Origin of the sequence: Streptomyces fragilis (assembly GCF_003112515.1) — a bacterium.
In the GTDB taxonomy this organism is placed as follows: Bacteria; Actinomycetota; Actinomycetes; order Streptomycetales; family Streptomycetaceae; genus Streptomyces; species Streptomyces fragilis.
On record NZ_BEVZ01000003.1, the window covers coordinates 112,327 to 224,840 of the forward strand.

Sequence of the window (112,514 nt, forward strand, 5' to 3'; positions counted from 1 at the left end):
ACGGCTGTCTCTACGGCTGGACCTCGAACCCGCTGGTCGAGTACTACATCGTCGACAACTGGGGCAGCTACCGGCCCACCGGCACCCACAAGGGCACCGTCTACAGCGACGGCGCCACGTACGACATCTACCAGACGACCCGGTACAACGCCCCCTCCGTGGAGGGCACCAAGACCTTCCAGCAGTACTGGAGCGTCCGTCAGCAGAAGCTGATCGGCAACGGCACCATCACCACCGGCAACCACTTCGACGCCTGGGCCCGGGCGGGCATGCCCATGGGCCAGTTCAAGTACTACATGATCATGGCGACCGAGGGCTACCAGAGCAGCGGCAGCTCGAGCATCACGGTCAGCGGCTGACGTCCGCCGGCGCGCCACCGGCCGCGGGTCCCGTCCCGGTGACGGGGCCCGCGGCCGCCGTCGTGCGGCCGTCCACCGCTTACGCGGCGGTGACACCGGGCCTGCTTGACTGGGGACGGCGTGGACCGCGCCACCAGCACGAGCACGCGTGACGGACGGACGATGACACAGGTGAGGACGGCGGACCCGGCGGCGGCCGGGGCCGGACGGGACGGCTCCGGCGCCGCGGACGCCGACGGCGCCGCAGCGGGCGCCCGCGGCCCTCGCGCGGTGCTGCGCAGGACGCTCCGCGCCGCCTCCCGGCCGCGGACGTGGCGGCGCGGGCCGGTGCTCGCGGCCCTGGCGCTGCTGCTGGGCCTTGTCCTGTCGCTGCACCCGTGGATCACCGACGCCGGCGGCCTCGGCAGCCTGGTGGAGACCTTCCTCCCGTGGTGCGGCCTGCTCGTGCCGGTGCTGCTGCTCCTGGCGCTCCGGCGGCGCTCCCCCTCCGCCCTTCTCGCCCTGCTGCTGCCGGTCACGGCGTGGCTGGGCCAGTTCGGCGGGCTGCTGCCCGACAAGGCACAGGCAGGTGGCGACCTCACCGTCGTCCAGCACAACGTGGGCGAGGCCAACCCCGACCCGGCCGGCACCGCACGCGAGCTGGCCGGCTCCGGCGCGGACGTGCTGGCACTGGTGGAGCTGGCCGCGAAGGCCAGGGGCACCTACGAGAAGGAGCTGGCGCGGGCCTATCCGTACCACTCCGTGCGGGGGACGGTCGGGGTGTGGAGCCGGCTGCCCCTGTCGGACACCCGGGCCGTCGACATCGCGATGGACGCCGGGCCGCTGGGCGACAGGAAGCCCGCCGCCGAGAAGCTGGCCTACAACCGCGCCCTGCGCACCACGGTGGCCACCGACCGGGGGCCGCTGACGGTCTACGTCGCCCACCTGGGGTCCGTGCGCCTGATGCCGCGCGGCGGATTCCGGACGGACAGCCGGGACCGCAACGCCCGGGCGCTCGCCGAGGCACTCGCCGCCGAGAAGGGCGAGCGGCTGGTGCTGCTCGGCGACCTGAACGGCACCGTCGACGACCGTGCGCTCGAGGGCGTCACCTCCGGCCTGACGTCGGCGCAGGAGGAGGCGGGGGACGGCTTCGGCTTCACCTGGCCGGCGGCGTTCCCGGTGGCGCGGATCGACCAGGTGCTGGTGCGGGGCGTGCGGCCGGTGGGCTCCTGGGTGCTGCCGGCCACCGGCAGCGACCACCTGCCGGTCGCCGCCCGCCTCGACTGGTGACCGCCGCGCGCCTCGGCCGGTGACCGCCGCCCGCCTCGGCCGGTGACCGCGGCGGACCGGTCGTGCGGGGTGCGCGCGCCCGCGGGCGGCCTCAGTCGACCGGGTGGCCGGCGTCGTCGGTGTGGTCGGACTGGCTGGAGAACTTGCTCAGGAAGACGTCGAGGTCGCCGTCCGGCCGCAGCGTGAGGACGGCTCCGTCCTGCCAGGCGCCGTTCTCCGCCCACCACTGGGAACCCGCCGGGTCGCCCTGGTTCTGGTGGATGTTGTGCATGCCCAGGTCGCCCTCGGGATCGTCGTCGAAGGGCTCGCCGAAGAGCAGGACCTCACGGCCCGGCGCCAGGACCGACTCCAGGGCCTCGGCCGCGTCGGTGGCGGAGCCCGCCTGCCACGGGTGGGAGCCGACGAGGTCGAGGAGGTCCTCCAGCCAGGACGGCGGGCGGCGCAGGAACAGGATGCCGGAGCGGTCCGCCAGCGCCGGGTGGCGCACGAGGTCCAGGGCGCCGGAGCCCGGGGTGCGGGCCAGTTCGTGGTAGCCGGGCGGCAGCACCCGGACGGGGCCGAGGGCCTCGGGGGGAACGGTGAAGGTCTTCCACCGCACGCCCACGGCCGAGGCGTGACTGTCGACGTCGACGGCGCAGTGGTGACGCCCGGCCGGGGCGTCCACCTCAAGGTTCACGTGGAACCAGCGGCCCTGGTGGTCGGGACGGTCGCGGTGATGGCCGTGCAGGGTGCCGCGGAGCACGCCGTAGTGGACGAATGGCATGCGGCCAGTCAAGCAGCCGGCCGGGCGTCCGGCCGGGACCGTCCGTCGTTCGGAGCACCGCCCGGAGTTCTGCACGAACAAGCAACGTGTCTTGCTCCTGCGGTAGTTGTTCTCACGACGCTACCCTTGCGGTCACCCGGACGGGCGGCCTGGTCGGGCCGGGGTGGCCGCTGGCCGCCGGGCAGGCGCACTGGGCCTCCCGGCCCGGGACGCGGTCAGCACGCAGGTGACCGGGTGGCGGGTGCCGAGGGTGCCGGGCGGCCGGCCGTTGTCCGGTCAGCTTCCTTCCGGGGGAGAGGCGGACGGGGCGCCGGGGTCGTCCGCGGCGCCGGGGGAGTCCTGGTCCTCGAGGGCCCGCTCCCCGCCGGGCACCGCGGGGTGCGTCCCGCCGGGCAGGGGCGTGGCGGGGGCCGTGCCGGGCACCGCCGGCCCGCCACCGTCGCGCGTCGCGGCCGGGTCCCGGCCCGCGGGCTGCTGGACGACGACGATCACCGTCGGGGGGTCGAGCCGCTCGCTGCGCCACCGGTCGACCACCCGCTGGGTGGCGATCTGCAGGGCGCTGCGCTGCCCACGAAGCCGCCGATCACCGCCTCCAGGATCACCGAGGAGACGCCCTCGTCGAGGGAGCCCGGAGGCAGGGCGGCCTGCTCCTGCCGCCAAGGGAGACCGGTCTCCGCGGTGAGCTCCTCCAGCAGCTTCGCCGGCTCGTCCAGCCCGACCGTCCCCTCGACTCTCACCGCGATCGTCCCCGTCATCTCCCCGCCTCCACACCGCAGTTGGGCCCGCAGCATTCACTCTGCCAGGGGCCGGCCGGGTGCCGCGAGGGAGCGTGACACGGTGGGGGCGTCCTGTTGCACCGCGGCCCGCGCCACCCGGACGGTCGTGCGGCGCGGGCAGGGGAGGGCGGTCAGGCCGAGCCGGAGGCCAGCAGCGCCACGTGCGGGAGGGTGAGGAGGCCGTCGTCGCCGAGGAACGGCAGCGTGAGGGCGTCGAACTCCTTGCGGACCGCGTCGATCACGTCCTGCGGCTGGGAGGCGATCAGCGCGCCGGTCGGCCCGACGCCGCCGGCCGTGCCCGACCACCACCGCTCCGGGTCCACCCGGTGGTCGAACCGCACCGTCTCGCAGACCACGCCGGTGAAACCCGCCCCGGCCAGCAGCGCGGCCACGCCCTCCTCGGTGCGCGGGAACTCCTCCTCCGGCGCGAGGGGCGGCAGCGCCGGGGGCAGCTCCAGGCCCGCCGCGACGACGGCCCGGTACGCCAGGCTCTGGCCGGCGCCCCGCTCGTCGCCCCACAGGGAGACGGCGACCCGCCCGCCGTCCGCGGTGACCCGGCGCAGCTCCGCCGCCGCGGTCCGCGGCCGGCCCACGTGGTTCAGTACGAAGTTGGCCAGGACGGCGTCGAACGTCCCGTCCACGAACGGCAGTTCCGGCAGCCAGGCCACCCGGACGTCGGCCTCCGGCACCGCCTCGGCGGCCCACTGGGTCATGTCCGGCTCGGCGTCGACGGCGCTGACGATCGCCCGGGCCCGGCACGCGGCCGCAGCCACCGCCCCGGTGCCCGTGCCGACGTCCAGCACGCGTGCGCCGGGTCCGACCTTCGCGGCCTCGATCAGCGCGGGGACGGTCCGCGCGCACAGACCGGCGAAGCTGCGCGCGTACGCCGCGGCGCGCCCGTCCCAGATGCGTCGCTCGGCTTCGTCGAATGCAGTCATGTTCATCGGGGCATGTTACGAACCCGCGGCGCGAAAAGGGCGTCTGACGGAGTGTCCGGCAGGTGAACCGGTGGCGCCGTGCTGACGCGCGCGCTCGCGCACGCGCCGCCCGGCGTGCTTGTCGCGCTTGTTGCCGGAACACGAAGGCCGCGTGGCGGTCGCGCTACGGGCGGCCAGGAGACCTTGAAGGGCTCCGATCGCCCTCCCTAGGGTCGGGGTCATGCGGAAACACCTGCGGCTCACCAAGAGGCGCGCCGTCGACCTGATGCGCGTCGCCACCGCCGTCTGTCGCTGAGCCCGAGGCCCCGTCGCCCGGCCCCTCGGCCGGCACGGCCCGGACGGCACCGGCTTGTCGGACCCGGACGGCACCAGTCTCCCGGCCCGGACGGCACGGTCCTCCGGCCCGGACGGCAACTGCCCGTCGGCTCGGTCGCGCCGGCCGGCCCTGGCCGACCCTGGCAGGTCCAGCCGACCCGGCAGGTTCGATCGACCTGGCCGACCTGGCCGGACCGGCCCACTCGGCCGGTCCGACCGATTCGGTAGACCCGGCTGGACGGGCTGGTCCGGCTGATCAGGCTCTGTCGACCTGGCCGCCCCGGCCGCACGGGCTGATCCGGCTGCTCCGGCTCTGCGTGCCTGGCTGCTCGGGTCGACCTGGCCGACCCGGCTGGTTCCGCTGGTCCGGCTCCGCCGACCTGGCCGCACGGGCTGGTCCACCTGCTCCGGCCCTGCGTGCCTGATTGGTCGGGTCGACCTCGCCGATCCGGTCTGCCGACCTGGCTGGTCAGTGCGACCTGGCCGGCCCGGCTGGTCCGGTCGGCCTGGCCGACCGGTCTCGCCGACCCGGCCGGTCCGGTCCGGTCCGGTCCACCCGGGCAGGCCGACGGTGCCGCCGAGCCGACCGGTCCGGCTGCACCGGCCGCCCCGCTGGTCGTGCCGGCCGGGCCGACCCGGCCGACGTCACCCGGTCGGCCGCCGCCCGGGCCCGTACCGCCGGGCACGGTCGGCCGCCGCCCGGGCCCGTACCGCCGGGCACGGTCGGCCGCCGCCCGGGCCCGTACCGCCGGGCCCGGGCCCACCCGGCGCCCCGCTCGTCCCGCTCACTCCGCTTCCCGGTCGCCCGCCGCCGTACCCGCGTGCGGGTGACCGCCTCCGCAAAGGCTGTCCGATGACTTTCCGTCCGCGTCTCCGTACCCGCATACCCCGCCCGTCGTCCGGCCGGCGCCGCCTCGCGCTGCCGGCCGCGGCCCTGGCCCTGCCGCTGCTGCTCGCCTCGTGCGCCCTGGACGCGCAGACCACCGCGAGCGGCAAGGACCTCGCCGACACGAAGATCCCGGCCGAGGTGTCCCCGGACACCGAGCTGATCGTCGGCAATCCCTCGCTCAAGGTCGCGCTGCAGCTGTCCGGACAGATCGACAAGCTGCCGTTCAAGGTCGAGTGGGCGAACATCAGCGGCGGTCCGCAGTGCTCGGAGGCGTTCCGGGCCGGCGCGCTCGACGTCTGCTCGGCGGCGGAGATCCCGTCCATCAACGCGCACTGGACCGGTCTCGACACCAAGCTGGTGGCCGCCGCGTTCCGCAAGGACCCCTACGCCAACCCGATCTACGAGCTGGGCATCGCGCCCGGCGCCGGGATCAAGAGCCTGGCCGACCTGCGCGGCAAGAAGATCGCCTACAGCCCCGGCCAGGCCCAGGGCGCACTGGTCCTGCGCATCCTCGACAAGGCCGGTCTCGGCCAGGACGACGTCGAGCTGGTGGAGCTGGCCAGCACCGGCGACGTCTACCCGACCGCGCTCGGCAACAAGCAGGTCGACGCCGCGCCGATCGCCGACGTCAACATCAAGCGCTACCTGAAGAACTACGGCGAGCAGGGGGCCACCACCCTCAAGCACGGCCTGCGCGACGACCCGGCGCACCTGTGGGTGCTCACCGACTCGGTCGCCGACCCCGAGAAGGCCGCCGCGATCCGGGAACTGGTGAAGTTCTGGGCCAAGGCGCAGGTCTGGATCGACCGGCACCCCGACGAGTGGGTCGAGGGCTGGTACGTCAAGGACCAGGGCCTCAGCAAGGAGGACGGCGAGTACCTGGTGAAGCGGTCGGGCCACCCGGTCATCCCGGCCGACTGGACGAAGGCGATCGAGCGCCAGCAGCAGACCGTCGACCTGCTCGCCAAGGAGCAGAAGCACGACAGGTTCGACGTGAAGATCCTCTTCGACCGGCGCTTCGAAAAGGTCGGCGCGCGGGCGGCGGCCGAGGCCGGGGGTGCGTCATGAGCGTCGACGTCCCCGCACGCAGCGCCGTGGCGAGTCCGCCGGCCCTGACGAAGGACCGGCCCCTGACGCGGCCGAGGCCGTCGCGGGCCACCGGCCGGCGCAGGCTCGGCCCCGGCCGCCCGGTCCGCTACGGCTGGGCCGTCGGCCCGGTGCTCCTGTTCGCCCTGTGGGCGGCGGGGTCCGCGGCCGGGCTGCTCGACCCGCGGGCACTGCCCGCGCCGTGGACGGTGGCCGCGACGGCAGGCGACCTGATCGCCGACGGGCGCCTCCAGAACCACCTGCTGACCTCGGCCCGACGCGCCCTGCTGGGGCTGCTGTTCGGCGTCGCCGCCGGTGTGCTGCTCGCCCTGGTGTCCGGCCTCAGCCGTGTCGGCGAGGCGCTGGTGGACGGCCCGGTGCAGATCAAGCGGGCCATCCCGTCCCTGGCGCTGATCCCGCTGCTGATCCTCTGGTTCGGCATCGGCGAGAGCATGAAGGTGATCACCATCGCGCTCGGCGTCTTCGTGCCCGTCTACATCCACACCCACAACGGCCTGCGCGCCATCGACAACCGCTACGTCGAGCTCGCCGAGACGGTCCGGCTCGGCCGCACCGCCTTCGTCCGCCAGGTCGTGCTGCCGGGCGCCCTGCCGGGATTCCTGCTCGGCATGCGCTTCGCGGTGACGGCGGCCTGGCTCGCGCTGGCCGTCGTCGAACAGGTCAACGCCACCAGCGGCATCGGCTACATGATGGAACTCGCCCGGACGTACGGACAGACCGACGTGATCCTCGTCGGCCTGGTCGTGTACGGCCTGCTCGGGCTGGTCTCCGACGGCCTGGTGCGGCTCGTCGAGAGGAGGACGCTGACATGGCGTCGCACCCTGGCCGGCTGAGCCCGGCCGTCGTCCGGATCGAGGACCTGGTCCGCTCCTTCGACGGACGCCGCGTCCTCGACGGACTGCGACTGACCATTCACGACGGCGAGTTCGTCGCCCTGCTGGGCCGCAGCGGCTCCGGCAAGAGCACCCTGCTGCGGGCGCTGGCGCGGCTCGACCACGACGTGCGGGGCGACGGCCTGCTGACCGCGCCCGACAACGTGTCGGTGGTCTTCCAGGACGCCCGCCTGCTGCCCTGGAAGCGGCTGCTGGAGAACGTCGTCCTCGGCCTCGACACCCCGGACGCGCAGGAACGCGGCCGGGCCGCCCTCGCCGAGGTGGGCCTCGCCGGGCGGGAGCGGGCCTGGCCCGTGGAACTCTCCGGCGGCGAGCAGCAGCGCGTCTCGCTGGCCCGCTCCCTGGTGCGCGAGCCGCGCCTGCTGCTGGCGGACGAGCCGTTCGGGGCGCTGGACGCCCTGACCCGCATCCGGATGCACGCCCTGCTGCGCACCCTGTGCGCCCGGCACCGGCCCGCCGTCCTGCTGGTCACCCACGACGTCGACGAGGCGATCGCGCTCGCCGACCGGGTGGTGGTGCTCGAGGAGGGCCGGATCGCCGCCGACCTGACGGTCGACCTGCCCGGTGCCCACCGGACCGGTGGCCCGGACCACGCCCGCCTGCGCGCCCGGCTCCTCGCCCACCTGGGGGTGGACCTCACCGGCCACGAGCCGGACGGCGGGTCCGGCGACGAGACGGCCGACGGCCCGCGCGGCGAGTACGAGCCCGCGCACGAACGCGTACGCGACACCGAGGAGATCCCCGCATGAGCGCCCCGCGGCGGCAGCTGCACCTCAACCTGTTCGTCTACCCGGGCGGCCACCACGAGGCCGCCTGGCGGTACCACGGCTCCGACCCCGCCCGGCTGCTGGACATCGGCTTCTACCAGGACCTGGCCCGCCGGGCCGAGGCGGCCACGTTCGACGCGGTGTTCTTCGCCGACGGCCCGTCCCTGCCGGACAACGTCCGCTACGCCAGCCGCTTCCGGCTGGAGCCGTTCACCTGGCTGTCCGCGATCGCGGCCGCCACCGAGCGGATCGGGCTGATCGCCACCGCCTCCACCACCTACAGCGAGCCCTACAACCTCGCCCGGCTGTTCGCCTCGCTTGACCACCTCAGCCGCGGGCGGGCCGGCTGGAACATCGTCACCACCGGGGCGCCCGACGCGGCCGCCAACTTCGGCCTGGACGCGCACCCCGTGCACGCCGAACGCTACGACCGCGCACGGGAGTTCGTGGACGTCGTCGGAAAACTGTGGGACAGCTGGGAGGACGAGGCACTGGTCGCCGACCCGGCCACCGGCGTCTTCGCGGACACCGACCGGGTGCACCGCGTCGACCACCGGGGCCGTCACCTCGCGGTGCGCGGGCCGCTGAACACCCCGCGCACCCCGCAGGGACGCCCGGTGTACGTGCAGGCCGGCTCCTCCGAGGACGGCCGGGCCTTCGCCGCCCGGTACGCGGAGGCCGTGTTCACCGCGCACCAGACCCTGGCGAGCGCCCAGGAGTACTACGCCGACGTCAAGGCCCGGGCCGCCGCGCTCGGCCGGGACCCGGAGCGGCTGCTGGTGCTGCCCGGCGTCAGCCCGTTCATCGGCTCCACCGAGGCGGAGGCGCGGGCGCTGCAGGAGGAGTTCAACGAGCTCACCCAGCCCGGCTACTCGCTGGACCTGCTGCGCAGGCTGCTGGGCCTGGAGCTGAGCGAGGAGGAACTCGACGGGCCGGTGCCGCGCCACCTGATCGAGACCGGCGGGGAACGCGGCAACGGCAGCCGCTTCCAGCTGGTGCTCGACATCGTCGAGCGGGAGCGGCCCACCGTCCGGCAGCTGCTGCACCGCCTCGCCGGAGCACGCGGCCACCGGGTCGTCGCCGGCACGCCGGAGCAGATCGCCGACACCCTCCAGCTCTGGTTCGAGCAGGGCGCCGCGGACGGCTTCAACGTGATGCCGCCCCACCTGCCCGGCGGGTTCGACGTCTTCGCCGACGAGGTCGTGCCGCTGCTGCGGCGCCGCGGCCTTTTCCGCGAGGCCTACCAGGGCACCACCCTGCGCGACCACTACGGGCTGACGCGCCCGGAGAGCGTCTACGCCACCAGGACCGCCGAGGCCCACGGAACCGCCGGGGCCGCCGCGGCCCCCACCGCCGCCGATCCCACCCCCACCCCCGTCCCCGTCCCCACACCCGCCGAGGTCCCCGCCCGGCAGAAGGAGCACGTCCCCTCATGAGCACCCGCAGATCCCGCACCGCCCTGGCCGTCCTGGCCGCGGCCGTCCTGACCGGCGGCCTCGCCGCCCCGCAGGCCGCGGCGGAGCACCGGAGCGCCGACTCCACCGCCGTCGAGTGGTTCGACGTCACCGCCCGGGCGGTGGCCGCCGCCCCCGCCGCCACCCAGGTCACCAACAGCCGGACCTGGGCGATCGGCTGGCTGGCCGCCGCCCGCGCCACCCGGGCCGTCCCGGCCGGCGTGGACCGGACGGAGTACCAGCGGGCCGCCCTCGCCTCGGCCGTGCACCGGGCGCTGACCGAGCTGGCGCCCACCCAGGCCGCGCAGGTCGACGAGGCGTACGCCGCCACCCTGGAGGCGATACCCGACGGCCGGTCCGAGGACCGCGGCGTCGCGGCCGGCGAACGGCAGGCCTCGCTGCTGCTCGCCGAGCGGGCGGCGGACGGCCTGGACCCCGCCTCGGTCAACGCGCCGTACCCGGTGCCGGCCGCGGCGCCCGGCGTGTGGCAGCCGACACCGCCCGCCTACGCCCCGGCCACCCAGTACGGCAACCGGGTCGCGAAGCCGTTCGCGCTGCGCTCGCAGAGCCAGTTCCGGCTGCCGCCCCCGCCCGCCCTGGACTCCGCGCGCTACGCCGCGGACCTGGCCGAGGTGCGCGCCTACGGGGCGGCCGACAGCACCGTGCGCACGGCGGGGCAGACGGAGACCGCGCAGTTCTGGTTCGGCTCGTCGTTCACCCTGTACACCGAGCCGCTGCGGGTGGCGCTCACCCGCTCCTCGCAGGGCCTGGCGGGCCAGGCGCGGCTGGTGGCCCTGTTCCACGTCGCCTCGGTGGACACCCAGATCGCCACCTCGGACAGCAAGTACGCCCACACCCGCTGGCGTCCGGTGACGGCGATCCGCACCGGCGCGATCGCCCCCGACCCGGCCTGGTCGCCCCTGCACGCCACGCCGGCCCACCCCGACTACCCGAGCGGGCACGGCACCTACTCCGGATCGGCGGAAGGGGTGCTGACCGCGCTGAGCGGGGCGCGCACCGCGCCGTTCGAGCTGACCAGCCCCACCGCGCCGGGCGTGACCCGGACGTACACCAGCTGGCAGCGGCTGTCGGCGGAGAACGTCGACGCCCGCGTCTGGTCGGGGATCCACACGCGGTCCGCGGACGAGGCGGGGATCGCCCTCGGCAAGTCCGTGGCGCGATACGTGCTCCAGCGGCAGGGAGAGCTGCTGGCGGCACGCTGACGGACCTCCTGATCGGGGTCCGGCACGCCGGCTCCCCGCGCCGCCCGGCGGCGCGGGGAGCCGGTGCGGGCGGTGGCCCCCCGCACGCCGTGGCCGCCCGCGGGCAGTGGTCACCCGCGGGCCGTGCGGGTCGTCAGCGCACGTTGACGGCGGTCCAGGCGGCGGCGACCGCGTTCTGCTCGGCCGAGCCAGCGCCGTAGAGGTCGCCGGCCGCCGCGAGGGTGGCGGCGCGGGCGCCCGCGTAGGTGGTGGACGAGGTCATGTGGACCGTCAGCGCCCGGTACCAGATGGCCCCGAGCTTGCCCCGGCCGATGCCCGTGAGGGTGGAGCCGTCGCAGGTGGTGCCGGAGTGCTCCAGGCCGCCGATGGTCCGCGTGCCGGTGCCCTCGGCGAGCAGGTAGGCGAAGTGGTTGGCGACGCCCGACGAGTAGTGCACGTCCAGGTTCTTGGTCGTGGACGACCAGCAGGCGGCGGAGGAGCCGTCACGGTCCGGCCGGTCCATGAACCGCAGGGCGGCGTCGCCGAAGCCGGGCTTCACTATCTTCTCGCCGACGTAGTAGTCGCCCGGATCGCTCGCGTTGCCGGCGTGGAACTCGACCAGCGAGCCGAAGATGTCGGAGGTGGCCTCGTTGAGGCCGCCGGACTCGCCGGAGTAGGTGAGGTCCGCGGTCGCCGAGGTCACGCCGTGGCTCATCTCGTGGCCGGCCACGTCCAGCGAGACCAGCGGGCCGAAGGTGGTGCCGTCACCGTCGCCGTACGTCATGCAGAAGCAACTGTCGTCCCAGAAGGCGTTGTTGTAGTTGCTGCCGTAGTGCACGCGGTTGTACGAGCCCTTGCCGTCGCCCGCGATGCCGAGCCGGCCGTGGACGTCCTTGAAGTAGTCCCAGGTGACGTCCGTGCCGTACTGGGCGTCCACGGCGGCGGAGGCGCGGTCGGAGGTGGCGCCGGTGCCCCAGGCGTTGTCGGCGTCGGTGAAGACCGTGGAGGGGGCGCGGCGCAGGCACAGGGTCAGGATGCACAGGTCGGTCTTGTTGGCCGCGTCGCCGGTGTAGGTGTTGCCGCGGGTCGGGTCCTTCAGGGAGTACGAGGTCCCGCTGCCGGTGGTCTCCAGCGGCACGGCGCCCGAGTAGAGGGAGCGGCCGGTGCCGGTGGCGGCGTGCACGGAGTCCCAGGAGTCCAGCTGCCTGCCGGTGCGGGCGTCGACCAGCACCTCACGGCCGACCGGGTTGCCCCGCGCGTCCTTCGCCGTCACCTCGGTGTGCCAGGCCAGGCGAGGGGTGCGGCCGTTCAGGGCGTCGACCACCAGGCGGGAGTCGGCCTCGGGCGCGACGACGGTCCGCTCCGTGGACCGCAGGAGGTCCTCGGCGACGTCCGAGGCCCTGGACTCGGACACGGCCGGGGTGAGGGCGGGCACCGACACCTCCGCGCGGCTCGCCCGGTCGGCGCCCTCGAACGCGCCCTCCGGCGAGAGGTGGACGACGAAGTCGCCGCCGAGAACCGGCAGATCGGCGTAGGTGCGGTCGAAGCGGACGTGCTCGGAGCCGTCCGCGTCGACGATCACGTCCTTGACGACGAGTTCCTGCCGCGCGCCGATGCCGAGGCTCTCGGCCCGGGCGGCGACGGCCTTCTCCGCGCGGGCGACGGCGGCGGCCTCACGGTCGGGGGAGGCCTGCGGCGCGGCGGGCGCCGCGGAGGCCGTGACGGGCAGGGCGGTGGCCAGCAGCAGCGCGGCGGCGGCCGCGGCGGTGGCGGTCAGGCGGGATCCGGTCCCTCTCGCGCGGGGGCGCGAGATCCGGGTGCGGTTAGTGTCCATGACAAGCATGGTTGTCCCGCCCGGGAGCGGAGGAGACCCGTCCGGCTGGGGAGATCCGGTGTGCGACGTGCGGGACGGCGCACCGCGGCGGCGATGTGACGCCAGTTGCGACGACCCGGTCCCGGCGGTGCCCGTGCGGGGCGGGAGGCGGGGGCGGCAGGGGCGCGTGGAGGACGATGGTGTACCTGGCACCACCCCGGGTGGGGTGATGCGCCCCGTGCCGCCGGCGCCCGCCGGCCGTAGCGTCAGGGACGGCGGCGATCCACCCGCCGAACCACCACCGGACGACGGGGAGTTGGAAGCATGTCCGCCAAGAAGGCTCTGCTGGCCGCCGTGCGCGGTTTCGCCCTGGGAACGTTCTCCCTCATCGGCTCCTCCCTCCTGCTGGTCCTCACCCTGCTGGCCGCCGCCCTGGTCCCCCTCGGCGTCGGCACCCTGCTGATGCCGCCCCTGCTGGGCCTCGTCCGGCGGTTCGCCGACCTGCGGAGGCTGGCGGCGGCCCGCTGGTACGGCATCACCATCCCGCTCGCCGAGTACGACCCCGGCCCCGCCGGGCTGCCCGCCGTCGGGCCGGCCCGGACCCTGCGCCTGATGGCGGACCCCGCGGTCCACCGCGACCTGCGCTGGCTCCCGGTGGACATGACCGCCGGTTTCCTCCTCGCGATGCTGCCCGTGGCACTGCTGAGCAACGCGGTGCAGGGCATCGCCCTGCCGCTCGGGCACTGGCGGGTCGTCGCGGACGGCGCGGACTACTGGTACCTGTTCCTCCCGGTCGGCGGACAGGCCGACGCGATCGGCGCCGGACTCCTCGGACTGGTCGTGCTGTACCTGGCGTTCCGCTACAACGACCGCCTGCTCGCCGCCCACTTCACGCTCACCCGGGCCGTGCTGGCACCCGACCGGGCCACCTTGGAGCGCCGGGTGGCGGAACTCGCCCGCACCCGGCACGACGCCGTGGGCGCCTCCGCCGCCGAACTGCGCCGCATCGAGCGCGACCTGCACGACGGGGCGCAGGCCCGCCTGGTCGCCATGGGGATGAGCCTGGGCACCATCGAGACCCTGCTCGACAAGGACCCCGCGCAGGCGAGGAAGTTGCTCGCACAGGCACGCGCCGAGTCCGCCGAGGCGCTCGCCGAGCTGCGCGACCTGGTGCGCGGCATCCACCCGCCGGTGCTGGCGGAGCGCGGTCTCGGCGACGCGGCGCGGGCGCTCGCGCTCCGCACGCCGCTGCCGGTGGAGGCCCACGTCGACCTCCCCGGCCGCCCGGAGGCCGCCGTGGAGTCGGCCGTCTACTTCGCGCTCAGCGAGATGCTGACCAACGTCGTCAAGCACGCCCGCGCCACCCGGATCTGGCTGGAACTGGGCCACCGGGACGGCATGCTGCGCCTGACCGTCACCGACGACGGGCACGGCGGCGCCGACCCGGCGGCCGGCACCGGGCTGGCGGGCGTGGAGCGGAGGCTGGGAGCATTCGACGGCGTCCTGGCCGTCAGCAGCCCGACCGGCGGCCCCACCGTGGTGACCCTGGAGATTCCGTGCGCGTTGTCCTCGCCGAAGACCTCTTCCTGCTGAGGGACGGCCTCGTCCGGCTGCTGGAGGCGCACGGCTTCGAGATCGCCGCCGCCGTCGACAACGGCCCCGGACTGGACCGCGCCCTCGAGGAACTGGAGCCGGACGTCGCCGTCGTCGACGTCCGGCTCCCGCCCTCCTTCACCGACGAGGGGCTGCAGTGCGCCCTGCGGGCCCGGCGCCGCCGCCCCGGCCTGCCGGTGCTGGTGCTCTCCCAGCACGTCGAGCAGCTCTACGCCCGCGAACTGCTCGCCGACGGCAGCGGCGGCGTCGGCTACCTGCTGAAGGACCGGGTGATGGACGCCGGGCAGTTCACCGAGGCCGTCCGCCGGGTCGCGGCCGGCGGCACCGCCATGGACCCCCAGGTCATCTCCCAGCTGCTGCAGCGCAGTTCGGGCGACGACCGGCCCGTCTCACGGCTCACCCCGCGCGAGCGGGAGGTGCTGGAGCTGATGGCGCAGGGCCGTTCCAACGCCGCCATCGCGGGCCGGCTGTCGGTCACCGAACGGGCCGTCGCCAAGCACACCGCCAACATCTTCGCCAAGCTCGGCCTGGAGGTGTCCGACGACGACAACCGCCGGGTCCTGGCCGTCCTCGCCCACCTCGACGCCGCCTGAGCCGGCCGGCCGGGCGCCCGCTCCGGCCCGCTCGTCCGGCCGGTCGCGAGGAGGGGGCCGCCGGGGACGGTCAGGCGCCGTCCTGCGGGCGGGCCTTCCCCGCCTCGGCCGCCCGGGACCGTCGGCGGACGCCCTCCACATGGGCCGTGAACACCCCGGCCGCGTCCGGGGTGAGCATCCGCAGCGCGACCAGCGCGCTGAGCGCCACGTCGCACAGCTCGGCCTGCACGTCGTCCCAGTCGTGGGTGACGCCCTTGCGCGGGTTGTGGCCCAGCGTGCCGATCACGGCCTGCGCCGTCTCACCGATCTCCTCGGACAGCTTCAGCACCGCCAGCAGCAGTTCCTGCTCGCGGGGCCGCGTGCCGTTCCGGTCCACCCAGGCCCACAGGTCCTCGACCGAGTCCCACATCCGGTGTTCGCTCATGGGCTCAGCGTTCCAGAACGACGCGGCCGCCGATCTCCACCCAGCCGTTCGGCTGCGGCGCCGTCAGGATCTGCGAGCCGGCCCCCTGGCCGATGTTCAGGGCGCGGCCCAGCTGCTGGGTCAGGAGCAGCGCGGCCGCGCCGGTCGCCTCGTCCTCGTCGATGCCGTCGTCCCGGCCGGGGAAGGCGCGGGCCCGGACGCGGCCCGCGGCCTCGTCCTCCCACGCCCAGGCGTAGATCCACTCGCCCTTCTCCGGCACCTCGAGGGAGTCCACCTCCACGGCGGAGGCGTACTGGCGCAGGACGCGCGGCGGCGCCCACTCGGCGCGGGCCTCGATCCAGGTGAACTCGCCGTCCAGCCGGACCCCCACCTCGCCGGCGGCGGTGATCAGCTCGGGCAGGTCCAGCAGCCAGGCGGCGCCGACGCAGGGGTGGCCGGCGAACGGCAGCCGCAGCGCCGGGGTGTAGATGTCGATCACACCGCGCTCCGGGTCGTCGACGAACACCGTCTCGCTGCAGCCGAGTTCGGCGGCCATCGCCTGCCGTTCGGTCTCGCCGGGGATCTTGGAGCCGTCGCGGACCACGGCGAGTTCGTTGCCGTAGCCGCGCCCGGCGTCGCAGAAGACCCTGAGCACGTCGTAAGGAGTCACGTCGCGCATTCAAGCATCCCCCCGGTACCGCCCGCGCGGGCCGCCCGTCACGGGTAGGGTGCCGCTGCGTAAGCCGGAAGGAGAAGGCGAGTTGAAGAGCACGAGGGGGCGTCGCGTCCTGCCGGCCGTCCTGGCCGCGCTGTCCCTGGCCCTGAGCGGGTGCGTCGTGGTGCACGGGGAGCGGGAGGTCCTGCCGGCCGCCACCCCGAAGGAGGCCGCCGGCGCGCTGCGGACGTTCACCGACGCCTACAACGCCGCGGACGAGGCGTACGACCGGAGCCTCGACGAGGACCGGGTCACCGGCGCGTTCGGCGCCATAGACGGCGCGCGGCTGAAGGCGCGCCACGCCAACCACCCCGAGGGCAACGCGGCCCACGAGCCGCTGCGGCTGAGCGACGCGCGGTACACCATCCCCGCCAAGGCGGGCTGGCCGCGCTGGTTCCTCGCGGACGCCCGGGGCAACAAGGGCGGCGACGCCCGCTGGATGCTGGTGTTCGTCAAGGAGCACGCGAAGGAGCCCTGGCAGGCGGCCTACCTGACGCTCCTCGACCCCGACGACGTGCCGGACTTCCGCAAGGACGAGGACGGCCACGCGGTGCCCGCCGCGGCGGGCGACCAGCTGGCCCTCCCGCCGTCGAAGCTGAGCAAGGCGTACGCGGACTACCTCGGCGGCGGCGGCGACGCCTTCGCCCAGGGGCCGCACACGAGCGTGGTGCGCGAGCAGCGCAAGCGCAACGAGAAGCGGCCGGGGCTGGTGCGGCAGTTCAAGGACGAGGCGCTCACCAAGGGCGACTACGCGCCGCTGGGGCTGCGGACCGCCGACGGCGGGGCGCTGGTGTTCTTCGCGACCCGGCACTTCGAGCGGCTGACGGCCGCGCCGGGCACGGAGATACCGGTGCAGAACGCGGACGTGCGGGCGCTGATCACCGGCGAGGTCGGCCAGACGCTGACCATGGAGTACGTCTCGCAGCAGGCGGTGCGGGTGCCGCGCAAGGGGCAGGCCGTCTTCCTCAGCCGGGTCCCGGGGCTCACCGCGGCGCGCGGGGAGTAGCCGCCGCGCGTGCGGGAGCGGCAGGTCGCCCGCCCCGCCCCGCCTCCGGCCGCCGGGCGGGAGGTCAGCGCTGGAGGGGCCAGACCGCGCCGGTGGGCTCCTCGCCGACGTACTTCTCGCAGGCGTCGGTGAGGGTCTCGAGCAGCAGCAGCGGTTCCGGCAGGGCGTGCTCGGGGCCGCGCACCCACCGCACGGACCGGCCGTCGTCACCCGGCAGGCGGGCGGGCGGCACCAGGACGTACGAGCCGCGGCAGTGCCACCGCAGGCCGGGATGGTCCTCGTCGGTCTCGGGGTGCGAGTCCAGCTCGCAGGGCCACCACTCGTCCTCGTCCTCGGGCGTGCCGCGGGTCTCGGTGAAGAAGAGCATCCGCCCGTCGTCGCTCTCGGCGACCGGCCCGACGCCGACACCCTCGGCGAGCAGCCGCTCCAGCGCCGCGCGGCCCGCCTCCAGGGGCACGTCCAGCACGTCGTGGAGCATGCCGGTGGCGGTGATGAAGTTGGCCTCGGGGTTGCCGCGCGCCCAGCGCTCGACCTGCGCGGGATCCGTGGTGGACTGCGTCTGCCAGGCGAAGGAGACCGGGTGGCGGGCGGGGGTCGGACAGCCGACCCGTTCGCACGAACACCGGTAGCCGACCGGGTGCGCGGCGGGCGCGAGCGGCAGCCCCGCGGCCGCGGCGGCGAGGAGCAGGGCCTCACGGTCCTCGGACCCGACGGCCTCCTGCGGACGCCGTCCGCGCAGCCACCGGGAGATCCTGCTCTGCCGGCCGGGACGGCCGCCGAACGTCGCGCTCATCTATCCCCTCGCCTCACCGATGGTGCGGACAACATGCCCCATGGTCGCACCGCCACGTGCCTCCGGGGCGAGCCGGCGGAAATGCGCCCGGCGTTCCGGTCGGAGGTCATTGCCTGATTTCATGGTAATTGCCGGGCTCGACGGGCGGCCAGGAGTCCCCCCAGTCGGCGTCCCGGGCCGCCTTGTAGAGGTCGCCGTGGCGCTTGGTCACCGTGTGGCGGCGCAACTGCTCCTCGGCCTCGCACAGGTCGAGCAGCACCTGCCCCTTGCGGATCTGCGGGCGCCGCACCACCCGGGAGGCGGCCGGGGAGACCTCGTCCGCGGGCAGCCGGGTGGCCGCGACGTAGCTGAACTTCTCGTCCTCGTAGGGCAGCGAGCCGGCCTTCACCTGACGGTGCAGGGAGGAGCGGCTGACCCGGGCCGAGAAGTGGCACCAGTCCTCGCCCGGGACGATCGGGCAGGCCGCGCTGTGCGGGCAGGGGGCGGCGACGCGGAAGCCGGCGGCGATCAGGCGGTCCCGGGCGGCGATCACACGGGCGTAGCCGTCGGGGGTGCCGGGTTCGACGACCACGACGGACGGGGCGGCGGCGGCCGCGGCGTCGACGACGTGGGCGCGGTCCTGGTCGGTGAGCTCACCGAGGACGTAGGACACCGTGACGAGATCGGTGCTCTCGATCCGGAGCGCCGCTCCGATCCGCGAGCGCTGCCAGCGCGCCCCGGCAAGGGCCGGGTTGGCGGCGGCAAGCTCGCGGCCGAGCGCGAGGGCGGGCTCCGCCCAGTCCAGCACGGTCACGGGCCGCTCCCCGTCCCAGGCCGCGGTGACCGCCCAGGTGGCCGCGCCGGTGCCGCCGCCCACGTCCACGTGCGAGGCGGGCGTCCACCCCGGGACCGCCGCGGCGAACGCCTCCAGCGCCGAGCGCACCGCCTCGAAGGTGGCCGGCATCCGGTAGGCCGCGTACGCCGCCACGTCCGCGCGGTCGCGCAGGATGGGGGCGTCGGTGGGGGTCCGGCCGCGGTAGTTGGCGATCAGCCGGTCCACGGCCTGGGCGGCCTGCCGGGGCGGGAGTCCGTCGAGCAGCGCCGCGAGCGCGGTCCGGAGGGTCTCGGCGGGGGACGACACGATGTTCACCCTCCGATTGTCGCAGCCACCGCCCGCCTTCCCTCCCGCCGCCGTCCGCGCTCCCTCCCGCCGCCGTCCGGCCCGGGACGCCGCTCCCGTCCGCGCGCCCGTCCGCCGCCGTCCGGCCTCGGTCCCCCCGAAGCCCGGCTCCGGCACGCCGGGGTGCCCGGTCCGTGAGACGTCCCAGCCGTGCGGGCCGGAGCGCGCGGCGCCCGATCTATGCTCTGCGCAGGGCTGATGTCACGAGGTGAGGAGCGGCCGGGATGGCTGAGACGGTGCGGTGGGGAATTCTGGCCACGGGCGGGATCGCCGCGGCTTTCGCGGGTGACCTCGTCGACATCCCGGACGCCGAGCTGGTGGCGGTCGGCTCGCGGTCGCAGGAGTCGGCCGACGCGTTCGCCGAGCGGTTCGGCATCCCGAAGGCGTACGGGGACTGGGCGTCGCTGGCCGCCGACGAGGACGTCGACGTGGTGTACGTCGCGACCCCGCACACCGCCCACCGGGCCGCCGCCGGGATGTGCCTGGAGGCCGGGCGCGGCGTGCTGTGCGAGAAGCCGTTCACGCTGAACCTGCGGGAGGCGCAGGAACTGGTCGCGCTGGCGCGGGAGCGCGGGCGCTTCCTGATGGAAGGCATGTGGACCGCCTGCAATCCGCTGGTGCGCCGGATGCGGCAGCTGGTGGAGGAGGGCGAGATCGGCGAGGTGCGGACGGTGCAGGCCGACTTCGGCCTGGCCGGCCCGTTCCCGGTCGCGCACCGGCTGCGCGATCCGCAGCAGGGCGGCGGGGCGCTGCTCGACCTCGGGGTCTACCCGATCGCCTTCGCGCAGATGCTGCTGGGGGAGCCGGACCGGGTCACCGCGCAGTCGGTGCTCTCGCCGGAGGGCGTCGACCTGCAGACCGGAGCGGTGCTCGGCTGGGAGAGCGGTGCTCTCGGTCTGGTGCACTGCTCCATCGTCGGTGCGACGGGCATCACCGCCTCCGTCACCGGCACCCGCGGCCGGATCGACGTGCCCGACGGCTTCTTCCAGGCGGATCGTTTCGTCCTGCACCGCGAGGGCAAGGAGCTGCAGGAGTTCACGCTCACCTCGGGTGACGGCCTGCGCAGCAGCTTCCGGCACGAGGCGCTCGAGGTGATGCGCGCGATCAGGGCCGGGGAGACCGAGTCCCCGCTGGTCCCGCTGGAGTCGACCCTCGCCGTCATGCGCACCCTCGACGCGATCCGCGACCAGGTCGGAGTCCGCTACCCGGGCGAGTGACGGCGTCCCCGGGGGCAGCCCACCGGGGGAGCTCACCGGGGGAGCCGTCCTGCCTTCCGGGGGCGCGGGCCGACCGCCCGCGCCCCGGGCGGCGTGCCGTCAGGCCGGGGTGAGCCCCGGGTTGCCGGCCTCCGTGGTGAACGCGGCGGCCACCGTCAGCGGCTCGCCCGGCGTGGTGATCCTGGGGAGGGTCTTGAACTCCGTCCTGGCCTCCCGCCGGCCCAGCTCGACCGTGGTGTAGCCCCGCAGCCCGTTGTAGAACCGCAGGTGCGGGTTGCGCGCGTGGTAGCCGGCCCAGTTGGACGGCCGTTCCGAGCCGTCGCCGCCCGAGGAGATGGAGGTGGTGACGATCTCGGTGCCCAGCGTCCGCGAGGACGGGTCGTCGAAGTCCTCCTTGACGTCCAGCCCGTAGTGCACGTGGACGTCGCCGGTGAGGATCATCAGGTTCTCCCGGCCGGACGCCTTCCACCCCTCCAGCACCCGCCGCCGGGAGGCCGGGTAGCCGTCCCAGGAGTCCATGGACCGCGTGGTGTTGCCCGCGGTGGGGTGGTTGCGGCGGCTGAAGGTGACCTGCTGCGGGACCACGTTCCACACCGCGGACGACCGGCGCCAGCCGTCGACGAGCCACCGCTCCTGCTCCGCCCCGGTCAGCGTCATCGACTCGGCCTCGGACTCGGGGGTGGGCGTCTTCCAGCCGTCCCCGTTCGCCTGGTCGGTGCGGTACTGCCGGGTGTCCAGGACGTCGAACTGGGCCAGCCGGCCCCAGTGCATCCGCCGGTACAGCCGCAGGTCCGGGCCCTCGGGCCGCTGGGCGGCGCGCAGCGGCATGTTCTCCCAGTACGCGCGGTAGGCGGCGGCGCGGCGCAGCAGCCACTCCTCGGGCGGGACGGAGCCCTCCGGGTGGTCGCCCGCGTAGTTGTTCTCGGTCTCGTGGTCGTCCCAGGTCACCACGAACGGGTGCGCGAGGTGGGCGGCAATCAGGTCCGGGTCGGACTTGTAGAGGGCGTACCGCAGGCGGTAGTCCTCCAGCGTCACCGTCTCGTGGGCGAAGTGGGCGGGGATCACCCGGTCCGTGTAGTTGCGGGCGCCGCCCTTGGCGTCGACGGCGTACTCGTAGAGGTAGTCGCCGAGGTGGAAGACCGCGTCCAGGTCCTCGCCGGCCAGGTGGCGGTAGGCGGTCCAGTGCCCCTGGTCGTAGCGCTGGCAGGAGACCACGCCGAGGCGCAGCCGGTCGACCCGGGCGCCGAACGCGGGCGCGGTGCGGGTGCGGCCCGCCGGGCTCACCCAGTCGCCCGCGCGGAAGCGGTAGTGGTACTCCGAGCCGGGCCGCAGGTGGCGCACGTCGACGTGCACGGCGTGGTCGAACTCCGGGTGCGCCCAGGCGTGACCGCGCCGCACGACGCGGGTGAAGCGTTCGTCGTGGGCCAGCTCCCAGTGCACGGAGACCCGCCGGTCCGGCAGCCCGCCGCCGGGGTCCAGGGGCCGCGGGGCCAGCCGGGTCCACAGCGCCACCGAGTCCGGCAGCGGGTCGCCGGAGGCCACGCCCAGCGTGAACGGGTCCTCGGACAGCCCGGCGGGTTCGAGCTCGTCGGCGGCGGCGGTGCCGGCGCCGGGCAGGCCCACCGCGAAGGCCAGCGCGGCCGCCGCGGCGGTGGTGGTCAGGAATCTTCGGCGCCCGAGCGAGAGCGCGGCGTTCCTGAGCTCGGCGGAGTGCGGACCGGTGGGCGAGGGCATGGTGGCCTTCCGGGACGAGGACGGGGTGCGGAAGGCATTCGAGCGGGACAGGACGACCCCCCGTTGTTGAGGACACGACATGCAGATGACGGCTGGGTTACCTCCCCACGCCCCTGGCAGATCACTCGTCCGCGCGGATGGAACGGCGCAAAGCTGGGGACTCGGGACCGGTCCTGACCGGTCCCGGGTGCAAGGAGTCGACGTGACGAGTTTCGACCGGCGTGATCTCGGCCTGCTGCTGCTCCGCGCGGGCACCGGCGGCGTGCTCGCTGCGCACGGCGCGCAGAAGCTGTTCGGGTGGTTCGGCGGCCACGGGCTGGAGGGCACCGGGCAGTGGATGGAGTCCATCGGCTACACCCCGGGCCGGGCCAGCGCCGCCATGGCGGGCGCCGCCGAGACCGGCGGCGGCCTGCTGCTGGCCCTCGGCCTGGCCACGCCCGCGGCGGGGGCGGCGGCCGCGGGGGCGATGGCGGGAGCGGCGGCGGTCCACGCCCCGCAGGGCTTCTTCGCGCAGAGCGGCGGCTACGAGTACGCGGCCTCGCTCGGCCTCACGGCCGCCGGCCTGGCCGTCACCGGGCCCGGGCGGCTCTCGCTCGACCACCTGCTCGGGCACGCGCTCAACAAGGGGTGGATGGTGCCGGCCGTGTTCGCCGCGGTGGGCGCGGCGACGGCGTGCGTGGTGGGCAGCCGCAACCGCCGGGTCGGCAGGCAGCAGGACGAGAGCGTGCAGGAGCCGCTGTTCGAGGAGTGACGGGGAGAGTGCGGACGCCCGCGCTCAGCGCGCGGGGCGGGTCACCCCACCGCCATGTGGAGGCGCAGCACCAGCCCGTCCGGCCCGGTGCGCATCTCGACCAGGTCGCAGAGCTGGTGCATGATCCACACCCCGCGGCCGCCGTGCGGCGAACGCGGGTCGGGGCGCCGGCGGCCGACCAGCGGATCGGTCAGCTGCCCGTCGTCGCGTATCTCGGCGACCAGCGAGTTCTCGGCGCGCCACATGCGCAGCGTGCCCCGCCCGCCGCCGTGCCGCACCGAGTTGCCGGTGGCCTCGCCGATGGCCAGCAGCCAGTCGGTGCGCCGGGCCGGCGGGAGCCCGCAGCGCGACGCCCAGTCCTCCGCCGTGCCGCGCGCCAGCGCCAGCTCGTGCTCGCCGAACTCGACCACCAGCGGGTCGACGGGGTCCGGGAGCGGGGTGTCGAAGGACCGGCACACGTCCAGCGGGTCGGCGAAGTCGGGACTGGTCCGCCGCACGCCGTCCTCGGTCACCACCGGGTGGATGCGGCGGGCCGCCTCCAGCACCGACTCGGGCAGCGTCACGTCGTACGGGGTCAGCACGCTGACCCGGCGGCCCGCGAAGGCCACGTTGACCAGGGCCTGGTGGCGCAGCGCCTCCACCGTCCCGGCCGGCCCGCGCTCCGCGTACACACACTCGCCCACGATGGACGGCCGGGACTCCGAGCTCTCGTGCCGGTCCGCGAACTCGCGGAACAGGGAGAGCAGGCGGCCCGGGTTGCGCCCGGCCTCCGTCATGTCGAGCCAGGTGACGCGCCCGTCCAGGTCCTCCAGGTGCGCGCGCAGAGCCTCCAGCCGCGGCCCGGGGACCACGACCAGCGCCTGCGCTCCGCGGCCCAGGACGGCGGTGCGCACGAACCGGCCCACGCCGTCGAGGTACTCCGCCTCGGAGCGGTAGAAGAGCGCGGGGTGGAAGAGCCCGGAGCCGGGCCCTCGACCGGGCGGCTGCCGGAAGTACGTGGTGGTTCGGCTGTGCGTCGTCATCGGTCGGCGATCTCCACAGCGGCCCCGAGTTCGGGGAACAGTCCGAGGAGCCGTCTCAGGGGGGCAGGGGCGTGCAGCAGACGCAGGCGTCCGCGGCTGCGGCGTCGGGCGGCCTCGGCGAGCGTGGCCAGCGAGGAGATGTCCAGGTGCCGGAGGCCGGAGAGGTCCAGCTCCACGTCACCGCCGGGGGAGCCCGACACCACGGCCGCCGCGGAACGCACGGCGGACCGGGTGTCGTACCCGGCCGAACCCGACAGCCGCAGGCCGGTACGCCCCGGCAGCGGCTCGAGACGCAGGACGGGACCGGCGACGGGGGCGCCGCGGTGGTGCACGTGCGCCCCGGCCAACTGGGCCAGCAGGGGCGCGGGCACCAGGCGGCTGTCGTAGAAGCACCACGCCGTGAGCGGCAGCGCTTCGAAGACCTCGTGGTGCAGCCGGAGCTCGTACTCCAGCAGGCGGTCGGCCCCCGCCACGCCCTGTGCCCCCCAGGCCATCTCGCCGATCGCCCGCAGCCCGCGGTGTCCCTCCGCGCGCGCGGTGTCCATGGCCTGGTGCCAGAGGCCCATCATGGCGTCCGGGTCGAACGCCGGGCCCGACAGGTAGGTCCGCTCCGCCGTGGTGACCACCAGGCGGCCCTCGCCCTCCGCCCGCGCCGCGTCGACGCCGGCGGACGCCAGGACGCCCCTCACCCGGTCCGGGTCCGTGGTGGCGGCGAAGTACTGCACCTGCTCGCCGCGCTCCAGTCCGGCGCGGACGAAGGGCACCAGATGGCCCGCCCACTCACGGTCGTCGGAGAACACCACGGAGGAGTGGCGGTCCGTTTGCGGGGTCGGCGGCGCGGGAGCAGGGGCCGTGGAGGTCATGGCCATCTCGTCCGTCCTTCTCCGGAGCCCGTCTGTCCTGTCGCGCCGCCGGGACGCCTGCGCCCCCCAGGCAGGATAACGAAGTGCAGAAATCCCCGATGCCCCGATCCGCCGAACCCAAACGGGGCCGGACGGCTCAACTTCGCAGCGCGTTCACAGCCTGGTCCACATCGTCGTGGAATGTGAAGATCTGGTCCAGCCCCACGGTGTGGAACATCTGTCGCAGGTCGGACCCCAGTCCGGCCAGGGCCAGCGGCCGGCCCGCCCGCTCGGCGCGGTGGTGGGCCGTCACGAGGACGGTGATGCCCGTGGAGTCGCAGTAGGAGAGCCCGGTGAGATCGATCACGAGGCCGCCGGACCGGGCGAGGTCCAGCTCGTCCAGGGCGCCCAGCAGGGCGCCGGCCGTGTGGTGGTCGAGTTCGCCGGTCGCCCGCAGCACGGCCGCACCCGACGGGTGCGTGTGCCGGTCGACGGTGAGGACGGGGTCGGTCTTGGTCACCGGGTCTCCTGAGGGGGGTGGGGATGTGACGGAGGGCGGTCGAGGACGGCGGGAGCGGACGGACGGCCCGGCAGGTACTTCCGGCGGCGGCCGCCGTTCGGATGCGGATCGGAGGCGATCTGCCCGTAAGAGCCACGGGTTCGGCTTATCCTACGAAGCTTGTGGAATGCGTGTGGGGTTCCCGTGAAACGACGGCGGCGGGCGCGTCGTCCGTGTACGGGTGCTCGGTCGAGACGAAAGGCCCTCCCATGGCACGCTCCTTCTCCCCCGGTGATTCCACGTCGGCCGGGGCGGACGTGTTCGCCGCCGATCCCGAGGTCGGGCGCGACCTGGCCGCGGTCGACTGGGCGGCGACCCCGCCGGGGCCCCCGTCCGACTGGCCGCAGAGCCTGCGCACGGCGGTGAGCATCCTGCTCTCCTCCCGGTTCCCGATGTGGATGGCGTGGGGTCCCGAGCTGACGTTCTTCTGCAACGACGCCTACCGGCACGACACGCTGGGCCAGAAGTACCCCTGGGCGCTCGGACGGCCGGCCCCCGAGGTGTGGGCGGAGATCTGGGACACCATCGGCCCGCGCGTCCGCACCGTGCTGTCCACCGGCCGGGCCACCTGGGACCAGGGGCTGCAACTGTTCCTGGAACGCTCCGGTTACCGCGAGGAGACGTATCACACCTTCTCCTACAGCCCGCTGAGGGACGACGCCGGAGAGATCGTCGGCATGCTCTGCGTGGTCACCGAGGAGACCGAGCGGGTCATCGGCGAGCGGCGCATGGCCACCCTGCGCGACCTGGGGTCCGACCCGAGCGTGGTGCGCACCGAGCAGCAGATGCTGGACTTCGCCGCCCGGCAGCTCGGCCGCAACCCGCAGGACCTGCCGTTCACCCTCACCTACCTCTTCGCCCCCGGGCCCGACGCTGGCGGCGGGCCCGGGGGCGCCGAGGGCCACCACGGCGGGGCCCGGCTGGCCGGCGCCAGCGGCATCGAGCCCGGCCATCCCGTCGCCCCGCTCGTCCTGACGCCCGACGCCCTCGCCTGCTGGCCCGCGGCCGGGCCGGGCCAGGGCGCCGAGACCGTCGACCTCACCACCCTCGCCGCCGGCGCGGGGGAACTGCCCCACGGCGCCTGGGACGCGCCGCCGGTCGAGGCGCTGCTGGTGCCGCTGCCCCGGCAGGGCGGCACGCCGTACGGGTTCCTGGTGGCCGCACTGAACCGGTACCGGCCGCTGGACGACGGCTACCGGTCCTTCGTCGAGCTGGTCGCCGGACACGTCGCCGCGGGCATCGGCAGCGCCCGCAGCTACCGGGCGCAGCAGCGGCGGGCCGAGGAGCTGGCCGAGCTGGACGAGGCGAAGACCGCCTTCTTCTCCAACGTCAGCCACGAGTTCCGCACGCCGCTCACGCTGATCATGGGGCCGCTGGAGGAACTGCGCGGCCGGCTGTCCGACGCCGACCAGCTGGTGCGCGACGAGCTGGAGGTCGCCCACCGCAACGGGCTGCGGATGGGCCGCCTGGTCAACACGCTGCTGGACTTCTCGCAGATCGAGGCGGGCCGGATGCGGGCCGCCTTCGCGCCGGCCGACCTCAGCGCGACCACCGCCGACCTGGCGGGGGTGTTCCGCTCCGCCGTCGAGCGGGCCGGCCTCACCCTGGACGTCGACTGCCCGCCGCTGGAGGAGCCGGTGCACCTGGACCGGTCCATGTGGGAGAAGGTCGTCCTCAACCTGCTGGGCAACGCCCTGAAGTTCACCTTCGAGGGCGGCATCCGGGTGGCCGTGCGCCGGGACGGCGACGAGGCGGTGGTGACCTTCGCGGACACGGGCGTCGGCATCCCGGCGGACGAGATGTCCCGGCTCTTCGACCGCTTCCACCGCATCCGCCACACCCGGGCCCGCTCCCACGAGGGCAGCGGCATCGGGCTGGCCCTGGTGAAGGAGCTCGTCCAGCTGCACGGCGGAACGATCACCGCGGAGAGCACCGAGGGCCGCGGCACCGTCTTCACCGTCCGGCTCCGCCTGGGCACGGGCCACCTGCCGGCCGACTCCCTCGTCCCGGCCGCCGAGTCCGCCCCCCTCACGGCGGACGCCCGCCCCTACGTCCAGGAAGCGCTGGGCACCCTCCCGGACACCGGAGCGGCCCGCACCGGCGCCGCCACGGCTCCGGCCGGGGACGCCGCGGGCACGGTCGCCCGCCGACCCGGCGGGACGGGGGCCGCCGCCGGGGACGGGGCCGGTGCCGGGAGCCCCGCCGGGGACGGTACGGACACCGGCTCCTCCGGCACCGGTTCCGGCATGGGCACCGGCACCGGCACCGGCACGGCTACGGGCTCGGGCGCGGGCTCCGGCGCGGGCGCGGGCTCCGGCACGGTCACGGGTTCCGGCTCCGGCACGGGCACGGGCTCTGGCACCGGTACGGCTACGGGCTCCGGCGCGGGCTCAGGCTCCGGCACGGCTACGGGCTCGGGCACGGGCACAGGTTCCGGCTCCGGCGCGAACTCCGGCTCCGGCGCGGCTACGGGTTCCGGCTCCGGCTCCGGCTCCGGCACGGGCGCGGGCTCTGGCACCGGCACGGCTACGGGCTCGGGCACGGGCACAGGTTCCGGCTCCGGCGCGAACTCCGGCATCGGCGCGGCTACGGGCTCCGGCGCGGGCTCCGGCACGGCTGCGGGGTCCGGCACCGCGGCGGGCGCCGGGGGCGGGAGTGTCCCGGTGGCCGCCGGGGCCGCGGTGGCGCGGGAGACGGCCGGGGCCCGTGTCCTGGTCGCCGACGACAACGCCGACATGCGCGGCTACCTCACCCGCCTGCTGACCGGCGCCGGCTACCGGGTCCGCGCCGTCGGCGACGGCGTCGAGGCACTGGAGGCCGCCCGCGCCGTGCAGCCCGACCTGATCGTCGGCGACGTGATGATGCCGCGGATGGACGGCCTGGCCATGGTCGGGGCGCTGCGCGCGGACAGCCGCACCGCCTCCGTGCCGGTGCTGCTGCTGTCCGCGCGGGCCGGCCAGGAGGCGTCCATCGAAGGGCTCGAGGCCGGCGCCGACGACTACCTCGTCAAGCCGTTCGCGGCCGCCGAGCTGCTGGCCAGGGTCCGGGCCAACGTCGAGCTGGCGCGGATGCGCGGCCGGCACGCCCGCTGGCGCGCGGCGCTGGTCGACGCCCTGCAGGAGGCGTTCTTCGTCTGCGACGAGACCGGCACCATCCTCGAGGTCAACTCCGCCTACGCCGAAATCCTCGGCCACGGCCCGGACGACCTCCCCGGACCCCACCGCCCCTGGGAGGAGACCGGCCGCGAGGCCCACGACCGGTGGGGACAGGCGTTCCGCGAGGCGCTCTCCGGCCGGCCCGGCCGCTGCACCGTGGCCGTGGACCGCGCCGACGGCCGGCGGATCTGGGTGTCGGTCAGCTGCAACGAGGCCCGCGACCCGGACACCGGCCGCCGCGTCGTCGTCGGCACCTTCCGCGACGTCACCGCCGAGCACTACGCCGTGCAGCGGGACAGCGCCCTGGCCGCCCTCGGGCTCAGGCTCTCCCAGGCCGTCGGCCAGGACGAGGCGCTGACCGGCGCGCTGGAGGAGCTGCACCGGGTGTGGCGGGCCGCGCAGGTCCTCGCCGTGGTCTTCGGCGACGGCCCCGAGCCCTGCGTGGCCGCCGTCGGCGGCCCGGCCGCCAGCCGGTGGGAGCACCTGTCGGAGGAGGAGCGGACGGAACTCACCGCCCTGCGCGACCGCCCCGCGCTCACCCCGTCCGCCGACGGCACCCGCGCCCACATCGTCCTCGAGCACCCCGAGGGCCCGATGGTGCTCCGGGTGGACCTCGGAGGGCGGCGGCCCTTCACCCCGGAGGACCAGCTGCTGCTGTCGTTGCTGGGCGGCCGGCTCGCGCAGGGCCTGACCCGCGCCCACCAGGTGGACCAGCACCGCCGCACCGCGCTCGCCCTGCAGCGCGCCATCCTCGGCCCGGCCGGGCTGCCGCAGGGCTTCGCCGTCCGCTACGAGCCGGCCGTCCCGCCCCTGGAGGTCGGCGGCGACTGGTACGACACCGTCGCCCTGCCCGACGGCCGCATCGGCATCGTCGTCGGGGACTGCGTGGGCCGGGGCCTGGACGCCGCCAGCGTGATGGGCCAGCTGCGCAGCGCCTGCCGGGCGCTGCTGCTCCAGGAGGCCGGGCCCGCCCGGACGCTGGCCGCACTCGACCACTTCGCCGCGGGCGTCCCCGGCGCACTGTGCACCACCCTGTTCTGCGGGGTGCTCGACCCGGAGACCGGGCGGCTGGTCTACGCCGGCGCGGGGCACCCCCCGGGCATCCTGGCCGGGCCCGACGGCAGCGTGACCCTGCTCGACCAGGGCCGCTCGCTGCCGCTGGCGGTCCGGCCGGGCGCCGAGCGCCCCGAGGCGGAGTGCACCGTCCCCCCGCGCTCGACGCTGCTGCTGTACACCGACGGCCTGGTCGAGCGGCGCCGCCGCCCGCTGAGCGAGGGCATCCGCCTGGCAGGGGACGCGCTGCAGGAGGGCCGGAACCTGCCCGCGGACGAGCTCGCCGCACGGGTCATGGACCTCCTCGCCCCCGAGAACGGCTACGACGACGACGTCGCCCTGCTGCTGTACCGCCACCCCGGGCCGCTGCAGGTGACCTTCCCGGCGCAGTCGTCGGAGCTGGCCGTCACCCGCGGCACGCTGCGGGGGTGGCTGTCGCGGTGCGGCCTGCCGGAGGGGATGGTCCAGAAGGTCCTGGTCGCCGCGGGCGAGGCCTGCGCCAACGCGATCGAGCACGGGCACCGGGACGCCCCCGGCGGAGCCGTCCGGCTCCTGGCGGCGGCGAGCGCCGACGAGCTCCGGCTCACCGTCGAGGACAGCGGCCGCTGGAGGCCGCCCAGCGAGGAGGCCAGCCGCCACCGCGGGCGGGGAATCGCGCTGATGCGCGCCATGATGCAGGAGGTCACCGTCACGCCGGGCGAGACGGGGACCACGGTTCGGATGTGGACGAGGATCGCAGGATGACGCCGCTGACCGTGACCCCCGGCACCGCGCCCGGCGGGCGGCCGCTGCTGACGGTGGCCGGTGAGATCGACCTCGGCAACGCCGGGCTGCTGGCCCGCGAGCTGGAGGCGCTGGAGGCCGACGCCGGCCCCGAACGGGTGGTGGTCGACCTCACCGCCGTGGACTACCTGGACAGCGCCGGGCTCAGCGTGCTGTTCGTCCACGCGGAGAGACTCGAGATCGTCGCCTCGTCGCTGCTGGAGCCGGTGCTGACCTACTCCGGCCTGACCGAGCTCGCCGTGGTCCGCGCGCCGTAGCGCCCGGACCCGCGGCGGGTGCCTACGGCAGGGTGAGGATCTCGGCGCCGGTGTCGGTGACGACGAGCGTGTGCTCGAACTGGGCGGTGCGCAGCCGGTCCTTGGTGACGACCGTCCAGTTGTCGTCCCAGATCTCGTACTCGTACGTGCCCAGCGTCAGCATCGGCTCGATGGTGAACGTCATGCCCGGCTGCATCACCGTCGTGGCGTACGGGCTGTCGTAGTGCGGGATCACCAGGCCGGAGTGGAAGGAGGTGTTGATGCCGTGCCCGGTGAAGTCGCGGACCACGCCGTAGCCGAACCGCTTGGCGTACGACTCGATGACCCGGCCGATCACGTTGATCTGCCGGCCCGGCCGGACCGCCTTGATCGCGCGGTTCAGCGCCTCGCGGGTCCGCTCCACCAGCAGCCGGGACTCCTCGTCGACGTCACCCACCAGGTAGGTGGCGTTGTTGTCGCCGTGCACCCCGCCGATGTACGCGGTGACGTCCAGGTTGACGATGTCGCCGTCGCGCAGCTCCGTCGAGTCGGGGATGCCGTGGCAGATGACCTCGTTGACGGAGGTGCACAGCGACTTGGGGAAGCCGCGGTAGCCCAGCGTCGACGGGTAGGCGCCGTGGTCGCACATGAACTCGTGGGCCACCCTGTCGAGTTCGTCGGTGGTGACCCCCGGCGCGATGTGCTTGGCGGCCTCCTCCATCGCCTGCGCGGCGATCCGGCCGGCCACCCGCATCGCCTCGACGACCTCCGGAGTCTGCACCTCGGGGCCGGTGTACGGCGTCGGCGCGGGCTTGCCGACGTACTCGGGCCGCCTGATGTTTCCGGGTACGGATCGGGTGGGAGAAAGCTCCCCTGGTACGAGCAGCGACTGGGCAGACATGCCTGCGAGTCTAACCAGCGGGGCATACGGCATCAGCCCGTGTGGACGAGGGAAGGAGACACGGCATGGCCCTGTTCAAGAAGCGCGCGGCCGGCAAGCCGGGCGAGTGGTACTACTGCCTGCAGCACAAGAAGGTCGAGGAGGGGCCCGAGTGCCCCGCCAAGGACCGGTTCGGCCCGTACACCACCCGCGGTGAGGCCGAGCACGCCATGGAGACGGCCCGCGAGCGCAACCTCGAGTGGGAGAACGACCCCAAGTGGCACGACCCCGCGGCACGCGGTGACCAGGAGTAGCCGCGACCAGGGCTAGCCACGACCAGGAGTGGCCGCGACCAGGGGTGGTGAAACCCCGGCGGGGCGGCTCTACCAGCGTGGGGGCGGCGGCGCCGTCAGCTGGTCGGCCAGGCGGGACAGCCGGTCCCGGAACCTGCGCCGCCCGCGCGGCGCGGCCGCCGAGTTCTCCCCGGCGGCCGCGCTGACCAGGTGCTGCACCGTGTCCAGGTCGACGGCGGCCTCCGCCCCGTCGGCCGGGCCTAGCAGCTCGTGCGCCATCGCCGCCAGGTCCTCGTGCCCCTCCGGCCCCCCGGCACCCCCGGTGCGGGACCCGGCCAGCGCCAGCACCGTCGCCCCGGCGCGCCGGGCGTCGCGCACCCGCTCCAGCAGCTCGGGGCCCGTCGCGTCGGGGGCCACCACCAGCAGCGTCTCCCCGCGGCGCGCCGCCTCCACTCGGCCGAGACCGACGGCCAGGTGGGCCGGGTCCGAGGCGCGCGCCGCGTGCCGCACCAGGGTGGGGGAGAGCTCGGGCGTCCCCGACCAGGCCGCCTCGTCCACCAGGTGCGCCGCCAGGTGCCACGGCTCGTAGGCGGGCGTGCCCACCAGCAGCAGCCCGCCGCCGTGCGACACCACCGACCCGCGCAGCGCCCCCGCGAACCTGCGCGTCGCGTCCAGCCACTGGGTCCCGGCCAGGACCTCGCGCAGCAGCGCCACCCGTACGGCATCCATGCGGCGCATGGTGCCGCAAGCGCCCTCCGGCGGTGCGGGGTTCGCCGCCGATTCGTCCGAACCGACGACGGGGACGGCGCGTGCTGACGCGGCCGCCGGCATCGCCCGGCGCGGCGGCCCGGCACGGTGGCGGGCCCGCTCGCCGACGCGCTCGGGGACGTGCTCGCCGACGTGACCCATCCCACCGCCGAGCAGGCGCTTTCCGCACGTAAAGTCAGGCTCATGACCACTACAGACAGTGCGCGCAACGGTGCGCAGAACGCCGGGCAGAAGGCCCCCGCCAAGGACCCGTGGGACCTCCCCGACGTCTCCGGGATGACCGTCGGCGTCCTCGGCGGCACCGGCGACCAGGGCCAGGGCCTCGCCTACCGCCTCGCCCGGGCGGGCCAGAAGGTGATCATCGGCTCCCGTGCCGCCGATCGCGCCCGCGCCGCCGCCGAGGAGATCGGCCACGGCGTCGAGGGCGCCGACAACGCCGAGTGCGCCCGCCGCAGCGACATCGTGATCGTCGCCGTCCCCTGGGAGGGCCACGCGAAGACGCTGGAGTCGCTGCGCGAGGACCTCGCCGGCAAGCTGGTCGTCGACTGCGTCAACCCGCTCGGCTTCGACAAGAAGGGCGCCTACGCGCTCCAGGTCGAGGAGGGCAGCGCCGCCCAGCAGGCCGCCGCGCTGCTGCCCGGCTCCCGCGTCACCGCCGCCTTCCACCACCTCTCCGCCGTCCTGCTCAAGGACCCGGGGATCGAGGAGATCGAGACGGACGTGATGGTGCTCGGCGAGGAGCGCGCCGACGTCGAGATCGTCCAGGCCCTCGCCGGCCGCATCCCCGGCATGCGCGGCGTCTTCGCCGGCCGCCTGCGCAACGCCCACCAGGTGGAGGCGCTGGTCGCCAACCTGATCTCCGTCAACCGCCGCTACAAGGCCCACGCGGGGCTGCGACTCACCGACGTGTGACCGCCGGGGGGCACGAGCGCGGGCAGGGGCATGGGGGACACTGGAGGCACGGCAGTCAGCAGCTGTCGTTTCGTCCACGTAGCACCAGGAGCGACCCCCATGCCCCGCCCCCGCCTCGCCCTCTACGCCTTCGTCGTGTGCGTCCTGTCCGTGGTCGCCGCCGTCGTCTCCTTCGTCGAGGGCACCTGGGGCCTGGGCATCGTGTGGGTGCTGCTGGCCGGACTGTCCTCGAACATGTGCTGGTACTACTACAAGCGGACGAAGGCGGAGCGCGGGCACTCGGCCACGCGCTGATCCTCCGGCCGGGACGGCTCCGGTCGGGGGACCTCCTCGTCCGATGGACAATGGGGCCGTGCGCTTCCGAGTCCTCGGCACCATCCAGGTCACCCGCCCCGACGGCACGCCCGTACCGGTCGGCGGGGCGAAGCTGCGCACGCTGCTGTCCCTGCTGGCGCTGCGGCCCGGCCGCGCGGTCCCGGTGTCCGTCCTCGTCGACGAGGTCTGGTCGGGCGACCCACCCGCCGACGCCACGGGTGCGCTGCAGGCCCTGGTGGGGCGGCTGCGGCGGCTCCTCGGTCCCGGGGCGGTGGCCTCCGCCGACGGCGGCTACCTGCTGGACGCGGGGCCCGACGACGTGGACCTGTACCGCTTCGAGCGGCTCACCGCCGACGGACTGCGGGCACTGGCCGACGGCGACCCCGCCGAGGCGGCCACGACCCTCGACGAGGCGCTCGCCCTCTGGCGCGGGCCCGCCCTCGCCGACCTGCCGCACCCCGGGGCGGAGGCCGCCCGCTGGGAGGCCCGCCGCCTGGACGCCCGCCGGGCCCGTCTCACCGCCGCGCTCGCCCTCGGCGAGGCCGCCGCCGTCCTGCCCGACCTCACCGCCCTGTGCGAGGCGCACCCCCTGGACGAGCCGCTGCAGGCCCTGCGGCTGCGCGCCCTCGCCGCCGCGGGCCGCCCCGCCGAGGCCCTCGCCGCCTACGAGGCCCTGCGCCGCCACCTCGCCGACACCCTCGGCGCCGACCCGGGCCCGGCCCTCCGCGCCACCCACGCGGCCCTCCTGCGCGGTGAAACCTCCCCCAACTTCGCCTCACCGCCCACCGCGCCGTCCTCCAGCCCGGGTGCGCACTCCACCGGGCACGCCCGCACCGCTCGCGCCGCCGGGGCCGAAGCCGCCGGGGACGCCTGGTCCGCCGGCGCCGAGGCCGCCGAGGACGCGCACGCTGCCGGTCGCGCGGGGTCCGCCCACGCTGCCGGGGCGCCGACCGGCGCGCCGTCCGCGTGGCCTCCCGCGGGACCGCCCTACCCCGCCGCGGACCTGGACCCCGCGACCGCGCCGCCGCCGGGCGGCCCGAGCCCTTCCCCCGTGACGCCGCCGGCGGACCCCGGCCGGGCCGTCGTGCCGCCGCTCACCCGGCCGGACGCAACGGCCGTGCCGCCGCCCGCGCCCCCCGGCGCTGCGACGCCCCCGGCGCACCCGGACGGCTCCGCCGGAACGCCGCCCACGGGGGACCGGACCGTCGTGCCGCCCCTCACCGACCCCGCCAGCCCGACCGTGCCGCCCTTCACCCACCCGGACGGCGCGGCCCCCGGCCCGGACGGTGTGGCTCCCGGTCCAGGCGGTGTGGCTCCCGGCCGGGACGGTGTAGCTCCCGGCTACGACGGTGCGGCTCCCGGCCCGGGCGGCCCGGCTCCCGGCTACGACGGTGCGGCTCCCGGCCCAGGCGGCGCGGCTCCCGGCCCGAGCGGTGCGGCTCCCGGCCCGAGCGGTGCGGCCCCCGGCCCGGGCGGCCCGGCTCCCGGCTACGACGGTGCGGCTCCCCGGCCGGGCGGTGCGGCTCCCGGCCGGGACGGTTCGGCTCCCGGCCCATACGGTGCGGCTTCCCACCCGGACGGTGCGGCCCCCGGCTACGACGGTGCGACTTCCCACCCGGACGGTGCGACCCCCGGCTACGACGGTGCGACTTCCCACCCGGACGGTGCGACCCCCGGCTACGACGGTGCGACTTCCCACCCGGACGGTGTGGCTCCCGGCCGCAGCGGGGCGTCACCCGCCCGGGACTGGACGGCCACCGGCCCGGCCCGGACGGCCACCGGCCCGGGCGGGACGCTCTCCACGGGCGGCCCCGCGACCGCGGAGGCGGGCCCCGGTGCAGGCGGAGCCGCCCCCGCGCGGGCGGCCGTCGCCGGGAACCTGCGCGCCCCGCTCACCTCCTTCGTCGGCCGGGACGCCGACGTCGCCGCGCTGCACCGCGACCTCGCCGGCGCCCGTCTCGTCACGCTGCTCGGTCCCGGCGGCGCGGGCAAGACCCGGCTGTCCCAGGAGGCGGCCCGCACCACCGCCGCCGGCGTCGCCCCCGACGGCGTGTGGCTGGCCGAGCTCGCGCCGGTCGACGACCCCGCCGCCGTCCCGGAGGCCGTGCTCACCGCCGTCGGCGCCCGCGAGACCGTGCTGTACGGCGGCGGCGCGGAGGAGATGCGCGCCGCCACCGACCGCACGGACGACCCGGTGCGACGGCTCGCCGAACACTGCGCCCGCCGTCGGCTGCTGCTCGTGCTGGACAACTGCGAGCACGTGATCGAGGCCGCCGCCCGCCTGGCGGAGGAGCTCCTCGCCCGCTGCCCCCACCTCACCGTGCTCGCGACCAGCCGCGAACCCCTGGGCGTGCCGGGGGAGCTGATCCGCCCGGTGGAGCCGCTGCCGGAGCCCCACGCGATGCGGCTGCTCGCCGACCGGGGCGCCGCCGCCCGCCCCGGCTTCCGGGTGGACGCCGACGCGGAGACCGCCGCCGCCTGCGCCGAGATCTGCCGCCGCCTCGACGGCCTGCCGCTGGCCATCGAACTCGCCGCGGCCCGCCTGCGGATGCTCACTCCCCGGCAGCTGGCGGACCGGCTCGACGACCGGTTCCGGCTCCTCACCTCCGGCAGCCGCACCGCGCTGCCCCGCCAGCAGACCCTGCGCGCCGTGGTGGACTGGTCCTGGGACCTGCTGGACGACGCCGAACGCACCGTGCTGCGCCGCATGTCGGTCTTCGCCGGCGGCTGCGACCTCGACGCCGCGGAAGCCGTCTGCGGCCCCCGCGCCCTGGAGGCGCTGGCCTCGCTGGTCGACAAGTCCCTGGTCGTCGCCGCCCCCGCAGGCGATGGCGCCATGCGCTACCGCCTCCTGGAAACGGTCGCCGAGTACGCCCGCGAACGCCTCGCGGAGGCCGGTGAACACGCGGCGACCGCACACCTCCACCTCACCCACTACCGCGAACTGGCCCGCGCCAACGACCCCTTGCTGCGCAGCGACCGCCAACTCGACGCCATCGGGCGGCTGGAGACCGAGTACGAGAACCTGCGCACCGCCCTGCGCACCGCCGTCACCGAACGCGACGAGCAGGAGGCCCTGTACCTGGTGCTCTCCCTGACCTGGTTCTGGCAGATCCGCGGCCTGCGCAGCGAGGCGCGGCACTGGAGCACCGCCGTCATGGACCTCGGCCCCGACCCCTTCGCCCCCGGCGCGCCCGCCGCCGTCCCCCTGTGGGAGCGGTGCACCGACACGCCCCCGCCGATCGCCGGGGACCGGCTGTGGGAGGCCCGCAGGGGCGTGCACCTGGTCCACCTGGCGTGCATGGACATGAAGGGCGAGCTGAAGGCGTGGCAGGACCCGGCGGCGCAGGAGAAGCTGCGGGCCATCGCCCGGACGTACGAGCCCGGCATGCCGCAGGTGTGCCGCAACCCCGGCACCCTCTGGTTCTTCGCGGTCCTGCTGACCGGTCAGGTCGAACGGCTCCGGGAGATCGTGGACGCCGCCGTCCGCACCACGGCCGACCGGCCCGACCACGCCTGGGAACACGCCCTCGCCCTCCAGATGCGGGCCAACCTGATCGCCAACCGCCCCGACTGGGACGGGGACGCCGTCGCCGACGCGGCCCGGTCGCTGGAGATCTGCCGCCGCCTGGGGGACGTCTGGAGCATCGCCGAGGCGCTCTGCGCCCGCGGAGCCGCCAACGAGCGCGCCGGCCGGTTCGAGCAGGCCGCCGACGACTACCGCCAGGCCGTCGGCCAGGTGGAGCTGCTGGGCGCCCACGCCCAGCGCGACGTGCTCCGCTCGCGCCTGGGAGCGGTCCTGCTGGAGACCGAGCGGCCGGAGCGCGGCGAGCGGCTGCTGCGCGAGGTGATCGCCAGCGGGCCGCTCGGCGACCAGGAGTCGGGGCCGGCCGCCAGGATCGTGCTGGCGAGCTGGCTCGGCGTCACCGGGCGCGTCCCCGAGGCACGCCGGTACGTGCGGGAGATCCGCGAGGAGTTCCCCGCCGCCGCCTTCATCGTCTTCGACTCCTTCATCGCCGGCACCGAGGCCCTGCTGGACGCCATGGACGGCAGCTCCGCCGAGGCCCTCGGCCACGTCCGGCGCGCCCTGAGCGGCGCGGGCGACTCGCTGTCGCGCACCATCGCCCCGCACCTGCACTCGTTCCTGCTGACCGTGGCCGCGGTGGCGCTCGCCGGTCACGGCGGCGAGAGGGCCTCGGACGGCGCGCGCTGCCTCGGCGCCGCCGTCGCCGCCCTGGGCGAGGAGCACGTGAGCGGCGTCGCGGAACGGCGCCTGGGGGAGCACGCGGAGTCGGTCCTGCGCGCGGCCCTCGGTGACGCCGCCTACGAGGCCGCCCACGCCGAGGGCCGCGGCCTCCCCGTCGAGGAGGCCGCGGCCCTGGTCTGAGCGGCGCCGCGGCCCGGCTCAGTTCCGCGTGGTGAACTTGCGGACGGCGTACGGCGCCATGATCGCCGTCAGCAGTGCCGTCCAGCCCAGGGTGACCCACAGGTCGCGGGCGACCGGGCCGCCGACCATCAGGCCGCGGGAGGCGTCCGCGAGGGCCGACAGGGGGTTCCAGTCGGCGAAGGCCTGCAGCCAGCCGGGCATCGAGGACGTCGGGGCGAACAGGGACGAGCCGAACTGCAGCGGCATCATCACCATGAACCCCAGCCCCTGCACCGACTGCGCGCTCTTCGCGGTGACGCCGATGGCGAGGAACACCCACATCAGGGACGTCCCGAAGAGCATCGACAGACCCACCGCCGCCAGCAGGCCGAGCGGCCGGTCGATCTCGAAGCCGACCAGCAGGGAGACCACCAGCAGGATCACGGTGGACAGCAGGACCCGCAGCTGCTCCACGGCGATCTTGGCGAACAGCACCGATCCGCGCCCGATGGGCAGCGAACGGAACCGGTCCATGACGCCCTTCTGGATGTCCTGGTTGAAACCGGTGCCCACCGACATCGACATCGACAGCGCCATCATGGCGAGCATGCCGGGGACCAGGTACTGGACGTAGGCGTCCCGGCCGCCGCCCAGCGCCATGCCGATCGAGCCGCCGAAGACGTAGACGAACAGCAGGGTGAAGACGATCGGCATCAGCACGGCGTCGAACATCGACTCGGGGTCCTGACGGATCCACAGCAGGTTCCGCCGCATCAGCGCGCCGGTGTGCCGCAGGTGGCCGCGCAGGCCGATGTGGTCGTCGGCCAGGTCCCGCGCCGGGGAGGCGGCGGGGACGGGCGCGGTGGTGGTGGCGCTCATACGGCGGCCTCCTCGAGCTTCGGGTCGGAGCCGGCGCCGGCCCGGGCGCCGGCGTCGGTGGACGTGTCGGACGCCTTGTGTCCGGTGAGGGAGAGGAAGACCTCGTCCAGGCTGGGCAGTTCGGTGACCACCGAGGCCAGGGCGATGCCGCCCGAGGCGGCCGCCGCGAGGACCGTGGTGAGCTGCTCGTCGCTGAGCACCGGCACCCGCACCGAGCCGCTCTCGGCGTCCACCGCGACGGTGGCGAGGCCGGTGACGCCCAGCGCGTCCAGCGCGGCCGCCAGCGGCCGCAGGTCGGCGCGGTCGGCGGGCCGTATCCGCAGCGAGCGGCCGCCCACCCTGGCCTTCAGCTCGTCGATGCCGCCGCCCGCGACCACCCGGCCGCGGTCCATCACCGCCAGCTCGCCGGCCAGCTGCTCGGCCTCCTCCATGTACTGGGTGGTGAGCAGCACGGTCACGCCCTCGCCGACCATCCGCTTCACCTCGTCCCACACCTCGTTGCGGGTGCGCGGGTCGAGGCCGGTGGTCGGCTCGTCCAGGAAGAGGACCTGCGGCTTGCCGATCATCGAGGCCGCCAGGTCCAGGCGGCGGCGCATGCCGCCGGAGTAGGTGGAGGCGGGACGGCGGGCCGCGTCGGTGAGGGAGAAGCGTTCCAGCAGCTCGTCCGCGCGGGCCCGGGCGGCCTTGGACGGCAGGTCCAGGAGGCGTCCGATCAGGTACAGGTTCTCCCGGCCGGAGAGCTTCTCGTCGACCGCGGCGTACTGCCCGGTGAGTCCGATCACCCGGCGCACCCGGCGCGGCCGGCGCAGGACGTCGATCCCGGCGACGGTCGCCCGGCCCTCGTCCGGGACGATCAGCGTGGAGAGGATCCGCACCAGGGTGGTCTTGCCGGCGCCGTTGGGGCCGAGCACCCCGAGGACGGTGCCCTCACGGACGTCCAGGTCCACACCGTCCAGCGCGCGGGTCTCGCCGTACCTCTTCGTGAGCCCCCGTACCGAGACCGCGGGGGCGGGCGTCTTGTCGTCGTCGCGTGTCATGGCTCCACGCTGTCAGGCGACGCCGACAGCGCGCCGACATTTTCCCGACAGCCGGCCGACGGGGGAGCGGAGTGCGCCGACAGCCCGCCGACAGCCGCGTCCCAGGGGGCCGCGCGAGCCCGCCGACGGCCACGACCCGGGGGTACGGACAGGCCGACAGCCCGCCGACGGGGGGATCGGCGGGCTGTCCTCTCAGTGGTCTGCCGGGGTCAGTGGACGGAGTGCTCCTCCAGCGGGAACGTTCCGCCGACGACCTCCTCGGCGTACGCCTTCGCGGCGTCGCCCATCACGCGGCGCACGTCCGCGTACTGCTTGACGAACTTCGGGACCCGCCCGGGGGTGAGGCCCATCATGTCGGTCCACACCAGCACCTGCGCGTCGCACTCCGGCCCGGCGCCGATGCCGACCGTCGGGATGTGCAGCGTGTTGGTGACCTCGGCGGCCAGCTCGCGCGGCACCAGCTCCAGCACCACCGCGAACGCGCCGGCGTCCTGCACGGCCTTGGCGTCGCGCAGCAGCTGCTGGGCGGCCTCCTCGCCGCGGCCCTGCACCCGGTAGCCCATGGCGTTCACCGACTGCGGGGTGAGGCCGATGTGGGCCATCACCGGGATGCCGGAGTCCACCAGGAGCTTGATCTGCTCGTGCGAGCGCTCCCCGCCCTCCAGCTTGACGGCCGTCGCGCCGGACTCCTTGATCAGGCGCATCGACGAGCGGAGCGCCTGCACGGGGCCCTCCTGGTACGAGCCGAACGGCAGGTCGGCCACGACCATCGCGCGGCTGGTGCCGCGCACCACGGCCGCGGTCAGCATGACCATCTGGTCCAGCGTGACCGGCACGGTGGTGTCGTAGCCGAGGTGGCAGTTGCCGGCCGAGTCGCCGACCAGTAGCACCGGGATCCCCGCCTCGTCGAACACGGACGCGGTCATCGCGTCGTAGGCGGTCAGCATCGGCCAGCGCTCGCCGCGCTCCTTGGCCAGTGCGATGTCGCGGACGGTCACCCGGCGGTTGCTCTTTCCGCCGTACAGCGACATGTCACCGCGCGACTTGCCACCGCCGTCAGGGCTCTTCTGGGCAGCCTGAAGCTGCGTCATGGAACGGCTCCTTCATCGTCATCTCGAGGCGCCCTCACGGCGTCCCCGGACCATTTCCATGGTTGCACCTGACACGCGACAGGAGAAGAGGGGGGAGCGGGATGTGCGGTTTGCGTCACAGACGGTGGTTTCGGCGCCCCAACGGTGGAACCCGTTCCGTCCGGTCGGTCGTCCCACCCCTTGTAAGGCGCCGTGCGACGGGAGATGCTCCCGAGCGCCCGGCGGGACGGAAACCGGACATGGCCTAGGGTCGTAGACACGCGTACGACGCGTACAGCGTGTAGGACCCACTGGTACGGACGGTGTGCACGGCAGGTGGTGAGGCGGCGGATGACGCAGCAGGCGGTGGCGACGGAGACGGACGGCACGGACCGGGATCCCCGGCGCCCGGGCCGGCTGCGGCGCCTGGCCCACCGCTGGGTGTGCCGCTTCGTCGGGGACGGGCTGGCCGGGCCCGGCATCTGGCGGCGCGGCCTGGTCCTCGCGGCCTGCGCCCTGGTGCTCGCCGCCGCGATGCGGCTGCACGCCCACGTGCCCAACGCGGTCGGCAACCTCGGCAGTCTCGCCGAGACCTTCCTGCCGTGGTTCGGGCTGCTCGTCCCGGTGATCCTGCTGGCGGCGCTGGTGCGCCGCTCGGCCACCGCGGTGATCGTCGGACTGCTGCCCGCGTTCGTGTGGGCCGGGCAGTTCGGCGGGCTGCTGTCGGACAAGACCGACCCGACGGCCGACGGCGACCTCACCGTCGTCACCCACAACGTCAACGCGCAGAACGTCGACCCGGCAGGCACCGCCCGCAAGGTCGCGGCCCTCGGGGCGGACGTGGTGGCCCTGGAGGAGCTGACCGAATCGGCGGCCCCGGTCTACGAGAGGACCCTGGCCTCCACCTACCGTTACCACTCGGTGCAGGGCACCGTCGGGCTGTGGAGCAAGTACCCGCTGCGCGAGGTCGAGCCGGTGGACATCGAGCTGGGCTGGACCCGGGCCATGCGCGCCACCGTCGAGGCGCCGTTCGGCGACGTGAAGGCCTACGTCGCCCACCTGCCCTCGGTGCGGGTCCGGCTGGACGCCGGCTTCACCGCCCGCGAGCGCGACCGCAGCGCCGACGCGCTCGGCGAGGCCGTGGCCAAGGAGCGGCTGGACAGGGTCGTGCTGCTCGGGGACCTCAACGGCACCATGAACGACCGGGCGCTGCGGGCGGTCACCTCGCAGATGCGCTCCACCCAGGGGGCGGCGGGCAGCGGCTTCGGCTTCAGCTGGCCGGCGTCGTTCCCGATGGCCCGGATCGACCAGATCATGGTGCGCGGCGTCGAGCCGGTGAGTTCGTGGACGCTCCCGGAGACCGGCAGCGACCACCTCCCGGTCGCGGCCCGCGTGTCCGTACGCTGACCTACGGGACTGCGACACCTACGACATCGACGACACCCGACACCGGTCGTTCATCGTTTCGCCGGGAACGGGAGCCCGCGACCTCTGAAATACTGGTGTCCCGGGCTTTGTTTCAGAGTGGAACATACTCGCCGCAGAACCCGTCACCACAGGCCGTGACCACCCCTTGCTGAAAGGCCCACGCCCCATGCCACTGGCCCTGCTCGCCCTCGCCGTGGGCGCCTTCGGGATCGGCACCACCGAGTTCGTGATGATGGGCCTGCTGCCCCAGGTCGCCGCCGACCTCGGGGTCTCGATCCCCTCCGCCGGACACCTGATATCCGCCTACGCCCTGGGCGTGGTCGTCGGCGCGCCCCTGCTCGCCGCCGTGACCGCCCGCATGGAACGCCGCCGGGTCCTGCTCTGGCTGATGGGCCTGTTCATCCTCGGCAACGGCCTCTCCGCGCTCGCCCCCGACCACACCTGGCTGCTCGGCGCGCGCTTCCTCAGCGGCCTCCCGCACGGCGCGTTCTTCGGCGTCGGTTCGGTCGTCGCCACCACCCTCGTCGCCCCCGAGAAGCGGGCCCGGTCGGTGGCCACCATGCTCACCGGCCTCACCGTCGCCAACATCGTCGGCGTCCCGGTCGGCACCCTGCTCGGCCAGCAGCTCGGCTGGCGGGCCACCTTCGGCGCGGTCTGCCTGATCGGCGCCGCCGCCGTCGCCGCCCTGTTCTTCCTCGTGCCGCAGGAGAAGCGCGCCGAGAACGCCGCCCCGCCGGTGGGCCTGCGCGGCGAACTGGCCGCACTGCGGTCCGTCTCCGTCTGGCTGGTCCTCGGCACCACCATCGTGGGCAGCGGGGCGCTCTTCTCCGCCTTCAGTTACATCACGCCGATGCTCACCGACGCCGCCGGCTACGCCGAGGCCTCCGTGACGTTGGTGCTGTCGCTGTTCGGCGTGGGCGCCACCATCGGCAACCTGCTCGGCGGCCGCCTGGCCGACCGCTCGCCCAGCGGCACGGTCTTCGCCGGCCTCGGCGCCGTCACCGTCACCCTGCTGTTCTTCCCGCTGCTGATGGACACCAGGGCGGGCGGCGCCGTCGCGGTGCTGCTCCTCGGCGTCACCGCCTTCACCCTGGGCGCGCCGCTCCAGCTGATGGTGATGACCCGCGCCGCCAGTGCCCCCTCGCTGGCCTCCTCCGCCAACCAGGCCGCCTTCAACCTGGCCAACGCCGGCGGCGCCTGGATCGGCGGCCTCGCCCTCAGCGCCGGTCTCGGCGTGACCTCGCCCGCCCCGGTGGGCTCGGTGCTGGCCGTCCTCGGCATCGGCGTCGCGGCGCTGTCGCTGCTCGCCGACCGCCGCGAGCGCCGCACCGGCCGGGTGGTCGCCACCCACCTCCCGGCCCCGGAGAGCACCCCCGCCCGGGCGGAGTGAGGGAACGGGGGCCGCGGGAACGGGGCCCCGGCGCGGGGGCATCGGCCGGGGGACCGGGCGCCCCGTCGTGCGGCCGGTGGCCGGGGACTGGTGGTGCGGACGGCTCCGCCCGGGGCACCGGGCCCGGTGGTGCGGGGGCGGGCGGCGTGGCCCGGGGCGGCCGCGACGCCGTGCGGGAGGTGTCGCCAGAGGGCCGGGCCCCTGGCTTGCGGGAGGTGTCGCCCGAGGGCCGGCCCCTGGCGTGCGGGAGGTGCCGCCCGAGCGGGACGAACGATCCGACCAGCGGGTTACCTTTGGCGTATGCGTCTTCTCCGATCCACCGACCTCGCGCTGCGCGTCCTGATGCGCCTGGCCACGGTCGCGGAGGACGCCAACCCGACGACACGTGAGGTCGCCGAGGCCATCGCCGTTCCGTACACCCACACCACCAAGGTCGTCGCGGAACTCCAGCGCAGGGGCCTGGTCGACGCCCGGCGCGGGCGGGGCGGCGGCCTCTCCCTCACCGAGGCGGGCCGCACCGCGTCCGTCGGCGCGGTGGTGCGCGCCTTCGAGGGCGACGGCGAGGTCGTCGACTGCGAGGGCGGCGACACGCCCTGCCCCGTCCTCCCCGCCTGCCGCCTCCGCGGCGCCCTCCGCCAGGCCCAGGAGGCGTTCTTCGCCTCCCTGGACCCCCTGACCGTCTCCGACATGGTCACCACCCCGGCCGGCCCCCTGCTGCTGACCCTGGCCCCGCCGCCGGCCCGGACGTGACACGACGCGGGAGGGCCCCCGCTCCGACCGGAGCAGGGGCCCTCCCTCGTCATGTCCGTCGCACGTCACGTCAGGTCACGTCACGCCGGTGTCGTCGTCCGTCAGTCCTGGCCGAGCCACAGGTCGGGCCCGAACACCTCGTAGTGGACGGCCGAGGCCGGCAGGCCCTTGGCGAGCAGCTGCGCCCGCACCGCCCGCATGAACGGCAGCGGCCCGCACAGGTACGCGTGCGTCCCCGGGGCCACCGTCACCTCGCCGAGGTCCACCAGCCCGCTGTGCGCGCCCTCCGGCGCGTCCGCCTCGTACCACAGGTGCAGCGACGCGTCGGCGAGCTCCGCCACCGCGGCCTCCTGGCCGGCCCGCAGCGCGTGCGTCGCGGGGGAGCGGTCGGCGTGCACGACGGTCACCGCGCCCTTGTGCCCGGACTCCGCCAGGTACCCCAGCATCGCCGCGACCGGCGTGACGCCGATGCCCGCCGAGGCCAGCAGCAGCGGCGCGTCCGCGTCCTCGATCACCAGGTCGCCGAAGGGCGCCGAGACCCGCAGCACGTCACCGGCGCGCACGTGGGCGTGCAGGTGGTTGGAGACCTCGCCCTCCGGCGCGCTCCCGTCCTCCGCCACCCGCTTGACGGTGATCTGCCGCACCCCGGCCCCCGGTGCCGAGGACAGGCTGTACTGACGGATCTGGTGCGCCCCGTCCGCCAATTCCACCTGCACGGACACGTACTGGCCGGCCTTGAAGGCGGGCGCCGGGCGCTCGTCGGCCGGACGGATCCGGAAGGTGGCGACGTCCGCCGTCTCCTCGATCCGCTCCACGACCTCCCACTCACGCCACTCGTGCGCGCCCTGCTCCTCGTAGAGCCGCTTCTCGATCGCGATCAGGGCGTTGGCCATGAGCCAGTAGACCTCGTCCCAGGCCGCCGCGACCTCGGGCGTGACGGCCTCGCCGAGCACCTCCACGATCGCCGCGAACAGGTGCTCGTGCACGATGTCGTACTGGTCGGGCTGGACGCCCAGCGAGGCGTGCTTGTGGGCTATCCGGGCGAGCATCGCGTCCGGCCGCTCGTCGGGGCGGTCCACCAGGTAGGTGGCGAACGCCGCGATGGACCCCGCCAGCGCCTGCTGCTGGCTCTTCGCCGCCTGGTTGCCGCGGTTGAAGAGGTCGCGCAGCAGCACCGGGTGGGCCGTGAACAGCCCGTCGTAGAACCGCGTGGTGATCTCGTTGATGGCCGCACCGACGGCGGGAAGGGTGGCCCGCACGGTGGCGGCGGACTGCTCGGACAGCATGGAAGCCTCCTGGACGCCTTGATCTGGCACGCGAGACGTTAGTGAAACTTGCATCTGAGATGCAAATTAACGGTGGATGTGTGTGAGCGATCTGTAATGTGCCCTGCACACGGGCCCGCGGCCACCACCGACCAGCCCTTCATCGGACCCCGCACCGCCCTTCCGGAGGGCCCGGAGATCGGGTATGGCGGGCCCCGGGGCAAGATGTCAGGCTGGTGCCGGACACGCGGCGCCCGCCCGCACGCGGTCCGCCCGCAACGCAGGCGAAACCCACGTGTGGTGGTATGGGCCAGGCGGGCCGGATCAAGAAGATGGGGAAGCTCACAATGGACAAGCAGCAGGAGTTCGTGCTCCGCACGCTCGAGGAGCGCGACATCCGCTTCGTACGCCTGTGGTTCACGGACGTGCTGGGCTTCCTCAAGTCCGTCGCCGTGGCCCCGGCCGAGCTGGAGCAGGCCTTCGACGAGGGCATCGGCTTCGACGGCTCCGCCATCGAGGGCTTCGCCCGGGTCTACGAGTCCGACATGATCGCCAAGCCGGACCCGTCGACCTTCCAGGTGATCCCCTGGCGCGCCGAGGCCCCCGGCACCGCCCGCATGTTCTGCGACATCCTCATGCCGGACGGCTCCCCGTCCTTCGCCGACCCGCGCTACGTGCTCAAGCGCGCCCTCGCCAAGGCGTCCGACCAGGGGTTCACCTTCTACACCCACCCCGAGATCGAGTTCTTCCTGCTGAAGAACAAGCCCACCGACGGCACCCCGCCCACCCCCGCCGACTACTCCGGCTACTTCGACCACACCCCGCAGAACGTGGGCATGGACTTCCGCCGCCAGGCGATCACCATGCTGGAGTCGATGGGCATCTCCGTCGAGTTCTCCCACCACGAGGGCGGCCCCGGCCAGCAGGAGATCGACCTCCGCTACGCCGACGCGCTCTCCACCGCCGACAACATCATGACGTTCCGCCTCGTCATGAAGCAGGTCGCTCTGGAACAGGGCCTGCAGGCCACCTTCATGCCCAAGCCGTTCTCGGAGTTCCCCGGCTCCGGCATGCACACCCACCTCTCCCTCTTCGAGGGCGACCGCAACGCCTTCTACGAGTCCGGCGCCGAGTACCAGCTCTCCAAGGTCGGCCGCTCCTTCATCGCCGGCCTGCTGCGCCACGCGGCCGAGATCTCCGCGGTCACCAACCAGTGGGTCAACTCCTACAAGCGCATCTGGGGCGGCTCCGAGCGCACCGCCGGCGCGGGCGGCGAGGCCCCTTCCTACATCTGCTGGGGGCACAACAACCGCTCCGCGCTGGTCCGCGTCCCCATGTACAAGCCCGGCAAGACCGGCTCCGCCCGCGTCGAGGTCCGCTCCATCGACTCCGGCGCCAACCCGTACCTCACCTACGCCGTCCTCCTCGCCGCCGGCCTGCGCGGCATCGAGCAGGGCTACGAGCTCCCCCCGGGCGCCGAGGACGACGTCTGGGCCCTCTCCGACGCCGAACGCCGCGCCCTCGGCATCGAGCCCCTCCCGCAGAACCTCGGCGAGGCCCTCACCCTCATGGAGCGCAGCGACCTCGTCGCCGAGACGCTCGGCGAGCACGTCTTCGACTTCTTCCTCCGCAACAAGCGGCAGGAGTGGATCGAGTACCGGTCCGAGGTGACCGCGTTCGAGCTGCGGAAGCATCTGCCGGTGCTGTAGGGGCAGGTCAGGCCCGGTTTTCGGGACACAGGGCTGGGGGCCGGTGATCAAGTGATCACCGGCCCCCAGCCCTGTGCGAAGCCGCTTTCAGCGGCCCTGGGCCGTCTCTGGGCCGTGAGAATGTGCGGCGGAGCCCGCGGCTGGCCCGTCGTGGGTCGTCCCCTAGAGGGCGTCCACGGCCCGCCGCTCACAGCAGCGCGGCGCGCGCGGCCCGCTACCCGGGCCGACGCCCCGCTCCGGCCCGGCGGCCGAGCACACGCCTCTGGCTCTGGGGGGCTGAGGTAAAACCCGCTGTGGCTGGGGCGTCGGCTCCACGGCTTTAGCCACCTCCCCGGTCCGGGTTCCGCGCCGAGCAAGAACCAGGGGGCCACTTGCGCTCATAACGGGCAGGTCCAAAGCCCGCCCGAGTTGCCAACCAGCGTAGGGTCCCCTGCTCATGTTCGGTCCCAAACCAGGCAAGCCACCGGCCAAACCCGTCCACCGACCTGGTTCCCATCTCCAACGAGCCGAAATCCGGTACATTGGTCCACCCTGAAGGAGGCAATGATGGCCGACGCTTTGGAAGCTGCACTCGCTCAGCGAGACGACCTCAACCAGTACGGTTCGGCGAAAAGAATGCTGTTCGCGCTGCAACTGTCTCTCGACCTGGAGGACATCCATAGCATCGCCGCCACAGCGCTCACCGACGGACCTGACGATAAATCATGCGACTTGGTCTACATTGACCGCGACTCCCACTCAATGATCCTTGCGCAAGGTTACGAGGCGGGGAATGTCAACCAGGCGCAGGCTCCCCTCACCAAGGCCACGTCACTGCATCAGGCCGTGAACTGGCTCTTCGGATCACATGCCGAGAGCGACGTGCCCCAAAGGCTGCGGAGCGCTTGGAGAGAGCTGAACGAGGCGCTGACGGATGGCGTGATCGAGAATATCGAAATCTGGTTCGTTCACAACCTTCCAGAGAACCATCAAATCGCTGATGAATTGCGAGCTGTAGCGAACGCCGCTTACCGAATTATTGCCGCACGCTATAGCGTTGAGGACGTATCTGTCACCGGGACAGAAGTCGGGCGTGAAACCCTCTCCGACCGATACGAGGGGTCGAGGACTCCAATTCTCGTCGGCGATGAATTCACAATCCCCGTTAGCGGCGCTTTCACGGAAAGCGGAGAAAACTGGTCGGCACTGTGTGCCAGCATCCCCGCCACATGGCTGCGCGACCAATTTTCCGTGCACAAGGAGCGTCTTTTCTCAGCGAATATCCGCGGTTATCTCGGCAGTACTCGCTCGCAGAGCAATATCAACAACGGGATCCAGGCAACGGCTCGCGACCAGCCTGGGCGATTCTGGGCCTACAACAATGGCATCACGGCCCTCGTTCATTCGTTCGAGAGCCCCGCAGGTGATGCCGTAAAGATCACGGGAATCGCAATCGTTAATGGTGCACAGACCACCGGCGCCATTGGTTCAACGGAAAGCGAACGGATGGGGGATGTCAGGCTTCTTGCCCGCTTCATCAAGTGTGACGATGCGGCCACCGTCCAGGACATCATTCGCTACAACAATCGACAAAATCCCACTCAAGCATCGGATTTCCGAAGTAACGACCGAGTGCAGTCTCGCTTGGTGAAGGATTTCGCGAGTCTTGGCGTAGTGGGGTACAACGGTGGACGCCGGGGCGGAGCGGAGGACGTAATTCGGCGGCCCGGAGAGAATCAGCTCGCAGCGAGTGTGGCGGCACAGGCCCTAGCGGCCTTCCATGGACGCCCAGACGTGTCCTACCACGAGAAGGGGCAAATCTGGGAACAGGATGACATTTACAGTTCGGTTTTCCCTGAACGAGTTAGTGCACGCCACATTCTTTTCGTGTATAGCCTTCTCCGTGCATTGGAGCAGAACAAGACATCCCTCAATTCCAAATCTAGCGGCCCGCAAACGCAGCGAGATCGTGATTTGGCGAAGTGGTTCGGGATGCGCGGCTCCACGTTCCTCGCAGTAGCTGCAATCGGTGCGTCAATTGAGAGCGTGCTTGACGTGCCAGTATCTGATCGATACAATCTGGAATTCAAGAAAAAACTGACGATCCCCAAAGCGATTGAGGCATGGCGGCCAGTAATTACGTCCCTCCTGTCGTTGGCGCCTGACCAGCTTTCCGCTCCTTTGCTCAGCGCGGGCGGGCTGCGAAATCGCACCGCGGTGGACGCCGCGATTGGTACGTACAGAGCCGTAGTCTCCGCTACGAGTCAGGTGAACAAGCCGATCTACGCAGAGTTCGCTGAGATGGTGAAATCGTGACGTAGTAAGCGATATACGCCGCGGCCGAACCTGCATCCAAGGCTGACATCGACGAGGACGCACAGCAGCATCCGCGAGCGACTCAGCGCGGCCGCCGGACGTCCCGGCGTGGGTTAGCACAGCGCCACTGATTGAACTCCTAATGCGGTGTTCCGATGTTTCCCCTGCCGCGCTCAGCACCTTGGGGTTCCGCCTCAACCGCCGCCTTCTCTTTGAGGGGAGGGCCGCGTGCTCGCGGTGTTGTGGCGGTGGGTCGCGGGTGGGGCCCCTGGCCGACCGGTCGCCCTGACGACGTACTTGGAACCTCCGAGGGGCGCCAAGGCCAAGCGCAAGCGTCGCGAGGTGAGCCTTGGTGTCCCTGGAGAACCCGGGTGCGGCGGAGCTGCCCGACCGACGAGGGACCCCCGCTTGGCTGAAGAAAGCCTGCGGCTCCGGCGACCTGGGGTGGCGGTTATGTGCCACAGCAACCCAGTTGATTGTCGGAGCCGACCCATACGGTTCCGCCCATGGCAGTCAGACCTTCGCAAAGTTGGCGTGACGGAGTGGCCGAGGAGATTCGGGAGCTGGAGGCTGGCACCCTGGACCCAGAATGCGCCTGCATGACGGTGCTGTTCCCGGAGCCGCTGACAGAGGCGACGGAAGGCGTCCTGGCGGAGTTCGAGGCGGCCTTGGCCGTGATTGAGCAACCGACTGACGCCCAGGTCTTCGCATCCGTCGAGAGGGTCGTGCTCGCACTGAATGCGGTCAACGAACGCTTCGGCGGCGCGGCGTACGAGACCGATGAGCGGGAGGAGCTCTGCGACTACATCGATGAGACGCTCTCAGAGCACGGCATCGATGTGCCGGCTCTGACTGCCCGGCACGGGATGGGACGCTACGAGGTCACCAGCCGGTGGCGAGACTGGTGACCGGGCCAGGTTCGCAGGCATCCCGCAATCGCCTTCTGGGCCGTCTCTGGGCCATGCGGGGTCGGTGAGGGACGACAGGCGTTGACCGGCGGCGACGGCTGCGTTGCAGGTCAGATGAATGATGGTCGCTGTCGCCACAGGTCGCGAAGCCCATACGTCTGTTCCTCCGCAATAAGCGGCAGGAGTGGGTGAGATGACGTAGCTAGGCCAGGCGGAAGGGTGCAAGGAGTTGCTGGCCTGTGGAGAAAGGTCGGCGGGGTGCAACCAGCCTGATGGCGTGATTGCCTAACGGGCTCTGGGGCGACGGCCGGACGTGACCGCCGCCCTGTCGTTTGCCCACACCGCCGTTTCGGCTATTCCTCGTTGTCCTCGCGGAAGGTGCTCTGCAGGGCCAGGTCATGGAGGCGGTGGCCGCGCAGGTCGGCAACGTGAGCTGCGGACCGTACGGCATGCACCAGAGCTCGGACGGCGAGGGAGAGCTCCCCCGAGGTTGTTGCCGGGTCGCGGACCAGTTCCCGGGCTCGGATTGCGTCCTCACGGGCCACGGCCAGCAGCGTCTCTTCGTGGGCGTCGGCGAGTGCGTGCAGCCTCCCGTTCCCGTAGGGCGTGAACGCAGGCTTGCCGTCGTCCGTCTGCCACGGAAGCTCGCGCAACGGTTCAGGCTGACCGTTCAAGCGCTGGATACGCTGGTACACGTCATTCGCTCCTGCTCGGCGAGTGTCCATGCCCTCGGACGCTGCAACGTCGCGAGGGCACTTCAGGCGACTGAGGTACCACGGTATACCACGGTGCACCATGGGTGCCCGATGCGGCCAGTGGTGCACCGCGTCACTCTGGATGCATGGCTGAGTACGAGTGGCAGCGCGTCGCGAGGGAGATCGAGCAGGAGATCGCTTCCGGTCGCATCCCGCGCGGTGGCGCCCTGCCCGGCATCGTTCGGATGGCCGAGCAGTACGGCGTTGCCGACCGCACGGTGCGTCGCGCACTCCAGGATCTTCGGGACCGCGGCTTGATCGAGACCCTGCCGCGCAAAGGTTCTTTTGTCGTCGGCCAGCCGTAGCGGACGGGGCCGGCCTGCGCCCTTCCCGGCTGGCTCCGCAGCTTGCTCGACGCCTTAGGCCTGTGGCTGCCGCGAGGTGTAACACCCGCGTGCCCGTGCCCCCTCACGTTTCGGTGCGGGTGCTGTCACACCGCCTCTTGCTCCCTGGGTGCTCGGGTGCTTCGTGGCAGCAGCCAAGGTGCGAGCTGGACGATGCCGAACGCCGCCTCGGCGACAAGGAACAGCCACAGCCAGCGTGGGGCGCCGTGGGTCAGGGCGTACGCCTGCCAGGTGGTGAAGAGGGCGCGTGCGACGCCGTCGAAGAGGCCCAACAGCGGCGCCGGATTGATGATCCGGAGGAGGGCCCAGACGACCACGACCGAGCCCATCAGGTTGGCGAAAAGAACCTGGATCGGGTCCAGGGCGGGCAGCGTGCCCAGGCCGAGCGTGTTGCCGAGCTTCGCGAGCGCTGCGTGGATCAGGGTGTACGTCCACGGCGTGGCGAAGCCGGCGGTGACCACGAGGTCGTACCAGGCGCTCACGCGTACGGCGCACGGGTAGGCGGGGTGGGAAGGGGCGGCGGCGGAAGGACGCGTCACGGTGGGGCTCCTGCTGGTCTCCGGTCTCCTGCGTGGACGTCACGACGCTAGACAGTGGAGTACGGTCCAAGGTCAAGTCGACGAAGGCGGGGGAGAGTTGTGCGTATCGGGGAGTTGGCCGCGCGGTCGGGTCTGAGCAGGGACGCCATTCGCTTCTACGAAAAGGTCGGGCTCGTATCCGGGCAGCGCCTGGCCAACGGGTATCGGGACTTCCCGCCGGAGACGGTGCCCTGGCTGGAGTACGTGCGCACGGCGCAGACGCTCGGCTTCTCGCTGGCCGAGATCGCGCGGACCGGCGAGGAGTTGCGCGACGCCCCCGACACCGCGCAGGCGTTGTCCGCGCTGTTCGAAGCGAAGATCAAGGTCGTCGATGCGCGCATGACACAACTTGCGGACCTGCGGGCGGAGCTGCAGGCCCGCGTTGGGAGCGGATGTCCGCTGGGTGCGCGGACGCCGGCCCCGGCCGGCTGACGGTGGGGCGGGCTCCACCGGTCCGGTGCTTGTCCTACCCGCCTGCCACACTCCGGCCATGGAGACCACGCTGCAGCTGACGATCGACTGTGCCGATCCGCAGAGGATGGTGGCGTTCTGGAGCGAGGCCCTCGGCTACGTCCCCGAGCCCCCGCCGGGCGGACACTCCACCTGGCGTGAGTACTGGACGGACCTGGGTGTGCCCGAGGAGGAGCTGCCCGAGGGCGCCGGCGACTGCCCGGAGTCGATCGTCGATCCCGGGGGACGGGGGCCGCGGGTGTGGTTCCAGCAGGTGCCGGAACCGAAGGCCACCAAGAACCGCATCCACTTCGACCTGCGGGTCGGCGGCGGTCGCGACGTGCCACTGGAGGTCCGCAGGCGGCGGGTCGACGCCACGGTGGAGAGGCTGGTCGCGACCGGCGCCGCCGTCCTCCGGGTGTCGGACGAGCCGGACGCGGGGCAGTACGCGGTGCAGATGCGGGACCCGGAGGGCAACGAGTTCGACGTCTTCTAGCCCGCCGACCGTGTGTGATCACTGGCCCGGACCTGAGTACGTGGGGGAACGGGAACAATGCGGGAGCGGGTGTGGAGCCTGTCGAACTAGGCTCCCGGCATGTCTGGTCCGACCTTGGTCATCGAGCTGGCGGCACAACCTTCGCCGTCCGTACTGCGGGAGTTCCGCGCGTTGACGGTGAAACTCTCCTCCCGCTTCAACGAGCAGCGGCCCGGGTTCTACGACGTCAACGTGCCCGCGGAACGACTGGGCGTCGAGGGCAGGTGGGATCCCGACTGGCGGAAGCCGTTCCCGCTCCCTCTCCTCGGTGCCCCCTCCGTTTCCGAGGGCGAGGAGTTCACGGATCTGATGGGGGTCGACCCGCGGCGGCTGGAGGGACATCGACCGTTCCTGGTCTACCTGATGGGCCCCGGCGTTGGGGACGAGAGGCTTTTCGAGGACGAGCATGCGGACCAGCCGGACATCGAGGCGGTCCTCGGCTTCCGGCCGACCCACGCCGTCAACGTCAGCGCCTGCTGCAACTCGCGGATCGACCACGTGCTGACGGCCCTGCTGACCGCCGCGGTCATGGACGTGGTCGGCGGTGTGGTCAGTGCCGAACTCCTGGACGGGCAGGCGCCGGTCGTGTCCGGCCTGCCGGGAGTACTGGGAACCACGGACGACGACTGGGCCGTACTGGGGACGGCGGAGTTCCTGCGGGCCTGGGTCAGGCACCCGGCCTTCCGGCTGGTCAAGTAGCCGCCGAGCCTGGCGTCGCGTGGGGAACGACCTGCTCGGCCGGATCTCTCTTCACGGCCACCGGCGCAGCCCCGCCCGTCAGGCTTCGTAGGGGTTGCTGATCGAGTGGCGGCGCCGGGCGGCGTCGAGCACCTCCTCGGGGAAGCGCTCGCCGGCCACGTAGTGGCGCCCCTTGGTCTGGCCGACGGCGGCGAGGATGCCGGCCTTGACGAGCGCCTGCATGTCACGGGTGGCCTGCTGGGTGTTCAGCCCTTCGCTCTTCTCGTAGCGTGAACGGCGCACCCTGCCGGCCATGGCCACTTCATGGAGGGCGGCCACCTGTCGCTCGCTCACTCCCAGGCTGCCCGCCTGCTGGTCGAGCAGGAGCCACACGTCGGTCGAGCGCCGCACGCGGTGCCGCACCCGCTGTGCCTGCTCGTGGTACGCGCGCAGGTTGAAACTGATCCACGGCCCCGCGTCCCGCTCCGGTGAGTAGACGGGCCCGCCCACGTCTCGGAGCACCTTGTAGTAGTCCCACGTGTTCCCGGGGAGGCCGAGCCATTCCTCGATGGAGGAGAACTCGGGCGCCAGTACTCGCTGGCGGGCGATCACCAGGGTCTGCAGGCTGCGGGACATGCGGCCGTTGCCGTCGACCCACGGGTGGATCTTCACCAGGTTGAGGTGAGCCATCGCCGCCCGGACGAGGGGGTCGGCCCCCAGGTCTCCTTCGTTCAGCCAGTCGACCAGCTCTTCCATCAGCCGCGGCAGCGAGTCCTCGTGCGGACCCTCGTACTCGACGGCCAGCGGGTCACCTGCCGCGCTGATGTAGATGGGCTTGCGCCGCCACTGCCCGGCAGGCCTCTGGGGCGTGTGGCGGTGCCCCTGCAGCATCCAGTGCAGGGCGTTGAGCAGGCCCTTGCTGAAGGAGAAGTCCTCGACGTCGTACAAGGACTGGATGTAGGTCATCGTCTGCTGGTACGCGAGGGTCTCCGCCTTGTCGTCCTCGCTGGCGTCGATGCCCTCCCGCTCGCCGTCCATCAGGTCGGCGACGTCACGCACGTCGACCGTGAAGCCCTCGATGGTGTTGGACGCCGCGATGGCCGACGCGGTCAGGGCACGGCGCAGGTCTCGCGTCCACTTCGCGGGAGCCTGGCGCACGGCGTGGCGCAGTTCCTCCCGCATCGCGGCGACCTCGGCGAGGACACGCTCGTCGGCAGCGGTGAGGGTAGGCGTCCGGAACAGCATGAGGTAATGATACCCAGTACCTGTCATGGATGCTGGACAGGTGGGCGAGGGTGGGGTGGGCGCCCGCGCGTTGTCGCCGCAGCCGCAGCCGCAGCCGCAGCCGCAGCCGCAGCCCCAGCCCTCCCGACCCCGTCTCAGCCGGACGCCCCCGCCACCACCGACTGCCCCTCCAGCGGCGGGAGTTGGGAAGGGCTCATCTGTTCGCCGAGGACGGTGGTCATGAAGCGGATCAGCCACCGCTGCGCGGGGGTGCGGGAGGTGTCGTGGCGGGCGTAGAGGGCCACCTCGATGGGCTCCGCCGCGAAGGGGAGACGGACGAGGCGGATGTCGTGGGAGGCGGCGAAGACCTCGGCCACGTACTCGGGGACCACGGCGATCAGGTCGGTCTGCTCCAGCAGGTACGGGAGGATCGTGAAGCGGGTGACCTCCACGGCGACCCGGTCGAGGAGACCGTGCGCGGCCAGGAGTGAGCGGGGCACGGCGTGGCCGCTGGGGCCGAAGACGGTGGCGTGGTGCTCGGCCGCCAGCTGCTCCAGGGTGACCGCGTCGCCCGTCACCCGGGGGTGGGAGGAGGCGACCACGCCGACGTAGCGCTCGCGGAAGAGCGGCACGCGCACGGTGCGGTGGGAGGCCATGACGGGGGTGGCCACGAAGGCGTCCAACTCGCTGCGGGCCAGCTGGCGTTCGGCGTCCTCGACGTCCAGCGGCCGGACGGTGAAGGAGACGCCGGGGGCCGAGCGCCGGGCGGTGGCCACCAGGCGGGGCAGCAGGGTCGTCTCGCCCAGGTCGGACAGGGCGACGGTGAAGTTGGCCGACATCGTCGCCGGGTCGAACTCGTCGGCCTGCCGCGTCGCCTCGTCGATCTGGGACAGCGCCCGCTGCAGCGGCTCGTACAGGCGGCGCGCGCCCGCCGTGGGGGTCAGACCGCGCCCGCTGCGGCGGAACAGGTCGTCGTCGAAGTGCCGGCGCAGCTTGGCCAGGCTGTAGCTGACCGTCGGCTGCGTGACGTGCAGCGCGTCGGCGGTGGCCGTGACGCTGCCGGTCTCGTAGAGCAGGACGAACAGCCGGGCCAGATTGAGGTCGAAGTCCCGCATGCGGCCGGAGCCTACGCGTCCGCGACGGCTTCGCATAGAGGAGGTCTATATCGCGGGCCGGAAACATTTATTGGTCTCGGGTGAGAGCCGCTGCTTAGCGTGTCGGCCATCACACGAAAGGAACGTGAAACGTTCGTGGCCTCCGTACGTCATGTCTCGCACGAGTTCCTGGCCCGCCAGGGCCTGACCACCGTCTTCGGCAACCCCGGGTCCAACGAGCTGCCCTTCCTCGCCGGCCTCCCGGACGGCTTCCGCTACGTGCTCGGCCTGCACGAGGGCGCCGTGGTCGGCATGGCGGACGGGTACGCCCAGGCGACCGGCCGGCCGGTGCTGGTGAACCTGCACGCGGCGTCCGGCTCCGGCAACGCGATGGGCGCGCTCACCAACGCGGTGGCCTCGCGGACCCCGATCGTGATCGTGGCCGGACAGCAGGTGCGGCCCGCCGTGGGCCCCGAGGCGAACCTGGCCAACGTGGACGCGCCCTCGCTGATGAAGCCCCTGGTGGGCTGGGCCGCCGAGCCCGCCTGCGCGCAGGACGTGCCGCGCGCCCTCGCCCAGGCGGTCTTCGAGGCGGAGCTGCAGCGCAGGCCGACGTACCTCTCCGTGCCCTACGACGACTGGGCCGCCGACGCGGGGGAGAACGGCCTCGCCGTCCTCGACCGGTCCGTGCGGCGGGGCTCCGCGCCCGGTGCGGAGCTGGGCCGCGACCTGGTGGAGCGGGTCACCGCGGCCGAGCGTCCGGCGCTGGTGCTCGGCGGCGACATCGACACGGCGGGGCTCTTCGACGACGCCGTCCGGCTCGCGGAGCGGCTCGGGAGCCCGGTGTGGGCGGCCCCGTCGCAGTTCCGGCTGCCGTTCCCCAACCGGCACCCGCTCTTCCGCGGCGTGCTGCCCGCGGGCATCAAGCCGATCTCGGACGCCTTCGAGGGCCACGACCTGGTGCTGGTGCTCGGCGCGCCGGTCTTCCGGTACCACGAGTACCTGCCGGGCCGGTACCTGCCCGAGGGGTCCCGGCTGCTCCAGGTGACGGAGGACGCCTCGGCCGCCGCCCGCGCGCCGATGGGCGAGGCGGTGGTCGCCGATCCCGGCGCCGTGATCGGCCTGCTGCTGGAGGCTCTCGGTGAGGGCGTCCGGGGCGCCCCTGTGCCCGGCGAGGACTACCGCCCCGCGCCCGCCCCCGCCGCGGGCGAGGGAGGCCGGCTCCACCCGGAGGAGGTGTTCGCGGCGCTGCGCGACGAGCAGCCGCAGGACACCTCGTACGTGGTGGAGTCGACGTCGACCAGCGCGGCCTGGTGGCGGCAGATGGACCTGCGCCGCCCGGGCTCCTACTACTTCCCGGCAGCCGGCGGGCTCGGCTTCGGCCTGCCCGGCGCGGTGGGCGTCGCCCTCGCCCAGCCGGACAGGCCGGTGGTCGGGGTGATCGGCGACGGGTCCGCCAACTACGGCATCACCGCCCTGTGGACCGCCGCCCAGCTCCGCGTCCCACTGACCGTCGTGCTGCTGCGCAACGGCACGTACGGCGCGCTGCGCTGGTTCGGCGGCCTGCTCGGCGTGCCGGACGCGCCCGGGCTGGACATCCCGGGCCTGGACTTCACCCGCATCGCCGAGGGCTACGGGGTGCGGTCCCGGCACGTCACCGGCGTGGAGGAACTGCGCGCCGTCCTCGCGGAGCAGCCCGACGGCCCCCGGCTCGTCCAGGTCGACACGGCGCTCACCACACCCCACTGATCTCCCCCGCCCCCGCCCCCCACACCCGTCCCCCGTCATCCCTCTCACCTCTGGGAACCGCCATGACCTCCGCGACAACGTCGTCCGGCTCGGCGCAGGCCGCCACCGGCAGGCGCACCCTCTGGACCGTGCTCCTGTGCTGGATCACCGTGATGCTCGAGGGCTACGACCTCGTCGTCCTCGGCGCCATCATCCCGACCCTCCTGAAGACCCAGCACCTGGGCATGACGGCGGTCGACGCGACCACCGTCGCCACGCTCTCGCTCGTCGGCGTGGCCATCGGCGCCGTCTCCGTCGGCCCGCTCGCCGACCGGATCGGCCGGCGCCGGCTGCTCATCGCCTCGGTGGTGGTCTTCTCGGTGTTCACCATCCTGGTGCCGCTGGCCGGCTCGGTGACGATGTTCGCCGCGCTGCGCCTGATCGCCGGCCTCGGCCTCGGCGCCTGCATGCCGGTGTCGCTGACGATGATGGCCGAGAGCATGCCCGCCGCCCGGCGGGCCCGGGCCAGCACCCTCACCATGACCGGCTACCACACCGGTGCCGTCATCACCTCGCTGCTGGCCCTGCAGTTCAGCGACGACTGGCAGGTCCTCTTCTACGCCCTCGGCGTGGTCGGTCTCGTGGTCGCGGTGATCCAGTGGTTCTTCCTGCCGGAGTCCGAGGCCTTCGTGAAGGCGAAGGAGTCGGGCACGGCGGAGCGGGTGCCGTTCACCGAGCTGCTGAAGCCGGTCTACCTGCGGGCCTGCATCGGTGTCTGGGTCGCCTCGTTCATGGGCCTGCTGCTCGTCTACGGCCTCAACACCTGGCTGCCGAAGCTGATGAACGACGCCGGCTACCCGGTGCCGACGGCGGTCACCCAGCTGCTGATCCTCAACCTGGGCGGCGTCGCCGGTCTGCTCGTCGGCGGCTGGGTGGCCGACCAGAAGGGCATCAAGGGCACCACGCTCGGCTGGTTCGGCGCCGCGGCGGTCATGCTGGCCTGCCTGTCCGTGAAGATGGAGAGCGACCTGCTGCTCAACGTGGTCGTCTTCTTCACCGGCGTGTTCGTGTTCTCCGCGCAGGTGCTGGTCTACGCGTACGTGACGAACTTCTACCCGGCCGCCATCCGCGGCACGGCGCTCGGGTCGGCGTCCGGCATCGGCCGGCTCGGGTCCATCGTCGGTCCGTCCATCACCGGCGCGCTGGTGACGGCGGGGATCGGACACCCGTGGGGCTTCTACTCCTTCGCGCTGGTCGCGGTGCTCGCGGTGGTGGCGGTGCTGACCCTGCCGAATGGGTCGGCGGAGCCGGCGGCCGACGCGACGGGCGCCCAGGCCGCCGCGCCGGCGGCGGGGGCGGACGCCTGAGGCACGGCCCCTCCTTGTGACGGTGGGCCGTCGTACCGCTCCGCGCGGTGCGGCGGCCCGTCGCGCGTTCGGGCCCGGGCACCGCGTCGTGCCGCGTCGCACGGGGGGCGGAGGAGATGTTGCGGACGACGACCGGCCGACCGAGGCTGAGGAAGCGGCGCCGGATCTCGACGAGTGCGGACGCGACCGCGCGGATGCCGGTGGACGAGGAGAGTGTGCGATGCGGATGATGATGAAGGCCCGCTTGGACACCCAGGCGTCGAACAAGGTGATGAGGGAGGGCGGCATGCCCGACCTGGTGGGGGCGGCCATGGCACGGCTCAAGCCGGAGGCCGCCTACTTCACTCCCGAGGGCGGACGCACCATGATCCTCTTCTTCGACATGCGGGACAGCTCGGAGCTGCCCTCCGCCGCGGACCCGTTCTTCCAGGAGCTGGGCGCGCACGTGACGTTCCAGCCGGTCATGAACTTCGACGAGCTGCAGCGGGGCCTCGCGGCCCTGGGCTAGGGCCGCGCGGCCCTAGTTCCCCGTGCTCGGGCCGGGCGGGTGGTGCAGGCGGTGGTGGAGGGCGCGCACGTCGTCGACCAGTTCGGGGACCGGTCCCTCCACCACCGCGTCCGGGACGACGGCGGTGACGGGCAGGGCGGCGACCGGGGCGGCGGGCACGCCCCACTCGGCGAGCCAGCCCGCGAGCTGTGCGCCGGAGGCCACGAACACGATGCGGCCGAGGCCCACCCAGCCGTGCGCGGCGGCGCACATCGGGCAGTGCTCCCCGGAGGTGTAGACGGTGGCCGCGGCGCGCTCGGCGGGCGTCATGTGCTCCGCGGCCCAGCGGGCCAGGGCGAACTCGGGATGCCGGGTGTGGTCGCCGGAGGCGACGCGGTTGTGGTCCTCGCCCCGGATGGTCCCGTCCCCCGCCACCAGGACGGACCCGAAGGGCTCGTCGCCGGACTCCAGGGCCTCGGCCGCCAGTTCCACACAGCGGCGCAGGTGCCGCAGATCCACGTCACTGATCACCGGGTCACCTTAACGGGCGGCGGAGAACAACGCGTCGAGCTCCGGGTAGGCGAGGGCCCCGTCGAGGGAGTCGTAGCCGCCCGTGCCGTGCAGGTCGAGGGCTGCCCGGCGGGCGGCGGCGTAGGCGGCCAGGGCGACGCCCGGACCGAGGCTGACCCGGGCCACGCCCAGGGCGCCCAGCTCGGCCACCGGGGGAGCGCCCGGTCCGGCCATCACGTTGAGCGGGACCGTCAGGCCCGCGGCGAGTTCGGCGATGACAGCGGGGTCGGTGACGCCGGGCACGAAGACGCCGTCCGCACCGGCCTCGACGTAGGTGCGGGCGCGGGCGAGTGTGTCGCCCAGACGGGTGGCGGGGTCTCCCAAGCCGCGCAGGTACGTGTCGGTGCGGGCGTTGACGAACAGGTCGACGCCCGCCTTCCGCGCCGCCTCGCGGGACGCCTCGATCCGGTCGGCGAGGGCGCGGGGCGGACGTGTGCCGTCCTCGATGTTGACACCCACCACGCCGGAGTCCAGCACGCGGGCGACGGTCTCCGCGACCTCCGCCGGACTCTGCCCGTAGCCGCCCTCGATGTCGGCGGTGACCGGAACGGCGACGGCCGAGGCGATGCGGGCAAGGACGTCCAGCACCAGGTCACGGTCGACGCTGTCCCCGTCCGTGGCGCCGAGCGACCAGGCCACCCCCGCACTGGTGGTGGCGATCGCGGACGCTCCCGCCGCCTCGACGACCCGCGCGCCGGCGACGTCCCAGACGTTGGCCAGGGCGAGGGGGCGGGCGGGGGTGTGGAGGGAGCGGAAACGGGCGGCGGGGGTGGAGGAGTCGAGGCTCTCGGTCGTCTTGGTCATGAGCTCAGACAAGCAGCGGGGAGGGCGGGGGTCTGGCGGAAATCCGACACGGACGGCGGCCGGCTGCCGGCGGTCGGCGGTCGGCGGACGGCGGGGATGCGGCCACGTCCTCGCGGTCCCCTCAGCGGTGGGTGTCCCGGTCGGCGGCCAGCCGCTCCGCGTGGCGGCGGATGCGCGGGAGGTCGTCGGGGAAGCAGCTGTCCCATGCCTCGTCGAGCCGCTTCCACGCGGCCGGCTGCCCCGGCTCAGGGAGGAGAGGGGCGGTGACGTCGGCGATGGCGGCGTAGGACAGGCCGAGGGTGGGGGAGTGGTCCGGGTGGTACGAGCGGACCGCGACGGCCGCCGGGTCGGGCAACGGTTCCACCCGCAGGCCCGTCTCCTCCAGCAGCTCCCGGAACGCCCCCTCGCGCGGGGTCTCGTCCGGCTCGACCCTGCCACCGGGCGGGACCCAGCCGCGCCAGGGGTGCCGCACGAGCAGCACGCGGGTCAGCGCCTCGTCGAACACCCACACCTCGGCCCCCAGGGGCTCCATCACCTCCGGCGTCTGCGCCGCGGCGGCCAGCCAGGCGCGCGCGTCGTCGAACTCGGCCACCGCCCGTCCCGCGTCCACGACCGCCGCCCCGACGGCCCGTTCCCCGACCACGCCCCGCCGCTTCCTCGCGTCCATCGGGCCACGCTACGGGGCGGCACCGACAGTGCCTCTCCGGCAGCGGAGGGCGGGCGAAGACTGCCCGGACACGGCACCGCCGCGGACGGGCGGCTGTGCGAGATTGCGCCGCATGGGGTGGAGTTACAAGGTGCACGGCGGGACGGCGGCGATCCTGGGCACGGTGTCCGTGGCGCTGACCGCGCTCACCTGGCTTCCGGTGACGGTGCCCTGGCCGGGGCTGCACGCGCTGCTGTGGACGGACCTCGTGCTGCTGCTCGTCGTCGCCGCACCCGCCCTGGGGCGCCTCCAGATGCGACTGGCCGACGCGCGCGAGGCATGGACCGGCTTCCGGTGCCTGCCCCTCGGGCTGCGCACGGCGCTGGGGGCGTTGCTCCTGGTGAGCCTCGCGCAGGTGGGCCTCGTCCTGGCCGCCGACGGAGACCTGCACGCCCCGCGCGCCGAGGCCGGCCGGTACTTCGCCCTCGACGCGCGCACCCCGGTGGAGATCTCCCGGGCCCGGTACCTGGAGGTCGTGGACGGTCGCCGGCGTCTCGCGCTCGGCGCGGCGGGGCTGATGCTGCTGACCGGCGCCTGCGCGGCGCTGACGGCGGGGGAGGTCCGCCGCGCGGACCGGGCGGCCGCACTCAGCCGTACAGGTCGTCCGGGCCGATGAGCAGCACCCGGTCGGACGCCGCCTCCGCGACGAGGGCGTCAGCAGCAAGGTCCTGCCCATCCGCCGCCGGCCGCTGACGACACCGGGCATCGCGTGCGGCGTGGCACCTCAGGCGAAGCGCCAGCGGGTCTGGCTGAAGGGGCGGCCCTTGCCGAAGCCGAAGACCGTGCGGGGGGCGACGGCGAAGACGACGGCCGCGCCGGGGCCGTGGTGGAAGCGGCCGTCGCGGACCTCGAAGCGCCAGAAGTCGCCGTACTTGTCCTCCCACCGTGCGGCCAGGTCACGCAGGCGGGCGTCGTCCGTGACGCGGGCCGCCTCGCCCTCGACGACCAGGTCGTAGCCGGTGTCCCACAGGTTGGTGCCGGTGGTCAGCGTGACGTGCGGGTTGGCGGCGAGGTTGCGGGCCTTGCGTTCCTGCGGGCCGGTGCAGAAGTGGAGGGCGCCGTCCGCCCAGACGGCCGGCAGCGGGGTGACGTGCGGGCGGCCGTCTGGGCGGACGGTGGAGATCCAGAACAGTTCCGCCGCGGCCAGCAGGCGTTCCGCCTCCGGCCATTGCGGCGGGATCGCGTCCGGGTCGCTGTAGCGGGGGTCGAGGTGGGCTTCGACGGGTTCGGCGGGCATGGCGGCCTCCAGCTGAGGGCCCGGGCGGGGAGCGGCCCCACCCGTGTTCCCCGTTTCCCGCCGAACCAGCCGCGCGGCCCGTGCTACGTCCGGTTGGCGGCCGCGGGGGAGGCGGACCCGGCCGCGCCGGGCCCCTCGGACCCCTGCGCCGCGTCGGACCCCTGCGCCTCGCCGGGTTCCTCGGGCTCCTCGGGCTCCCAGCGCAGCAGGTCGCCCGGCTGGCAGTCGAGGACCTCGCACAGGGCGGCGAGGGTGGTGAAGCGGACCGCCTTGGCACGGCCGTTCTTGAGGACGGCCAGGTTGGCGGGCGTGATCCCGACCCGCTCGGCCAGCTCGCCCACGGACATCTTGCGACGGGCCAGCATGACGTCGATGTCGACGGCGATCGGCATCAGATCACCTCGTCCAGCTCGGCCCGCATCCGCGACGCCTCGACGTCACGGTCCACCGCCTGCGCGAGCAGCGTCCGCAGGACCAGCACGACGAGCGCGACACCGAACACGGCCAGGCCGACGCCGCCGACGATCAGCACGACCCCCGGCGCCACCTGGTCCTCCTCCGGCGCGCCCTGGTTCAGCGACGCCAGCAGCACGCCGACCACCCAGATCAGCACCGCCGCCGAGGCGAACGCCCCGGTGATCACGTCCACGAAGCGGAACGCGGCGTGCGAGAACACCGTTCCGCGGCGCGCCATCGTCACCAGCCGCCAGACGCAGACCAGCACCACCTGGGCCGCGACGACCCCCAGGAACACGAGCACCACGAACGGCAGCGGGGCGACGTCCCCCGCCCCGTCCCGGGCGTCGAAGTAGATCAGCGGCAGCAGCACCGCCTGGACGAACAGCGACCCCGCGAGCAACGCAGCGATGACGGCCCGCAGCGCGAGCACGGCAAGTTTCCCCATCGCCCCTCCCTCTCCCCTCATCCAGTCAATCGAAGAACGATGGGAAGTTATCGAAAAACGATAGATGAAGCAAGTGGGCCGCCTCGATGTCGGCGGGCACGGCTACCGTCCTCGGGTATGCGGAAGCGTTATCAGACGCTGGTCGACCTCGACGCCACGGCCGAGGACCGCGCCGCGTCGGCGGACCGCGGCTTGCGGTGGCTGGTGGAGCAGGGTGTCGTCCGGCCGGAGACCGTCGCCCGGGAGGCGTTCCGGCGGTGCGGGGAGCACCCGCCGGGGGAGCGCTGGCACACGGCCGTGGCTCCGTCCGACGGGGAACCCGGTGACGGGGTGACCGTGGTGGCCGTGGGGTGCGTCTTCGACGGTGGGCCCCTGCGGGAACCGGAACAGGCCTGGTGCCCGCACTGCGCCGGCCGGCTGCACCTGCTCCCGACGGAGGGCCGGGCGGGCCCCGGCGGCAGGCAGCCCTGGGACCGGGTCAAGGACGCCATCGACACGTGGGTGGACACCGGCCGTGCCGTCCTGGCCTGCGGGCACTGCGGCCGCGACGGCGACCTGACCGCCTGGACCTGGGAGGGGAACTACTTCGCCTTCGCCCACCTGGGCTTCGAGTTCTGGGACTGGCCGGAGCTGCGGGACTCCTTCGTCGAGGAGTTCGCCCGGGTGCTGGACGGACATCGGCTGACGGTCGTGCGGGGCTCCGTGTGACCGGGGCGAAGGCGTCGGAGGGGGGCCCGGGCGGATCCTAGTCCCGCCGCTTCGCCGCCTGGTCGGAGAGGACCTGGTGCAGCGGTTCCGTGGCCCGGCGGCGGTACTCCTGGACGGCCCAGCCGTTGCCGTCCGGGTCGCTGAAGTACATGAACGTGGCCCCGTCCTGGCCCTCGACGAAGGTGACCGGCTCGCTGACCTCCAGGCCGCGGGCGGTGAGCTCCTCGTAGGCGCGGTGGATGTCGGGCACGCACAGCTGCAGCCCGTGATAGGTGCCGGGGCGGGGAGTGCCGGTGGGGATCTCCAGGCCCTCGGCCAGAGCGATGGAGCAGCCGGAGCCGGGAGGGGTGAGCTGGACGATGCGCAGGCCGGGGGCGACCTCGCCGTCGATGTCGACGTGGAAGCCGACCTTCTCCGCGTAGAACTCCTTGGCGCGGTCCACGTCCGAGACGGGGACCGGCACCACCTCGAGGGTCATCTCCATGTTGGTCATGTCCTCCACCGAAGCGGACGGGGTGCCCGGTCGCCAGCGGGGGACCCCCGGGCGGGGGCCACCCCGGCGCGGCGGGGAGCCGGCCGCGCCCCGCGGGGGCGGGGGCTAGGCTCGGGGCCGGACGATCACGACGGAGGAGAGGGCGGCGCGGATGGCGACTCCGGGGCGGCGGAGCAGCACCTTCACCCTGCTGCTGCGGCACGGGTTCACGGATCCCTCGGCCGCCGGCAGGCTGCTGGAGAGCCCCGAGCTGAGCGCGGTCCGCGGCGACCCGCTGCTGCTGGAGGCGCTGGCCGCCACCGCCGATCCGGACCTCGCGCTGCGCGGCCTGACCCGGCTGCTGGAGGCGCAGCCGGACCGCACCCACCGGTCGCGGCTGCTGGACACGCTGCTGTCCGCGAAGCCGCTGCGCGACCGGCTGCTGGGCGTGCTGGGCGCCTCCGAGGCACTCGGCGACCACCTGGCCCGGCACCCGGACGACTGGCGGGCGCTGGTCACCTACGAGCCGCGCGACCTGCACCAGGGCGTGCCCGAGTTCGAGGAGGGGCTCGCCGAGGCGCACGACCCGGTGGCGCTGCGGGTGGCCTACCGCCGCTGCCTGCTGTCCATCGCGGCCCGCGACGTCTGCGGGACCATAGACGTCGCCGAGACGGCCGGGGAGCTCGCCGACCTGGCCACCGCCACCCTGCGCGCGGCCCTCGCCATGGCCGAGGCGGCCGCCCCGGAGGACGCCGCGCTGTGCCGCCTCGCCGTGATCGCGATGGGCAAGTGCGGAGGGCACGAGCTCAACTACGTCTCCGACGTCGACGTCATCTTCGTCGCCGAGCCCGCCCGGGACGCCGACGAGCGGGCCGCGCTGCAGGCGGCCACCCGGCTCGCCTCGCACCTGATGCGCATCTGCTCGGAGACGACCGTCGAGGGCTCGATCTGGCCGGTCGACGCCAACCTCCGCCCCGAGGGGCGCAACGGCCCGCTGGTGCGCACGCTCGCCAGCCACGTGGCCTACTACCAGCGGTGGGCGAAGACCTGGGAGTTCCAGGCACTGCTCAAGGCCCGCCCGGTGGCCGGCGACCGGGAGCTCGGCGATGCCTACGTGGCGGCGCTGGAACCGATGGTGTGGCAGGCCGCCGAGCGGGACAACTTCGTCGCCGACGTGCAGCAGATGCGCCGCCGGGTGGTGGCCGGCATCCCCGCCGCCGAGCTGGAGCGGGAGCTGAAGCTGGGGCCGGGCGGGCTGCGCGACGTCGAGTTCGCCGTGCAGCTGCTGCAGCTGGTGCACGGCCGCGCCGACACCTCGCTGCGCAGCGGCACCACCCTGGACGCGCTCAAGGCGCTCGCCACCGGCGGTTACGTCGGCCGCGAGGACGCCGCCGCGCTGGACGCGGCCTACCGGTTCCTGCGCGAGACCGAGCACCGCATCCAGCTCTACCGGCTGCGCCGCACCCACCTGATGCCCGAGGACGAGAACGACCTGCGCCGCCTCGGCCGCTCGCTGGGGCTGCGCTCCGAGCCCGTCACCGCCCTGCGCAAGGAGTGGCGCAAGCACTCCTCGGTGGTGCGGCGGCTGCACGAGAAGCTGTTCTACCGCCCGCTGCTCAACGCCGTCGCCCAGCTCGCCCCCGGAGAGGCGCGGCTGCGGCCCGACGCGGCCCGGGAGCGGCTGGTCGCCCTCGGCTACGCCGACCCGGCGGCCGCGCTGCGGCACCTGGAGGCCCTGTCCGCCGGCGTGTCCCGCAAGGCGTCCATCCAGCGCACGCTGCTGCCGGTGCTGCTCGGCTGGTTCGCGGACTCCGCCGACCCGGACGCCGGGCTGCTCAACTTCCGCAAGGTCTCCGACGCGCTGGGCGCCACCCCCTGGTACCTGCGGCTGCTGCGCGACGAGGGCGCGGCGGCGGAGAACCTGGCCCGGGTGCTGTCGGCCGGACGCCTCGCCCCCGACCTGCTGCTGCGCGCGCCCGAGGCGGTCGCGCTGCTCGGCGACGGCGGTGAGGGCGAGCGCGGCGGTCGGGGCGTCGCCGGCGGCCTGGAACCGCGGTCCCGGGAGCGGCTGGAGCAGGAGATCCTCGCCGCGGTGAGCCGCGCGGGGACCGCCGAGCAGGGCGTCTACGTGGCGCGCGGCGTGCGGCGGCGCGAGCTGTTCCGCACCGCCGCGGCCGACATCGTGGGCTCCTACGGCACCGAGACGCAGCCCGCCGAGGCCGACCCGGGCGCGCTGGTGGACCGCGTCGGCGGCGCGGTCTCCGACCTGACCGCCGCCACGCTGGCCGGCACGCTGCGGGCGGTGGTGCGCGAGCGCTGGGGGGACGAGCTGCCGACCCGGTTCGCGGTCATCGGCATGGGCCGCTTCGGCGGGCACGAGCTGGGGTACGGCTCCGACGCCGACGTGCTCTTCGTGCACGAGCCGCGCGAGGGCGTCGACGAGGCGGAGGCGGCGAAGGCCGCGAACGCCGTCGTCGCCGAGATGCGGCGGCTGCTGCAGCTGCCCAGCACCGACCCGCCGCTGATCGTCGACACGGACCTGCGGCCGGAGGGGCGCACCGGGCCGCTGGTGCGCACGCTCGCCTCCTACGCGGCGTACTACCGGCGCTGGTCCCTCGCCTGGGAGTCGCACGCGCTGCTGCGGGCCGAGCCGGTGGCCGGCGACGCGGAGCTGGGGCGGCGGTTCACCGAGCTGGTGGACCCGCTGCGGTACCCGGCCGGCGGGCTCGAGGAGGACGCGGTGCGCGAGGTGCGGCGGCTGAAGGCCCGGATGGAGTCCGAGCGGCTGCCGCGCGGGGCCGACCCCACCCTGCACACCAAGCTGGGGCGCGGCGGGCTCACCGACGTGGAGTGGACGGTGCAGCTCGTCCAGCTGCGGCACGCGGCCCGGATCCCCCAGCTGCGCACCACCCGGACCCGGGAGGCCCTCGCGGCCGCGCGGGAGGCGGAGCTGATCGGCGCGGACGACGCGGCGGTGCTCGACGAGGCGTGGGTGCTGGCGACCCGGGTCCGCAACGCGGTGATGCTGGTACGCGGCCGCGCGGGGGACACCTTCCCGACCGACGTGCGCGAGATGGCCGCGGTCGGGCGGTACCTGGGGTACGGCCCCGGCCGGGCGGGCGACATGATCGACGACTACCGGCGCACCACGCGCAGGGCCCGCACGGTCGTGGAGCGGCTCTTCTACGACAGCGAGGTCTGATCCCCGCCCCGGGACGCCGCTGACGGGGCCGGCGGCCCATGGACCGCCGACCCCGTCAGGTCCCGCTCCCTCCGCCGGTCGCCGGTGAGCCGGGTGCGGGGGAGGCCGGCGGGTCAGCCGGGCCCGGAACGCCGGGCCTCGTCCGTCAGGGACCGGCCGGAGTCGCGTGCCTGCCCGGCGACCTGGCCGCCCTGGTCGCGGGCGGCCTCCTGGGTGGTCCGGGCCGCGCCGGTGGCGCTGTCCTTCACCTCCGAGGCCGCGCTCTGCGTGACCTCCGTGGCGCCTTCCTTCAGGTGCTGCGCGGACTCGGCGGCTGCCCGCTTCACCGGCTCCAGCGCCTCGCCGCCGCGCTCCATCAGCTCGGCGGCCTTCTCCTGCTCGGTCCGGGTGGCCGGCAGCAGCGAGGAGGTGAGCAGACCGAGACCGAAGGCGACCAGGCCGGCGGCCAGCGGGTTGCCCCGGGTCTGGCGGCGGGCCGTCTCGGGAGCCTGCTGCACGGCCTGCTCCGCTTGGTCCGCCGCCTCCCGCGCCGTCCCGGCCGCGCGGGAGGCGCCCTCCCGCAGCGACCCGGCCGCCGACTGCGCGGTGTCCGACACGCTGTGCGCGGTCTGCGAGGCCGTGTCCGAGGCGCGCTGCGCGGTCTGCGAGGCGGTGCCGGACACGTTGTGCGCGGTGTACGAGGCGGTGCCCATGACCCGGTCGCGCAGGCCCGCCGCCGTGCCGCGCACGCGGCTCGTGCGCCGCCGCACGGCCCGCCGCGGGCTGGCCCGGCGGGTGAGCTGGTCCACGTCCGAGGACAGCTGGTCGCGAGTGGCCTCGATGTCGGCCCTCATTCGGTCGGGTGACGTGCCCATTGCGCGTTCTCCTTCAGGGTCTCGACGGTTCGCTCGGGCTTCGGTGAGACGGTGTGCGCCTCGGCGCGGCCCTTCCGGTACAGCACGGCCGCGACGACGGCCCACAGCGCGGTGACGATCAACGCCGCCCAGCCGCCGTCCATGACGTTGGAGAGGCCCAGCAGGAGGGCCAGCGACAGGAACAGGAGGACCATGTAGCCGGCGAAGCCCGCGCCGCCGTACATGCCGGCCGCCTTGCCCGCCTTGGTCGCCTCCTCCCTGATCTCGGCCTTGGCCAGCTCGATCTCCTGGCGGAAGAGGACCTGCAGGTCCCCCGTCACCACGGACAGCAGCTCGCCCACGGACCTGTCCCGCTCCTGCGGCTCGTACGAGCCGGACGGGGGAGGAGTGGAGGCCACCTCACACCTCCGGGTACGGACGTCCACGATCCGGTGCGCCGCCGTACGACGGCTGCGGGGTGACCGGCGGGTACGCGTCCGCCGCGCCGGAGACCCGCGGCTGCCCCTGCCCCGACCCGTCGGACCCGTCGGAGCCGGAGGCGCCCTTCGCCGCCCGCGCCAGACGTCCCACGGCCATCCCGGCCAGCACGGCGCCGCCCAGGAACGCGCCGGGACGACGACGGGCGAAGCCCTCCAGGTCGGACACGAGGCCGTCGGCCCCCTGGCTCTCCAGGTAGTCGGCCGCCCGGTTCCCCCGGTCGGCCACCTGGGCCACCAGCGTGCGGGCGGGCGAGTCACCACGGGCGTGCGCGGCGAGGCCGGAGAAGTCCCCCGCCCACTGCCGCAGCGTGCCGGCCGCGCGCCGTGTCTGCTCGTCCGCCTCGTCCTTCGCGCGGTTGCGCAGGTCCTGGATGACGGTGCCCGCCTGCTGCCGCGCCTCACCCGCGACCGCCTGAGCCTGTTCCGCCGCGGTCCCCGCGACCTGGCTCGCGCCCTGCCTGGCCTTGTCGACTGTCGAGGCTGCCTCGGTTCTGACCTTGTCCCCGGTCGTCCCGTTTCCGGTCTCCACGGACTCACTCATCGGCGACTGCTCCTCTTCGGTGTCCCGCCTGCGGTCCCGTACCGCGGACCGCCTGTCCGCACACGAGTGGCCGTATCGGGCGGGAATGACACGTCTTGTCCCGAGATGAATGACGGGAGCGGGCGCTGCACCACGGAACGGAAAGCACGCGGCGGGCGTGGCGGAAAAGGCCGCCGGAGCGAACGAGAACCGTTCGCTCCGGCGGCCTTCTGCCCGGCGGTCGGGGGCCCGGCGGTCAGGGTGCCCGGCGGCCCACCGGCGGCACGGATGCCGCGGAGTGCGCGGGCCCCGCCGGGGCCACGGACGCCGCCGAGGCGACCGGTTCCGCGCCCGGCGGCCCCGACGGGGCCGCAACCGGGGGCGGCGCGGTGCGGTGGAAGGGTCCGGGGACCGCGGCGGCGCCGTACCAGAGCCGCGCGACGGCGAAGCCGAAGGCCAGGCACAGGAGCCCGCCGACGGCGTCCAGCCAGAAGTGGTTGGCGGTGGCGACGATGACCACCAGCGTGGCCGTCGGGTACAGCAGCGCCAGCACCCGCACCCACGGCACCCTGGCCAGCGCGTACACCGTCAGCCCGGCCCAGAGCGACCACCCTATGTGCATGGAGGGCATCGCCGCGTACTGGTTCGACATGTGCTTGAGGTCGCCGGAGGCCATCGACCCCCAGGTCCCGTGCACCAGCACCGTGTCGACGAACATCGAGCCGTTCATCAGCCGCGGCGGCGCCAGCGGGAACAGGTAGTAGCCCACCAGCGCGACCGCCGTGGTCGCGAACAGCACCGTACGCGCGCCGGAGTAGAGCAGCGGCCGGCAGCGGAACAGCCACGCCAGGACGCCCAGCGTCACCACGAAGTGCAAGGTGGCGTAGTAGTAGTTCATGCCGACGATCAGCCAGGTCACGGAGTTGATCGCCTGGTTGACCGTTTCCTCGACGGCTATGCCCAGCCGGTTCTCGACGTCCCACAGCCAGTCGGCGTTGCGCAGCGCGACGGCCCGTTGCTCGGGCACGGCGTTACGGATCAGCGAATACGTCCAATAACTCACCCCGATCAGCAGGATCTCGAACCAGATCCTCGGCCGGCGCGGCGTGCGCACACGCCGCAGCAGACCCGGTCGTTCGTCCGCGCCCGCGACTGTGTCGGGAACGGCCTGCCGCGGGCGGCCTTCCAAAGCGGTCACGGTCCCTCACCCATGGCACGTCAGTCTGCCAGAAATGCCTTACCCGACCGATCATCCTCCGGAAGGATCCCGGTCGCATTTCGTTCACCGGAACCCTTAGGGGACCGAACCGTTCGCGGACCGAACCTCCCGGCGGGGAACCGGCCGTTCAGCGGGAGGCGCCCGGCCCGGCGGCCGGCGCGGACGCGGTGGAGCCGCGCACCACCAGCTCCGGCATGAAGACGAACTCGCTCTGCGGAGCGGGCGTCCCGGCGATCTCCTCGAGCAGCGTGCGCACCGCGGCCTGCCCCATGGCGGGGACAGGCTTGCGGACGGTGGTGAGCGGGGGGTCGGTGAAGGCGATCAGCGGCGAGTCGTCGAAGCCGACCACCGAGATGTCCACCGGCACTTCGAGGCCCAGACCACGGGCCGCGCGTATCGCGCCCAGCGCCATCATGTCGCTCGCGCAGACCACCGCCGTGCAGCCGCGGTCGATCAGGGCGGTGGCGGCCGCCTGGCCGCCCTCCAGGGTGTAGAGCGAGTGCTCGACCAGCGAGGCGGTCTCGGCCTCGGACAGACCCAGGCGCTCGCGCATCGCCGAGGTGAAGCCCTCTATCTTCCGCTGGACCGGCACGAAGCGCTGCGGCCCCAGGGCCAGCCCGATGCGGTGGTGGCCCAGCGACGCCAGGTGGGTCACCGCCAGGGACATCGCCGCCCGGTCGTCGGGGGAGATGAACGGCGCGCGCACCTGCGGGGAGAAACCGTCGACCAGCACGAACGGGACGCCCTGCGCGCGCAGCCGCTCGTAGCGGCCCATGTCGGCGGAGGTGTCGGCGTGCAGGCCGGAGACGAAGATGATGCCGTCGACGCCCCGGTCGACCAGCATCTCGGTGAGCTCGTCCTCGGTGGAGCCGCCCGGGGTCTGGGTGGCGAGCACCGGGGTGTAGCCCTGGCGGGTCAGCGCCTGGCCGATCACCTGGGCCAGCGCCGGGAAGATCGGGTTCTCGAGTTCGGGCGTGATGAGCCCCACCAGGCCCTCGCTGCGCTGGCGCAGGCGGACGGGGCGTTCGTATCCGAGGACGTCCAGCGCGGCCAGCACGGCCTGGCGGGTCGCGGCGGCGACTCCGGGTTTCCCGTTGAGAACCCGGCTGACAGTCGCTTCGCTCACTCCCGCCTGCGCGGCGATGTCGGCAAGCCGTGCGGTCACGGGACGGGACTGTACCGGCCTTCGGGCGCGTGACTTGTACGCGGGCTGCTGCGTCATGCGCTCCCTGTTTCCTCGTGGCCTTCGATGATGGGCCTTCGTCTACGGACCCGCAAGAACTTGCAAAGTCTTGCACAGGCGTACGAGGGGTCGCCCCGGAAGTGCGACTCACGCCACACCGGGCGAAGTTGCTCCGCTTATGTGCCGGTTTGACCCAGGGCCGACCGGCCAGATCGGCTCTTCGGGAGACGGCTCGGACGCGACAAGGACACGGTTCGGCAGCTTTTTTTCTGCAAGGTCTTTCGCACGGGTTGCAGCGCTGTTACGTTTCCGGTCGCCCGCCGGTTGCAAGGACGCAGCCGGCCAGTGCACCGGGCACAGACCCTCAAGGAGAACTCATGCGGCGTGGCATAGCGGCCACCGCGCTGGCGGCGTCCCTCGCTCTGACGGCGACGGCGTGCGGCGGGGAAGGCGACGACTCGAAGGCGGACGGCCCCGTCACCATCACGTGGTGGGACACCACCAACGCGACGAACGAGGCGCCGACCTACAAGGCTCTGGTCAAGGAGTTCGAGGCCGCCAACAAGGGCATCAAGGTCAAGTACGTCAACGTGCCCTTCGACCAGGCGCAGAACAAGTTCGACACGGCCGCCGGCTCCTCCGGCGCCCCGGACGTGATCCGTGCCGAGGTCGGCTGGACCCCCGCCTTCGCGAAGAAGCAGTACCTCCTCCCGCTGGACGGCACCGAGGCGCTCGCCGAGAAGGACGCCTTCCAGCCGAACCTGATCAAGCAGGCGCAGTACGAGGGCAAGACCTACGGCGTCCCGCTCGTCACCGACACCCTCGCGCTCGTCTACAACAAGAAGCTCTTCGCCGACGCGGGCATCGACAAGGCCCCCGCCACCTGGGACGAGCTGAAGAAGGCCGCCGCGACGATCAAGTCGAAGACCGGCAAGGACGGCTACTGGGGCTCCACCGCCGGCTACTACGCCATGCCGTTCCTCTTCGGCGAGGGCACCGACATGGTCGACGTGGCGGGCAAGAAGGTCACGGTCAAGTCCGCCGAGGCGCAGAAGGCCTTCGAGACCTGGAACGGCCTGTTCGACGGCAAGGGCCTGCACAAGGCCGACGGCACCGCCGACGCCTACGCCCACATCCAGGACGCCTTCATCAACGGCGAGGTCGCCTCGATCATCCAGGGCCCCTGGGAGATCACGAACTTCTACAAGGGTTCGGCGTTCAAGGACAAGAACAACCTGGGCATCGCCACCGTCCCGGCCGGCTCCGCCGGCAAGGCCGGCGCGCCGACCGGCGGCCACAACCTGTCGGTCTACGCCGGCTCGGACAAGGCCCACCAGGAAGCCGCGCTGAAGTTCGTGAAGTTCATGACCTCCGCCAAGTCGCAGGAGTCCGTGGCCCTCAAGAACTCCACGCTGCCCACCCGTGACGACGCCTACACCGACAAGGTCAAGGCCGACCCGGGCATCGCCGGCTACCAGGGCGTCCTGCCCGCCGCCCAGCCCCGTCCCGAGCTGCCCGAGTACAGCTCGCTGTTCGGCAAGCTCGACGCGGAGCTGCCCGCCATCGCCGGCGGCAAGAAGACCCTCGACAAGGGCCTGACCGCGATCGAGACGGAGATGGCCAAGCTCCTGCCGGGCTTCACCAAGTAAGACCGGCAGCCTCGACCGGGGCGACTGCCGGATCCGACCTGACACGGGTCCGGCGGTCGTCCCCGCCACGGTTGCTCCCCTCCCCCTCTCCCGACGAACGGCCGTCTCTCCGGCCTCGAAGGTGTCGTTTCCATGATCGCTGCGATCCGCCACGGATGGCGCCGGCACTGGTACGCCTACGCGATGATCGCGCCGGTGGTCCTCGTGCTGGGCGTGCTCGTCCTGTACCCACTGGTGTACGGCTTCTGGCTCACCCTGACCGACGCGAACTCGCTGAACTCCGCGCGCACCATCGGCGTGAACGAGATCGAGGCGACGTACAAGTTCGTCGGGCTGGACAACTACGCGGACATCCTCTTCGGTGAGACCGCGTACGACCGGTTCTGGTCGCACTTCATCTGGACCATCGTGTGGACCGTCGCCTGTGTGACGCTGCACTACACGCTCGGTCTGGGCCTGGCCCTGCTGCTCAACCAGAAGCTGCGCGGGCGCACCTTCTACCGGCTGCTGCTGATCCTCCCGTGGGCCGTGCCCACCTTCGTCACCGTCTTCGGCTGGCGCTTCATGCTCGCCGACGAGGGCATCATCAACGCCGGCCTGGAGCTGCTGCACCTGCCGACGCCCCTGTGGCTGGAGGACACCCTCTGGCAGCGGGTCGCCGCGATCATGGTGAACACCTGGTGCGGCGTGCCGTTCATGATGGTCTCCCTGCTGGGCGGCCTGCAGTCGATCGACGGCAACCTCTACGAGGCGGCCGAGCTCGACGGAGCGTCCCCCTGGCAGCGGTTCCGCTACGTCACCCTGCCCGGCCTGCGCTCGGTGAGCTCCACCGTCGTGCTGCTGGGCATCATCTGGACCTTCAACCAGTTCGCGGTGATCTTCCTGCTGTTCGGCACCAAGGCGCCGGACGCGCAGATCCTGGTCACCTGGGCCTACTTCCTGGGCTTCGGCCAGCAGCCGCGGGACTTCGCCCAGTCGGCGGCCTACGGCATGCTGCTGCTCGCGATCCTGGTCGTCTTCACCTCCTTCTACCGCCGCTGGCTCGCCCGCGGCGAGCAGCAGTCCTGAGGCAGGAGCCATGACTACCCACACCCTCGAGACCCCCGTCGAGGCGGCACCGGCACGGACCGCGCGGAAGGCGGTGCGCCGCCGCGGCGAGACCCGCCCGCTGGTCCGGGTCGTCTCGCACGCCGTGCTGATCGTCGCGAGCCTGATCGCCGTCCTCCCGGTCGCCTGGATCTTCCTGCTGTCGCTCGGCCCGGACAAGGACGACTACCTGCGGCCCGGCGGCATCTTCGGCAAGGCCACCCTGGACAACTACGTCACGGTCCTGACCGACACCAACTTCCTGTACTGGCTCAAGAGCTCCCTGATCGTCTCGCTGGGCACCACCGTGCTCGGCGTGCTGATCGCGGCCACCACCGGCTACGCGGTCTCCCGGATGCGCTTCCCCGGCCAGAAGAAGCTGATGTGGGTGCTGCTGTGCACCCAGATGTTCCCGATCGCCGTGCTGATCGTGCCGATGTACCAGCTGCTGACGAGCCTGCGGCTGATCGACACCTTCGGCGGCCTCATCCTGGTCTACTGCTCCACCGCCGTCCCCTACTCGGCGTGGCTGCTCAAGGGCTACTTCGACACGATCCCCTTCGAGATCGACGAGGCGGGCCGCGTCGACGGCCTGAGCCCTTTCGGGACCTTCCTGCGGCTGATCCTGCCGCTGGCCCGCCCGGGCCTGGCGGTCGCCGCGTTCTACAACTTCATCACCGCCTTCGGCGAGGTCGCCTTCGCCTCGACGTTCATGCTCGACGACGTCAAGTACACCCTCGCGGTGGGCATGCAGAGCTTCGTCAGCGAGCACGACGCCCAGCGGCACCTGATGGCCGCCACCGCGGTCCTGGTGGCGATCCCGGTCTCGGCCTTCTTCTACCTGGTCCAGAAGAACCTGGTCACCGGCCTCACCGCCGGCGGGACCAAGGGCTGACCGCGCGCCGCGGCACCACTCCCCCCACCGACAGCGACCCTCGGCACACAACAAGGACGTCATGAGTCACCAGACCGCCGAACCGGTTTCTCCCACCCACAGCCCGGCCCCCCGCACCGCCGGCCACGCCGTCGCCGACCGCCGCGACTGGTGGCGGGACGCGGTCATCTACCAGGTGTACCCGCGCAGCTTCGCCGACAGCGACGGCGACGGCATGGGCGACCTGCCGGGCATCCGCTCCCGGCTGCCCTACCTGCGCGACCTGGGCGTCGACGCGGTGTGGCTGAGCCCCTTCTACGCCTCTCCGCAGGCCGACGCCGGCTACGACGTCGCCGACTACCGCGCCGTCGACCCGATGTTCGGCAACCTGCTGGACGCCGACGGCCTGATCCGCGACGCCCACGAGCTGGGCCTGCGGATCATTGTCGACCTGGTGCCCAACCACTCCTCCGACCAGCACGAGTGGTTCAAGCGGGCCCTCGCCGACGGCCCCGGCTCGCCGCTGCGCGACCGCTACCACTTCCGCCCCGGCAAGGGCGCGAACGGCGAACTCCCGCCCAACAACTGGGAGTCCATCTTCGGCGGCCCGGCCTGGACCCGGGTCACCGAGCCCGACGGCACGCCCGGCGAGTGGTACCTGCACCTGTTCGCCCCCGAGCAGCCCGACTTCAACTGGGACCATCCGGCGGTGGGCGACGAGTTCCGTTCCATCCTGCGCTTCTGGCTGGACATGGGCGTCGACGGCTTCCGGATCGACGTCGCCCACGGCATGGTCAAGGCCCCCGGCCTGCCCGACATCGGCGACAGCGAGCAGGTCAAGCTGCTGGGCGACGGCGTCGTCCCGTTCTTCGACCAGGACGGCGTCCACGAGATCTACCGCCAGTGGCGCCTGATCCTCGACGAGTACAGCGGCGACCGCGTCTTCGTCGCCGAGGCGTGGACCCCGACCGTCGAGCGCACCGCCCACTACGTGCGCCCCGACGAGCTGCACCAGGCGTTCAACTTCCAGTACCTGAGCACCCACTGGGACGCCGCCGAGCTGCGCGAGGTCATCGACCGGACCCTGGAGGCGATGCGTCCGGTGGGCGCCCCCGCCACCTGGGTGCTCTCCAACCACGACGTCACCCGGCACGCCACCCGCTTCGGCAACCCGGCGGGCCTGGGCACCCAGATCCGCGAGGCCGGCGACCGGGAGCTCGGCCTGCGCCGTGCCCGCGCCGCCACCCTGCTGATGCTGGCGCTGCCCGGCTCCGCGTACCTGTACCAGGGCGAGGAGCTCGGCCTGCCGGACGTCGTCGACCTGCCCGACGAGGCGCGCCAGGACCCCGCCTACTTCCGCGGCGCGGGCCAGGACGGCTTCCGCGACGGCTGCCGGGTGCCGATCCCGTGGACCCGTGAGGGCTCCAGCTACGGCTTCGGCGACGGCGGCAGCTGGCTCCCGCAGCCCGCGGGCTGGGGCGAGCTCAGCGTCGAGGCGCAGCAGGGCACGCCCGGCTCCACGCTGGAGCTGTACCGCACCGCCCTCGCCGTCCGCCGCGAGACGCCCGACCTGGGCGCCGGGGAGGGGGTGGAGTGGCTGCCCGCCCCCGAGGGCGTGCTGGCGTTCCGCCGCGGCGCGTTCGTCTGCGTCGCCAACACGACCGGCCAGGCCGTTCCCCTCGCCGCGCCGGGCCGTCTGCTGACGGCCAGCGGCGAGGTCGCCGTCACCGACGGCGAGGCCCTCGTCCCGGCCGACACCACCGCCTGGTGGACCACGGCCTGACCCGGCCGCCCCGACCGGTCCGGCCCGGGTGAGCCACCTGGCCGCCCCGGCCGCGCCGGCTGATCGGACCGGTCCGGCCCCATCGGCCGCCCCGACCGACCGGTGGACCGCAGGACGACGTACCGCCCGCTCGTCGTTCCGCGGTCCACCGGTCACCCACCCGTACGACCGCACGAACGCACGACTCCCCGTGGCCTGCCGCTCCTCGCGGCAGGCCACGGGTGAACTCACGCCCCCGCCGCGGCCATCCCCCACGCTCCGCCGGCCGCCGCATCGCAGCTCACCGGACGTCAAGGAGGACCTTCGTGGTGAGTACCAGGAGAACCGGAGCGGCGTCGCCGCTCCCCGGCCCGGCCGGCGTCAAGCCGGGCCGAGGCCTCGCGGGCGGGGCGCGGATCGCCGCCACCGCCGTAGCCGCCGCACTCGCGGCGACCCTGCTGCCGCCGCTCGCCGCCCAGGCCGCCGAGCCCCCGGCGCCCCCGTCGGACGCGAAGCTCGCCGCCCAGCCGGCCCGTCACGACCTGACGCGCGACCAGTTCTACTTCGTCCTGCCGGATCGTTTCGCCAACGGCGACGCCTCCAACGACCGCGGCGGCCTCACCGGCTCCCGCACGGTCACCGGCTTCGACCCCGCCGACAAGGGCTTCTACCAGGGCGGCGACCTCAAGGGCCTGACGAAGAAGCTCGACTACATCAAGGGCCTGGGCACCACCGCCATCTGGATGGCGCCCATCTTCAAGAACCAGCCCGTCCAGGGCACCGGCGACCAGGCGTCGGCCGGCTACCACGGCTACTGGATCACCGACTTCACCCAGGTCGACCCGCACTTCGGCACCAACGCCGACCTGGAGAAGCTGATCGACGCCGCCCACGACAAGGGCATGAAGGTCTTCTTCGACGTCATCACCAACCACACCGCGGACGTCGTCGACTACCGGGAGAAGTCCTACTCCTACCTCTCCAAGGGCGCCTTCCCCTACCTGACGAAGGACGGGAAGCCCTTCGACGACGCCGACTACGCCGAGGGCCGCGACCGCTTCCCCGCCGTCGGCTCCGGCTCCTTCCCCCGCACCCCCGTGGTGCCGGAGGCGAAGAAGAACGTCAAGGTCCCCGCCTGGCTCAACGACCCGGCGATGTACCACAACCGCGGCGACTCCACCTACGCCGGCGAGTCCACCACCTACGGCGACTTCTCCGGCCTGGACGACCTGTGGACCGAGCGTCCCGAGGTCGTCTCCGGCATGGAGAAGATCTACCAGCGCTGGGTGAAGGACTTCGGCATCGACGGCTTCCGGATCGACACCGTGAAGCACGTCAACATGGAGTTCTGGACCCAGTGGGCCACCGCCCTCGACGCGTACGCCGCGAAGAAGGGCCGCGACGACTTCTTCATGTTCGGCGAGGTGTACTCCAGCGACACCTCCGTCACCGCCCCCTACGTCACCGAGGGCCGCCTCGACTCGACGCTCGACTTCCCCTTCCAGGAGGCCGCGCGCCAGTACGCCTCCCAGGGCGGCAGCGCCAGGAAGCTCTCCTCCGTCTACGGCGACGACTACAAGTACGCCACCGACAAGGCGAACGCCTACGAGCAGGTCACCTTCCTCGGCAACCACGACATGGGACGCATCGGCCACTTCCTGAAGGCCGACGACTCCGGCGCCTCGGACGCCACCCTGCTGCGCAGGGCGAAGCTCGCCAACGAGCTGATGTTCCTCGGCCGCGGCAACCCGGTGATCTACTACGGCGACGAGCAGGGCTTCACCGGCAACGGCGGCGACAAGGACGCACGCCAGACGATGTTCGCCTCGAAGACCGCCGACTACCTCGACGACGACCAGATCGGCACCGACCGCACCCACGCCGAGGACGCCTTCGACACCACGGCGCCGCTCTACCGGCAGATCAGCGCCCTCGCCAAGCTGCGCAAGGCCCACCCGGCCCTCGCCGACGGCGTGCAGACCGAGCGCCACGCGGCCGACGGGGCGGGCGTCTACGCCTTCTCCCGCACCGACGCCAAGTCCGGCGTGGAGTACCTGGTCGCCTTCAACAACGCGGGCGAGGCGAAGTCCGCGACCTTCGCCACCGGCTCCGCCGACGCCTCCTTCCGCGGCATCCACGGCACCGAGGCCACCCTGAGGAGCGACGCCGACCGCAAGGTGACGGTCACCGTCCCCGCCGGCTCCGCCGTCGTGTTCCAGGCGAAGGCCCCGCTGCCCAAGCCGGCCGCCGCGCCTTCCGTCACCCTCACCGCCCCCGACGCCGGCGCCACCGGCACCGTCACGGTGAACGCGGACGTCGACGGCGGCCGGCTCAACCGCGTCGTCTTCGCCGCCCAGGTCGGCAACGGCCCCTGGAAGGTGCTCGGCTCCGCCGACCACGCCCCCTACCGGGTCACCCAGACCATCGGCGAGGACGTGCCCGCAGGCACCGCCCTGCGCTACAAGGCCGTGGTCGTCGACCGCGCCGGCCGCACCGCGAGCGACCTCGCCGCCTCCACCACGGGCACCCCGCCCGCCCCCGAGGTCCCCGTCGCCACCTCCCGCGACCACGTGCTGGTCCACTACAGGCGCACCGACGGCGACTACGACGACTGGGGCCTGTACGCCTGGGGCGACATCGCCGAGGGCGAGGCCACCGAGTGGCCGGGGAGTCACCCGTTCGTCGGCCGCGACGCCTACGGCGCCTTCGCCTGGGTCAAGCTCAAGCCCGGCGCCTCCGACGTCGGCTTCCTGGTGATCGACAAGGACGGCAACAAGGACGTCGCCGCCGACCGCACCGTCGACGTCACCCGCACCGGCGAGGTCTGGATCGAGCAGGGCAAGGAGACCGTCCGCACCGAGAAGCCGGCCGGCGAGTACCCCGAGCCCGACCGCTCCAAGGCCGTCCTGCACTACCACCGCGCGGACGGCGACTACGACGGCTGGGGCCTGCACGTGTGGTCCGGCGCCGCGAACCCGACCGACTGGGCCCGCCCCGTGCAGCCGAGCAAGGTCGACTCCTTCGGCGCCGTGTATGAGGTTCCCCTCGCCGACGGCGCGACCAGCCTCAGCTACATCCTCCACAAGGGCGACCAGAAGGACCTGCCCACCGACCAGGCCCTCGACCTCAAGGCCAACGGCACCGAGGTCTGGCTGCTGGCCGGCCAGGAGAAGTACCTGCTCCCGCAGCCCGCGGGCAGCGCCGGCGCCCTCGACCTGACGAGCTCCAAGGCCGTCTGGATCGACCGCACCACCGTCGTCTGGGACGGCTCCCCGGCCGCCGCCTCCACCCAGCTGCTCGCCTCCCGCGACGGCTCCCTGGCGGTGAAGGACGGCGCGCTCACCGGCGACGCCACCTGGCTGCGGCTGAACCCGGGCACGCTCACCGACGAGCAGAAGGCCCGCTTCCCGCACCTCGCCAAGGGCACCGCCTGGACCGTCGACCCGCGCGACGCCGACCGCGTCCGCACCGCCCTGCGCGGCCAGGTCGTCGCCGCCCAGCACGCCCCCAACGGCGCGGTCCTCGCCGCCACCGGCGTGCAGACCGCCGGCGTCCTGGACGACCTGTACCCGAAGGCCGCCCAGGCCGACCTCGGCCCGGTCTTCGAGCGCGGACGTCCCACCCTGTCCGTGTGGGCGCCCACCGCGCAGGACGTGAGGCTCGAGATCGGCTCCGCCACGGTGCCCATGAAGCGGGACGCCGCCACCGGCGTCTGGTCGGTCACCGGCCCCGCCTCCTGGAAGAACAAGCCCTACCGCTACGCGGTGAAGGTGTTCGCGCCCACCGAGCGGAAGGTCGTCGTCAACAAGGTCACCGACCCCTACTCGGTCGCCCTGACCGCCGACTCCACGCACAGCCTGGCCGTCGACCTCGACGACCGCTCCCTCGCCCCCGAGGGCTGGGCGAAGCTCACCAAGCCCGAGGCCGTGCCGCTGCGCGACGCGCAGATCCAGGAACTGCACGTGCGGGACTTCTCCGTGGCCGACCCGACCGTGCCGGCCGCCGACCGCGGCACCTACCGCGCCTTCGCCGACACCGGCAGCGACGGCTCGAAGCACCTGAAGGAGCTCGCGAAGGCGGGCACCTCGCACGTGCACCTGCTGCCCGTGTTCGACATCGCCACCATCCCCGAGCGCAAGGCGGACCAGGCGAGCCCGGACTGCGACCTCGCGTCGCTGCCCGCCGACTCGCCCGCCCAGCAGGAGTGCGTCACGGCCACCGCGGCCAAGGACGCCTACAACTGGGGCTACGACCCGTACCACTACACCGTCCCGGAGGGCTCGTACGCCTCCGACCCGGACGGCACGAAGCGCACCACCGAGTTCCGGCAGATGGTCAAGTCGCTCAACGACGACGGCCTGCGCGTGGTGATGGACGTGGTCTACAACCACACCGCCGCCAGCGGCCAGGCCACGACCTCGGTCCTCGACCGGATCGTGCCCGGCTACTACCACCGGCTCCTCGCCGACGGCAGCGTCGCCACCTCCACCTGCTGCGCCAACACCGCGCCCGAGAACGCCATGATGGGCAAGCTGGTCGTCGACTCCGTGGTCACCTGGGCCAAGGAGTACAAGGTCGACGGCTTCCGCTTCGACCTGATGGGCCACCACCCCAAGGCCAACATGGTCGCCGTCCGCAAGGCGCTGGACGCCCTCACCCTCGAGAAGGACGGCGTCGACGGCAAGAACATCCTGCTGTACGGCGAGGGCTGGAACTTCGGCGAGATCGCCGACGACGCCCGCTTCACGCAGGCCACCCAGAAGCACATGGCCGGCACCGGCATCGCCACCTTCTCCGACCGGGCCCGCGACGCCGTCCGCGGCGGCGGCCCCTTCGACGAGGACCCGGGCGTCCAGGGCTTCGCCTCCGGCCTCTACACCGACCCCAACACGTCGAACGCCAACGGCAGCGAGGCCGAGCAGAAGGCCCGCCTGCTCCACTACCAGGACCTGATCAAGGTCGGTCTGACCGGCAACCTGGCCGGCTACCGCTTCACCGACACCTCCGGCAAGGAGGTCACCGGCGCGCAGGTCGACTACAACGGCTCGCCCGCCGGCTACGCCGAGGCCCCGGGCGACGCCCTCGCCTACGCCGACGCGCACGACAACGAGTCGCTGTTCGACGCCCTCGCGTTCAAGCTGCCGGCCGGCACCCCGGCCGGCGACCGGGCCCGGATGCAGGTCCTCGCCATGGCGACCGCCGCCCTCTCGCAGGGCCCGGCGCTCTCCCAGGCCGGCACCGACCTGCTGCGCTCGAAGTCGCTGGACCGCAACTCCTACGACAGCGGCGACTGGTTCAACGCCGTCCACTGGAACTGCGAGGCGGGCAACGGCTTCGGCCGCGGACTGCCGCCGGCCGCCGACAACGAGCCGAAGTGGGGCTACGCCAAGCCGCTGCTGACCAAGGTGTCGGTGGGCTGCGAGGAGATCGAGGGCGCCTCCGCCGCCTACCGCGACCTGCTGCGGATCCGCACCACGGAGAAGGCGTTCTCCCTGGACAGCGCCGAGAAGGTGCAGCAGAAGCTGTCCTTCCCGCTCTCCGGGGAGAAGGAGACGCCCGGTGTCATCACCATGCGCCTCGGTGACCTGATGGTGGTCTTCAACGCCACCCCCGAGGCCACCGAGCAGCACGTGGGCGGGCTCGGCGACGCGGGGTGGCGCCTCCACCCGGCGCAGGCCTCCGGCTCCGACCCGGTGGTGCGGTCGGCCTCCTACGAGGACGGCACGTTCAGCGTGCCGGGCCGGACGGTGGCGGTGTTCACCGCCTCCTGACCCGCCTCCTGCCCTGCCCGGAAACACCGGACGGCGTCCCCCACGGCCTGTGGGGGACGCCGTCCGCCGTCCGGAGCGGGTACGCGGGCCGCTGACCGCGTCCGCGCGGTCAGTCGTTGACCTGGTCGCCGTAGTCCCGCTCGCACGCGTCCATCTCGGCCTGCGTGTCCGCCTGCTTCACGCAGTCCCTCAGGTTCTCGAACTCGTCGCTGCCCAGCAGCGACGCCCCCACCACGACCAGCAGCAGGGAGCCGATCAACGCCAGCGTGCCCAGCACCGCGCCGGTCACCGACAGCCCGCGGTGCGGCGCCCCGTCGCGGCGGGCCCGGCGCATCCCCAGGATGCCGAACACCAGCGCGAGGACCCCGAGCAGGATGCCGCCGACCACGGTCCAGAAGAAGACCACCGCCAGGATGCCGAGCACCAGGGCGGGGATGGCGAGGCCGTTCTTCGGCTGCGGCCGGTCGTAGGAGGACATCACGTCACACTCATCTCTGGGGAGAATCCGACTGGATACGAACTGCCGTCTTCCCCGGGAGCGTTGACGGATTCCTGCTGCCCCTCAGGCGGCCAGCGCCGCCAGCCTGCCGATCAGCTCGACGAAGGGGCTGTCCTGCGGCTCCTCGGCCAGCACCCGGCGCAGCAGGTCCGCCAGCAGCGGGTCGGAGGTGGCGGCGACCGCCGCGAGCGCGGCGAAGTCGTGCACCAGCTGCACCTCCAGCTCCTCGCGCGGGATCGCCCGCCCGGACAGCCAGAGCAGCGCCGTCGACTCGGCGTGCGAGATCCACGAGCGCAGCAGCAGCTCCAGCCGCGGGGAGACGGGCCCCTCCAGCGCCATGTGCTGCAGCATCTGCTCGAACGCCACCTGGCGCACCCCGTCGACCAGCGCGTTGGTGGTTGACGAGCCCACCGCGGGGCCGCCGCGCATCAGCGCCGAGAACCCCGGGCCGTGATCGTCGACGAACGCGAAGAAGCGGCGCGTCACCCGCAGCAGCCGGGCGCCCAGCGGGCCCTCCCGCGGCTCGGTGAACCGCCCCGCGAGGTCCTGCGAGGCCAGCTGCAGCGCCGCCTCGTACAGGCTGAGCTTGCCCGGGAAGTAGTGGTACACCAAGGGGCGCGAAATCCCGGCGGCCGCGGCGATCTCGTCGATGGAGACCTCGTCGGGCGAACGGTGGCTGAACAGCTCGAGTGCGACGTCGATCAACTGCTGCCGCCGCTCCTCGACCCCCATCCTGCGACGTACCCCGGTAGTCATACGAACACCTTAGCGGCGGGTGCGCGCCCGCGGTCGGCACGGCCCGCGGGCCGCCGGGAGATCGCGGCCGCCGGGGGCTCGTGGCCGCCGGGGCCCGCGCGCCGCCCGCCGTGCCTCAGCCGAGGCCGGTGATCCTGCGCCCGTCGGTCAGGGTCGCCCTGAGGTCGGCGCGCGCACCCTGCTCGGCCGGGGCGCTGAGGAAGCGCCCGTCCGCCTGGGCGCGCACCCCGCCGGAGGCGGTGACCGACGCCGTGCGCGGGCCGCCCGCCGCCAGCAGGTACCAGGCGCCGCTGCCCGCCTTCCACAGCACGCCCGCGACGGCCTGCGGGTCACGCGCCCCGCAGGCCGTGACGTCGGTGCCCTTCGCGGTGACCGCCGCCGCCTCCACGCCCGGCGGACGGAACTGGGCCAGCACCTGCGCGCCCTCGCCGCGCCAGGTCTCGGAGCGGGTGCACACCCAGGCCGCCGAGCCCGTGCCGTCCGGCAGCGGCTGCTCGGCGAACCGCCACGCGTTCACCGACCGCACGCCCTGCCCGCGCATCGTCGCCAGCGTGCAGGCCAGCGGCTTCCACGCCTGCCGGGAGCGGGGCCCGAAGTCGGCGGGCCCGGCGCCCGGCTCGCCCACCGTGAGCGCGGCCGGGGTGAGCTCGCCCAGGTCCGTGACCATCCGCCGGCCGCCGTCCCCGGTGAGCTCCAGGGCGTTCCACGAGGTGCAGGCGCCGGGCTGCTGCCGGACCGGCCCGGCCAGCGGAGAGGTCACCCCGTCCGGCCCGACGTCCAGCACCTCGCGGCGGGAGCCGCTCCCTTTGCCGCCCAGCAGGTCCCGGCCGGCGGCCTCCTCCACCCAGGGCGCCAGCAGGTAGCGGACGTTGCCGTCGGAGCGGCCCACCACCACGGCGCTCGCGGTGACGTCCGCGGCGCCGTCGGCGCGGGCGAAGTCCAGTGCCGCGCCGGCCGCGCCGGTGGCGGGCTCCGCGTACCGGACGATCCGCAGCCCGTCGTGCAGCAGCACCACGCGGGCGCCGTCGACCTCGCCCGCGTACAGCAGCCGGGGCGGACCCGCCGGGCCGCCGGAGGGCGTGCCGGGGGTCGCCGAGACCTGCACCGTGCGGCCGGGACGCGCCCAGACGGCCAGCGCGCGCCGCAGCAGCCGCTCGTCCCCGGCCAGCGCGCCCCGGGCGGGCCAGACGGAGAAGTCCAGGCGGGCCGAGGTCCGCCAGGCGTCCGGCTCGGCCCGGACCAGCTCGGCCGGGTCCAGCGCGGCGCGCATCGCCGGGTTGCTGGCGTACGGCGGGGCCGCGGCGCCGTCCGGCCCCCAGCCGTCGCCCGGCGACAGCACCAGCGCCGCGCAGACCACCGCGGCCGCCGCCGCGGCCAGGGCCGCCTTGGTGTGCTGACGGCGGCGCATCAGGTCCGTCGGCCGGGCCTGCAGGGCGCACGGGTCGAACTCCGGGGAGTCGAGCAGGGTGTACTGGACCGGCACCTTGTCCGCCTCGCGGACCGCCGTGTACGGGCTCTCCACGCCCGCCGACTCCAGGACCTCACGGACCTCGTCGTCCGGCAGCCGCTCCAGCCCGCGCAGCACGTACGCCGCCCGCGCGGCCGGGGAGAGGGCGGACAGCCGCTGCTCCAGGGCCAGTTCCCCCGCGCCTCCGGAGCGGGGGAACAGGCGGATGCCCCACACCTGGGGGAGCAGCGGGGGCAGGAGCGGGAAGCGGGGCAGCCTCCGCCGGCCGCCCGCCTCCAGAGCGGCCCGCACGATCCGCATCCGCACCACCGCGTACCCCGGGTCGCTGTCCAGGCCCTGCGCCTGGGCGGGGATCACCGAGGAGGGCGTCCTCCCCCTGGGCAGGGCCCGCTGGGTGACGGCGTGCGCGGTGAGCACCCGCCGACCGCGGTCCTGGCCGGACGGCAGCAGCAGGTACGCGAGCCGGACCAGCCGCGGGTAGTGCTCGACGAGCGCGGCCTCGGCCTGCTCCACGTCGAGGTCTTCGCCGGGGCGGTGGGGGCGGGCCCTGCGGGCGGGCGGAGGGGAGGCGACATGCTGTGGCTGCACGTTCAGCAGAACGAGCGAACCGGGCGTTGGTCACCCGTTGGTGGGAGAGTTCCCCTCGGACGGGTCGCGCAGCAGCCGCGCGTAGTTCGCCATCGACCGCTGGTAGCGCGGCAGATGGGCGGCCAGCGCCTCGGTCACCAGGGACAGGCCCTCCCGGTCACGCCCGAGCGATGACAGGCACAGTGCCAGGACGCAGCGCACCGCGTCGTCCAACTCGTCCGACGGCGCCGTCAGTTCGGGCTCGAGCAGGGCGACGCCCTCCTCGGCCCGGCCGATGTTGCGCAGCGAGCTGGCCAGTTGGATGCGGGCCCGGCGGCCTTTGTAGCCGTCGAGCCCGCGCTCCAGTGCCTGCCGGTAGAGCGGCTCCGCCCGATCGGAACGCCCGGTCGAGTCCCACGCACACGCGCGCTCGAACAGGGCGAACGGATGACCGTCCGGAAGCTCGTCGGCCAGCGCGCCGATCCGGGCGCGGAACGCCTGCCCGCCCTGCTCGTCCTGCGGGAAGTCGTCCATGGTCGCCCAGGCGGCCGTGACGCGCTCCTCCCACTCCCGCTCCACCATGATCGGTTCCATGGCGGCCACCCTGTCACGGGCGCGCGGCGCCGTCGAGAGTCAGTCCGCCAGCGGGGGCGTGTACTTGTAGCCGACCCTGCGCACGGTGGTGATCGCCTGGCGGTGCTCGCCCAGCTTGCGGCGCAGCCGGGCGACGTGGACGTCGACGGTGCGGCCGTCGCCGATGTGGCCGTAGCCCCAGACGGTCGCCACCAGCTGGTCCCGGGTGTGGACGCGGTGGGGGTGGGCGACCAGGTGGGCGAGGAGTTCGAACTCCAGGTAGGTGAGGTCCAGCGGCTGCCCGGCGACCTCGGCGGTGCGGCGCGGCACGTCCACGCGGATCAGTTCCGCGGTCGCGGCGTCCCCGGCGTCCTCGTCGGTCACGGCGTTCACGGCGTCCTCGCCCGTCGCGCCGTCGGCCGGGATCGGGACGTCCTGGACGGCGGGCGGGGCGAAGGGGGGTGCGAGCGGGTGCGCGAAGGGCGGGGCGGCGGGTGCGGCGGCCTCCCGCAGGAAGGGTGGCTGCCGGTCGGCGGGCACCAGCACCAGGTAGCCGACCATCGGCGGCTGCCCCGGCAGCGAGGGCACCGACTGCGGCGGGACGGGCAGCCAGGTGGCGCCCGGCGGCAGCAGCCGTTCGACGGGGGCGGGGGCCGCCGCCCCCGGGGAGCCCACCGCCCGCAGACGGCGGCGCGCGGCGGCCTCGGCCGTGCGCGGGCCGGAGGGGTGCAGGGCGGGGGAGTGCAGGTCGGACGTGTGCGAGGCGTGCGTGGTCGCCATGGGAATCAGCTTCTTTCGCGCGGAAGGTCGTCGGAAGGGACGTGGATCGCGCGCGGCGGCGAGGCTGCGAGGAGAAGGTGTCAGCGGGCCGGCGCGCAGGTCGCGCGACGACACACACGGTCGAAGTCGTGGTGCTGACGGGACGGCCAGAAGGGCTCGAGATCGAACCGACCTGTCATGCCACACCTCCCCATGCCGTTGATGTGCTCCCATTAGACCAGAGTTGCGGGCAAGTGGAAGGGGGCGTCCACCAGTTGGCGGGCGCCCCCTGCTCCGGGACCGTTCGTGGGCCGGGCCCGCGGCCGGATCAGACCTGGCCGGCCTTCTCCAGCGCCTCGCAGCAGGTGTCCACGATCAGGCGGGTCACCACGTACGGGTCGACGTTGGCGTTCGGGCGGCGGTCCTCGATGTAGCCCTTGCCGTCCTTCTCGACCTGCCACGGGATGCGGACCGAGGCGCCGCGGTTGGAGACGCCGTAGGAGTACTTGTCCCACGGGGCGGTCTCGTGCAGACCGGTCAGACGGTCGTCGATGCCGGCGCCGTAGTTCTTCACGTGGTCCAGCGGCTTGGAGCCCTCGCCGAGCGACTCGCAGGCGGTGATGATGGCGTCGTAGCCCTCACGCATCGCCTTGGTGGAGAAGTTGGTGTGCGCGCCGGCGCCGTTCCAGTCGCCCTTGACCGGCTTGGGGTCGAGGGTGGCGGCCACGCCGAAGTCCTCGGCGGTGCGGTAGAGCAGCCAGCGGGCGATCCACAACTGGTCCGAGACCTCGAGCGGGGCGAGCGGGCCGACCTGGAACTCCCACTGGCCCGGCATGACCTCGGCGTTGATGCCGGAGATGCCCAGGCCCGCCTTGAGGCAGTTCTCCAGGTGCGCCTCGACGATGTCGCGGCCGAAGATCTCGTCCGCGCCGACGCCGCAGTAGTAGCCGCCCTGCGGGGCCGGGAAGCCGCCGCGCGGGAAACCGAGCGGGTAGTTGTCCTTGAAGAAGGTGTACTCCTGCTCGATGCCGAAGATCGGCTCCTGGGAGCCGTACCGCTCGGCCACCTCGACCAGGGCGGCGCGCGTGTTGCTCGGGTGCGGGGTGAGGTCGATGTTCAGCACCTCGCACAGCACCAGGATGTCCTCGCCGCCGCGGACCGGGTCCGGGCAGGAGAAGACCGGCTTGAGCACGCAGTCGGAGGAGTGGCCCTCGGCCTGGTTGGTGCTGGAGCCGTCGAAGCCCCAGATCGGCAGCTCGGCACCCTTGGCGTCGTCGGAGAGGATCTTCGTCTTGGAACGGAGCTTGGCCGTCGGCTCGGTGCCGTCGATCCAGATGTACTCAGCCTTGAAGGTCACGGGCCACATCCTTCGGTGGTCTCGACCGTGCGGGACGGTCGTCGCGGGGCGAGGCGCTGCGGCATCGGTGCGCCGGTATGTCCCGCAGACTGCCAAGGGGCGATTTCCCGACCGTTGCCCTCGTGTGAACCCCGTGTTACCGGCCTTCCGGGTCCCCCGTACGGGCGTGTGAGGCGCCCCGGCCACCGCGCACGGGACGATCCGGCACGCCCGTCCGCCGGCGACCGCGCGGAGGTCCGGCGGCTCGTATGCGATGGGCTTGACCGCCCCGGCGAGGGGGTAGGGCCCGCCCGTCGGCCCCCGCGGTCACAGGCTCCCGGAGGGGTCCTCGAAGCCCATCACCGCGTCCTCGACGTGGGTGAGCAGGGCCTCGGTGCGGGTGGCGAGTGCGGCGTCCGCGCGTTGGCCGTCGGTCCACTGCCCCTTCGCGAGGATCACCGAGCGGACCGTCGTCACCTGCGCGTGGGCGCTCGCCCGGGGATCCCGGACGTCGGTCATCCGCCCGCTCGGAATGGGCAGGGCCCAGTAGGTCAGGGGGTCCGTCGCGGCCGCCTCCCGCACCCGCACGGCGTCCTCGGGGCGCTCGAAGGTGATCACGCTCACCTGGATCTGGGCCGTGCCGGCGGTGTCGATGTACAGGGCGTCCGACTGCAGGTCGCACGGCCCTCCCTGCGCGACCACGGCGGACAGCTCCGGCGTCATCAGGACGGAGCGCTCCAGGGGGGTCCTGGCGCCGTAGTTCTGCTGGTCGACCCTGCGGTAGGTGGCGTGTTCCGTCCTCACCAGCTCGTTCGGGTACGAGTGCTGCATGTCGACGTGCGGTCGCCGCAGCGCCTCGGTGAGCGCGGGCGGCGTCTCTGCGGGCGTCGCCACGTGCAGCGGGGGCACCGTGACCGTGCGGTTCGGGTCGGGAGGGGCGGAGTGGGGAGCGGGCGCGGCCGAGCCGGAGCGGGAGTGCGCCGGGCCGGGAGGCGCGGCCTTGGAGTCGCCGCCCTCCGCCGGCCACAGGGCGACGCCCAGCACCACCGCACCGGCCACCACTACGGCTCCGATGCCGACGCCCCGCCGTAGCCGCCGCCCGCGCTCCTGGGCGCGCACCCGCCGCCGCTCCGCGAGCCAGGCATCCTGTGCGGGGGACCGGTACTCGGGGAGCGGTCCCGTGAAGGAACCGGGACCGGAGGGTCTGTCGGCGGCGTCGCTCTTCATGGTCGCGGACGCTAACAGCGGCCCGGCGGCTGCCTCCAGGGGCGTGCGGCACCCGTTCGCCGCCCGGGCCGTCAGGACCTCCCGTCGCGCGCCAGGGCCTCGCGTACCGCGTCCTCGGAGCGGGCGACCACGGCCGTGCCGTCGTCGGCGGTGATGATCGGGCGCTGGATCAGCTCGGGGTGGGCGGCCAGCGCGGCGATCCACCGGTCGCGGGCGGCGGCGTCCCTGGGCCACTCCTTCAGCCCCAGCTCCTTGGCGGCGGCCTCCTGGGTGCGGGTGATCTCCCACGGCTCCAGGCCGAGCCGCTCCAGCACGGCGCGGATCTCGCCCTCGCCGGGGACGTCCTCCAGGTAGCGGCGCACGGTGTAGTCGGCGCCCTCCGCGTCGAGCAGCGACAGGGCGCTGCGGCACTTCGAACAGGCCGGGTTGATCCAGATCTCCATGGGCCCACGATACGCGCCGGCCGGCTGCCCGGAACTCGTTTCCCCCATCCGCCACCGGAGCCCCAACACCCCTCCTGGCCAGGGACTTTGTCGGTGCCGGGCGGTAGAATGAATGTATGTTCGAAGGGGTTCGGCGGGGGTCCTCCGCCGGTCCCTCGGGCGACCCGTCCGCGACAGGAGGATGCCTGTGCCCGCCGCTTCCACGACCCGGCCCAAGGCCCGTCCCACCCAGTCCACCAGCAAGCGTCCCGTCCCGCTCGACCGTCCCTACGTCCCCGTCCAGAAGCGTCCGCTGCCCGCGGGCCGGCCGCGCGAGTGGTACATCGACCACAACCGCCGCCTGAAGGCGATGCGGCTGGCGATCACCCTGCTCGACTCGGGCTTCCACACCGCGCGGCAGGCCCCCGACGAGGTCGTCCACATGGCGGCCCAGCTGATCGGCGTCCACCCTCCGTCCCCGGCGACCTGCCGGATGGTCAGGGCGCTGCTCCAGGCGTACTGACGCCGCTCACCGCACGCGCACGCACGCCACGCCCCGGCCGGTCCTCCGGCCGGGGCGTCACGCGTCCCGACGCGGGGCGAGGGCGGTGCCGGTGGCCGAGATGAGGAACTCCAGCCGGGAGCGGGGGACGTGGTCACGGGCGCGTTCGAGCAGGGCGGCCACCTCCGCGCCGTCCTGCGCCGTCCTGACGGGCGGCCAGTCGCCCAGGGACCGCAGCGCCCGCCTCCGCAGCCCTTCGTCGGGGTCGTCCAGCAGTGCCACCGACGCCCGGAGCCGGGGCAGACCGCCGTGCGCGATGAGCAGCCGCAGGGCCGCCCGCCGCTGGTGCGCGGGGCGGCCGGGTCCGAGCAGCCGGGCCAGCGGCGCCGGGTCCAGGCGCGCCGCGTCCGGCAGGAGGGCCGTCGCGGCCTCCCGCGCCACACCGGCCGCCGGGTCCTCCAGCAACGGCAGCAGCTCCGCGCGGTCCACGGCGTCCAGCTGCCGCAGGCCGGCCACCGCCCGGGCCCGGACGGCGGCCGCGGGGTGGGCGAGCAGCGGGCGCAGCAGCCGGGCGTCCTCCCGGGCGCCGCATTCGGCGAGGCCCGCGACGGCGCCGGGCGGGACCGCCGGGTCGTCGGGGTTCGCGCACAGCGTCCGGTAGCGGGGGAGCGGGTCGACGCCGTGCTCCCGCAGCACCCACCGCGCGCAGGCCCGCACCACGGCGGAGCGGTCGCACAGATAGGCCCCGGCCCGGTCCGGGCGGCCGGACCGCCGGAGCGCGGTGACCCCGCCGGCTCGGGCGTGGGCGTTGCGCGCCCCCAGCAGCGGCTCCAGTACCGCCGCGCGCTGCGGGTGCCCGTCGGGCAGCGGGGCCAGGGCGGCGAGGGCCGCCTCCGAGCACAGGTTCTGCACGACCACGTCCGCGTCGGCGGCGGCCGTCCGTGCCAGTTCGACGGGGGTGAACAGCCCCTCCTCGACCACCAGCCGCACGGCGAAGCGGCGCACCCGCCGCTCGCGGTGGGCCAGCAGCGGACCGAGCTCCCCGGCCGTCGCCTGCCGCAGGACGTCGCGGACCAGGCCGACCGCGCAGTCGCCCCGGGAGCGGCGGCCCACGCGCAGCACCAGCGGCGTGAGCGCGACGGCCCGCCCGACGGTGAGCATCCGCCACAGCAGGGCACGTGCCCGCAGCCGCACCGGGCCCGCCCAGTCGGCGCAGCGGACGACCACCAGCGGCAGCAGCCCGGGGTGCGCCTCGGCCTCCTTCAGGGCCTTCTCGCGGACCCGCCCGTCCCCGTGGCACAGGGCCGTGGCGAGGAGCGGCCCGGTGTACGGCCCGGACGGCAGCGGCAGGCTCCGCAGCCGGTGCCACCGCTCGTACCCGGTGTCCCACGACGAGGGCTCCAGGGCCCGGCGGACCCCGTCGTCCAGCGCGAGCCACGCCGCGGGGTCGGCGTCCAGGTCGCCCACCACCCGCTCGACGCTCTCACCCGCCGCCAGCCGCAGCACGCCGCCGTGCTCGTCCCCGGCCACGCGTCACCGCACCGGGCGCAGGTCGCCGCGGGTGAGGGAGGCGGTGGAGGCGTAGCCGTCGATGGCGAGGGTCAGGTCGAGCTCGGCGAGCAGGCAGCGCAGGACGTGCTCGACGCCGGCCTGGCCGCCCACGGCGAGGCCGTAGCTGTAGGGGCGGCCGACGGCCACCGCGCGGGCGCCGAGGGCGAGGGCCTTCACCACGTCGGGGGCGCCGCGGACGCCGGAGTCGAAGACCACCGGCACCTCGCCCGCCGCGTCGACCACCTCGGGCAGGCAGTCCAGGGCGGGCAGGCCGCCGTTGGCCTGGCGGCCGCCGTGGTTGGAGCAGTAGAGGCCGTCGACCCCGCCGTCCACGGCCCGCCGGGCGTCCTCGGGGGAGCAGATGCCCTTGAGCAGCACGGGCAGGGAGGTCAGGGAGCGCAGCCAGGCCAGGTCGTCCCAGGTCAGACGCTGGTTGCCGAAGATCATCGCCCAGTGGCCGGTGGCGGCCTCCGGGTCCTCCTCCGGCGGGACGGCCAGCCGGGATCGGAACACCGGGTCGCTGAAGTAGTTGGCCAGGCACTGCCCCTTGAGCTGGGGGAAGCTCGCGAGGGACAGGTCACGGGGACGCCAGCCGAGCGTGAGGGTGTCCAGGGTGACGACGATCGCCGAGTACCCCGCGGCCTCCGCGCGGCGCACCAGGGACTCGGTCAGCTCGGGGTCGTTGGGCGGGTACAGCTGGAACCAGCCCGGGGTGTCGCCGAGTTCGCGCGCCACGTCCTCCATCGGGTCCTGGGAGAGCGTGGAGGCGATCATCGGGACGCCGGTCGCGGCGGCCGCGCGGGCGGTGACCAGGTCGCCCCGGCCCTCGGCCAGGTCGCACAGGCCGATCACGCCGACCGGGGCCAGCATCAGCGGCGTCGGCAGCCGGCGGCCGAACAGCTCGGTGGACAGGTCGCGTTCGGCCGCCCCCGCGAGCATCCGCGGCATCAGGCCCCACCGCTCGAAGGCCGTCACGTTGGCGTTCTGGGTGCGCTCGTCGCCCGCCCCGCCGGCCACGTACGACCACAGCTCGGGCGGCATCACCTGCTCCGCGCGGCGCTCCAGTTCGCCGTAGGACATGGGCAGTTCGGGCACCTTGCCGACCAGCCCGTCGAAGTAGATGCCGAGTTGCCAGTCACCGTGGTTGGGCACCGGAGTCTCCTTGGACGACGAGGGAGGGGACGAGCGGGGGTGCGGCGCGACAAGGACCTCAGCCGCGGCGGACGTTGGCGAGGGCGGTGGTCGTCGAGTAACCGATCGGGCCGGCCGTGTCGTACAAGGTGCAGTGGCCGACCGCGACGCCGTCCTCGCTGCTGTGCGCCGTGGCCTGGAACCCTATGGCGTCACCGAGCGGGAGACGAGAGAGGGAGAGCGTGTAGTCCGCGTTGATGAACTCCAGCTCCTCGTCGGAGCGGTGCGACATGGGGCTCGCGGTGTCGGCGGCCAGGGCGACCCGCACGAACGGGGAGAGGGCCTCGCCAGCGACCAGGTCGGCCTCGTCACGCAACCAGGCCCGGCGCACCGCCGCGTCCCGCCAGCTGCTCACGGGACGGTTGTCGCCGTCGAACTGCCAGAAGTTCCACGGCATGTCGTGCCGGGCGGGCGCGATCTCCTCGGGCGGCGGGGCGTCCCAGTCCGGGGTGGCCGGGACCGGGCCCGGGGGCTGCTCCCCACGGCGCAGCAGCACGGCGCTCGCGCGGGCGGCGACGCCGTTCGCGCCGTGCAGCACGGCGTCGGCCACGCGGATGCGGCGGCCGTCGCGGACCCGCTCGGTGGTCACCCGGACCGGGGCGAAGGGGCAGGCGCGGAACAGGTCGACGGTGAGGCGGGCGACGTGCAGGCCCTCGTCGTGGTGCTCGCGCTCCAGGGAGCGGGCGAGCAGCCCGCCGAGGAGACGGCCGTGCAGGGCGCCGGGCGTCCACCAGCTGGTGGCGTGCTCCCCCGGGACCAGGGTGTCCCCGTCCGCGGTGAAGAACGCCGGGGTGTCGTTCGTCCGGTCCATGCGGTGCCCCCGCCCCCTCTTGTGTTCATAGGCCAACCATCTGGGTGGGGGCAGCGTAAGGCACGGGTCAACGGGGTCGTCGGGGCGGCCCGGGCAGGGGCGGGCGGTCACGCACGTGCGGGCGCCGGACGGTCCCGGGTGGAACCGTCCGGCGCACGGGGCAGCCCGGAGCGTCCGGCGGCGAGGGCGCTGCCGGGGCGCAGGCGCCGGCCCGGCGGGGTGCCGCTCGGGTGCGGGGCGCTGTCCGGGCGGGGTGCCGCTCGGGTGGGGGCGCCGTCCGGGCGCGGGCGCTGTCCGGGCGGGGGCCGCTCGGGCGGGGGCGCCGTCCGGGTGCGGGCGCCGGTCAGAGGAGTGCCGCCACCCGGTCCCGGTAGGTGCGGACCGGTGCCGCGTCCTTGTACGGCTCGAGCCGCCGCTCGAAGTCCCGCACGTACTCCACCGCCCGCAGCGACCGCATCTCCGCCGCCTGCCCCGCGGCCTCCGCACCCAGCTGGCAGGCCTGGTCCAGCTCGCCCAGCCCCAGCCGCGCCGACGCCAGCACCAGGCGGCAGAAGAGCCGGCTGCGGGCGTACGCCGGCGCCCGCAGCTGCAGCGAGCGCTCCGCGTACTGGGCGGCCGCCCGGTACTGCTGCAGGTCACGGTGGCAGTGGCCGAACTCGTCCGCCAGCTGCGCCTCGTCGAAGAAGCGCGCCCACGGCGGGACCTCGTCCCCCGACCGGGCCGCCTCCAGCGCCCGCTCCGCCCGCACCAGCGCCGCCGTGGACGCCCGCACCTCTCCCAGCACGCCGTGCGCCCGGGCCTCCACCGCGTGCAGCAGGGCCTGCACCACCGGGGGAGCGGAGCCGCCTGCGCCCTGCTGCGCCACCCGGGCGAGCTGCACCGCCTCCCGTCCGTGGCCGAGGTACACGGCCTGCCGGCTCATCGACACCAGCACGTACGCCCCGTACATCCGGTCGCCCGCCGCCTGGCTCAGGCGCAGCGCCTGCACGAAGTACCGCTGGGCCAGCCCGTGCGCCCCGATGTCGTACGAGGTCCAGCCGGCCAGCCGGGTCAGGTCGGCCACCGCGCCGAACAGGCGGCGGCCCAGCTTCTCGCCGTACACGCCGCGGAGCATCGGCTCCGCCTCGTGCTCGAGGTAGCGGACCAGCGCCTGCCGGGCGTGCCCGCCGCCGTAGGCGTGGTCGAGGGAGCGGAAGAGCTCGCCCACCGACCGCAGCGCGGCGACGTCCCCGCCGGTCACCCGCTGGCCGGGGCCTCGCTCGGCCGCCCGTTCCGCGCCGCCGCCGCGGCCGCCGCGCTGCCGGGGCACCGCGGCGATCGTCTGCCCGGGCTCACGGACGGGCCGGCCCTGCGCCGGTACCCGGACCGCGCCCGCGGGCGGCTCGCCCCGGCCGACCCGCTCGTCGGGGCGGCCGATCAGCCAGTCGCGGCTGGGGACCACCAGCCCGGCCGGGGTGAAGGCGATCTTGCGGAGCTCGGCGTGGCTGCCCGAGTCCTTGCGCCACAGGCCGCTGACGATGTCCACGGCCTCCTCCGGGGTGGCCGCGAACTCCAGCCCGGCGTACACCGGGGCGCAGGCGTCGAGGCCGAGGTCCTGGGCGGTCAGCCGGCGGCCGAGGCGGCGGGTGAACACCTCGGCGATCAGCGCCGGCGTGGTCCCCCGGGGCTGCTGTCCCCGCAGCCAGCGGGTGACGGACGTCTTGTCGTACCGCAGGTCGAGTCCGTGCTCGAGTCCCAGCTGGTCCACGCGCCGGGCCAGTCCCGCGTTGGAGAATCCCGCCTCTGCGATGAGCGCGGCGAGCTGGCGGTTGGGAGTGCGCTGCGCGGGTCGTTCCGTCATCTGCGGTGCGGTCTCCTGCCTTCCGTGGCGAGCCCCCTCGGGCGCCCGGATTGCCTGTGAGCAGCCGTTATGGCCAGTGAACGGCGTGAATGTAGCGGAGAGTAGGCAGCTCATCGCACACTTCACCCTCCGTTCATTCGATCGGGTGAGTTTCCTATCCGGAAGTGACGCTTCGGGCCCTCTTGGGGCGACTCCGGCCGACTGGGAACGACCGGTGTCGAGTGTGTTCATGCCAGGACAACCCGGGTGCCGCCGGGCGCGTGGCGTGCCGCCGGCGCGGAGCGCCTACAGTGGCCGGGGGCCGTCCGCCGCGGCCCGGTCCGGATACGCCTGGAGGTTTCCGTGGGTGAGGTGCGGTTCGTACGCATGGGGTTCGGCGCCGAGGCCGTCGAGTACCTGCAGGCGTGGGAGGAGCAGCGCCAGGTGCACGCGGCGCGGTTCGCCGACGAGATCCCCGACACCGTGCTGCTGCTGGAGCACCCGCCGGTCTACACGGCCGGCCGCCGCACCGCGGACAGCGAGCGCCCGCTGGACGGGACGCCGGTGATCGACGTCGACCGCGGCGGCAAGATCACCTGGCACGGCCCGGGCCAGCTGGTCGGCTACCCCATCCAGAAGCTTCCGCGCCCCGTCGACGTGGTGGCCCACGTCCGGCGCCTGGAGGAGGCCATGATCCGCACCTGCGCGGAGTTCGGCCTGGAGACCACCCGGATCGAGGGGCGCAGCGGTGTCTGGATGCTCGGCGACCCGGTGGAGCAGCGGCCCTCGCTCGGCGGGCTCTCCCTGGACCTCGACCCGCGGATGACGGACGAGGAGTTCGACCCCCGGCTCAACGGGCCCGAGTACGCGCCGTCCAACGCCGGCCAGCGCCGGGAGGACCGCAAGCTCGCCCAGATCGGCGTGCGGGTCTCCAAGGGCGTGACCATGCACGGGTTCGCGATGAACATCAACCCGGACACCACCTGGTTCGACCGGATCATCCCCTGCGGCATCCGGGACGCCGGCGTCACCTCGCTCGCCGCGGAGCTCGGGCGCGACGTCACCATCGCGGACGTGCTCCCGGTGATCGAGAAGCACCTCCGCGAGGTCCTGGAGGGCGCCGACCTCCGCCCCCGCGAGACGGAAGCCGCCGCCTCCGCCTGACCCGCGCGCCCGGGCCCGACCCGCTCCGGGTGGCCGGGGCCGGGCCAGGCCCCGGGCCGGAGCCGGCGCCGCTCCGGTCCTCCGGGCGCGTCGGCGCGAGCGGGCACACTGGGAACATGAACACCGCGCAGCCGTTCTCCCAGCTCATACGCACCGCCTCCCGGGCACAGCACGAGGAGGCGGAGAGCAGCGGGTTCCTGGGCGCCATGCTCGGCGGCAGGCACGGCGTCGAGGCGTACGCCCGCTACACCCAGCAGCTCCGCTTCGTGTACCGCGCGCTGGAGGAGCGGGCCGGCGTCCTGCGCGACGACCCGGTCGCCGGACCGTTCGTGCGGCCCGAGCTGCTGCGCCTGTCCGCCCTGGACCGCGACCTGGCCCACCTGCGCGGCCCCGGCCGCCCGGCGGACGCCGCCCCGCTGCCCGCCACCGAGGAGTACGCGGCCCGCATCGCCGAGTGCGCCCGCGACTGGCCGGCCGGGTACGTGGCCCACCACTACACCCGCTACCTCGGCGACCTCTCCGGCGGCCGGATCATCCGCGACGCCGCCGAGCGGACCTGGGGCTTCGACCGCGGGGGCGACGGCGTCCGGTTCTACGTCTTCGACGCGATACCGAACCCGGCCGCCTTCAAGCGCGCCTACCGTGCGCGGCTCGACGCGCTCCCGGTGGACGACCTCGAGAAGCGCCGGGTGGTGGAGGAGTGCCGCCGCGCCTTCGCGTACAACACCGCCCTCCTGCGGGACCTGGAAAGGGAATTCCCGGCCACCGCCCGAGCCTTGTAGGAGGGCGGGGAGAGTGAGAGCCACCCCACGTCCGTAAGCCCGGCCTCGGGACGGACACCGAAACAAGGCGGCGTACGCTGGTTACGCCTACGAACCGAAGTCACAGGGAGCCGATGTGTCCGCAGTCGCACCCGACGGACGCAAGATGTTGCGCCTGGAGGTCCGGAACAGCCAGACCCCCATCGAGCGCAAGCCCGAGTGGATCAAGACCCGGGCGAAGATGGGTCCCGAGTACACGAAGATGCAGAACCTCGTGAAGAGCGAGGGCCTGCACACGGTCTGCCAGGAAGCCGGCTGCCCCAACATCTACGAATGCTGGGAGGACCGCGAGGCCACCTTCCTCATCGGCGGCGACCAGTGCACCCGGCGCTGCGACTTCTGCCAGATCGACACCGGCAGGCCCGAGGCGCTCGACCGTGACGAGCCGCGCCGCGTCGGCGAGTCCGTGGTCACCATGGACCTCAACTACGCCACCATCACCGGCGTCGCCCGCGACGACCTCGAGGACGGCGGCGCCTGGCTCTACGCGGAGACCGTCCGCCAGATCCACCAGCAGACCGCCGAGCGTGCCGAGGGCCGGACCAAGGTCGAGCTGCTCGCCCCCGACTTCAACGCGGTGCCCGAGCTGCTCCAGCAGGTCTTCGAGTCCCGTCCGGAGGTCTTCGCGCACAACGTCGAGACGGTCCCGCGGATCTTCCGCCGGATCCGCCCCGGCTTCCGCTACGAGCGCTCCCTCGAGGTGATCACCAAGGCCCGCGAGTTCGGCCTGGTCACCAAGTCCAACCTGATCCTGGGCATGGGCGAGACCCGCGAGGAGATCAGCGAGGCCCTGCGCGACCTGCACGGCGCCGGCTGCGAGCTGATCACCATCACCCAGTACCTGCGGCCCTCCGTGCGCCACCACCCGGTGGAGCGGTGGGTCAAGCCGCAGGAGTTCGTCGAGCTCCAGAAGGAGGCCGAGGAGATCGGCTTCGCCGGCGTCATGTCCGGTCCGCTGGTCCGCTCCTCGTACCGCGCCGGGCGGCTCTACGGCATGGCGGTCGAGCAGCGCGCCAACGACGGTGCGGACGCGGCCCCCGCGGCGGTCTGAGCCCGCTCTCCAGCGGCGGTCCGAGCCCGCTCTCCAGCGGCGCTCGTGCGGTGCTCCCGAAGCCCGTGCCACGGTGGCGACACCCTCGGCAGCGTGCCCGTGTCCGTCCCTCGGGTGGACGGGCGCGGGCACGCTTTTCATCCGGCTTTGACCGATGAGTCACGCTCTGGTAACACCAGTGAGGGACTCTGAAACCCGACGCGCAGCCCACGCATCCCAGGGGGACCGTGACCGTGACCGTGACCACGGAGACCATCGAGACCGTCGAACCGGCGCGCGCACGCGACGGCGGGGCCGGGCCGCTGCCCTCGCTGACCGGGGCGCTGCTGGCCGTGGAGTCGCTGCTCCTGGGCGGCGGACAGCGCACCGCGCGGCGCAACGCCTGGACCTCCGTCCTGGAGGACCGGCGCCGCGCCCGCGACCGGATCGAGGCCCAGCGGGTCCTCGGGACGGCGCCCGCCGCGCCCGCGCTGCGTTCCTGACCGGTCACGCCGCGGTGACCGCCCGGGCACGGAGCGGGCACCGCCTTCGTGGGGGCGGGCCGGTGCACGTAGACTTCGAGACATGGCGAGGAAGGAAACCGCAGCGGAGTCTGCGAATGCCGGGCGACTCAAGCAGATCGCCCTGACGTACAAGATGACCCGCAAGGCCGACAAGAAGATCGGTCTTGTGCTCGCGGCGGTCGGAATCATCACCCTCGGTGTCTTCCTCGCGATCGGCTTCTTGATCGGTCACCCGATCTACCTGGGCATCCTCGGTCTGCTGGTCGCCTTCCTGGTGACCGCGATCGTGTTCGGGCGCCGGGCCGAGCGGGCCGCCTTCGGGCAGATGGAGGGCCAGCCGGGCGCCGCCGCGGCGGTGCTGGAGAACATCGGCCGGGGCTGGTCGACGACGCCGGCGGTCGCGATGAACCGCAGCCAGGACGTGGTGCACCGGGCGGTCGGCAAGGCCGGCATCGTGCTGGTCGCGGAGGGCAACCCGAACCGGGTGAAGTCCCTGCTCGCCGCCGAGAAGCGGAAGATGAACCGCATCGTCGCCGACGTGCCGGTCCACGACATCCTGGTCGGCAACGGCGAGGGCCAGGTCCCGCTGAAGAAGCTCCGCGTCACGATGATGAAGCTGCCGCGGGTGCTCACGGGGCCGCAGGTCACGACCACCAACGACCGGCTGCGGGCGATGGGCGACCTGATGAAGAACATGCCGCTTCCGAAGGGGCCCATGCCGAAGGGCATGAAGCTCCCCCGCGGCAGCAAGGGCCGCTGAACCAACCCGCACCGCACCCACTCCCACGAACGAACGCCACAGGGCGCCCGGCATCCCGCCGGGCGCCCTGCGCCGTTCCGGGGTGTGCAGCGGAGGCGGGGCGCCGTGAAGCACGCCCTGGCAGCGGCGGCCGGGTGCCCCAAAGCCCTGGCAGTGGCGGCCGGGGGTACAAAGCCCTGGCAGCGGCGGCCGGGTGCCGTAGGAAGAATCCCGGCAGCGAGCGTCAGGCGCGGATCTCCACCGTGCCGGCGAGCCGATCGTGCAGCCCTCGCCCGTCCCGGTCCCACACCAGCGCGGGCAGACCGAGACACAGCAGCGCCGTCCGCACCGCCGCCCGCCACGGCACCACCGTGCCGCTCGCGACCGCGACCACCCGCAGCCCGAACAGCCGCTTGCCCGGCGTGTAACCCACGGTGCCCACGGTGAGCACGCCCAGCGCGAAGAAGATCAGCAGCGCCCAGTTGCTCGTCGACTGACCGTAACCATCCGTGAGGAGACCGTATGCGATCAGCACGCACAGTCCCCAGTCCACGACCAGCGCACCGAGGCGCCGACCGGGACGCGCCACCGAGCCGGGGCCGCCTTCGGGGAGGCCGAGCCCCTGGCCCCGGTAGCCGAAGTCCACGCCGGCCTCCTCCGCCGCCGCGCGGGGGCCGGAGAGCCAGGATCCGAGTGCTTGCCTGTTGTCCACGGACTCCACGGTACTTCCCGTGCGCGCGCGTGGAGGAGGGCGGGGTGCGGACGGGAACCCGGGGCAGGACCATGGAAGGGGACCCGAGCGATCCGGCGACGGCCCGGCGGTCACCACCGCCGATCAGCCGGTTAACTTCCCGGAAACAAATGAGTCATGTTCGAGAAATCGCCGATCACTAGGGTCCCAGACAGCGTGTGTCACCGCACTGGCACGCGAAGTACTAACACCCCTGGCGGAACCGGCCGGGAGTAGGAGGAGCTGGATGTTCCAGAACGCCGACGAGGCCAAGAAGTTCATCGCCGATGAGGACGTCAAGTTCGTAGACGTTCGCTTCTGCGACCTGCCGGGTGTGATGCAGCACTTCACGATTCCCGCCACGGCGTTCGACCCGGGCGAGGAGCTGGCCTTCGACGGGTCCTCCATCCGCGGCTTCCAGGCCATCCACGAGTCGGACATGGCCCTGCGCGCCGACCTCAGCACGGCCCGTGTCGACCCCTTCCGCCGGGACAAGACGCTCAACATCAACTTCTTCATCCACGACCCGATCACCGGTGAGCAGTACTCCCGTGACCCGCGGAACGTGGCGAAGAAGGCCGAGGCCTACCTGGCGTCCACCGGCATCGCCGACACCGCCTTCTTCGGTCCCGAGGCCGAGTTCTACGTCTTCGACTCGGTGCGCTTCTCCACCGAGGCGAACCAGGCGTTCTACCACATCGACTCGGAGGCGGGCGCCTGGAACGCCGGCGCCACCGACAACAACCGTGGTTACAAGGTCAAGTACAAGGGCGGCTACTTCCCGGTGGCCCCGGTCGACCACTTCGCCGACCTGCGCGCCGAGATGTCCCTGGAGCTGGCCGCGTCCGGCCTCGAGGTCGAGCGCCAGCACCACGAGGTGGGCACCGCCGGCCAGGCCGAGATCAACTACAAGTTCAACACGCTGCTGGCCGCGGCCGACGACCTGATGCTGTTCAAGTACATCATCAAGAACGTCGCCTGGCGCAACGGCAAGTCCGCCACCTTCATGCCCAAGCCGATCTTCGGTGACAACGGCTCCGGCATGCACGTGCACATGTCGCTGTGGACCGGCGGCCAGCCGCTGTTCTACGACGAGACCGGCTACGCGGGTCTGTCCGACATGGCCCGCCACTACATCGGCGGCATCCTCAAGCACGCGCCGTCGCTGCTCGCCTTCACCAACCCGACGGTGAACTCCTACCACCGCCTGGTGCCCGGCTTCGAGGCCCCGATCAACCTGGTGTACTCGCAGCGCAACCGCTCCGCCGCGATGCGCATCCCGATCACCGGCGCCAACCCGAAGGCCAAGCGCGTCGAGTTCCGCGCGCCCGACTCCTCCGGCAACCCGTACCTGGCCTTCTCCGCGCTGATGATGGCCGGCCTGGACGGCATCAAGAACAAGATCGAGCCGGCCGAGCCGATCGACAAGGACCTCTACGAGCTGGCTCCCGAGGAGCACGCCAACGTCGCGCAGGTCCCGACCTCCCTCGGCGCCGTCCTCGACGCCCTCGAGGCCGACCACGAGTACCTCCTCCAGGGCGACGTCTTCACGCCGGACCTGATCGAGACCTGGATCGACTACAAGCGCACCAACGAGATCGCCCCGATCGCGCTGCGCCCCCACCCGCACGAGTTCGAGCTGTACTACGACATCTAAAGGGTTTCTGTCTTAGTAGCAGTTCTACTCATGCACGCTTACGGGGATAGATACTATCATCCCTGTCAAGTTGAGTAATTGCCCGCTAAGGCAGCCGCAATACAAGGCCAAATAGAGAAGGACCCTTACCGGGATTGGTGAGGGTCCTTTCTCGTTATGGCTGAATCTGAATTCTCGCGCAAACCACCTGATAGTCAATCGTCTTGCCATTCATATCAACCTGAGGGAATACGCCTCTTACGTTGAAGACCGTATCTGTACCGTCTTCATTCGCATATACGAGTTCCCCGGCCTTGTTCCTTACATTGCCAATCTGGTCATCCAAGTCAGGCCGGAAAGGCATGAACAACTGAATCCAACTCTCATTGGAATAACTGCCCTGCTCTTGACGCAAGAACTTTTCAATTGATTGCCACGTTCTCACAGACCCGCCCGTTGCTCTAACAGTCCTTGGATTGTCATAGTCCCAATATGATTCAGGAAAGCTACCGGTATCCGGGTCCTGCTCTCCAAGAACGTACTTATAGATGTCCGCGCTAAATTCATAGCGCTTCATAGCCATCATTCTCACCAGGACCACCACCTATCGTGCATCCAACCGGTTTCACAGTCCTGCCTACGCTGTTCTCTTCGGTAATTGATTGGCGGGAAGCTAATAAAGCGACTTCTTCGCCATGACACATTGCCGATAGCCTTCTGAGCTAGTGGAGATAGCCAAACAGGCTTATTGCCAATCGTCATCTTGTCATCACCATGAGAGTAAGACTCTAGATTCGGCTGTTCAAAGACAGACGTTGGGTCATCTTCCATATAGGCGCACTGATAGGCAACTGCCTTACGTAGCCAAATGACATCCGTTGGGTCTGTTACTAGCTCAATAGGTCTTCCGCTAGCTGTCTCGATGATTGCCTGAGCTTTCTTCAAGGTGGCTAGGTCAACAGAAACCCCGGCGATTTCATATACGTCTGAAACTGTTGCGTACATCCTTAGTCCTCCAATCCTGGCACCACTACTACGCGCAATGGTGTTGTGTAATCCGCTCCTGAGCCTGCCGATAGCTTGACGGCTAGTCGGTAATCCCCAGGAACATCGAATAGTGAAGTAGCGGGCCACGTAAACGTAACCTTGCCATTCACCTCATCCGTGATTGTTGCTGTTCCTCCGGTGCGGGTAACACCATCAGGGCCGACTAGAAGCAAAGCAGCGTCGGTATAGGCAGACAAGTCACGGGTATTGCCACTCTCATCCTGAACAAGAATGAGAACAGGCTCAACCGGGATTTGCCCGGTTACATAAGTCAGGCTCATTAACCTTCAATCTCCGTTCGTAGAATCTTCCTCGGTAGCTCTAGTGGAATCTCATTAGAACCAAGGGTGAGGATTACCCTTTTGCGAGCAAGCGTCATGACTAGCTCTGTGTATGAGGTAACGGCCACAGGCGTCCGTGTGACGCTCCAACCCAACCCCCGGCCGATTGCCTTGCCGGATGCGACAGAGACGCTCACAGGGGCACTGGGGGCCGTTCCTGGGGCACGGCTGACAGACCAGCCGCTACCGCGTGCCGTTGCCCTACCGGCTGCAATGCTCACCATTAGGAAACCTCAATCTCGAACATTCCTGAGCCGGAAATGAAGTTTCCTGAATCCTCATCCTGTTCAAAGTAAGAAAACTGGATTCCGAAATCCTCATTGGCAAGGCTAAGAGTCTGCCCCAAATCGACATAGCCAATAAGAGGCTTTCCGGTTGCAGTGTCGTCATAGACAACGGCATAGCGAACATTAGCCGTAAGGCCCGGCCAAGTTACATCATCGGCATCAATCTTGAACTTGCCTGAGCTATAGGTAAGCGTCTTACCGGTAAGGGTAATGCCGCCTGCCGTATATCCCGCGCCTGAAACCTCATAAGGGCTAACGGTTGACCATGCACCTTGAGTGTTGCGATTAGGCGTATAGCCCGAACCAATCAAAGCAACCTTGATTGTGTCGGACGTGAAATTAATCTGTCCGTTGAACGCCTTAGCGAACAAAGAACCGTAGAAATAAGTAGGTAGTGCCATTTTCAAACTCCTTTCATGACAGAAGGGGCCAGGGCCGAAACCCTAGCCCCCTCAATCGGAACCAATCCTAAGGATTAGGCTCCAGCCGTTACCTCAAGGATTCCGAATGCCTCAGGACGCGCAACAGCGAATCCACGACGGGCACGAACCTTAAGAATCTTTCCGTCACGACGGAACTCATCTCCGACAAGAGACTCAGGACCGGAACGAACACCTAGAAGCAGGTGCTGTCGATTACCGACAACAAGCAGCGGATTACCGGTAGGGGCATCCGTGACAGTCGTAGAAGTCTTGAGACCGTATGAGAAATTCACGTCGAATCCGAACAGAGTTGCAGGAGTAGCGGAAGTACCCTCAACAAAGATTGGATTGCCGTTGTCGTCAAGGATTCCACGGAATGCGGCCTTGAATGATGGGTGAGCCATTACAACGGTGTCCGCGTCATTCGCGTAATCCGAACCCTCGTAAAGTGCCAGAGTGTCTGACAGCTTGGCATAAGTCACCGCACCGGCAGTCGCAATCTTCTGGCCGGAACCAGCAGCCTTGTAAAGGGAAGTGAACGGAACGGTGGTGCCATTCTCGGTACCCGTGCAAGCAATTGCAGCGTTGTCTAGCTCACGCGCATAAGAGACTGCCCACTCGGCCTGATAAGCCGAGATAACGTTTGCCACAGCGTCCTGTAGGTCTTCCTCAGCAATGGTGAAGGTCTTACCGAACTTCACCGCGTCAAGGATTACATTGTCTAGGACCGGCTCAGCGTCGGTGTAAAGGTCAGTCTTCTCAACAACGTCAACGCCAAAGCGACCCATGCGAGGAACCTTGATGGTGTCCGAACGCATTGTGATTCGACGCGCTACCGCCTCAACGACGGAATTCTGATTGACGCGGGTAATTACCTCAGAGCCATACTCCTCAGGTACCCAATCGTCTGCATTAACAAAAGCCATTTTCTTTTATTCTCCAGTTATGTATTTAGTTGTCCGGAACACCCGCAAGGGGATATCCCGTAGGTGTTCACAGACACCTAATTCAGTTGTTATTCAATTGTCACCTGAATTCCCAGGCCGGCTGGTTTATTCAGGAATTCTTTTAATTGCCGAAAAGCTGTTCGGCTAGCACATCAGCGGAAGTCTTAGAAGGACGTGCTTCCCGCTTATCTGCGGCGTCCGCTCCACCTGAAATCTTCTTTGCCTCTCCGAATAGCTCCGGAAGGTCTTCCTTCAAAGTGTCTAGCTGTTCCGTAAGTCCCTCAATCTCTCCGGCCTCCGTCACGCGAAGCTCTGACATATTGAGATACTTGGCAACCTTGGGGTTGCTTAGACCAGCCTGAGAGAGTGCCTTTTCGGTTGCTAGGCGTACTGCCACGTTCCGAAATGTGTCCCGCTTCTCTCGATGCTTTAGAGCCTCCGCATTGGCCTTGTTTAGGGCCGCCTGCATTGCCTCAATGTCGTTTGGTCGTTCCTGGTTTTCCTGGTTGTCCGTCACTTGTTGATTCCTCCGTCTCGTGAGTTGTAGTTGTGTCGGTTCCTTTGTCTCTTCTCCAGGGCCTCAATCAAGGCCCGGAAGAGTTGGCGAATTTCTTCGGTCATGCCGCCTGTTCGTACGGGTTATCCGGAACCCCCGTCGTGTCCTTAGGCTGCACATTGTGCGATTCTGATTCACCCGGCAGCTCGTTGCCTGCCTGAATCTGTGCCGATTCCTTCTCAGCCATCCATGTCTTGACTAGAGCCGCGTCATATCCCATTTCTGCGGCGACCTGCTCAAGAGGAATGCCAATCTGAATCTTCTTATAGGCAATCTCCATTGCCTCCTTAGTGTCGAAAGTCTCTACAGGCTTCCAATGCACCTGTACGTCTTCCTTAAATCCCCCGGCCTTGAGGATGAATGTAAAGACTTCCCGCCATGTTGACCCAAAGGACAACTGACGATTTCGAACCTTCTTCACTAGTGGTGCCTCTGCCGTTCTAAGGGCTTCACCGGATGGGATATTGCCGGTTGGCTCAAAGTAATGCAGTGGCGTTGATGTGGTTGAAGCCATCGCGCGTACATAAGCCTTGAAAGGCTCAAGGAACGTGTTCGGGTCAGCAACCTTGAATTGCCCGACTTCCTTGATTCCTTGGAAGATAGCCATTTCGCCAGGGCTGTTGTTGGCACTGATTGACTCATTGCCTGAATCAAAGTCCGCCGACTCTGATGAACCCTCAGCAGCAAGGGCGTAACGCTGTGGGAAGCTATGGAAGTCATTGGCAGCCATCTGGCCGACCATGAGCTTATTGATAGCGTCCTGAGCACCGTAAGCGCCTAGATGCTCTGGCTTGCCCTTTGGCCTCTCCGTCCGGAAATGGAATACCGGAAGTTCTCCTAGGTTGTGCTTCATAACTCCATTGCTATCCGTGAAATCATCCACGAAAGGAAGGAAGTCAGAATCCTTAGGAGTGTGCGGAAGCTTTTCCGCACGGCTGATGTACTTCTCAATCCTGTCTGAGTAGTACAGATTGACTCGTGTGCGAGTCTTAACGGCGTTCTTCTCATGGATGCTGATTTCCCACACCTTTGCGGCACAACGCTTTAGGCGGGGGTTTTCCTCATCGTAGAGAACAACCGTTGTCTTTGGGGAGTTGTAGTGAACCTGTAGGGTATCGCCCTCAGGCCAAACAATGAGATAGGCGTCACCATAAATAAGGGCTCTCTTGTGAATCTCCCCGGTCTCTAGGACCAATTCATTAGATGCCCAAACCCTATCGAGATAGCTGCCAGCCTCAGGACTAACGGCAGACACAGAAGCAATCTCTAGGCGGTTATTCACCGTATCTACGGGTGTTGCTGCGAAGTTGAGTCGGAAGCGATTGCCCGTCCGGTGCAAAGCACGACTCATAGCCACAGAGGTAAATACCTCTTCGGCCGTTCCTTCGTAATACTCTTCTGCGGTTGTGTATTCGTTTCTCCTGTCCAGGATTTCGTTAACCGCGATGGTTAGGTCTGTCATTTCTTTGTGTAATCCAACTCCTTATAAGGAGTATATCAGAATTCCTTTCTAATTCATAATTGATTGGCGAGCCGGCCTGACTTATTCATAAACAATTCCAGGCCGAACTCAATTCATTCTCAGACGTAGCTCTGAGACTTAATGCTTGGCTGTACTTGAGGCTTTCCAAGGAAGTACAGAACCCCCGAACAAACGGCATCCACAACGTCGTCATGGGTGACGCGAGGAAAGGCGTACATCTGTGTTTGCAGGGTGTCAAAGAACCCTGTATGCCAAACCTTGCCCTTCTGGTAGAAGTCAAGAGCGTGAGTTGCCCTTACCTCTTTCGCTCCGACAGCTCGTTCTAGTCGGAGCTTTGCCGGAATCCCGTCAAAGACAGACTTCCAGACGTCTCCACCCTGGTTGGACTCAACTAGGACCACCTTGGCCCCGTACGCCTTACAGAGGGTTGTCACAAGGTCCCGTAGCTCAGGGCCAGGGGAAATCTTGTGCTGTTCCGCGTAACGCACGTAGATGCGTCCGTCGTCCTTGCCGTTCTCATCCAAGCCTCTGGACTCAATGGCAATACCGGTGTAGTCGCTTCGCTTCTTAGTCGTGACAGCAGGGTCAACAATCAGAAGCGTGTTTCCATAACCCCCGACAGGCTCACCAATGCGAATATCCGTGTCCTGCCAATAGGCAGCATCAAGAGACACAGGGCGATTCATTAGGTTCATTGCAAAGCTGCGAGTGTGCCTAATGCTGTTGAGGTAATCCATTGACCAGAACTCAGGCCAAAGGGAGCGTTCCCTATCACCATCCTTGAGAATGACAGGGAAGTAATGAACCTTGATGTTCTCATCAATGACCCATCTAAGGTCAGGGTCTAGGGCTTCATAGAAATCAGGGTCCGAATTTCTCAAATTTTCTGTATTTGAATTGGGTGTAGATATAGGCAAATTCGAATTGAATTCATTAGTACCGCTTTTAAGAACGCCTCCAAAATTGCCAGGAAAATCAATCGATTCAGATTCCTTCCATTCCCGCTCTTTCTCTTCAACCATTCTCATTTGGTCAATGATGCTGCCGGGCATTGTTGTTGTTCCTGCAAAGCAAACCCGTGCATAGATGTTCATTGGCAGAATGGCATTGAGAACAGTTCCCCTACGCTTAATTGCCTCATTCTCTGAGTAGTTAGCCTCACCCGGTTCAATGTCATCGAACAAGATAAGGTCTGGTCTTTGCTTATTAATCTTTAGGCCAAGGGTCTTTGAATCAGCACCCTTAGCAACAAAGGCAAACCCGTTAGCCTGCCGGATTTGGTCACGAGACTGAGCAATAGCTGTGTTCTTCCTCTTGCCAAGCAAAGGAGTACACAGGTCAGGGAAGTCCTTGCCTAGTGCTTCATTGGTGTCTAGCTCATCCTTAAAGGTCTGTAGGTGTTCCTCTGCCTGTCCTGCTGAGTCAGCAAAGGCAGCAACGAACCTGATGTGTCCGTGAGCCGCACCCCACATAGGCAAGATGAGAAAGAGCCACGTACTCTTGCCACCATTTCTAGGGGCAATGAATGCGTCTCTTGATTCTCGTTCCTTAGTGATTGGCTTAGCCCATGTCTTTGCGTATTCAGCTAGAGCCAAATGGAATTCACTAAGGGTCATCTCTCCGGTATCACTCGTAACGTGATGAAGCAGATAGATAACCGCAAACAAAAGAGGATTGTTCTTTGTCTGTCTAATCCTGCCCTCTTGAGTTAGAAGGTCCTGCTTTACCTCCATTGGTAGTGATGCCATGTATTCATAAATCTTCATAGTCTTTGTCCTGTTATGTTCCCTTCTCAGTAAACCCGCTGGTCAATGGCGTATGTGCATGAGTTGCACGCCAACTTCACCCCTGCTTGCCGACACAGGGCTTTGTATCAACGTTTGTACCAATACCCCAGAGGCCGGCAATTCCCCTGCTACAAAGCGTGGTACAGAGATTGGCTGTACGCCTGTCTCAGAGGGTCAGATACCTTCCGGGGCTCCCAGTCCAGTGACCTTCTGTTCGGCCGCCTGAAACGCCTTGGAAAGGTTCTCGATAGCCTTGTCTGTCTCTGATGGCTGCTCGGTGCCGTTGCGGCTGGTTGCCTTGCCCTGAATCAGGTTCATTGTCTGAACTGCCTTGTTCACGGCTTCTGCTGTCTTCTTAAGCTCATCACCCGTAATGTCTGGCCTTTCGTTAACAATCTCCATTCCTCTATCAATGATGTCTTGCATGGCGATTAGTAGTTCTTCCTCCCGATACCACTGGTTAAAGGCGGAAGACTTCTGCTTTAGTTCGGAAAGGGCAATCTCTACCCCGAATTCCTTTGACCATGAGTTTGCGGTACTCCAACTGTTTGGATACCCAAGCTCACGCCTTGCCCGGCTATGTCCGATTAGGCTTGCCTTTTCGAGATATGCGAGCTTTTCCTCTTCTGTGTATTTACGCTGATTCATATTTTTTTGCATTTACGAATACGCGAGACCCTGGTATTACGTCTATAAAGCTATTTCTAAGCCCTGTTTACGAAGCTATTTCTAACTACCCATTGTCTCAAGCCAAAGAAGAGTCTTGATGATTCTTCCTACAGCCGTAGGGCTAGCGTCTAGTTCTTTAGCTACCTTCTTTGGGTTCAGCTTCTCGCCTGTTCGTATCCTTTCTTTTAAGTTGTCTATCTCAGACATCAATAGTTGTCTGTCTGATTCTCTTGGGCCTGTCATTGTCTCCTCTCAAACCCGCCGTTTTTCTTCAATTTCAACTAGTTACCGAGTCACCTTAATAGCTCGGTATAAGAAAGCCCCAGCGACTTTGAGGAGAGTAATACAGCCTAGCCGTAAACGATTTCGCTGGGGCCTTCTAGCAATTAGGAGAAGTGCACAACCAAGAATGAGAACAAGTCTTTGTTGCCTACCTTTTCATTATAGGGGAATTGCTCTCCTAAATCAACTTCCCGACTTCTTTTTCCAATACCGGGCCTTTTGATACTCCCGGTCATGTTCTCTATTCTTCTTCTTCCAATCCTTCTGGTACTTACCTTGGCAAGAACGACACATACCCTGCAATCTGTCTCGGGTAGCAGGATGCTTATTGAACTCCTTATCGTCCTTTGTCTTCTTGCATTCACTGCATTTCTTCATCTGTCTATCTCAATGTTTGTTGAGACATCCTTTCTTGTGTTGGGAAACCCGCCCGAAAACCGGGCGGGGGCTCTTACTCAAACATACGGCTGATGGTGCGGTGAATGGTGTTGATGGGTACCTCATAGCCCTTGCTCTGTGAGACAAGCTCTCGGATTGTCTCTCTATTGGTAACCCCAGTAATCCAGAGGGCGCGAACCATCTTGCTGATGCTTTGGTTTGGGTCAAGGTGAGGGCGTGTCTTCCTGGTTGGTACCGGCTTCTCATCACTCAGTACCGCAAAGCCAACCCCGGCCTTTCCCGCAAGGTATGAGAGGTTAATGGCATCCTGCTTAGAGCCAACCTCAATGAAGATGAATGAACCATCCCCGTCTGTAATTCTTGTGCGCATTTCTTACTCCTTTAGTCGCTTTCCTTAACGCTCATGCCGATTCGTTCAAACAAATCCCACACTTGCCCCCAGTCGTAGTACAGAGAGTTAGCTCTATCTAGAGCCTTGTAACCA

General features: G+C 71.7%; 100 protein-coding genes and 2 pseudogenes (1 of these 102 running past the window's edge). 47 read left to right on the top strand and 55 right to left on the bottom strand.

Translation table 11 applies throughout. From position 1 onward, the window contains the following. Nucleotides 1–359 carry the 3' end of an endo-1,4-beta-xylanase XynA gene (gene xynA / locus Sfr03f_RS11115; RefSeq protein ID WP_108953682.1) on the top strand. The gene continues 361 nt to the left of window position 1, outside the view, so 359 of the gene's 720 nt are visible here — the last part of the coding sequence; the start codon falls outside the window, past its left edge; the stop codon is at nucleotides 357–359. 162 nt (nucleotides 360–521) lie between these two features. Continuing rightward, the gene (locus tag Sfr03f_RS11120) at nucleotides 522–1,628 is read left to right on the top strand and encodes an endonuclease/exonuclease/phosphatase family protein (protein ID WP_108954057.1); all 1,107 of its coding nucleotides are present in this window, start codon (nucleotides 522–524) and stop codon (nucleotides 1,626–1,628) included. A 91-nt stretch (nucleotides 1,629–1,719) separates the two neighbouring features. Here the strand turns inward: Sfr03f_RS11120 and Sfr03f_RS11125 are convergent, their stop codons facing one another. The 4 genes from Sfr03f_RS11125 to Sfr03f_RS11140 form a co-directional block, all read right to left on the bottom strand. Continuing rightward, nucleotides 1,720–2,391 carry a DUF2278 family protein gene (locus Sfr03f_RS11125; RefSeq protein WP_108953683.1) on the bottom strand — a complete coding sequence of 224 codons (672 nt, stop codon included), beginning with the start codon at nucleotides 2,389–2,391 and terminating at the stop codon, nucleotides 1,720–1,722. Between the two features lie 276 nt (nucleotides 2,392–2,667). Then, the gene (locus Sfr03f_RS11130) at nucleotides 2,668–2,883 is read right to left on the bottom strand and encodes a hypothetical protein (protein WP_108953684.1); all 216 of its coding nucleotides are present in this window, start codon (nucleotides 2,881–2,883) and stop codon (nucleotides 2,668–2,670) included. Beyond that, complete coding sequence (locus Sfr03f_RS11135) at nucleotides 2,880–3,146, bottom strand: hypothetical protein (RefSeq protein ID WP_108953685.1); 267 nt, start codon at nucleotides 3,144–3,146, stop codon at nucleotides 2,880–2,882. Before Sfr03f_RS11135 ends, Sfr03f_RS11130 begins: the two co-directional genes overlap by 4 nt. A gap of 152 nt (nucleotides 3,147–3,298) precedes the next feature. Beyond that, on the bottom strand, nucleotides 3,299–4,105 hold the full coding sequence (locus Sfr03f_RS11140) for a class I SAM-dependent methyltransferase (RefSeq protein ID WP_108954058.1): 807 nt from the start codon (nucleotides 4,103–4,105) through the stop codon (nucleotides 3,299–3,301). A gap of 220 nt (nucleotides 4,106–4,325) precedes the next feature. Here Sfr03f_RS11140 and Sfr03f_RS31680 point away from each other — a divergent pair, with 220 nt between their 5' ends. The 6 genes from Sfr03f_RS31680 to Sfr03f_RS11165 all read left to right on the top strand — a co-directional run bounded on the left by Sfr03f_RS31680 (nucleotide 4,326) and on the right by Sfr03f_RS11165 (nucleotide 10,753). Further along, nucleotides 4,326–4,400, top strand: coding sequence for a putative leader peptide (locus tag Sfr03f_RS31680; RefSeq protein WP_351115898.1), 75 nt, complete (start codon nucleotides 4,326–4,328; stop codon nucleotides 4,398–4,400). 873 nt (nucleotides 4,401–5,273) lie between these two features. Then, complete coding sequence (locus Sfr03f_RS11145) at nucleotides 5,274–6,377, top strand: ABC transporter substrate-binding protein (RefSeq protein ID WP_108953686.1); 1,104 nt, start codon at nucleotides 5,274–5,276, stop codon at nucleotides 6,375–6,377. Further along, a complete protein-coding gene (locus Sfr03f_RS11150; protein ID WP_108953687.1) occupies nucleotides 6,374–7,249 on the top strand; it encodes an ABC transporter permease in 876 nt (291 codons plus the stop codon). Before Sfr03f_RS11145 ends, Sfr03f_RS11150 begins: the two co-directional genes overlap by 4 nt. Beyond that, entirely contained in the window at nucleotides 7,225–8,058 is an 834-nt protein-coding gene (locus tag Sfr03f_RS11155; protein ID WP_108953688.1) for an ABC transporter ATP-binding protein, read from the top strand. The genes Sfr03f_RS11150 and Sfr03f_RS11155 overlap by 25 nt, the downstream gene beginning before the upstream one ends. Further along, nucleotides 8,055–9,512: an LLM class flavin-dependent oxidoreductase gene (locus Sfr03f_RS11160; RefSeq protein ID WP_108953689.1), complete on the top strand. Its 1,458-nt coding sequence runs from the start codon at nucleotides 8,055–8,057 to the stop codon at nucleotides 9,510–9,512. The genes Sfr03f_RS11155 and Sfr03f_RS11160 overlap by 4 nt, the downstream gene beginning before the upstream one ends. After that, nucleotides 9,509–10,753, top strand: a complete 1,245-nt coding sequence (locus Sfr03f_RS11165) for a vanadium-dependent haloperoxidase (RefSeq protein WP_108953690.1) — start codon at nucleotides 9,509–9,511, stop codon at nucleotides 10,751–10,753. Before Sfr03f_RS11160 ends, Sfr03f_RS11165 begins: the two co-directional genes overlap by 4 nt. Before the next feature lie 133 nt (nucleotides 10,754–10,886). On the opposite strand, the gene Sfr03f_RS11170 is transcribed toward Sfr03f_RS11165, so the two are convergent. Beyond that, on the bottom strand, nucleotides 10,887–12,566 hold the full coding sequence (locus Sfr03f_RS11170; protein WP_108953691.1) for a M4 family metallopeptidase: 1,680 nt from the start codon (nucleotides 12,564–12,566) through the stop codon (nucleotides 10,887–10,889). Nucleotides 12,567–12,869: 303 nt separating this feature from the next. On the opposite strand from Sfr03f_RS11170, the gene Sfr03f_RS11175 reads away from it, so the two are divergent. Both Sfr03f_RS11175 and Sfr03f_RS11180 read left to right on the top strand, forming a co-directional pair. Continuing rightward, nucleotides 12,870–14,138, top strand: a complete 1,269-nt coding sequence (locus tag Sfr03f_RS11175; protein ID WP_108953692.1) for a sensor histidine kinase — start codon at nucleotides 12,870–12,872, stop codon at nucleotides 14,136–14,138. Beyond that, nucleotides 14,102–14,752 (top strand): LuxR C-terminal-related transcriptional regulator, encoded by a 651-nt coding sequence (locus tag Sfr03f_RS11180; RefSeq protein WP_108953693.1) that lies wholly within the window; start codon nucleotides 14,102–14,104, stop codon nucleotides 14,750–14,752. The genes Sfr03f_RS11175 and Sfr03f_RS11180 overlap by 37 nt, the downstream gene beginning before the upstream one ends. Nucleotides 14,753–14,822: 70 nt before the next feature. Here the strand turns inward: Sfr03f_RS11180 and Sfr03f_RS11185 are convergent, their stop codons facing one another. Both Sfr03f_RS11185 and Sfr03f_RS11190 read right to left on the bottom strand, forming a co-directional pair. Beyond that, entirely contained in the window at nucleotides 14,823–15,176 is a 354-nt protein-coding gene (locus Sfr03f_RS11185; RefSeq protein WP_108953694.1) for a MazG-like family protein, read from the bottom strand. A 4-nt stretch (nucleotides 15,177–15,180) separates the two neighbouring features. Beyond that, the gene (locus tag Sfr03f_RS11190; protein ID WP_108954059.1) at nucleotides 15,181–15,825 is read right to left on the bottom strand and encodes a PhzF family phenazine biosynthesis protein; all 645 of its coding nucleotides are present in this window, start codon (nucleotides 15,823–15,825) and stop codon (nucleotides 15,181–15,183) included. Nucleotides 15,826–15,916: 91 nt separating this feature from the next. Between Sfr03f_RS11190 and Sfr03f_RS11195 the strand changes: the two genes are divergently transcribed. Next, a complete protein-coding gene (locus Sfr03f_RS11195; RefSeq protein ID WP_245967521.1) occupies nucleotides 15,917–16,876 on the top strand; it encodes an SCO2278 family lipoprotein in 960 nt (319 codons plus the stop codon). Nucleotides 16,877–16,940: 64 nt separating this feature from the next. Here Sfr03f_RS11195 and Sfr03f_RS11200 read toward each other — a convergent pair whose 3' ends face one another. Both Sfr03f_RS11200 and Sfr03f_RS11205 read right to left on the bottom strand, forming a co-directional pair. After that, on the bottom strand, nucleotides 16,941–17,669 hold the full coding sequence (locus tag Sfr03f_RS11200) for a bifunctional DNA primase/polymerase (protein ID WP_108953695.1): 729 nt from the start codon (nucleotides 17,667–17,669) through the stop codon (nucleotides 16,941–16,943). A 106-nt stretch (nucleotides 17,670–17,775) separates the two neighbouring features. After that, nucleotides 17,776–18,798, bottom strand: a complete 1,023-nt coding sequence (locus Sfr03f_RS11205) for a small ribosomal subunit Rsm22 family protein (RefSeq protein ID WP_108953696.1) — start codon at nucleotides 18,796–18,798, stop codon at nucleotides 17,776–17,778. A gap of 254 nt (nucleotides 18,799–19,052) precedes the next feature. Here Sfr03f_RS11205 and Sfr03f_RS11210 point away from each other — a divergent pair, with 254 nt between their 5' ends. Continuing rightward, nucleotides 19,053–20,045, top strand: a complete 993-nt coding sequence (locus Sfr03f_RS11210) for a Gfo/Idh/MocA family protein (protein WP_174721572.1) — start codon at nucleotides 19,053–19,055, stop codon at nucleotides 20,043–20,045. 99 nt (nucleotides 20,046–20,144) lie between these two features. On the opposite strand, the gene Sfr03f_RS11215 is transcribed toward Sfr03f_RS11210, so the two are convergent. Beyond that, nucleotides 20,145–21,779, bottom strand: coding sequence for an alkaline phosphatase D family protein (locus Sfr03f_RS11215; protein WP_108953697.1), 1,635 nt, complete (start codon nucleotides 21,777–21,779; stop codon nucleotides 20,145–20,147). A gap of 202 nt (nucleotides 21,780–21,981) precedes the next feature. Here Sfr03f_RS11215 and Sfr03f_RS11220 point away from each other — a divergent pair, with 202 nt between their 5' ends. Next, complete coding sequence (locus Sfr03f_RS11220) at nucleotides 21,982–22,530, top strand: DoxX family protein (protein ID WP_108953698.1); 549 nt, start codon at nucleotides 21,982–21,984, stop codon at nucleotides 22,528–22,530. 41 nt (nucleotides 22,531–22,571) lie between these two features. Here the strand turns inward: Sfr03f_RS11220 and Sfr03f_RS11225 are convergent, their stop codons facing one another. From Sfr03f_RS11225 to Sfr03f_RS11235, 3 genes are all read right to left on the bottom strand, one after another. Continuing rightward, complete coding sequence (locus Sfr03f_RS11225; RefSeq protein WP_108953699.1) at nucleotides 22,572–23,552, bottom strand: sensor histidine kinase; 981 nt, start codon at nucleotides 23,550–23,552, stop codon at nucleotides 22,572–22,574. Then, nucleotides 23,549–24,421, bottom strand: a complete 873-nt coding sequence (locus tag Sfr03f_RS11230; protein ID WP_108953700.1) for an MEDS domain-containing protein — start codon at nucleotides 24,419–24,421, stop codon at nucleotides 23,549–23,551. Before Sfr03f_RS11230 ends, Sfr03f_RS11225 begins: the two co-directional genes overlap by 4 nt. Nucleotides 24,422–24,551: 130 nt before the next feature. After that, nucleotides 24,552–24,914, bottom strand: coding sequence for an STAS domain-containing protein (locus Sfr03f_RS11235; protein WP_108953701.1), 363 nt, complete (start codon nucleotides 24,912–24,914; stop codon nucleotides 24,552–24,554). Between the two features lie 248 nt (nucleotides 24,915–25,162). Here Sfr03f_RS11235 and Sfr03f_RS11240 point away from each other — a divergent pair, with 248 nt between their 5' ends. Continuing rightward, the gene (locus Sfr03f_RS11240; RefSeq protein WP_159105619.1) at nucleotides 25,163–29,905 is read left to right on the top strand and encodes a SpoIIE family protein phosphatase; all 4,743 of its coding nucleotides are present in this window, start codon (nucleotides 25,163–25,165) and stop codon (nucleotides 29,903–29,905) included. Then, entirely contained in the window at nucleotides 29,902–30,201 is a 300-nt protein-coding gene (locus Sfr03f_RS11245) for an STAS domain-containing protein (protein ID WP_108953703.1), read from the top strand. Before Sfr03f_RS11240 ends, Sfr03f_RS11245 begins: the two co-directional genes overlap by 4 nt. 22 nt (nucleotides 30,202–30,223) lie before the next feature. Here Sfr03f_RS11245 and map read toward each other — a convergent pair whose 3' ends face one another. Further along, nucleotides 30,224–31,081, bottom strand: a complete 858-nt coding sequence (gene map, locus Sfr03f_RS11250; RefSeq protein ID WP_108953704.1) for a type I methionyl aminopeptidase — start codon at nucleotides 31,079–31,081, stop codon at nucleotides 30,224–30,226. Nucleotides 31,082–31,146: 65 nt separating this feature from the next. Here map and Sfr03f_RS11255 point away from each other — a divergent pair, with 65 nt between their 5' ends. Beyond that, the gene (locus Sfr03f_RS11255; RefSeq protein WP_108953705.1) at nucleotides 31,147–31,374 is read left to right on the top strand and encodes a hypothetical protein; all 228 of its coding nucleotides are present in this window, start codon (nucleotides 31,147–31,149) and stop codon (nucleotides 31,372–31,374) included. Between the two features lie 69 nt (nucleotides 31,375–31,443). Here the strand turns inward: Sfr03f_RS11255 and Sfr03f_RS11260 are convergent, their stop codons facing one another. Beyond that, nucleotides 31,444–32,082 (bottom strand): hypothetical protein, encoded by a 639-nt coding sequence (locus Sfr03f_RS11260; protein WP_108954062.1) that lies wholly within the window; start codon nucleotides 32,080–32,082, stop codon nucleotides 31,444–31,446. A gap of 222 nt (nucleotides 32,083–32,304) precedes the next feature. On the opposite strand from Sfr03f_RS11260, the gene npdG reads away from it, so the two are divergent. From npdG to Sfr03f_RS11275, 3 genes are read left to right on the top strand one after another with little or no spacing between them, the layout of a single operon-like run. After that, entirely contained in the window at nucleotides 32,305–33,033 is a 729-nt protein-coding gene (gene npdG, locus Sfr03f_RS11265; RefSeq protein WP_108953706.1) for an NADPH-dependent F420 reductase, read from the top strand. Between the two features lie 30 nt (nucleotides 33,034–33,063). Further along, complete coding sequence (locus tag Sfr03f_RS11270) at nucleotides 33,064–33,327, top strand: hypothetical protein (RefSeq protein WP_372514412.1); 264 nt, start codon at nucleotides 33,064–33,066, stop codon at nucleotides 33,325–33,327. A 43-nt stretch (nucleotides 33,328–33,370) separates the two neighbouring features. Then, a complete protein-coding gene (locus tag Sfr03f_RS11275) occupies nucleotides 33,371–37,735 on the top strand; it encodes an AfsR/SARP family transcriptional regulator (RefSeq protein WP_108953708.1) in 4,365 nt (1,454 codons plus the stop codon). An 18-nt stretch (nucleotides 37,736–37,753) separates the two neighbouring features. Here Sfr03f_RS11275 and Sfr03f_RS11280 read toward each other — a convergent pair whose 3' ends face one another. From Sfr03f_RS11280 to panB, 3 genes are all read right to left on the bottom strand, one after another. Beyond that, on the bottom strand, nucleotides 37,754–38,593 hold the full coding sequence (locus tag Sfr03f_RS11280) for an ABC transporter permease (protein WP_108953709.1): 840 nt from the start codon (nucleotides 38,591–38,593) through the stop codon (nucleotides 37,754–37,756). Further along, entirely contained in the window at nucleotides 38,590–39,630 is a 1,041-nt protein-coding gene (locus tag Sfr03f_RS11285) for an ATP-binding cassette domain-containing protein (protein WP_108953710.1), read from the bottom strand. Before Sfr03f_RS11285 ends, Sfr03f_RS11280 begins: the two co-directional genes overlap by 4 nt. A gap of 209 nt (nucleotides 39,631–39,839) precedes the next feature. After that, entirely contained in the window at nucleotides 39,840–40,721 is an 882-nt protein-coding gene (panB, locus tag Sfr03f_RS11290) for a 3-methyl-2-oxobutanoate hydroxymethyltransferase (RefSeq protein WP_108953711.1), read from the bottom strand. 330 nt (nucleotides 40,722–41,051) lie between these two features. On the opposite strand from panB, the gene Sfr03f_RS11295 reads away from it, so the two are divergent. The 3 genes from Sfr03f_RS11295 (at nucleotide 41,052) to Sfr03f_RS11305 (ending at nucleotide 44,268) form a co-directional block, all read left to right on the top strand. After that, nucleotides 41,052–42,107, top strand: a complete 1,056-nt coding sequence (locus Sfr03f_RS11295) for an endonuclease/exonuclease/phosphatase family protein (protein WP_108953712.1) — start codon at nucleotides 41,052–41,054, stop codon at nucleotides 42,105–42,107. Between the two features lie 187 nt (nucleotides 42,108–42,294). Next, nucleotides 42,295–43,518: an MFS transporter gene (locus Sfr03f_RS11300; RefSeq protein WP_108953713.1), complete on the top strand. Its 1,224-nt coding sequence runs from the start codon at nucleotides 42,295–42,297 to the stop codon at nucleotides 43,516–43,518. A gap of 300 nt (nucleotides 43,519–43,818) precedes the next feature. Beyond that, nucleotides 43,819–44,268, top strand: a complete 450-nt coding sequence (locus tag Sfr03f_RS11305) for an RrF2 family transcriptional regulator (RefSeq protein WP_108953714.1) — start codon at nucleotides 43,819–43,821, stop codon at nucleotides 44,266–44,268. Nucleotides 44,269–44,369: 101 nt separating this feature from the next. Here the strand turns inward: Sfr03f_RS11305 and Sfr03f_RS11310 are convergent, their stop codons facing one another. Continuing rightward, nucleotides 44,370–45,554: a globin domain-containing protein gene (locus Sfr03f_RS11310; RefSeq protein ID WP_108953715.1), complete on the bottom strand. Its 1,185-nt coding sequence runs from the start codon at nucleotides 45,552–45,554 to the stop codon at nucleotides 44,370–44,372. Nucleotides 45,555–45,880: 326 nt separating this feature from the next. On the opposite strand from Sfr03f_RS11310, the gene glnA2 reads away from it, so the two are divergent. From glnA2 to Sfr03f_RS11325, 3 genes are all read left to right on the top strand, one after another. Next, the gene (glnA2, locus tag Sfr03f_RS11315) at nucleotides 45,881–47,242 is read left to right on the top strand and encodes a gamma-glutamylpolyamine synthetase GlnA2 (RefSeq protein WP_108954063.1); all 1,362 of its coding nucleotides are present in this window, start codon (nucleotides 45,881–45,883) and stop codon (nucleotides 47,240–47,242) included. 546 nt (nucleotides 47,243–47,788) lie between these two features. Next, on the top strand, nucleotides 47,789–49,537 hold the full coding sequence (locus Sfr03f_RS11320; protein WP_159105620.1) for an AIPR family protein: 1,749 nt from the start codon (nucleotides 47,789–47,791) through the stop codon (nucleotides 49,535–49,537). 506 nt (nucleotides 49,538–50,043) lie between these two features. Then, on the top strand, nucleotides 50,044–50,445 hold the full coding sequence (locus Sfr03f_RS11325) for a hypothetical protein (protein WP_108953717.1): 402 nt from the start codon (nucleotides 50,044–50,046) through the stop codon (nucleotides 50,443–50,445). 353 nt (nucleotides 50,446–50,798) lie between these two features. Here Sfr03f_RS11325 and Sfr03f_RS11330 read toward each other — a convergent pair whose 3' ends face one another. Then, nucleotides 50,799–51,098 (bottom strand): hypothetical protein, encoded by a 300-nt coding sequence (locus Sfr03f_RS11330; RefSeq protein ID WP_159105621.1) that lies wholly within the window; start codon nucleotides 51,096–51,098, stop codon nucleotides 50,799–50,801. A 188-nt stretch (nucleotides 51,099–51,286) separates the two neighbouring features. Here Sfr03f_RS11330 and Sfr03f_RS11335 point away from each other — a divergent pair, with 188 nt between their 5' ends. After that, nucleotides 51,287–51,505: a winged helix-turn-helix domain-containing protein gene (locus Sfr03f_RS11335; RefSeq protein ID WP_108953719.1), complete on the top strand. Its 219-nt coding sequence runs from the start codon at nucleotides 51,287–51,289 to the stop codon at nucleotides 51,503–51,505. A gap of 125 nt (nucleotides 51,506–51,630) precedes the next feature. On the opposite strand, the gene Sfr03f_RS11340 is transcribed toward Sfr03f_RS11335, so the two are convergent. Next, entirely contained in the window at nucleotides 51,631–52,083 is a 453-nt protein-coding gene (locus tag Sfr03f_RS11340; RefSeq protein WP_245967522.1) for a hypothetical protein, read from the bottom strand. 99 nt (nucleotides 52,084–52,182) lie between these two features. Between Sfr03f_RS11340 and Sfr03f_RS11345 the strand changes: the two genes are divergently transcribed. From Sfr03f_RS11345 to Sfr03f_RS11355, 3 genes are all read left to right on the top strand, one after another. After that, entirely contained in the window at nucleotides 52,183–52,554 is a 372-nt protein-coding gene (locus Sfr03f_RS11345) for a MerR family transcriptional regulator (protein WP_108953720.1), read from the top strand. Nucleotides 52,555–52,612: 58 nt separating this feature from the next. Further along, nucleotides 52,613–53,068 (top strand): VOC family protein, encoded by a 456-nt coding sequence (locus Sfr03f_RS11350; RefSeq protein WP_108953721.1) that lies wholly within the window; start codon nucleotides 52,613–52,615, stop codon nucleotides 53,066–53,068. Nucleotides 53,069–53,167: 99 nt separating this feature from the next. Then, nucleotides 53,168–53,806 (top strand): DUF6368 family protein, encoded by a 639-nt coding sequence (locus tag Sfr03f_RS11355; RefSeq protein ID WP_159105622.1) that lies wholly within the window; start codon nucleotides 53,168–53,170, stop codon nucleotides 53,804–53,806. Nucleotides 53,807–53,884: 78 nt separating this feature from the next. Here the strand turns inward: Sfr03f_RS11355 and Sfr03f_RS11360 are convergent, their stop codons facing one another. Both Sfr03f_RS11360 and Sfr03f_RS11370 read right to left on the bottom strand, forming a co-directional pair. Further along, on the bottom strand, nucleotides 53,885–55,030 hold the full coding sequence (locus Sfr03f_RS11360; protein WP_108953723.1) for a Fic family protein: 1,146 nt from the start codon (nucleotides 55,028–55,030) through the stop codon (nucleotides 53,885–53,887). A 134-nt stretch (nucleotides 55,031–55,164) separates the two neighbouring features. Beyond that, nucleotides 55,165–56,124, bottom strand: a complete 960-nt coding sequence (locus Sfr03f_RS11370; protein WP_108953724.1) for a LysR family transcriptional regulator — start codon at nucleotides 56,122–56,124, stop codon at nucleotides 55,165–55,167. A 135-nt stretch (nucleotides 56,125–56,259) separates the two neighbouring features. On the opposite strand from Sfr03f_RS11370, the gene mdlC reads away from it, so the two are divergent. The 3 genes from mdlC (at nucleotide 56,260) to Sfr03f_RS11385 (ending at nucleotide 59,706) form a co-directional block, all read left to right on the top strand. Then, the gene (gene mdlC, locus Sfr03f_RS11375) at nucleotides 56,260–57,852 is read left to right on the top strand and encodes a benzoylformate decarboxylase (protein ID WP_218028149.1); all 1,593 of its coding nucleotides are present in this window, start codon (nucleotides 56,260–56,262) and stop codon (nucleotides 57,850–57,852) included. A gap of 62 nt (nucleotides 57,853–57,914) precedes the next feature. Continuing rightward, a complete protein-coding gene (locus tag Sfr03f_RS11380) occupies nucleotides 57,915–59,198 on the top strand; it encodes an MFS transporter (RefSeq protein ID WP_108953725.1) in 1,284 nt (427 codons plus the stop codon). A 220-nt stretch (nucleotides 59,199–59,418) separates the two neighbouring features. Further along, on the top strand, nucleotides 59,419–59,706 hold the full coding sequence (locus Sfr03f_RS11385) for a DUF3303 family protein (protein WP_108953726.1): 288 nt from the start codon (nucleotides 59,419–59,421) through the stop codon (nucleotides 59,704–59,706). A gap of 12 nt (nucleotides 59,707–59,718) precedes the next feature. Here Sfr03f_RS11385 and Sfr03f_RS11390 read toward each other — a convergent pair whose 3' ends face one another. The 3 genes from Sfr03f_RS11390 to Sfr03f_RS11400 form a co-directional block, all read right to left on the bottom strand. Then, complete coding sequence (locus Sfr03f_RS11390; protein ID WP_108953727.1) at nucleotides 59,719–60,216, bottom strand: nucleoside deaminase; 498 nt, start codon at nucleotides 60,214–60,216, stop codon at nucleotides 59,719–59,721. Nucleotides 60,217–60,225: 9 nt separating this feature from the next. Continuing rightward, the gene (locus Sfr03f_RS11395) at nucleotides 60,226–61,059 is read right to left on the bottom strand and encodes an isocitrate lyase/PEP mutase family protein (RefSeq protein ID WP_108953728.1); all 834 of its coding nucleotides are present in this window, start codon (nucleotides 61,057–61,059) and stop codon (nucleotides 60,226–60,228) included. Nucleotides 61,060–61,180: 121 nt separating this feature from the next. After that, on the bottom strand, nucleotides 61,181–61,726 hold the full coding sequence (locus Sfr03f_RS11400; RefSeq protein ID WP_108953729.1) for an NUDIX domain-containing protein: 546 nt from the start codon (nucleotides 61,724–61,726) through the stop codon (nucleotides 61,181–61,183). Between the two features lie 112 nt (nucleotides 61,727–61,838). Between Sfr03f_RS11400 and Sfr03f_RS11405 the strand changes: the two genes are divergently transcribed. Continuing rightward, nucleotides 61,839–62,381, top strand: a complete 543-nt coding sequence (locus tag Sfr03f_RS11405) for a hypothetical protein (protein WP_108953730.1) — start codon at nucleotides 61,839–61,841, stop codon at nucleotides 62,379–62,381. A 108-nt stretch (nucleotides 62,382–62,489) separates the two neighbouring features. Here Sfr03f_RS11405 and Sfr03f_RS11410 read toward each other — a convergent pair whose 3' ends face one another. The 3 genes from Sfr03f_RS11410 to Sfr03f_RS11420 form a co-directional block, all read right to left on the bottom strand. After that, on the bottom strand, nucleotides 62,490–63,002 hold the full coding sequence (locus Sfr03f_RS11410) for a pyridoxamine 5'-phosphate oxidase family protein (RefSeq protein WP_108953731.1): 513 nt from the start codon (nucleotides 63,000–63,002) through the stop codon (nucleotides 62,490–62,492). Nucleotides 63,003–63,085: 83 nt separating this feature from the next. Then, the gene (locus Sfr03f_RS11415) at nucleotides 63,086–63,394 is read right to left on the bottom strand and encodes a helix-turn-helix domain-containing protein (protein ID WP_108953732.1); all 309 of its coding nucleotides are present in this window, start codon (nucleotides 63,392–63,394) and stop codon (nucleotides 63,086–63,088) included. Next, on the bottom strand, nucleotides 63,394–63,906 hold the full coding sequence (locus Sfr03f_RS11420; protein WP_108953733.1) for a DUF2975 domain-containing protein: 513 nt from the start codon (nucleotides 63,904–63,906) through the stop codon (nucleotides 63,394–63,396). Before Sfr03f_RS11420 ends, Sfr03f_RS11415 begins: the two co-directional genes overlap by 1 nt. A gap of 117 nt (nucleotides 63,907–64,023) precedes the next feature. On the opposite strand from Sfr03f_RS11420, the gene Sfr03f_RS11425 reads away from it, so the two are divergent. Next, a complete protein-coding gene (locus tag Sfr03f_RS11425; protein WP_108953734.1) occupies nucleotides 64,024–64,614 on the top strand; it encodes a hypothetical protein in 591 nt (196 codons plus the stop codon). A 37-nt stretch (nucleotides 64,615–64,651) separates the two neighbouring features. On the opposite strand, the gene Sfr03f_RS11430 is transcribed toward Sfr03f_RS11425, so the two are convergent. Next, nucleotides 64,652–65,098: a VOC family protein gene (locus Sfr03f_RS11430; RefSeq protein ID WP_108954066.1), complete on the bottom strand. Its 447-nt coding sequence runs from the start codon at nucleotides 65,096–65,098 to the stop codon at nucleotides 64,652–64,654. 160 nt (nucleotides 65,099–65,258) lie between these two features. Here Sfr03f_RS11430 and Sfr03f_RS11435 point away from each other — a divergent pair, with 160 nt between their 5' ends. Beyond that, nucleotides 65,259–68,288, top strand: a complete 3,030-nt coding sequence (locus Sfr03f_RS11435; RefSeq protein ID WP_108953735.1) for a bifunctional [glutamine synthetase] adenylyltransferase/[glutamine synthetase]-adenylyl-L-tyrosine phosphorylase — start codon at nucleotides 65,259–65,261, stop codon at nucleotides 68,286–68,288. Nucleotides 68,289–68,401: 113 nt separating this feature from the next. Here the strand turns inward: Sfr03f_RS11435 and Sfr03f_RS11440 are convergent, their stop codons facing one another. From Sfr03f_RS11440 to Sfr03f_RS11460, 5 genes are all read right to left on the bottom strand, one after another. Further along, nucleotides 68,402–69,142 (bottom strand): DUF3618 domain-containing protein, encoded by a 741-nt coding sequence (locus Sfr03f_RS11440; RefSeq protein ID WP_108953736.1) that lies wholly within the window; start codon nucleotides 69,140–69,142, stop codon nucleotides 68,402–68,404. Continuing rightward, on the bottom strand, nucleotides 69,118–69,540 hold the full coding sequence (locus Sfr03f_RS11445; RefSeq protein ID WP_108953737.1) for a phage holin family protein: 423 nt from the start codon (nucleotides 69,538–69,540) through the stop codon (nucleotides 69,118–69,120). The genes Sfr03f_RS11440 and Sfr03f_RS11445 overlap by 25 nt, the downstream gene beginning before the upstream one ends. 1 nt (nucleotide 69,541) lies before the next feature. Then, nucleotides 69,542–70,162, bottom strand: coding sequence for a hypothetical protein (locus Sfr03f_RS11450; RefSeq protein ID WP_108953738.1), 621 nt, complete (start codon nucleotides 70,160–70,162; stop codon nucleotides 69,542–69,544). 235 nt (nucleotides 70,163–70,397) lie between these two features. Beyond that, on the bottom strand, nucleotides 70,398–71,339 hold the full coding sequence (locus Sfr03f_RS11455) for a phosphatase PAP2 family protein (protein WP_108953739.1): 942 nt from the start codon (nucleotides 71,337–71,339) through the stop codon (nucleotides 70,398–70,400). A 148-nt stretch (nucleotides 71,340–71,487) separates the two neighbouring features. Then, entirely contained in the window at nucleotides 71,488–72,525 is a 1,038-nt protein-coding gene (locus Sfr03f_RS11460) for a LacI family DNA-binding transcriptional regulator (protein WP_108954067.1), read from the bottom strand. A gap of 395 nt (nucleotides 72,526–72,920) precedes the next feature. On the opposite strand from Sfr03f_RS11460, the gene Sfr03f_RS11465 reads away from it, so the two are divergent. The 5 genes and pseudogenes from Sfr03f_RS11465 (at nucleotide 72,921) to pulA (ending at nucleotide 83,685) form a co-directional block, all read left to right on the top strand. Continuing rightward, complete coding sequence (locus tag Sfr03f_RS11465) at nucleotides 72,921–74,192, top strand: extracellular solute-binding protein (protein ID WP_108953740.1); 1,272 nt, start codon at nucleotides 72,921–72,923, stop codon at nucleotides 74,190–74,192. 159 nt (nucleotides 74,193–74,351) lie between these two features. After that, nucleotides 74,352–75,260 (top strand): annotated as a pseudogene (locus Sfr03f_RS11470) (carbohydrate ABC transporter permease); the annotation flags it as partial. A gap of 10 nt (nucleotides 75,261–75,270) precedes the next feature. Beyond that, a complete protein-coding gene (locus Sfr03f_RS11475; protein ID WP_108953742.1) occupies nucleotides 75,271–76,173 on the top strand; it encodes a sugar ABC transporter permease in 903 nt (300 codons plus the stop codon). Between the two features lie 61 nt (nucleotides 76,174–76,234). Next, a complete protein-coding gene (locus Sfr03f_RS11480; RefSeq protein ID WP_108953743.1) occupies nucleotides 76,235–77,935 on the top strand; it encodes a glycoside hydrolase family 13 protein in 1,701 nt (566 codons plus the stop codon). 395 nt (nucleotides 77,936–78,330) lie between these two features. After that, nucleotides 78,331–83,685, top strand: coding sequence for a pullulanase-type alpha-1,6-glucosidase (pulA, locus tag Sfr03f_RS11485; RefSeq protein ID WP_245967542.1), 5,355 nt, complete (start codon nucleotides 78,331–78,333; stop codon nucleotides 83,683–83,685). Nucleotides 83,686–83,794: 109 nt separating this feature from the next. On the opposite strand, the gene Sfr03f_RS11490 is transcribed toward pulA, so the two are convergent. From Sfr03f_RS11490 to Sfr03f_RS11530, 8 genes are all read right to left on the bottom strand, one after another. Next, entirely contained in the window at nucleotides 83,795–84,163 is a 369-nt protein-coding gene (locus Sfr03f_RS11490; RefSeq protein ID WP_108953745.1) for a DUF4190 domain-containing protein, read from the bottom strand. Nucleotides 84,164–84,247: 84 nt separating this feature from the next. Then, nucleotides 84,248–84,940 (bottom strand): TetR/AcrR family transcriptional regulator, encoded by a 693-nt coding sequence (locus Sfr03f_RS11495; RefSeq protein ID WP_108953746.1) that lies wholly within the window; start codon nucleotides 84,938–84,940, stop codon nucleotides 84,248–84,250. A 115-nt stretch (nucleotides 84,941–85,055) separates the two neighbouring features. Beyond that, a complete protein-coding gene (locus tag Sfr03f_RS11500) occupies nucleotides 85,056–86,996 on the bottom strand; it encodes a hypothetical protein (RefSeq protein WP_108953747.1) in 1,941 nt (646 codons plus the stop codon). A gap of 30 nt (nucleotides 86,997–87,026) precedes the next feature. After that, nucleotides 87,027–87,569 (bottom strand): tetratricopeptide repeat protein, encoded by a 543-nt coding sequence (locus Sfr03f_RS11505; protein WP_245967524.1) that lies wholly within the window; start codon nucleotides 87,567–87,569, stop codon nucleotides 87,027–87,029. 39 nt (nucleotides 87,570–87,608) lie between these two features. Then, on the bottom strand, nucleotides 87,609–88,328 hold the full coding sequence (locus Sfr03f_RS11510) for a winged helix-turn-helix domain-containing protein (RefSeq protein ID WP_108953748.1): 720 nt from the start codon (nucleotides 88,326–88,328) through the stop codon (nucleotides 87,609–87,611). Nucleotides 88,329–88,635: 307 nt separating this feature from the next. Further along, the gene (gene glnII, locus Sfr03f_RS11520; RefSeq protein ID WP_108954069.1) at nucleotides 88,636–89,664 is read right to left on the bottom strand and encodes a glutamine synthetase; all 1,029 of its coding nucleotides are present in this window, start codon (nucleotides 89,662–89,664) and stop codon (nucleotides 88,636–88,638) included. A gap of 306 nt (nucleotides 89,665–89,970) precedes the next feature. Continuing rightward, on the bottom strand, nucleotides 89,971–90,870 hold the full coding sequence (locus Sfr03f_RS11525) for a hypothetical protein (RefSeq protein WP_108953750.1): 900 nt from the start codon (nucleotides 90,868–90,870) through the stop codon (nucleotides 89,971–89,973). A gap of 71 nt (nucleotides 90,871–90,941) precedes the next feature. Further along, complete coding sequence (locus Sfr03f_RS11530; RefSeq protein ID WP_108953751.1) at nucleotides 90,942–91,313, bottom strand: arsenate reductase family protein; 372 nt, start codon at nucleotides 91,311–91,313, stop codon at nucleotides 90,942–90,944. A gap of 187 nt (nucleotides 91,314–91,500) precedes the next feature. Here Sfr03f_RS11530 and Sfr03f_RS11535 point away from each other — a divergent pair, with 187 nt between their 5' ends. After that, nucleotides 91,501–91,815: a hypothetical protein gene (locus Sfr03f_RS11535; protein ID WP_108953752.1), complete on the top strand. Its 315-nt coding sequence runs from the start codon at nucleotides 91,501–91,503 to the stop codon at nucleotides 91,813–91,815. Between the two features lie 57 nt (nucleotides 91,816–91,872). On the opposite strand, the gene Sfr03f_RS11540 is transcribed toward Sfr03f_RS11535, so the two are convergent. The 4 genes from Sfr03f_RS11540 to Sfr03f_RS11555 form a co-directional block, all read right to left on the bottom strand. Next, nucleotides 91,873–93,324, bottom strand: a complete 1,452-nt coding sequence (locus Sfr03f_RS11540; protein ID WP_174721573.1) for a hypothetical protein — start codon at nucleotides 93,322–93,324, stop codon at nucleotides 91,873–91,875. A 3-nt stretch (nucleotides 93,325–93,327) separates the two neighbouring features. Beyond that, nucleotides 93,328–94,497, bottom strand: coding sequence for a lactate 2-monooxygenase (locus Sfr03f_RS11545; protein ID WP_245967525.1), 1,170 nt, complete (start codon nucleotides 94,495–94,497; stop codon nucleotides 93,328–93,330). 58 nt (nucleotides 94,498–94,555) lie between these two features. Then, nucleotides 94,556–95,347, bottom strand: coding sequence for a thioesterase family protein (locus tag Sfr03f_RS11550; RefSeq protein ID WP_108953753.1), 792 nt, complete (start codon nucleotides 95,345–95,347; stop codon nucleotides 94,556–94,558). Between the two features lie 343 nt (nucleotides 95,348–95,690). After that, nucleotides 95,691–97,187: an NsdA family TPR-like regulatory protein gene (locus Sfr03f_RS11555; protein ID WP_108953754.1), complete on the bottom strand. Its 1,497-nt coding sequence runs from the start codon at nucleotides 97,185–97,187 to the stop codon at nucleotides 95,691–95,693. A gap of 342 nt (nucleotides 97,188–97,529) precedes the next feature. On the opposite strand from Sfr03f_RS11555, the gene lipB reads away from it, so the two are divergent. The 5 genes from lipB to Sfr03f_RS11580 all read left to right on the top strand — a co-directional run bounded on the left by lipB (nucleotide 97,530) and on the right by Sfr03f_RS11580 (nucleotide 101,465). Next, nucleotides 97,530–98,330 carry a lipoyl(octanoyl) transferase LipB gene (gene lipB / locus Sfr03f_RS11560; protein WP_108954071.1) on the top strand — a complete coding sequence of 267 codons (801 nt, stop codon included), beginning with the start codon at nucleotides 97,530–97,532 and terminating at the stop codon, nucleotides 98,328–98,330. A gap of 116 nt (nucleotides 98,331–98,446) precedes the next feature. After that, entirely contained in the window at nucleotides 98,447–99,112 is a 666-nt protein-coding gene (locus Sfr03f_RS11565; protein ID WP_108953755.1) for a biliverdin-producing heme oxygenase, read from the top strand. A gap of 115 nt (nucleotides 99,113–99,227) precedes the next feature. Beyond that, on the top strand, nucleotides 99,228–100,202 hold the full coding sequence (gene lipA, locus Sfr03f_RS11570) for a lipoyl synthase (RefSeq protein ID WP_108953756.1): 975 nt from the start codon (nucleotides 99,228–99,230) through the stop codon (nucleotides 100,200–100,202). Between the two features lie 233 nt (nucleotides 100,203–100,435). Then, a complete protein-coding gene (locus tag Sfr03f_RS11575; RefSeq protein ID WP_372514413.1) occupies nucleotides 100,436–100,684 on the top strand; it encodes an SCO2195 family GlnR-regulated protein in 249 nt (82 codons plus the stop codon). Nucleotides 100,685–100,766: 82 nt separating this feature from the next. Beyond that, entirely contained in the window at nucleotides 100,767–101,465 is a 699-nt protein-coding gene (locus Sfr03f_RS11580; protein ID WP_108953757.1) for a DUF4191 domain-containing protein, read from the top strand. Between the two features lie 223 nt (nucleotides 101,466–101,688). Here the strand turns inward: Sfr03f_RS11580 and Sfr03f_RS11585 are convergent, their stop codons facing one another. Continuing rightward, nucleotides 101,689–102,156: an RDD family protein gene (locus Sfr03f_RS11585; protein ID WP_108954073.1), complete on the bottom strand. Its 468-nt coding sequence runs from the start codon at nucleotides 102,154–102,156 to the stop codon at nucleotides 101,689–101,691. 265 nt (nucleotides 102,157–102,421) lie between these two features. Between Sfr03f_RS11585 and glnA the strand changes: the two genes are divergently transcribed. After that, nucleotides 102,422–103,831: a type I glutamate--ammonia ligase gene (gene glnA, locus Sfr03f_RS11590; RefSeq protein WP_108953758.1), complete on the top strand. Its 1,410-nt coding sequence runs from the start codon at nucleotides 102,422–102,424 to the stop codon at nucleotides 103,829–103,831. A gap of 154 nt (nucleotides 103,832–103,985) precedes the next feature. Here glnA and Sfr03f_RS30230 read toward each other — a convergent pair whose 3' ends face one another. The 7 genes and pseudogenes from Sfr03f_RS30230 to Sfr03f_RS30245 form a co-directional block, all read right to left on the bottom strand. Beyond that, nucleotides 103,986–104,387: a hypothetical protein gene (locus tag Sfr03f_RS30230; RefSeq protein ID WP_159105623.1), complete on the bottom strand. Its 402-nt coding sequence runs from the start codon at nucleotides 104,385–104,387 to the stop codon at nucleotides 103,986–103,988. 1,034 nt (nucleotides 104,388–105,421) lie between these two features. Further along, nucleotides 105,422–105,886 (bottom strand): hypothetical protein, encoded by a 465-nt coding sequence (locus Sfr03f_RS30235; RefSeq protein WP_159105624.1) that lies wholly within the window; start codon nucleotides 105,884–105,886, stop codon nucleotides 105,422–105,424. Between the two features lie 74 nt (nucleotides 105,887–105,960). After that, on the bottom strand, nucleotides 105,961–106,833 hold the full coding sequence (locus Sfr03f_RS11595; RefSeq protein WP_108953759.1) for a phage major capsid protein: 873 nt from the start codon (nucleotides 106,831–106,833) through the stop codon (nucleotides 105,961–105,963). A 142-nt stretch (nucleotides 106,834–106,975) separates the two neighbouring features. Beyond that, nucleotides 106,976–107,392: pseudogene (locus tag Sfr03f_RS11600) on the bottom strand (phage scaffolding protein); the annotation flags it as partial. A gap of 79 nt (nucleotides 107,393–107,471) precedes the next feature. After that, nucleotides 107,472–108,872, bottom strand: a complete 1,401-nt coding sequence (locus tag Sfr03f_RS11605) for a phage portal protein (RefSeq protein ID WP_108953761.1) — start codon at nucleotides 108,870–108,872, stop codon at nucleotides 107,472–107,474. Between the two features lie 119 nt (nucleotides 108,873–108,991). Then, entirely contained in the window at nucleotides 108,992–110,659 is a 1,668-nt protein-coding gene (locus tag Sfr03f_RS30240) for a phage terminase large subunit family protein (protein ID WP_159105625.1), read from the bottom strand. 195 nt (nucleotides 110,660–110,854) lie between these two features. Then, complete coding sequence (locus Sfr03f_RS30245; protein ID WP_159105626.1) at nucleotides 110,855–111,328, bottom strand: hypothetical protein; 474 nt, start codon at nucleotides 111,326–111,328, stop codon at nucleotides 110,855–110,857. Nucleotides 111,329–112,514 lie beyond the last annotated feature (1,186 nt).

Coding starts and splice junctions, on each gene's coding strand:
- Sfr03f_RS11210 (WP_174721572.1), top strand. CDS start 19,053: ATGGCTGAGACGGTGCGGTGGGGAATTCTGGCCACGGGCGGGATCGCC.
- Sfr03f_RS11230 (WP_108953700.1), bottom strand. CDS start 24,421: ATGGCCATGACCTCCACGGCCCCTGCTCCCGCGCCGCCGACCCCGCAA.
- Sfr03f_RS11490 (WP_108953745.1), bottom strand. CDS start 84,163: ATGTCCTCCTACGACCGGCCGCAGCCGAAGAACGGCCTCGCCATCCCC.
- Sfr03f_RS11145 (WP_108953686.1), top strand. CDS start 5,274: ATGACTTTCCGTCCGCGTCTCCGTACCCGCATACCCCGCCCGTCGTCC.
- Sfr03f_RS11270 (WP_372514412.1), top strand. CDS start 33,064: ATGGGGGACACTGGAGGCACGGCAGTCAGCAGCTGTCGTTTCGTCCAC.
- Sfr03f_RS11410 (WP_108953731.1), bottom strand. CDS start 63,002: ATGCCCGCCGAACCCGTCGAAGCCCACCTCGACCCCCGCTACAGCGAC.
- glnA2 (WP_108954063.1), top strand. CDS start 45,881: ATGGACAAGCAGCAGGAGTTCGTGCTCCGCACGCTCGAGGAGCGCGAC.
- Sfr03f_RS11160 (WP_108953689.1), top strand. CDS start 8,055: ATGAGCGCCCCGCGGCGGCAGCTGCACCTCAACCTGTTCGTCTACCCG.
- Sfr03f_RS11565 (WP_108953755.1), top strand. CDS start 98,447: ATGAACACCGCGCAGCCGTTCTCCCAGCTCATACGCACCGCCTCCCGG.
- Sfr03f_RS11300 (WP_108953713.1), top strand. CDS start 42,295: ATGCCACTGGCCCTGCTCGCCCTCGCCGTGGGCGCCTTCGGGATCGGC.
- Sfr03f_RS11395 (WP_108953728.1), bottom strand. CDS start 61,059: ATGACCAAGACGACCGAGAGCCTCGACTCCTCCACCCCCGCCGCCCGT.
- Sfr03f_RS11450 (WP_108953738.1), bottom strand. CDS start 70,162: ATGAGTGAGTCCGTGGAGACCGGAAACGGGACGACCGGGGACAAGGTC.
- Sfr03f_RS11165 (WP_108953690.1), top strand. CDS start 9,509: ATGAGCACCCGCAGATCCCGCACCGCCCTGGCCGTCCTGGCCGCGGCC.
- Sfr03f_RS11555 (WP_108953754.1), bottom strand. CDS start 97,187: ATGACGGAACGACCCGCGCAGCGCACTCCCAACCGCCAGCTCGCCGCG.
- Sfr03f_RS11425 (WP_108953734.1), top strand. CDS start 64,024: ATGCGGAAGCGTTATCAGACGCTGGTCGACCTCGACGCCACGGCCGAG.
- Sfr03f_RS11325 (WP_108953717.1), top strand. CDS start 50,044: ATGGCAGTCAGACCTTCGCAAAGTTGGCGTGACGGAGTGGCCGAGGAG.
- Sfr03f_RS11140 (WP_108954058.1), bottom strand. CDS start 4,105: ATGACTGCATTCGACGAAGCCGAGCGACGCATCTGGGACGGGCGCGCC.
- Sfr03f_RS11155 (WP_108953688.1), top strand. CDS start 7,225: ATGGCGTCGCACCCTGGCCGGCTGAGCCCGGCCGTCGTCCGGATCGAG.
- npdG (WP_108953706.1), top strand. CDS start 32,305: ATGACCACTACAGACAGTGCGCGCAACGGTGCGCAGAACGCCGGGCAG.
- Sfr03f_RS11350 (WP_108953721.1), top strand. CDS start 52,613: ATGGAGACCACGCTGCAGCTGACGATCGACTGTGCCGATCCGCAGAGG.
- Sfr03f_RS11185 (WP_108953694.1), bottom strand. CDS start 15,176: ATGAGCGAACACCGGATGTGGGACTCGGTCGAGGACCTGTGGGCCTGG.
- Sfr03f_RS11530 (WP_108953751.1), bottom strand. CDS start 91,313: ATGGAGATCTGGATCAACCCGGCCTGTTCGAAGTGCCGCAGCGCCCTG.
- Sfr03f_RS11215 (WP_108953697.1), bottom strand. CDS start 21,779: ATGCCCTCGCCCACCGGTCCGCACTCCGCCGAGCTCAGGAACGCCGCG.
- Sfr03f_RS11260 (WP_108954062.1), bottom strand. CDS start 32,082: ATGGATGCCGTACGGGTGGCGCTGCTGCGCGAGGTCCTGGCCGGGACC.
- Sfr03f_RS11175 (WP_108953692.1), top strand. CDS start 12,870: ATGTCCGCCAAGAAGGCTCTGCTGGCCGCCGTGCGCGGTTTCGCCCTG.
- Sfr03f_RS30245 (WP_159105626.1), bottom strand. CDS start 111,328: ATGAATCAGCGTAAATACACAGAAGAGGAAAAGCTCGCATATCTCGAA.
- Sfr03f_RS11430 (WP_108954066.1), bottom strand. CDS start 65,098: ATGGAGATGACCCTCGAGGTGGTGCCGGTCCCCGTCTCGGACGTGGAC.
- Sfr03f_RS11125 (WP_108953683.1), bottom strand. CDS start 2,391: ATGCCATTCGTCCACTACGGCGTGCTCCGCGGCACCCTGCACGGCCAT.
- Sfr03f_RS11255 (WP_108953705.1), top strand. CDS start 31,147: ATGGCCCTGTTCAAGAAGCGCGCGGCCGGCAAGCCGGGCGAGTGGTAC.
- Sfr03f_RS11245 (WP_108953703.1), top strand. CDS start 29,902: ATGACGCCGCTGACCGTGACCCCCGGCACCGCGCCCGGCGGGCGGCCG.
- Sfr03f_RS11200 (WP_108953695.1), bottom strand. CDS start 17,669: ATGAGCGCGACGTTCGGCGGCCGTCCCGGCCGGCAGAGCAGGATCTCC.
- Sfr03f_RS11320 (WP_159105620.1), top strand. CDS start 47,789: ATGGCCGACGCTTTGGAAGCTGCACTCGCTCAGCGAGACGACCTCAAC.
- Sfr03f_RS11150 (WP_108953687.1), top strand. CDS start 6,374: ATGAGCGTCGACGTCCCCGCACGCAGCGCCGTGGCGAGTCCGCCGGCC.
- Sfr03f_RS11310 (WP_108953715.1), bottom strand. CDS start 45,554: ATGCTGTCCGAGCAGTCCGCCGCCACCGTGCGGGCCACCCTTCCCGCC.
- Sfr03f_RS11440 (WP_108953736.1), bottom strand. CDS start 69,142: ATGGGCACGTCACCCGACCGAATGAGGGCCGACATCGAGGCCACTCGC.
- Sfr03f_RS11275 (WP_108953708.1), top strand. CDS start 33,371: ATGGACAATGGGGCCGTGCGCTTCCGAGTCCTCGGCACCATCCAGGTC.
- Sfr03f_RS30240 (WP_159105625.1), bottom strand. CDS start 110,659: ATGAAGATTTATGAATACATGGCATCACTACCAATGGAGGTAAAGCAG.
- panB (WP_108953711.1), bottom strand. CDS start 40,721: ATGACGCAGCTTCAGGCTGCCCAGAAGAGCCCTGACGGCGGTGGCAAG.
- Sfr03f_RS11505 (WP_245967524.1), bottom strand. CDS start 87,569: ATGGAACCGATCATGGTGGAGCGGGAGTGGGAGGAGCGCGTCACGGCC.
- Sfr03f_RS11240 (WP_159105619.1), top strand. CDS start 25,163: ATGGCACGCTCCTTCTCCCCCGGTGATTCCACGTCGGCCGGGGCGGAC.
- Sfr03f_RS11355 (WP_159105622.1), top strand. CDS start 53,168: ATGTCTGGTCCGACCTTGGTCATCGAGCTGGCGGCACAACCTTCGCCG.
- Sfr03f_RS30230 (WP_159105623.1), bottom strand. CDS start 104,387: ATGAAGCGCTATGAATTTAGCGCGGACATCTATAAGTACGTTCTTGGA.
- Sfr03f_RS11465 (WP_108953740.1), top strand. CDS start 72,921: ATGCGGCGTGGCATAGCGGCCACCGCGCTGGCGGCGTCCCTCGCTCTG.
- Sfr03f_RS11360 (WP_108953723.1), bottom strand. CDS start 55,030: ATGCTGTTCCGGACGCCTACCCTCACCGCTGCCGACGAGCGTGTCCTC.
- Sfr03f_RS11335 (WP_108953719.1), top strand. CDS start 51,287: ATGGCTGAGTACGAGTGGCAGCGCGTCGCGAGGGAGATCGAGCAGGAG.
- Sfr03f_RS11415 (WP_108953732.1), bottom strand. CDS start 63,394: ATGCCGATCGCCGTCGACATCGACGTCATGCTGGCCCGTCGCAAGATG.
- Sfr03f_RS11305 (WP_108953714.1), top strand. CDS start 43,819: ATGCGTCTTCTCCGATCCACCGACCTCGCGCTGCGCGTCCTGATGCGC.
- map (WP_108953704.1), bottom strand. CDS start 31,081: ATGTCTGCCCAGTCGCTGCTCGTACCAGGGGAGCTTTCTCCCACCCGA.
- Sfr03f_RS11170 (WP_108953691.1), bottom strand. CDS start 12,566: ATGGACACTAACCGCACCCGGATCTCGCGCCCCCGCGCGAGAGGGACC.
- Sfr03f_RS11475 (WP_108953742.1), top strand. CDS start 75,271: ATGACTACCCACACCCTCGAGACCCCCGTCGAGGCGGCACCGGCACGG.
- Sfr03f_RS11405 (WP_108953730.1), top strand. CDS start 61,839: ATGGGGTGGAGTTACAAGGTGCACGGCGGGACGGCGGCGATCCTGGGC.
- Sfr03f_RS11120 (WP_108954057.1), top strand. CDS start 522: ATGACACAGGTGAGGACGGCGGACCCGGCGGCGGCCGGGGCCGGACGG.
- Sfr03f_RS11380 (WP_108953725.1), top strand. CDS start 57,915: ATGACCTCCGCGACAACGTCGTCCGGCTCGGCGCAGGCCGCCACCGGC.
- Sfr03f_RS11385 (WP_108953726.1), top strand. CDS start 59,419: ATGCGGATGATGATGAAGGCCCGCTTGGACACCCAGGCGTCGAACAAG.
- Sfr03f_RS11550 (WP_108953753.1), bottom strand. CDS start 95,347: ATGGACCGGACGAACGACACCCCGGCGTTCTTCACCGCGGACGGGGAC.
- glnA (WP_108953758.1), top strand. CDS start 102,422: ATGTTCCAGAACGCCGACGAGGCCAAGAAGTTCATCGCCGATGAGGAC.
- Sfr03f_RS11295 (WP_108953712.1), top strand. CDS start 41,052: ATGACGCAGCAGGCGGTGGCGACGGAGACGGACGGCACGGACCGGGAT.
- Sfr03f_RS11135 (WP_108953685.1), bottom strand. CDS start 3,146: ATGACGGGGACGATCGCGGTGAGAGTCGAGGGGACGGTCGGGCTGGAC.
- Sfr03f_RS11225 (WP_108953699.1), bottom strand. CDS start 23,552: ATGACGACGCACAGCCGAACCACCACGTACTTCCGGCAGCCGCCCGGT.
- Sfr03f_RS11285 (WP_108953710.1), bottom strand. CDS start 39,630: ATGACACGCGACGACGACAAGACGCCCGCCCCCGCGGTCTCGGTACGG.
- Sfr03f_RS11495 (WP_108953746.1), bottom strand. CDS start 84,940: ATGACTACCGGGGTACGTCGCAGGATGGGGGTCGAGGAGCGGCGGCAG.
- Sfr03f_RS11435 (WP_108953735.1), top strand. CDS start 65,259: ATGGCGACTCCGGGGCGGCGGAGCAGCACCTTCACCCTGCTGCTGCGG.
- Sfr03f_RS11280 (WP_108953709.1), bottom strand. CDS start 38,593: ATGAGCGCCACCACCACCGCGCCCGTCCCCGCCGCCTCCCCGGCGCGG.
- Sfr03f_RS11595 (WP_108953759.1), bottom strand. CDS start 106,833: ATGGCTTTTGTTAATGCAGACGATTGGGTACCTGAGGAGTATGGCTCT.
- Sfr03f_RS11400 (WP_108953729.1), bottom strand. CDS start 61,726: ATGGACGCGAGGAAGCGGCGGGGCGTGGTCGGGGAACGGGCCGTCGGG.
- Sfr03f_RS11525 (WP_108953750.1), bottom strand. CDS start 90,870: ATGAAGAGCGACGCCGCCGACAGACCCTCCGGTCCCGGTTCCTTCACG.
- Sfr03f_RS11480 (WP_108953743.1), top strand. CDS start 76,235: ATGAGTCACCAGACCGCCGAACCGGTTTCTCCCACCCACAGCCCGGCC.
- Sfr03f_RS11510 (WP_108953748.1), bottom strand. CDS start 88,328: ATGGCGACCACGCACGCCTCGCACACGTCCGACCTGCACTCCCCCGCC.
- Sfr03f_RS11420 (WP_108953733.1), bottom strand. CDS start 63,906: ATGGGGAAACTTGCCGTGCTCGCGCTGCGGGCCGTCATCGCTGCGTTG.
- Sfr03f_RS30235 (WP_159105624.1), bottom strand. CDS start 105,886: ATGGCACTACCTACTTATTTCTACGGTTCTTTGTTCGCTAAGGCGTTC.
- Sfr03f_RS11580 (WP_108953757.1), top strand. CDS start 100,767: ATGGCGAGGAAGGAAACCGCAGCGGAGTCTGCGAATGCCGGGCGACTC.
- Sfr03f_RS11370 (WP_108953724.1), bottom strand. CDS start 56,124: ATGCGGGACTTCGACCTCAATCTGGCCCGGCTGTTCGTCCTGCTCTAC.
- Sfr03f_RS11605 (WP_108953761.1), bottom strand. CDS start 108,872: ATGACAGACCTAACCATCGCGGTTAACGAAATCCTGGACAGGAGAAAC.